Origin of the sequence: Paenibacillus intestini (assembly GCF_030803945.1) — a bacterium.
Classification (GTDB): Bacteria; Bacillota; Bacilli; order Paenibacillales; family Paenibacillaceae; genus Paenibacillus; species Paenibacillus polysaccharolyticus.
This window is the reverse complement of sequence record NZ_JAURUN010000002.1, coordinates 576715-692057: the sequence shown is the minus strand read 5'-3', so window position 1 is coordinate 692057 and position 115343 is coordinate 576715. Positions and strand designations below refer to the sequence as shown.

Here is a 115343-nt window from a genome sequence, read left to right as displayed (position 1 = left end):
CACTCGAAGCGTTACATCACATTTTGGATTGTAAGATGACTCCTGCTTTACAACGGGGAGATATTCTCAGTCATATAGCTGAAGAAGGAGTGGTTCGGCATGTTTAGCACACTCAATGAGGCCCTGAATCATCACACTGTTCTGGAAGAGCGAGGGATCACCTTTATTGAAGGAGAATCCCAGAGCGAATTTTGCAACTTTGCGGAGCTTTATCGGTCCTCAATGTCTGCCCTGCATCTTCTAAGGAAGAACGGAGTAAGTGAAGGATCTGAAGTGATTTTGCAGTTGGATAACACCCGTGAATTCCTCGTTATTTTCTGGGCATGCCTGCTGGGTGGGTTCATCCCTGTTCCATTGACGGTGAGTAAAAATGAAGAATCGCTGGCCAAAACGTTACGTGTAACCGGTGTTCTGAACCGTCCCTTTATCGTAGCGGAATCGCGGCATGTGGAAGAACTTCGTGAGCATCTGTCCGGCATTCCAGATCGAAATTGTGCTCTACTGAATATCCAGGATCTGATAAACCAGAACCTGGAACATCAAGAGCAACCTATTTCTGCCCACCCTGACGATGTTGCCTTTATTCAGTTTTCTTCGGGTACAACGGGAGAACCCAAAGGTGTTAAACTGACACATCGCAAACTTCTCGCGAACATTTATGATCTGGAAGAACGTTTGGGAGCCACCTCAGAAGATGCTTTTCTAAATTGGATGCCACTGACTCACGACCTCGGCATGATTATGTTCCATTTGCTCCCGCTCGTGGCCGGGTTGAATCAGTATCAGATGCCAACATGGCTTTTTATAAGACGGCCTGTTCTCTGGTTGCAAACTGCCAGCCACTTCAAGGCAACAATGCTCGCTTCGCCTAATTTCGGAATCAAGTATTTCTTAAACGCGTATCACAAAGCTGCGAACCAGCGCTCTTTTGATTGGAATTTAACTCCAATTAAAGCGATCGTGAACGGTGCAGAACCTATCGATGTGGACGCATGTCGACAATTTTTAGATGAGATGGCCGTTTTTGGACTTGATGGGAAATCAATGAAAATGGGATATGGCATGGCTGAAGCTTGTGTGGCGGTATGTATTCAGGAGCAGAGCGAAGCGTTCACAACGTATTATGTCCGTAGAGATACTCTCAGTGTCGGGGACCAGGCCGTTTTTCTATCAAGTGAGGATGAAGCAGGGCTGGCACTCTCTGGAACGGGAACCCCCTTACGAAATAGTCAGGTGAGAATTTGTGATGATTCTGGTCGTACTCTCCCCAAGGGATATATCGGATATATTCAGATCAAGGGTGCGAATATTACAGACGGATACTATAACAATGAAGAAGCGACCAACAAACTTTTTACGCCGGACGAATGGGCCCATACAGGTGATCTGGGCTTTCTAATCCATAATCACCTGGTGTTTACGGGGAGAACCAAGGACATCATCATCATTAACGGCTCCAACTATTATCCCTATGATATTGAACGCATTGCAGAGGAATGTACGGATCTGAAAATCAAACGAATGATTGCTTGTGGAGTATATAACGAAGCTACAGGCACGGAAGAGGTTGTATTGTTTGTCTTGTACAGAGACAAGCTGGAAGAGTTCGGACGTCACGCGGATCAGATTCGCAGACATGTAAACCATGTGATGGGTATTCATCTAAGTGTTATTCTACCGATTTCCAAGATACATCAAACGACCAGCGGCAAGTTACAGCGTTATAAATATATTGAAAAATATAAAGAAGGAGCATTTCAAAAAGTCGAAGACGAACTAAGCAAGTGGCAGGAAATGCGGGAACAGGAAGCGTTGGTGCATAGACCTAAAGATGCGACGCAACAAGCGCTGTTTGAAATATGGAGCAAGCTGCTTGGCAAGAAATATTTCGGAGTCCATGACAGCTTTTTCGAGATAGGTGGGACTTCGATTCTCGTTATTCAGATGCTTGAGGAAGTAGACCTTTTATATCCGGATGTCATCACACTAACTGATATTTTTGCCTATCCTTCTGTGGAACAGCTCGCACAGCTGATTTCCAGTTCAGATGGATTGTCAAAAAAGGAGATACAGCTCCAAGCAGTCCAGTTGGAAGCGCCGTACTTCGAAGCGGAGTGGAGCGGAGCAGAGAATCAGTACCGTATGGTGATGTCCTCGTCGCAACGAGATCGATTCCAGACATTTTGTCACGAGTTGCAAGTTGCATACGAAGCCGTATGGCTTGCCCTTTTTTCGAACGCTATTTATGAAATATCGACCGGACCTAAAGTGACCGTGCATACCATGATGGACGGCAAAGGCTGGATTGTGCCTTTTCACGTGGATTTTGCGCAAGTTGAAAGTATAGAAGATTTGCTCGTCCTGGCTGGTGCGAAGAAAAAAGTGGGTGAAGCAGAAGTGTACCATACGAGAGATATTGAAAGACATGTGACTCGCATTGAACCTGGATATGTCCGCTGCCTGTTCGCACAAAAAGGGTGGTTGCATACAGAAGATGCCCTTCATAACGTATTTGACATGATCATGGAGTGGGAGGACTTAAAAGATACATCAGAGCTCTTTTTCCGCTACAACCCTTCCAGAATGAACGGGGTTCTTATGAAAGAGTTGTTCCAGACAGTCGCGGACTCCATTGAGTCTCTACTGAGTGTTGATAGGGTTACCAACATTTCGGTATCACAGTAAGTGAGAAGGGGAGAGTCGATGAAAAAAAGTTTGTTGCCTCGCCGTACGAAAGAAGATCATATTCCAGCTGCAGTTATTGAGGAGCAGTCAGGTAAGGATATCGCGGTGATCGGCATGTCGCTCAAAGTCCCTGGTGCGGATTCACTGGATCAATTCTGGAGCAATCTGTGTCGCGGTGAAGATTGGATTCGTGAAGCTCCAAAGGTCAGAATGTCAGAGGGGGGAATAAAGGCACCACGACGTGGTTATTTGACCGAGATTGACACGTTTGATGATTTTTTCTTTCGTATCCCGCCTAAAGAGGCAACGTTAATGGACCCGTATCAAAGGTTGTTTCTTGAAATAGCATGGAGTGCGATTGAGGATGCAGGCTATGGCGGGGATCGCATAAAAGGAAGTCGGACTGGTGTTTATGTCGGATCAGGACATGAAAACGAGTATAAACAAATGATCTCTTCTTACAATACAGATCTGTTGTCGGCAGCGGCAGTAGGTAACATGTCCTCCGCTATAGCGAGCAGAATCAGTTATTTGCTTGATCTTAAAGGTCCAAGTTTGGTCATTGATACGGCCTGCTCTTCATCGTTAATGGCTGTTCATCTAGCTTGTCAGGCACTGCTCTCCAGGGAATGTGACATGGCTATCGCTGGAGGCATTCAATTAATTCTAGATCCACAAGCCGAACAGCCCCAGATCGGAATTGAATCCCCTTCGTCTAAAGTCAGGGCGTTCGATGAAGAAGCTGACGGGACGGTAAGAGGAGAGGGCATGGGCGCTATTCTGCTTAAACCTTTGTCCAGGGCCATTGCGGACAATGATCTTATATACGCCGTAATTAAAGCAAGTGTCTCCAATCAAGATGGCAAATCCATAGGCATTACGTCACCTAACCGGTCGGCTCAAGAACAGCTTCTTATTCGTGCTTGGGAGCGTGCAGGTATTCACCCGTCTTCCTTGTCCTATATCGAAACGCACGGTACAGGAACACCCATAGGCGACCCGATTGAGGTTCGTGCTATCCATAATGCGTTCCGTCTGTATACCGATAAAGTCCAGTTCTGTGCGATCGGCTCACTTAAGCCCAATATCGGACATTTGTATCATGCCGCTGGCATTGTTAGTTTTATTAAATCAGCGTTGGCGCTTCATCATGAACAGCTTCCGCCTTCGCTCTATTTTGAAAAGCCCAACCCGCAAATCGAATTTGCGAATTCTCCTGTATATGTCAATGCTCACTTATCGGATTGGAAGAGAGGTACGGATGTACGCCGATGCGGAGTAAGCTCTTTCGGTATGAGTGGCACCAATTGTCACGTTGTACTGGAAGAGGCAAGCGAAAGAAAGGTTGTTCTTTCGCCGAATACAGAGAACGGACCTTCCTTGTTCACTTTATCTGCCAGAACGCTAACCTCTTTGCGGTCTCTGATCGATAAATATCGTCTTTTTCTTCTTACATCTGACCCACAATCTTTTACAAACATTTGTTATACCTCGAATATTGGTAGAGGCGTGTATGAGTACAAACTTGCAGTAATAGTACATCACCATCAAGAGTTACGGGACAAGCTGGCATTTTTGCAGTACGAGACTTTCGCCGGGCAATACGGTGAATTGGCGGAGGGAATCTGGTTCGGTGGACCTGAACAGGATGGCTCTTCAACTTCCTCCGACTTGAACTTGAACGTTGCGAAGCCAAGTCTGGTAAATGTTCATGTCTTGAATCAGATCGCTACCCAGTATGTTTGTGGTCAACCCGTCGATTGGAAAGGTCTCCATGCTGGAAGCAACAAGCGTGTAGTTTCAGTTCCGACATATGCATTCGATCGACATCGGCACTGGATTGTTCCTGTGATGGTGGAAGAGAGCAGTGGGGGAGCATCCCACAAACCGGAGGATAAAAAGGAGAATTCAACGATGGAACATCGGGTTGTCCAGAGCGCAAATATTCATTTTTTCACAAGCGCGGTACAGGAAATGATATCGAATATTTCAGGGTACTCCCCAGAAGACATCGGGATAAATCGAAACTTCATGGAGCTTGGCATGGATTCTATTTTGCTGGTCAATGTCAAACATGCAATCAAAAATGAATTTGGCGTAGATATTCCGATGCATCTGTTTTTTGAAGAGATGTCTACCGTCGCTGAAGTAGGGAAATATATTGCCAGTCAATCTCAGCAATTGCCAGAGTCTCCGATTCTAAACGGGCAAACAGAGGATAAGGGAGTGCCTAAGGATGCCGTACTTTTGCAAAATGTATATGTACATCCGTATGCAGCGTCATCAGAGGAAGAGCGCGAATCGAGTAATCTATCCGTAGCAGGTTCAGGTCTGGAGGGCATTGTACAGAAGCAACTGGACTTGATGACTCTCCAACTTTCCATGCTACAGGCAGGTTCTGCAGGATCGGAAGCTTCTGCAATTCGTTTGTCGGCGGCGACAGCGGTACAGGCGAATAAATCGGTGGAAAAAGACTATTTTAACAATTCGACGGATAGCCAGAGCGTGCCCTCTAATCTTACAAAAGAACGTGTACAGACCAATCGGCCCTACGTCCCGTTCCAGAAGCTTGAAACGCATTCGAAGACAGGATTGAGCCCTGTGCAAGAGCATTTTATAGACGAATTTATTTCCAGATATACTGCCAAAACAGTGCGATCACAGCTTCATACACAAGCATTCCGTAAATTGGTGGCCAATAATCGCAATGTGGCAGGTTATCGCCCCTACTGGAAGGATATCGTCTATCAGATCGTTGTTGATCAGGCCGAAGGATCTGGCATTACGGATATCGATGGGAATCGCTATATTGACTTGACGATGGGCTTCGGTGTGAACCTGTTCGGCCATCAGGTGTCTTTTATTAACGAAGCAATGCAAGAGGCTATGCAAAAGGGAATGTGTGTTGGCCCGATCAATGGAGCAGCTGGTCAGGTTGCGTCTGCCTTGCATCAATTGACTGGCGTAGAACGTGCTGCGTTTTTTAATTCCGGGACAGAAGCGATCATGGTTGCCATGCGTTTGGCTCGAGCGGCTACAAACCGAAGAAAAATAGTGATCTTTTCAGGTTCTTATCACGGTACTTTCGATGGTGTTTTGGCTATGAGTGCAGGACTTGGAGGCAGTAGCACACCAATCGCTCCAGGGATTTTGCAAGGTATGGTGGATGATCTGATTGTCCTGAATTACGATCATCCCGAATCACTGCGGATCATCGAACAGCGTGCTGGAGAGCTGGCAGCAGTACTGGTAGAACCGGTACAAAGCCGTAGGCCAGACATTCAGCCAACCGCCTTTCTCAAAAAGCTGCGTTCGTTGACCGCCTCAGAGGGCATCGCTTTGATTTTTGATGAAGTCATCACCGGATTTCGGATTCATCCTGGAGGTGCACAGGCATGGTTCGGCATTGAAGCCGATATGGTGGTCTATGGCAAGGTGGTCGGTGGAGGTTTGCCGATTGGCATCGTCGCTGGAAAAGAACGATATTTGGACGGCATAGACGGAGGGATGTGGTCTTTTGGGGATTCCTCGTTCCCTCCGCATGAAGAACGGAGAACATTTGTAGCCGGAACGTTCTGCCAGCATCCGTTGGCTATGAATGCTGCTCTGGCAGTCCTGCAGCGGTTGCAGGAGGAAGGTCCGGCCCTTCAGGAGCAATTGAACAGGAAAACGGCGGCTTTGGCAGACAGATTGAATCATTATTTTGCAGAAGAACTGGTGCCGCTTGAGATTGTGCATTTTGGTTCCTTGTTCCGTTTTGTGCAAAAGTCTGATCTGGAGCTTCTGTACTACTTGTTAATCGAGAAAGGAATTTATATTTGGGAAGGCCGAAACTGCTTTTTATCCACAGCTCATTCGGAAGCGGATATCGATCGTATTGTAGATGCCGTGCAATCGAGCGTAGAGGAATTGCGAAGTGCCGGATTCCTGCCTCCGAGTTCACCGACCTCGCCGGGAGGCGGGAGAAAGCAAGCCGGCAAAGCATTGACCGTAGAAGTGGGGAGACAAGCCGAGCCTCATCCGCTTACATCGGAACAGACGCAACTCTGGTTTGCATCCCTGGCCAATGACCATATGAGCGATGCTTACGTGGAATCTGTTGTACTTCGTTTGGAAGGAGCAGTGGATAGCGAAAGGTTACGGGAAGCCGTTCGTTATGTGGTCCAAAGACACGGGATGTTGCGAACCCATTTTTCTAACGATGAAGGGTTGTATTACACGGAGCTGTTTGAGAATGTAGCTTCGAAAATTATGTTTGAAGAAGCGGAAGATATAGAAGAGTCAAAGGGTTTGCCCAGATCCATTCAACAAAAATGGACCCATGGATTTGATCTGTCCAACAGTCCTTTGATCCGCTTTTGTCTGTTACATCATGGACAGCATCAGTATAGACTCATCATGCAAGTGCATCATTTAGTAGCAGATGGCTGGTCCATTGTTCAGATTTTGAAAGAGATTGCCGGATATTACACGATGCAAAATCGGTTGCAGTCTCCTGACCCTGTATTGTTTTCTGCATTTGCACAGTGGCAACATAATCTGCCGCTGGAGGAGAAGCAACATGCTAGGGCATTTTGGACTAAACGACTCTCCGCTCCGAAGCCGGAGTTGGTTGTATCTGCTAGACTCGCTTCGGAGTCTGTCTCACTCTATCCGGGAATGCGTCTGTACAGGAACTTAAATACTGAATTCACGGCAGAGTTGAGGGCATTTGGCAAAAAAAAGGGTGTCTCCTTATTTATGCTTATGCTTGCGGCATACAACATGCTGTTATCTCGAATTTCAGGTCTCCAGCAGATCACGGTTGGTATTCCCGTGGCTGGTCAGCTCCAGATGGGGCTGCCACAATTGGTGGGTCAATGTGTCAACTTACTGCCCTTTTCAAGCCAGTTGCCAGCTAAGGAAGAACTATCCGAATACGCGACACAAGTAAGGAGCGAAATGCTTGAGCTACTGGAGCACCAACGTTGCTCTTACGTAGATATCGTTACAGCGCTAGTCACGGAAGGAGGATCTGTTTATCCTCCGGTCATCAATACCATTTTTAATTTTGACAAAACGCCTGAATTTCACTTCGAAGACCTGAGAGTACAGCTTGAGTCGTTTCCGCCATCGTCCTTCAAATACCCGATCAGCATGAATGTTCTTGAGGTGGATCAAGAATTGGTGCTGGAATTAGATGTGGGGGATGGAGTATGTGGACGGGAAGAGGCCGAAGGCTGGCTTGAAACATACACCTTATTACTGGATACGCTTGAGTCCAAAGTATGGAAGGAAGGAGAGGCAGAACCAAAGTCTCGGTGTAGTAAAATACATACTTTGTTATCGACACCATCGTTTGTTTCATCCGAGAAGCTTGCTGCTTCCCTTAATCCGTACAGAAATGATCTCACTGCCGAGCAAGCTCGGAAAAACGTAAACGATAGAGCTGCAGGGTATACCCCTCCGGTTACGGAAATGCAGATCAGGATTCATCGGATATGGCTTGAAATGATGAAGCTGGAAAAAGCCAGCATTCATGATCATTTCCTGGAAGTGGGTGGTAATTCACTTGCAGCGACAGTCATTACGGTTCGACTTCAGGAAGAGTTAGGGATCAACGTTCCGCTAAGTCTGTTGTTCCGCCATCCAACGATCGCGGAGTTAGCACAGGTGTTGGACGATGTTTCCACGGCTGAATCCCTTCGGATTCCGAAGGCGCGTTCAGCCGATTGCTACCCACAGTCCGCTTCTCAGCGTTCGATCTTTGCTGTAGAGAAACTGGGTAGAGCAGGTACGGCCTACAACGTCACCGGACTGATCACTGTGGAGGGCTCGCTTGACCTACAGCGCTTGAAAGTGGCGGTCAACTCGCTGGTGAAAAGGCATGAATGTTTGCGAACCATTTTTGATCTGGATGAAGACGAGCCGGTACAGCGTGTGGTCAGTGAGTCATTCATGGAAATTCCCATGCATTTGCTGGGCAGTGATACGACGGAAGAGATGATCCTGCGCACGATTCGGCCGTTTGACCTCGAAAAAGCACCGCTGATGCGGATGGAGTACTGGACTGAGCACAAGGAATCTGGACGGCAGTATTTGCTAATGGATATGCACCATCTGATCGCAGATGGACTTTCAGCGAATCTGCTGCTGGAAGAGTTAATCCAGTTGTATGACGGTCAAAGTTTGCCGACAGTCACGTTGCACATGAAGGACTTCACCCAATGGCAGTTGGGCCGCTTCGGCGCAGGAGATATGAGGGAAAGCAAGAAATACTGGGCTCAGCAGTTCAAGGACGGAATACCGCGGCTGGATTGGGGAATTCATCATCAGCGACCTTCTATACGCAGTTATGAAGGAGAAAGATACGGGTTCAAGCTACCTGACGAAATCCTGGCACGTATCAAGGCATATGCCGCGAATGAGAAAGTCACGTTATACAGCTATTTTCTAGCTGCATATAAGGTGATGTTGTCTAAATATTCTGTTCAGGAGCACATCATGGTCGGCACAACCGCATCGGGACGGTTGTATTCGGATATCGAACGAACTCCCGGTATGTTCGTCAACACCATTCCGTTGCGAAGCGATCTCTCCAGCAACCAGTGGTTCTCCAAGCTGGTCCATGAAGTGCAGGTAAATGCGTTGCATGCATTGGAGCATCAGGAATATCCGTTGGAACAATGGATTGCTCTCGAGAACGAGGAGCGGGATTCGGGTCGGAATCCTTTGTTTGATGCGGTCTATGTTTACCAACATCAGGCTCTTTCTATCGATCCGCAAATAAGTGGTGGCGTCAAGTTCACGGCTTCCGAGTACAAAAACAGAATGGCCAAGTTTGACCTGACACTGGAAGTTGTAGAGAAACAAAATGAACTGCATCTCGATCTTGAATATTGTACGGCAGTATTTCACCCTGAAGCTATAGAAGCAATGGCTGGACACTTCATTGCTATTTTGGAAGCTGTGTCCCATCAACCTGACGTTTCTATTTCGGAAATCAGCATGCTCCATGCTTCGGAAACCAAGCAGTTGCTCCATGAATTTAATGAAACGGATAACCAGCGGCTCCTTGATCAGCCGATATTCGTTTTATTTGAAGAACAAGTTCAACGTACACCTGATGCAATAGCAGTATCTTGTGCAGGCGTGCAACTTACCTACCTTGAGCTTAACATGAGAGCCAATCAATATGCTCAGGTGTTGAAGGAGCAGGGAGTGCTGAGAGAGATGGCCGTTGGCCTGGTTATGAGGCGATCTCCCGATCTGCTGGCAGCCATTCTCGGTATATGGAAAGCAGGTGCCTGTTATGTGCCGATCGATCCATCGTACCCGAGGGACCGTATCCGTCATATATTAGACGACTGTAAGGCACAGTGGGTCATTGCGGATGCAGCCTATGAGGAATTATGCAATTTTTCGGGTTCAGTAATATTGACGGAGGAAGTGCACGGAAACGTACCTTTAACACCAGTGAACCTCGAACAGATTGCCGGGCCTGACGACCTGGCCTACATCATCTATACATCAGGTTCTACCGGCAAGCCCAAGGGCGTTATGGTAGAACATCGAGGTTTGACCAACTACATTCGTTGGGCAGATCAGACCTATGTACGAGGGGAAAAGATTTGTTTTTCGTTGTATTCATCCATTTCATTTGACTTGACGGTAACATCGATGTTTACACCCCTATTGTCGGGGAACCAAATTATTATTTATTCGGAAGATGTGGAGTTTGCGCTTGAACGGATTTGTGAAGATGGTGAAGCGGATCTCATTAAATTAACGCCTTCCCATCTAAAACTCCTGTCTCTTTATAACACAAAAGGATCAAGCTTGAAGCATTTTATTGTAGGTGGTGAAGCATTTGAGAGCTCCGCGGCAGCGGATATTATCTCTATGTTCGGTCCGCATGTTGAAATTTACAACGAGTATGGCCCTACTGAGACGGTCGTTGGCTGTATGATCCATCAATACGACCCTGCTGAAACATATAGCGAGGTGCCTATTGGCTGGCCGATTGACAATATGCGGTTATATGTTTCCGATGAACAAGGGAATTTGCAGGCGAAACATCTTCCCGGAGAACTGTGCATTGCCGGTATTGCCGTAGCCAGAGGATATGTGAATCAGCCTGAGCTGACTGAGGAGAAGTTTGTATCGGACAGGTTCCATGAACCCGGCAAGGTTTACCGTACCGGAGATCTGGTGCGTTGGTTGCCAGCAGGTGGAATGGAGTATCTAGGCAGAATCGATGAACAAGTTAAAATTCGGGGTCACCGCATTGAAATGGGAGAGATTCGCAATTTGCTTCTCACATATTCATCTATTCGAGAAGCGGCAGTGATTGTCAAAGAGACGGAAAGTAACGGAAAGCGTTTGTGCGCTTTCTATGTCTCGACAGAAAAGTTGGAGATTGCGGAGCTGGAAAGGTACCTCTCGACGTATCTGCCTCCATATATGTTGCCGTCCGAATATATTCGTTTGGATCGACTCCCGCTTTCTGCCAATGGAAAGGTGGATATCAAGAAACTGCCTGTTACGTTGGCAGAACCGACTCCGTTCGAGCATCCATCCCTGGTTGAAATCCATGGTGAGGCGGAGTTGTTGCAGGCATGGCGTGAAATACTCAGAGCGCCTGATGCCAGCAGAGATGATCACTTTATGCGACTTGGCGGGGATTCGATCAAGGCGATACAGATTGCGGCTCGTATGAAAAAGTGTGGATATCGGGTTGAATCGGCTGAAATTTTACGTTTGAAAACGGTGAGCAACATCGCCCCAATGCTTATAGCGTTGGAAGAGACATCCCCCCGTAAAACTTCAGGGCCTGTAGAGGGTGATGTACCACTGTCGCCTATTCAACAATGGTTTTTCAAGCAAAATTTTACCGAAATGAATTATTGGAATAACAGTGTGACGCTGATTAGTGTTACGAGGTTCAACGAACTGTTTGTCAGAGAATCACTCAGATTACTCACGGTTCATCATGATGCATTGCGAATGACATTTAAGCGAAATGGCAACCACATTCAGCAATCTTGTCAACATTCAGACCGGCAGGCTTTTGCATTCCAAGTAGCCGAGTCAATAGAGGAGACGAATAGCGAGCAATTCAAGGCTGTCAAGGAACGAATGATGGAAGAAATGCACCGGGCAATGGATCTGGAGCATGGACCATTAGTACAGGCGGGCCTCATCCAGGGGTCAGATCGGGACGAACTAATCTTTACGATTCACCATTTAGTCATCGACGCCATATCCTGGCGCATTTTACTGGATGATTTTTATGATATCTACATTGCTCTCGAACAGAATATCCAGCCAGTTCTGCCTTCTATATCCGATTCTTATAAGGATTACGCACAGAGAATGCATACGTATGCTGCTACTGGTGAATGGAAACATGAAGCGCAATATTGGAAGAATGAAATGGCGCGACCAGTTTCGTCGCTCATTGGGGACGGGATACACACGAAGGGTCAGGTTCGAGATAGTGGAGTGGCAAGTCTTTATTTTACACAAAAAGTCACTACGACCCTCGTACAATCGGCGACCGAGCGATACGAGGCGGATACCGCGTCTTTGTTGCTTGCTGCCTTAGGTACTGCAATGGAGGCAATGGGTGTTCGAGATGGTCTATGGGTCAACATGGAGGGACACGGCCGGGAAAGTTTCGGTGAAGCTGTAGATTATTCACGAACAGTCGGCTGGTTTACATCGCATTACCCGATTTATCTGGATACTTCAGTAGCCCAAATGCCACACCTTTATGTTGCACAGCTTCATCGTGAGTTGCAACGTATCCCTCACAGGGGTGCTGGATATAACGTAATGAAGTACATGCTGCCTGAAGCAGTGACCAGATCATTCCATGGATTTGAGATTGAGCCACAGATTTGCTTCAACTACCTTGGTGAAATGGATGATCGTCGTTATCAAAATCTGTTTCGGCTTTCGCAGCTTCCGATGCACGGAACAGAGAGTCCAGATGCGGACCGCCCGTTTGCAATCACTTGCAATGTGCTCTTATCGGACGGGCGGATGCTGGTGGAGTTTGATTACAATAAACATCAGTTCCAAGCAGAAACCATCCAGAGAATGTTGCAAGGTTTCCTTAATGGTTTGCAAGACATGATGTATGCCGGTGAGGGAGAGATAGTTACAGAAGAGGAACACGATGGATTTCAGCTGGTACCTTCTGCAGAAAGGGAGGTCCTTGAGCAGGTAGCGCCTTTTCCAATGCTCAAAGCTTATCCGCTGTCACCTATGCAGGAAAGTATGTTGTTCCATTACCTTCGGTTTCCGGATTCCTCGGCTTACGAAGAGCAATGTGTCATTCATTTGCAAGGTGACCTTAACCCAGAACGGCTTAGAGACTGCTTTCAGCAGGTGGTTAATCAACATGACATTCTTCGTACATTTTTTGCCTTGCGTGGGCTCGAACGGCCGCTTCAGGCAGTGGCAAAGTCATGGAATCTTCCCTTTGAGTTTATGGATTGGACGGCGGAACATGGCGGATGTGAGCCCGAGAAGCTTCAACAATATCTTCAACAAAATCGTGAACGGCGCTTTAATCTATTTGGTGAGGTCCCTCTGAGAGTAACACTTATTCGATCAGACGATAACGCGTATAGTCTGGTTTGGAGCTTTCATCATATTTTGCTTGATGGGTGGAGTGTAGGCCTTCTTCTTAGTAGCATCTTCGATCTATATGCCGATCTGTCTGATATACAATCACTTGTCTCAGTGTCGCACTATGGGGAATACATCGGGTGGCTTGAAGGGCGAGATCCTTCTGTGGCTGAATCGTACTGGGCGACGTATTTAACGGAATACCGAAGTAAAAATGTGCTACCACGGTTACATGGATCAAGTGGTGAGTATGTACGGGAGGAACTAACCCGTAACTTGCCAGAAACGCTCCAGGAAGCACTTAAGCAATTATCCGCCGAATACGGTTTGACGCTAAATATTTTGTTTCAGGCTGCTTGGGCGACGGTATTGCAGAATCTCAACGAAACTGAAGATATGATCTTTGGCGCAGTTGTATCGGGCAGAAGTGTCGAGGTGCAAGATATCGAGAACATGATGGGGCTATTCATTAATACGATTCCTGTTCGGGTAAAGTCAGCTTCGGGTACCTTTTTGGAACTCGCATCACAACTTCAGTGGGAACAGATGGAGAAAGAACCCTATTCCCATATTCCACTATCTTCGATCCAAAAGTCTGGCGGCGGGGCAGTTCTGGATCATATCCTTGTTTTTGAAAATTATCCGCTGGAACTGCAGCTTCCTTCCGGACTGGAAATGGTAGATTACGATTTACATGAGTATACAAGCTATGATTTTAACCTGATCATTGAGCCGCATGAGAACTTCCTCATTCGATTTGTTTACAATAGTGCCGCACATAGAGTAGAAGAGCTGGAAGATTGGATGAACTGTCTGCTCATTGTTTTCAGTCAAATCAGTGAAAATCCGAACGTGTTGTTGAAAGATCTTTTCCCAGATGAAATTGTAACGAGTTCAGATGAAGGAGAAAGTCTAATTAAATTCCATTTCTAGACAACCAGGGGGATGAAGTGACATGGATCGAACGTCGCAAAAAGAGGCTGTTTCCGCACAGGAACTAAGATTGCAAAAGAAGCACTGGGTAAAAAAAATGCTGGCACTCAAAACGGAGGAAACGTTGTTCACGTCATCCTTTACACCTCAGCATGAGAAGTCCGCTGTTCAATCCTACCCGTTTGAGTTGGCACAGAATGTAAGCGAACGGTTGCGCACCATGAGCGGGGAATCCAAAGAAGCTCTGTTTTTGATTTTACTGACAGCTTTAAAGACTCTTCTTCACAAGCATACCAGCAGTGATTCGCTTACCGTTGCTTACCCGGTGAACAGAATACAAGACACAAGCGAACGTTCGCCGGAGCCAAACTGGATTCCACTCATCGACCATTCCCCGAAAGGCTGTACTTTCCGGGAATGGCTAAATGAACTTAAATCGACATATATCGAGACAGTCAAACACAGTGATTATTCGATGGACCGCCTTGTAGACGATATGAAGGTTGTTCATGACCGGGATTACGCTTTTCTTCAACATATTCGTTTTTCCATTCAGGGGATGTACAACGTAACAGATGTAGAGAGTGAGACGCTGGGCATGCGGCTTCATATGTATTGGAGTCAGGACAAGCTGTGCGGTGTGTTAGCCGGCAATACCCGCTTCTTTAACACCGCTGATTTGGAGCGTTTTGCGAAACAGTACGGGGTTATCGTTGAACAATTAATAGAGAACCCGGATCGTCCGGTGGAGGCCAGTGGGGTGCTTGCTAGACTAGAACGCGACCGATTGTTGAACGAATATGCAACAGGGCCGCGCCGGACCTATGGTTCCAGTGTAATGGGTTTGTTTGCGGAGCAAGTCCAGCAGACACCAGAGGCTACAGCCATCGTGACATCGGATGCTTCGATACGTTATGCAGAGCTGGAGGAAAAAGTAAACCACTGGGCTACTGCATTGATTAAAGACGGAACAAAGCAAGGGGATATCGTAGGACTTTACCTTGACCGAAGCCTGGAGACGGCCATTGCAATCTTAGCCGTGTGGAGGGCGGGGGCATGTATTTTGCCAATAGATGTGCAGACGCCCGCAGAGCGAGTTCGATTCATACTGAAAGATGCCGGGGTAAATCGTCTGCTCACACAGGCCCGTTATGTTAGTCTTTCTTTGTTCCAAGACGTGGAACGATTACTTTCGTGTGGAGACCTGGATGCAGCAAGTAATGATGGTGAGATCCTTGCTCCCATCACGGCTGAACTGCCCGCTTATATTATATATACTTCGGGAACAACCGGGAATCCAAAAGGAGTAGTCGTATCTCATGGAGGACTGGTCAATTCAATCGCATGGAGAAAAGAAGAGTACGCATTGGGAGTAGAGGACAACACGATCCAGCTCTTTTCCTATTCATTTGATGGCTTCATGACGGGATTCTTGACCCCGCTTGTGTCGGGAGCAAGTCTTTTTATGGCTACCGAAATTCAGGTTAAAGATCCACTACGTCTGAAGCAATTGTTTATCGTATATCAGATCACTCATTTTATATGTGTGCCTTCGTTGTACCGCCTGCTTTTGCAACAGATTAAACCGGAAGACAAACTGTGTGTGCACCTTATTACGCTTGCAGGGGAGAGTGTCTCTCCTGCACTGGTTCAGGAAAGCAGAGAACGGCTTCCGGATGTGAAGATATACAACGAGTATGGTCCTACTGAATCCAGTATCGTCGCTCTCTGTAAAAGAGATGTGGAACAGGGAGAGAAGGTGACGATTGGTCGTCCGATATCGAACATGCGTGCATATATTCTCGATCATTGGAACGAGCCTGTTTCGTCGGGAATCGTTGGGGAACTTTGTTTGTCGGGTCCGGGTCTGGCTCGCGGTTATCTTAACCAGCCTGAGCTTACTGATCAAGCTTTTGTACCCAATCCGTTTATTGCGGGTGAGCGACTATATCGGACTGGAGATCTGGCCAAATGGACGGAAGAGGGGGAGATCTGTTGTCTCGGGCGCAAGGATGCTCAGGTGAAGTTAAGAGGATATCGGATTGAGCTTCCCGAGATTGAACAGTGTCTTCAGAGCTACCCAGGTGTTCAAGCGGCAGCGGTTGTATGTGAGGAAGAAGAAGGCATTCCTGTCCGATTGATTGCTTATCTTCAAACCGACGACATCAAGGCTGTTGAATTACGTGATTACATGGCAAGAGAGTTGCCTTTCTTTATGCTTCCGGCGCGCTATTATCGACTTCATCAGCTTCCGCTGTCCGAAAACGGAAAGTTGGACAAGAAGGTGATCTCTTCCATGGATTGTATCAACCTGGATGTTGAATTCCGAGAGCCGGAAAATGAAACGGAACAGAAGTTATGTGAGATATTTGCTGATGTTCTTGGATTGAAGAGGGTATCCGCAGATGAGAATTTTTTTACTGCAGGAGGACATTCCCTTAAAGCGACGATGCTGATGTCCAGAATTCAGAAAGAATTCCGTGTGGAGATCAGTGTAGATCATATTTTCGAAAAGCAGACCGTCAAGGCGTTAGCGGAAGTGATTACTTTAAAAGAAATCAGTGCTTGTCCGGCAATTTCGCCTGCAAATCCGGGGGTGCATTATCCTTTATCTTTTACGCAAGAGCAGATGTACACGCTGTTCTGTAATGATCCGTATTCAACCGCTTATAACATGCCAGAGGCTCTTGTTATCGAAGGGGATTTCGACGATCAGCGACTTCGGTATGCACTTGAGGAACTGACGAAGAGACACGAAATTCTTCGAACGACTTTTTATGCAATCAATGGTGATCCTGTTCAGGAAGTACACGATGAGAACGTCGTCTCACTTGAGTATTCTGAGCAGGCTTCAACGGATCTTGAAGAAACGATAAGACAATTTATCCGTCCATTTGATCTGGCAAGACTGCCGTTATTTCGAGCAGGAATAACGAAGATGGGGCCGAGAAAACATCTGCTTCTGATTGATCTTCATCATATCGTAGCTGACGGAGCCTCCATTGGCATATTCATCTCAGAACTGGCGAGCATCTACAATGGAGATTCATTACCTGAGATCACACTTCACTACAAGGATTTCTCGGTATGGCAACATAAACAGAAAGAGGATCGTGCATTTCAGGCTCAGGGGCAGTATTGGACAGATCAGTTCAAAAACGGAGTTCCCGTGTTGAGTCTGCCATATGATCACCCTAGACCGAAGCTTAAAGGTTTGGAGGGTAGCAGAATTAACTTTACCGTTGATGCAGCTCGCACGTCGTCTCTGAAGAGGCTCGCTGCCGCAAATGGCGTTACGTTATTCATGTTGCTCCTGACAATGTACCAGACCATGCTCTCCAAGCTGTCCGGACAGAAGGAACTGGTCGTTGGTTCGCCAGTCTCTGGCAGAACACAGGCCGATCTGGAACACACGATGGGCATGTTTGTAAATGTGGTTCCCATCCGCGCCGAGGTGTTACCTCAATTGCGTTTCACTGAGCTCCTGACTCAGGTAAAACATACGGCGCTGGGTGCGTTTGAGCATCAGGCGATACAATATCAGGATTTGGCACGGAACTTGGGATACACGCCAGATCCCAGCCGTAATCCGATGTTCGACACGATGTTTGTCCTTCAAAATATGGCTGAGAATCGTTTTGATTTTAGAGGACTGCATTTCTCACATGTTGGCTTCGAGCAAACTGTGTCCAAATTTGATCTTACTTTAGCCGGGTTTGAGGGCGGGGATGGTGTGTTGTATTTCGACTTGGAGTACTGCACCCGTCTTTTCCAAAGGGACAGCGTACTGCGTTATGTGGACTATTTTATGCATATTATGCAGACCGTTATAGAACATCCGCAGATACTGGTATCGCAGATGACGCTGCTACCCCAAGAGCTTTTGCATGAACAATGGAAGGAACTTAACAGTAAGAATCGATATGATGCAACTGACCTGACTCTACTGGAGCAGTTTGCCCAGCACGCCAAACGATCTCCCCACAAGGAAGCTTTGTTGTTTGGGGATTCATATATGACTTACGAACAGCTGGACACACAGTCAGAACTATGGGCTAAATGGCTTCGCTCAAGGGGCCTGGGCCTGGAAGATGTCGTAGCGGTCAGAATGGAGCGTTCCTTTGAACTTGTCATTGCGTTTCTGGCGGTACTTAAGGCAGGAGGGGTATATCTGCCAATCGATCCGGAATTTCCGGCGAATCGCACATCATACATGCTTCAGGACAGCGGAGCAGTGCTAATGATTACGGATCAGGCAGATACACAGCATACCGCATATCATATGCCTGTTTATCTGCCTCAGGATATGCAATTTACCGATGTGAACACAAACAACGCATTGCACAGACCACAAAGAAACAATCTGGCTTATATTATCTATACTTCAGGGACTACAGGCAGACCTAAAGGTGTGGCGCTAGAACATGCAGGACTAGCTAATCTTTCGACACTCTTTATCTCTACGCTCGGAATACAGTCCGAAGATCGCATTCTTCAATTTGCTTCTTGCTCTTTTGATGCTTCAATATGGGAGTTTGCCATGGCATTTTCTACCGGAGGAACACTGTGTTTAGTATCAGCAGAGACCATTGCTGATCCGGTTCACTTCGAGCGGTACGTGGAAAAGGCGAATGTTACAGTTATGACGCTTCCGCCTCCTTACATGGCACGTTTGCAACCTGAGCATTTACCTGGTCTTCGCCTCATGATCACAGCTGGTTCAGAGCCGTCATCGGCCATGCTGTCGACATGGAGTCAGCATATGCGCTGTGTGAATGCTTATGGACCAACCGAAGCATCTGTATGTGCAGCGATATGGGAATATCAACAAGAGGCCGATATGTTATCTGTGCCTATTGGATACTCCATCCCTCATAGCAGACTGTGCGTTGTAGATGCGGAACTGAACCCACTGCCTGTCGGGGTGTCTGGAGAACTATGCATCGCAGGTACTGGACTTGCCCGGAGTTATTTGAATCTGCCGGAAATAACTGCGAGACAGTTCATCTCCTCAGACCTGCCAGGGTTTGAACGGATGTATCGCACGGGAGATCTAGCCAAACTGCTACCAGATGGCAGGATGATATACCAAGGCAGAATGGACAATCAGCTTAAGATCAGAGGATACCGTGTAGAACCAAGTGAGATTGAGGCACGACTGCTACAAATAACCGGTGTTCGTGAAGCGGTTGTATTGCCTAGGCTGTGGGAAAATGAAAACTCACTAGTAGCCTATTACACGGGTGACCATGCACCAGCATCGCGCGAACTGAAGATCGAGCTTACGACTGTTCTTCCTCATTATATGCTTCCATCATTCTTGGTGAAGCTGGACGGGCTCCCTGTGACGTCAAATGGCAAGGTAGATCATGGTGCACTTCAACGTTTGGAACTGTTGCAAGAGGCAGGGGAGCTATCCCGTATGCCTGAGAATGAACTGGAGGCAACGATCGTTCGTGTGTTTGAACAAGTCTTGAATGTTCATGGAATCGGAACCGATGACTTGTTCCACGAACTGGGTGGCGATTCTATCTCGGCAATGAAAGCCAGCTTTTTGTTGAAAGAGCAGGGGGTGGCTCTGGATGTGAGAGACTTGTTAGTTCATCAATCTCCTGTTGCTCTAGGGAAACGGTTACTTCAAACTACATCTGAAGATGATCAGCAGCTTCAATCGGAAGGTTTACCAGAACGAATATCAGGTGGAGCGAAGACATTCGGTTCACAACAGAAGCAATTGCAACAGGTTTTGGGTGATAAGGAACGGAAACAACTGATGGCTGCACGCGCAAGCATTGCAGACCAACAAGAGGGATATAGAAGACAATTGGCGGCAGAGGTGGAATTGGCCATATTGCCTCTTACCGCTTCCCAGTCCACACATCTCGGACGCGCAGAAAACGTTGGTGTTGTTATGCATTTCCCTGCCGACAAGACATATGAGGATATCCATCAAGCCATTCATGGATTGGTGCAGGAGCAGGAAATGATGAGGTGTTTGTACAATGGCACTATGGCCAAAAGTTGGAGCTTGCGGGAGCATCCTGCCGGATTTAAAGTACCACACGTCAAACTTGAGTCAACCTGCTCCGAAGCAGTAATGGAACAATTGGTTTCGGAATTGTACTATGACAGATTTGAAGAGGATGGACCAGACCGTTTGTTGTACCGAATGGTAGTCATTGAGAACAGCAGAACCGGAGCGAAAGTTTTGGTGTACTCTTCTCATCATGCTTTATCCGACGGGTTAAGTTGCAGTTTAATTGCTGAGGTATTAACAGGGGCGACATCCACGTTGCACGGGGAAAAACATCCTGTCCGATATCGTGATTACCTTCGACGGATCGAGGAGGGGCCGATCGGAATCAGCTTTATGGAACTGGAGCGTCGCTTCGAACTGGGAACGTATCGTCAGCTTCTTCTAGGCATGAGTAACAAGCTCGCGGAGTTCCCGGCCCAGAAGAGCACATCGATCACGTTGGAATGGGAACTTTCAGAAGGAAACCCGGAGGAAGGCTGGCTGAAGGTGCTCGGTTTGCTAGCGGTTTTTGGACGGGAATATCTTGAACTACAGCATTTGCCTGTACAATTGGTCAGCAGTGGAAGACGATATGGGGAGCATACCTATTATCATCTTGTCGGTAATTTTACGGACTATATTCCATTGGTGCTGGATACCCATTCCCCAGCGGAGCAACTCTTGCAGCAAATTCAAGCATTGAATCAAACGACTTCCGCTCACCAGATCCGGTTCACTGATATGGAAGATCAAAGCACAGGCAAGGGGATTCTGCTCAATTATTTTGGAGCTATACAAGCGGAACCAGAAGATAACGTCATACCTGATGGGGGACCTTCTTTTGCAGAAGCGGCTGATCATTATGGGATCTATTTCTACGTCAGACATGTCGGTTGCAACATGCAAGTTCATATCGCTCTTCCATTCGAGACGAGTGCCGAAGAACTGGAGAAGAAACTGACAGCAGGAATGATTACGGTGCAGTAGCTCAAATCAATAAAACTTTCTTGAAATCTCCGGACATGTTGCGATGTTCGGAGATTTCAGACTTGATGTACGAAAGGGCGGTGCAGCAATGGGCACAACCGTTGTGTTCAGTTTTCCGTATTTTGGTCATGTTAATCCTACCGTGAGGTTGGTTCAAGAACTGGCCAACCGAGGGGAACAGGTCTATTACTATACAACAGATGCGTATATGAAATATGTACAGATGGAAGGCGTGATATGTCGAAGTTACGGGGATGTGCTTCCACTGTTGGACGAAGAGATCCCTATTCTTACGACAGACCCATTGAAAGTGTTGGACCAGCTTGTTCCACATAAACTGAATAAACATCAGAAGATGGTCCGTTTACTCCTTGAACAGGTGATGGAGGATGATCCAGACTACATTATTCGGGACTGCGAATCTTATTGGGGGAAAATGATTGGCACTATGCTTGATATTCCGGTGATTTGTTATATCACTACCATTGCTTTGAATGAAACGATGATGGATCTTCATCATGACTATTTTGTTGCCAATGTATTCGGAAATACGACAGGACGTATGGCGTGGCTTCCCGAGTCTGGCAGTTTCAGCGAATATCTGAATGAATATACGACACAACTCTCTCTTCCCTATTCTGTGGAATATAGGGCGATCGATGCCTTTTCCGGGGCGGACGACCTTAATCTTGTTTTTACTTCACGGGTTTTCCAGCCATTTATAGAGTCGTTTGGTTCGGATTATCTGTTTCTGGGTCCGATGATTCGTGAGGAGGAACAAGAGGGCGGAGACCTGCCGCATGTTGAACCGGATCTGCCTGTAATCTACATATCGATGGGAACCGTATATAACGACTGTCTGCTTTTTTATCGAAAATGTATCGAAGCATTCCAGGAACATCGGTGGAACGTAATCATGTCTGTAGGACAGCGAATCTCTCTTGAAGAATTGGGAGAGTTTCCCGAGCATTTTACTGTTCGATCCCATGTTCCTCAGCGAAGACTGCTCAAATATGTGGATGTGTTCATTACACATGGAGGTCATAACAGTACCAATGAAGCACTCTACCACGGAGTGCCTATGCTGGTGTTCCCGCAAGCAGCGGATCAGTTTGCTGTGTCCAGCCGGATTGAGGCATTGGGGGCAGGAAGCATCGGCGATAGCCAACACTGCACACCTTCAGATATTTCGTTTATGACGGAACGTATCCTCCATGATAAGGCTTATGCTGAGTCCTGCAAGAGGGTCGGGGAAGAGATCTGTACGGAAGGCGGAGTGAAGCTGGGCGTTGACGGTATTTTTGCGTATCTTGACGAAGGAGTTCTGATAGGTAATACAAATGAGTAATACGTGTGAATCGTATGACGAAGGGAGTCTGCTATGGCAACGGTAATGATATTTAGCCTTCCATTTTTCAGCCATGTTAAACCAACACTACCCCTTGTTGCAGAGTTGCTGGCACGTGGAGAGACCGTGATTTATTATTCGGATGAACAATATAGAGGGTTGCTTGCCGATTATGATGTGGATTTTCGAAGCTATGGGAATATGAGAGAGTTGTTTGTGGACGACAATGATCCGGGCCTATTTTTGAGTAATCCGCAGACGATGCTGGAGCATCTAGTTCCTGGAGTGATCCAGAAAAGCAGGGCCGTTCTTCATGCGATTTTGGCAGAAGTTATGGCTGAGCAACCGGACTACATTGTCAGGGACAGTGACGCTCATTGGGGCAAACTGATTGCAGAACTGCTTGAGGTGCCAGTGGCCTGTTATGTCCTAACGTTTGCGATCAATCAGGCGCTTTTGGAGAAAGACCATCATTTTCTCATACACAAGGTATTCAGAATCCAAGAAGGCTACGCATTTGCAGACACGACGGCTAGCGAACTAAACCGTTTGGCGGGAGAACTGGCTGAAAGGCATCATATTCAAGATTTTGGCCTGGTAGATGCGTTTAGTGGGAATGAAGAATTAAATCTAGTATATACGTCAAAAGTATTCCAGCCACATTCGGATGTGTTTGATGACCGTTTTGTGTTTATAGGTCCACAGTTCCCTAATGTTAGCTCTGAAATGCTTCAATCCATGAGGATAAGAACAAAACAGGAGCATGAGCTTCCCCTGATTTACATTTCGTTTGGCTCCATCTATACAGATCGCCCGGATTTCTACCTGAAATGTATTGAAGCTTTCAGATACAGCGAAGCTCAAATCATTATGTCAGTAGGGAAAAGGATTGATATTTCATCCTTGGGAGACATTCCCGAAAATATGACGGTATCTGCATTTGTTCCTCAGTTGGAGATTTTAAGCAAGGCAGATGTTTTTATCTCTCATGCCGGTTATAACAGTGTGTCCGAAGCCCTTGCATTTGGCGTGCCAATGATTCTGTTCCCTCAAGGGGCTGATCAATTTGCAATTGCATCGAGATTGGAAGAATTGGGAGTCGGTGTGTATGGCCGTGATATGAACATGCCTGCTTCAGATCTAAAGGACATGACGTTTGAAACGATGAGAAGTGAGAAGATGAGAGCTGAAGCGGTGAGATTGGGGAGCAGTTTTTTTGAAACGGGAGGTATGGTGGAGGGCGTGAGTAGAATTTTGGAATTCGTCGAACAAACATAAGATGCAGGCTTATCATCCAACAAACGTTGTTAAGCTAGAATTAATATAGAGTTAAGTTGATTAAGAGACTTGCATCACATACACTCGTTTTGTGCGCATGTTTTCGACATTTAATGGTAATTAAGTGGAGGATGCTCATCAATTCAGGGCGAGGGGAATTCATACATGAGATCGTTTTCCAGAAGAGTACAGAAGGTGTTCATCTGCCTGTTAGTTTTGGCCTTGAGCATGGGAGGAGGTTGGTTTACGTCAGGAATTCAGAAAGTCAGTGCAGCAACAGCAGGTGACTGGGTGTATTCCGTAAATGGGAATGGAACCGTGACGATCACAGGGTATACGGGGAGTGCTGTGAACGTTGATATTCCTGGCACGCTGGATTCGCAAGTAGTGACCCATATTGGTAATCAGGTTTTTATGAGAAAGAATTTAACCAGTGTGACCATTCCAGAAAGCGTAATCAGCATAGGGAAAGAAGCCTTTAGAGAAAATAGTCTAGGGAGTGTGATCATCCCATATCGTGTGACTTCGATTGGCGATTATGCATTTTTCAAAAACCAATTAACTAGTGTGACAATTCCGGAAGGCATAACTAGTATTGGGCCAAGTACTTTTAGGGATAACTTTTTAACCAGCGTGATTATTCCCGAGAGTGTCACAAGTTTGGGTTCTTTGGCATTTGGTTACAATCGTCTTGAGAGTGTAACCATTCCAAGTAATGTAACCAGCATTGGACAATATGCCTTTATGACAAATGAATTAGAGAATGTAGTTTTTGCGGGAAGGTCCATTGGAATTGAATCAGACTGGTTTCTCAATAATGACCCGGTCATTCTAATTTCCGGTTACGAGAATGCAGAAAACTTTGTAGCTACTTATAATAACAATAATGCTAACAATAACGACCCGACTAAGCTTAAACTGACTTATGGCAAGATGATCTCCGTTGGATATTATCCAGACGGGGCTACCTGGTCTAATGCTCAAACCATAGAATTAAGTGAAAAGTCACTCATTGAGGCAGAAAAAAGTTACAAATGGACACTGACACCAGATCAACCGGATGCCACGGGTTGGGAAACCTTTGAGGGGACCTTGCAAGTCGCAGTGCCTGCTGAGGAAGGTACCTGGTATTTACATGTCAAGGCCATTGAAAGCAATCAAAATACATTATTCTTTCATTCGAACGCATTTCACATTGAACGGACATCACCTACTATTCAACTTCAAGTTAGTTCCACCGCTCCAACGAACCAGCCGGTTACCGTTACAGCAACAGTCTATGATGGCGAAAGCGGTGTTGCGCTGCTGAAATGGGCAGATGGTGATCGCGAGGCATCCTATTTCAATTCAGGAGGCACTGTGTTCAGTGGTACTAACTTTGATGTTACTGAAAACGGAACATATACCGTATATGCACAAGACGTTGCTGGAAATAAGAGCGTTGAGACAGTGACAGTGAATAATATCTCCACAGTGGGGCCGACCATTCAAACGACCATTGATCCGTCTGGACCTACAAAAGGGAACGTTACAGTTGTAGCCAGCGTACAGCCACAGAATGGGATTATAGTGTTGAAGTATGTTGCGGGTAAACAGGACAAAGAGTACTTTGCAAGCGCAGGTACAGCGTTGTTCCTTGTAGGTGGAAAAGCTGATTTTGTTGTTACCGAGAATGGATGGGTAAGCATCTATGCGAAGGATCAAGCCGGCAATGAGGCGGTGAAGCAATTAGAAATCACTTCGATTGATCGCACGGAACCGACCCAACCAACAGTGCCAACACAACCATCAAGTGGCCAGTCACCAACAACGTCAACACCTTCTTCGCAACCAACGTCATCAACATCTACACCAGCACCACCAACGACAGTTCCACCAACGTCTACACCAACACCAAAAGCTTTTTATAATGAAAAAGTGAACATAAATATCGTGAAAGAGTTGGTAGAAAAAGCGAATAACGCATCCGCCATAGCTTTTAAGGATATCGAGGCTGGTGCCTCTGAGGCGAAAGTTGTTGAACTCGGAACAAAGCTGGGAATGATCAAAGGTTATGCAGATGGATCATTCCGTGCGAATGGTGTGGTAACGAGAGCAGAATTTGCGACCATGTTAGTACAGGCATTAGGTTTAAAATCCGAAACGAATTCCAACTTTAAGGATACTCAAAATCATTGGGGCGGAGAGGCCATTGCGATATTAAAAGCAAGTGGTATCGTACAAGGATATCAGGATGGAACGTTCAAACCCAATCAGTCGATTTCCCGAGCGGAGATTGTGGCGATGTTATCGAAAGTAATCAACACTGAATGGGTAAAAAGTTCCAAGTTCGAGGATGTATCCGGGAATTGGGCCGAGGCCGAGATTAACACTTTATCTGAAATGGGTATTGTTAAGGGCACTACGGAAGGTTTATTTAAACCCAATGCCAATGCTACAAGATCGGAATCACTGCTTATGATTTTGCGCATGTTAAATGCGAGTCTTGGATTTACACTGGATATAGAGTAGTAATAGAACCAGAACAAATACAGAGCAGTAATACAAACAGTAATACAAGCAGTAATACAGAGAGAGAAGACAGGTACTGTTAAACAGTGCCTGTCCTTTTTTTACTGTTGTTACGTTCATCAGAAATTATAAGCGGAAAAGAAGAAGAACGAGGCTTTTTTGACCGTTTAGGAGCACAAAGTGTGACATGCCTTAAGAAGATGCACTTCCGTAAAAATTTAATTGTAAACGCTTTAAAAATTCATGGACAAACGCTTCATAAGGGTGATATATTGTTTCTGTAAGAAACAATATTATTTATAACGAATATAAAAATGAATAAAAGGATGGGATACACGATGAACAGCATCGAAACAACACTTAAATCCTTTGACGGAACACAGCTTTATTTCAGCAAAAATTTAGTTGAAAATGCGAAGGCCGCCATAGTCATTGTACATGGATTGGCAGAGCATGCCAGCCGCTATGATTATTTGACAGAAAAATTGAACGGCCGTGGATTCAACGTATATCGTTTTGACCATCGGGGTCATGCAAGATCGGAAGGACAACGAACATTTTATAGTGATTTTCATCATCTGATTGATGATGTCAACTCTGTAGTGGAGGTTGCACTGGAGGAGAGCGGCGATACGCCACTGTATATTATTGGACATAGTATGGGCGGTTTTGCTTCTTCATCATTTGGTACGAAATATCCGGGAAAAGTGAAAGGTATCGTATTATCAGGAGCGCTTACTCGATTTAATACGAAAGTGGCTGGAGAACTGCCGATGGCTCTGCCAGCAGGCACGTATTTCCCGAATGAACTTGGAAGCGGAGTATGCAGTGTTCCTGAGGTTGTATCCGCTTACGCTAATGACCCGCTGGTAGAAAAGCAGATTTCTGTAGATTTGTTTAACAGTCTGGGGTATGGAGTAGAATGGCTGAAAGAACATGCGAAGCAATTCGTTGATCCGGTGCTTGTGTTACATGGTGCGAATGATGGGCTGGTTAGCGAAAAGGATTCCCGTGACTTTTACGGAGATATCGCTTCGGCAGATAAAACACTGAAAATCTATGCACATCTCATGCATGAAATATTTAATGAGACAGCACGGGATGAAGTGATTGAAGAAGCGATCTCATGGATTGAAAAACGAATCTGATTTCAGTAGAGTAATAGAGAGAGAATTCGAAGACGAAAGGGATTACGCATGAAATTAGATTGGATGGGTGACCATCGGGAGCTTGTCGAGAAGATCATCAAATACGGCAATGCTTACTCGAACACCTACAAGCTGCAACGAAGCTACGGAACAGATATGACATTCTCTGCAGCCCAGATTCAGACACTTGAATACATTCTGGAAGCAGAGGATCAGGAAGAGAAGATGTCCGAGATGGCTGCTCGTTTGGGCGTTAGCCGCAGTACCTTTTCTAAAAATGTGAAGAATTTGACTGAAAAAGGACTACTTGAAAAATATCATCTGAGTGGTAACCGCAAAGATATTTACGTCAAACCGTCAGCCAAAGGTCGAGAGGTATACACGAAGTACACCGCATTTGTTCGTGAGCTTTGTTTTGATGACATATTTAAGCTCGCAGATCAGATTACGGAAGCCGACAAAAAAAGCTTTAGTCGTATCATGGATCTGTTCGCTGATGTGCTTGTCTGGTATGGTGAAAAAGAACAAGAGCCGCGGAAACTCATCAAAATCGAACCGGATAGTTGATGAAAATTACGAAATGAAAATTAATTCCCTTACAGCGGTCTATACGCTTTAAGGGAATTTTTTTGCGTATAGGACATTCTACAGCCCATTCCCTCCGCGAATGTCGTTCATAGAGTATAAGATGCCTAATGCAGAAATGCTGTATAACGATGCTAAACGCAGGGAGTGGGATATGTGAAAACCAACAGTAAAACAAAACTAACCGGACGTGTCATTTTTAAAGGGGATCCAGGGTATGAGGCAGCACGTAAAAACTGGGACCCACATACCGACAGGTATCCTAAAGTCTTCGTTTTTGCTCAAAAAACGAAAGATGTCTCCAATGCCATCAAATGGGCTCGTGAGAACAACGTACCGATTCGTCCGCGAAGTGGAAGACATGCGCTTGAGGTTAATCTGTCACAGGTGAACGGCGGGATTGTCATTGATGTCAGTGATCTGAACACCATCAAGCTGAACAAAACAACAGGAACAGCCGTTGTGGGAGCGGGAAACCGAGTTGGCAGAATTGCACATACACTCGCACGTCAGGGATTCATTGCTCCATTCGGGGATAGCCCAACCGTTGGTATAGGTGGTATTACGCTTGGGGGAGGGATCGGGCCTCTTCAACGAACGATCGGTCTGATCAGTGATAATCTGCTGGAATTCGAGATGGTGGATGCAAACGGGAAAATCATACGTGCGAACAAAAAATGTAACGCAGATCTGTTCTGGGCATCGCAAGGTGGTGGCGGAGGAAACTTTGGAGTCTACACCCGTTACAAATTCAAAGTACGCCGGGCACCAGCCAGAGCGACAGTATATCGGATCACCTGGCCTTGGGCTCAGTTCGAGAAGGTACTCAAAGTGTGGCAAAAGTGGGCGCCTTCCGTTGATTCCCGGCTCGGGAGTGAGCTGTCTATCGGTCCCAAAAAAGGTGGCAATGTCAGTATGGAAGGTTTGTTTCTGGGTTCTAAATCCGAGGCATTGCGTTTGTTAAAGCCGATGACCAGCACGGGCACACCATCCCAGACGATCATACGTTCAGTGCCTTATACAGAGGCGGTTACTTTTCTTCTACCTCCAGATCCTGTGCTTACTCAGAGATACAGCAATCAATTTTCTTCCGGATTTGGACGAAAGCCGTTCCCGGATCGGGCAATCAAATCGATGCGAGCGTTTCTGGAAAATGTGGAAGGAGAATTCGCCGGTTTCTTTTTCCTCAACTGGGGCGGAGCTGTCAGTCGTAAATCACCTACATCTACAGCATTCTACTGGCGTAAAGCCAAGTTCTATGTGGAATGGAACAGCTCCTGGACGAAACCGTCCCAGGCGGCCAAAAATATTGCCATTGTGCGTAACACACGCCAAAAATTACAGCCCTACATCGTCGGTTCCTACATTAATGTACCGGATCAAGGCATCAAACGCTCAGGTCCGGTGTACTACGGGGCGAACTACGCGAGATTACGCAGAGTCAAAGCCAAATACGATCCCCAAAATGTGTTCAACAACCCGCAAAGCATTACTCCGGCACGTGGCCTGTAGTTAGATCAAAGGAATAGAAAAGGAGCCGCTTGGTGCGGCTCCTGCGATGTAGATATGCCTGGCCTGTTACTTTTTCTGGTTAGCCAGCCACTCCATAAGTGTTACGCTTTTACCTTTGATTTTCACAGGCTTACCATCGAAGTCTTTGGAAATGTCATTGTTTAAAACAGGAATCCAGGACCAGTGTCCATTATACTCGTATGGCGTGTTATCGCCATTTCCTTTGGTGTATACTCCACTCAAATCCAGCACCTTATCAAAATAGGAGTAATGAGCATTTTTGGCTCCCGCAGCAATCAGGCGTTTGTAGGTAGCTGTTGACGTTTTGGACGTATCCACCGTCTGATCCGCTCCTGCCGCCGTGAACCAGATCGGAATATTTTTAAGTTTGGCGATATCCTGTTTGCTCAACAAACGATCCTCGTACGCTTCTGCGGAAGGATAAGCAGCTGCAAAGTAATCCGGGTTCGCAAGTAGCATGTTCAAAGTCATAAATCCGCCATTGGAGCACCCGCCAATGTAGATTCGGTTTGTATCAATATCCGTAGCATGCTGTTTCACATATTGTTTGATCAACGCAGTTAACGATTTCGTATACATACTCTTTCCGTCTTTGGTATATTGCCCGGTTCCGTCATTCATCCAGAAGGTTGGAGTCTGGGGCACCAACACAGCGGCATCTCCAAAATACTTTTGGATCGATTCATCGGCTAAAGAGGTCACCTTATTACCCAGCAGGGCAATTCGCGGATCCGTACCTCCTTCACCGGCACCATGAAGCCAGATGATCAGTGGTTTTTTCTTGTTGGTTTCCGGCATATAGGAAGCGTACGTTAGATTAATCTGACCGAACTTGGAGTCCTTGTAACTGAATTTGCCGGATGTATCAAACACGTCAACACCTTGTTCGATCATGGTATGCGGGGTGTCTGGTCTTGTGGTCAAATGCTCAACGGCATTGCCCATGGTATCTTGAAGGGATTTTTGCTGAACAATGGTATATTGAAGCTCAACATACTTATTGGTAAACGATTGCAGATCAAACATAAACGGACTTGCGGTCATTAGATCGGGATGGACTTTCATCTCAATCGTAATATATTGTCCTGCGGAGAGGGAGGTTTTATTGCCGTCTTTGTCCGAAAGATAAGCTCTCTCGATCGTTCTGCTACTGCTGTCTGAGCCATCATACTTTTGCTGCGTTTGAAAATTAATCATTGGATAATTACGTTCCGCAAGAACCTTGAACGTGTCTTTGGTCAGTGTATTTCCTTGAATGGCTACGCCTGTATCCAGAATAATCTTGTAAACACCGGGACCCCAGTCATAACCTTTGGTTACGAGGGAGTAGGAGAAAGGAGAGCGTGACTCGGTAGAATTGTTTGCGCTTACATTTGTGGATGCGAGGAGAGTGGAAGTTAAAGCCAGAGCCAGGAAACCTGAAAGCAGTCCTTTTTTCATCTTCATCAGCATATACCTCCGAATATATTATGTATGTCGACTTTATCATTGTACCATTTCAAGAGGAACATGGGAAATATTGCAACATTTCCTGCTGTTTAACATGCAAAAGAACCGCTTGAAAATCACCTCTAGGTGAGATCCAAACGGTTCCTTTTAGTTGTATTATTGTTTAACAGCTTCGCCGGCAAACACTTCAACGTTCATTGGTGCAGCCATGAATGCCGCAGCTTGTTGAACAAAGGCCAGGAAGTGAGCACTAGAGTTGTGAGCAGCGGTTGCTGGCTCATCTTTCCACAGCTCGATCATCGTGTAGCTTTGCTCACGTTCTGTGCTTTTCACCAGATCATAGCTGATGTTGCCTTCCTCTTGACGTGTCGCAGCGATCAGTTCTTTGGCAGCAGCCAAGAAAGCTTGCTCTTGAGCGGCTTGTACTTGCAAATGTGCATGAATGATAATCATAGTTGTGACCTCCAGATAGTTGTATGTTTACAAATAGATTTAATCAATACAAGACAATAACGTTATGTGTTTCATCTTAAGAAGCAGATTGAGCAATTTATAATAAAAGCGGTTGTACTCGTTTAAGCCCAAGTTGTGATCGTATCTACAGGCAGACGATAAGATGGGTGACCTTCTTTGGCAGATTTACCAATCGAGATCAGCATAACCGGTTGATAACGGTCTTTATCCATGCCAAATGTCTCAGCGATTTGAGCTTTTTCGTATCCGCCAATTGGGTTTGTATCGTAACCGTGGGCACGTGCAGCCAGCATCAATTGCATGGAAGCCAGACCAGCATCGATCAGGTTAACGTCACGCAGATCGGAAGCAGGCATATTGTCGTAATAAGGTTTAACCACTTTAACTTGTTGTTCAGCGATTTCTTTTGGCATAAATCCATGCTCCACAGCTTTACCAAAAATCTCTTCCAAGTACTCACCGTTTTTCATATCAATAAACACACCGATAACAGCAGCAGAAGTCAGCACTTGATTTTGGTTGAATTTTGCAAGTGGTGCGAGCTTTTCTTTGCCTTCAGGTGTATCAACAACAAGGAAACGCCAAGGTTGCATGTTTACGGAAGATGGAGCGCGAGAAGCTTCTGCCAAAATTTCAGTCATTTCTTCACGGCTGATTTTCACTTCTGGATCATACAATTTGACGGAACGACGACCGTACGTAATTTCGTTAAAATCATTTGTTTTTTGGAATTTGCTTTGTGTTGTAGACATGGAAATCTCTCCTCTATATATGGTTTAAAAATTGTTTTGCATACGTTCCAAGAAATCGGCCAGTGCCTGAATCTCATCTTCACTGAAACCATCCAGAATCTGATGAATATAGTTGGTTTTCTCTGCTTTATATCCTTCAATCTGTTTGCGCCCATGATCCGTGAGACGAACAAAAGTCACCCGATTATCCTCAGGATTTTTGCGTCTTGTAACCATGAGGTCAGCTTCAAGTTGTTTCAAGTGACGAGTAATGGCAGCACTATCGATGTTAATGATTTTCTGGAGCATAGATTGGTTGATCTCATCTACCTGATCCAGCTCGTGCAGAATTTCAAAGCGAGAGGAACTGATCCCGGTACAGCGTTCGAACTTGGGACTGATTTTGTTCCCCAGTACATTCAGCAGATTAATGATCTGCTCTTCTTTGGAAACCATACGTGTCATGACTAGACCTCCCGGGTGAATCCAATCAACAACGGCGTATGTTAACAAATAATTAAAGTTGCCAGTATACAATGCCATTGCTTCATGATTCTGTAGCTCTCTCAATCGTTGATGGATCAATAGTTGATACGTCAATCATTGATGGCTCAATTAATATAACATGTCATAGATGAGAATGCAACAGGTTGAAAAAAAGAAAAAATAGATTTTTTCAGAACCTATCTTAACGTAGATATTCATAAAAAGGAGAGGTTAATAATATAGGTTGTCCCTAAAAGAATAATTTAACTCGGTATGAGTTTTATTGAGAATTATTATCATTCAAACTATAATGAAAATAAAAAAGTGTCGGATTTTGTTGATGAAAAGTAAATTAGATAATTAATTTGGTGAGAAGTAGCGGCTTACCATATGGAAAGGGAGTTATCATGGAGAGGAATGACTGGATTAAACGACTGGAGCAATTATATCTTTCATCTGTTCATATCTGCCAATATGTCGGTATTTCAGGAGAAGCCCAGCACAGGGTATGGAAAAGATTCGCCGTATGCAGAGTAATGGATGGCAAAGGGACTTTGACAATTGATAACGTAATGCATACGTTGTCCCGTGACGATTGGTTTGTGCTTAGTCCAGGCATGCACGTGGAGTTACAGACAGATATTGAAGCCCCTGTCCGAGTGCAACTAATCTTATTTTCCGGTGTTGAACTTGTCCGAACAAACAATGTTTGGCACACGAAGCCGCTTGATTTTCCTGTTACGGGTAAGCTTCAACTTCCAACCAATAGACGAGATATTCAAGAAATGATGGATCAATTCATCTATACAAACTTTGCTGCAGCCGAATCGGATAACATAGGCAAGAAATATCTTTTGCACCAGCTACTAATTCAGTTGATGACTAATGTTAAATCGTTTGTTCAACCTCATGTTGCAATGGACTTGGCCATAGATTATATGACACATCACTATACGAAGGACATTCGAATGCATGACATGGCCCGCCTTGCAGGGCTTAGTGTGAATCATTTTATAAGAACATTCAAACGTCAGTTTGGGATAACACCGATGGATTATATTCAGAAACAACGGATGACTCGGGCCAAACAGCTATTGTTTTCTACAGATAAAATCAAGATGATCGCGGAGCAGGTCGGATACAAGGACGAGCACTATTTCAGCCGGGTATTTAAAAAAAATGAAGGTGTTGCTCCAACGTTTTATATGAAAAATAAAGTTAACCGTATTGCAACATTATACTATGGACTGGATGATGTTGTTCTAACACTCGGGTTGGAACCTGTGTCTGCTTTATCTTATGTTCAGAGAGTGACTCATCCTACCCTTATGCCTGCACATCAAGCCGATTCTCCTCAAGGACTTATTCTGGACAGTTCCGGTCAGAATTATGATAAATTGAAGGGATTGCAGCCAGATTTAATCATTACGAGTGACCGTATGGAACCGAATGAATCTCTGCATCATATTGCTCCTACGGCTATCCTTAAACACACGAATCAAGTAGGCAAAAGTTTGCTTTATATGGCAAATATCATGGGACGGAATGAATATGCTATTCGCTGGATTGAACAGCATGCGGATTTAAGCCATGTTCTTCAAAATCGTATTCACTCCGAATGGGGAAAGCAGTCGGCGATGTTTATTCGCGTTTCCTCCGAATTCTATCGGATGTATGGATTGCATAATCAGACCGGTTCCTTGCTGTATGATGATATGGGATTACATATGCCAGAGAATTACCCAAGCGAACAGTGGGCTGTGGAGATGAACATCAATGATGTACAGCTATACAACGCGGATCATCTATTTGTTATGGTGGATCCTACAGCAGAAGCGAGAACTCAATTTCAACGTTTGATGAAATCTGATGGATGGATAACATCCAAGGCTGTACAGGAAGGTCATGTTTATGATGCAGGGGATATGTTCTTCCAAACGCTGGGTCCAACCGGGCGTGTAAGAACTATGAAGTATGTGGCCAAGCAGCTTGGTGTTACCGTAGGGTGATATTTTACACGTAAAGAGAGTGGAATAATCCATGGAAAGCTTGTTTGCTTTTTTCTACCATAATGATAATGATTATTATTATTAAGTAGTGAAGGGGAATTAAAACAAAATGCTAAGACAGAGAACAGCCTATATGATCTTGTTGTCCCTGCTCATGCTCGTTCTAGTAGCATGTGGTAAGTCGACAACGGAAGCTACAGATGCAACATCTTCAAAACAGGCAACCACGCTGGAAGAGAAGAGCACACAAACAATTAAACACCTAAAGGGTACTTCGGTTGTACCCAAAAAAATAGAGCGTATGGTTGTGTTATCTGCTGCTTATATTGATCACATGCTTACCATTGGTGAGAAACCTGCTGGTGTTAATGTAGAAATACGCTACGGTGGAGATTACTTGCCTTATCTGGCAGATCAGCTTCAAGGGGTTCCAACGGTAGGTTCGGCAGATAGTCCCAACCTTGAGGCCATTGTTCAGATTGATCCGGATGTGATTGTAATTGAGAGTCGAACAGCTGAAAATTCATATGATCAGTTGGAGAAAATTGCTCCTACGATTGTATTAGGTGACGATTGGATGGATTACAACGGCGATACAGAGTATTGGACTCAAGATTTACTGACTATTGCTGGAATGTACAATAAGGTTGATTTGGCTAAAGAAAAAATCGCGGAAGTAGAGCAACAAGCCGATCAACTTAAAGCTAAAATAGAGCAATTGGATCAGAAAAAACTGGCTTACCTAAGAGTAAGGGAGAAGAACCTGCAGATTTATGCGGCAACAGGTCACCCAACCAACACGCTCTTGTATCATGATCTTGGGTTTGAACCTTCTGCAGTGACACCTGCAGAACAACGTGAGGATCTGTCTATGGAGAAGATAGCAGATATCGATGCCAATTATGTTGTGCTTGAAGCAGATCCCAATGCCCAGGATTATTTAAGTAAGATGAAAGAAAGCTCACTTTGGAAAAACGTCCCGGCTGTTGTAACTGGTCAGGTCTATCAAACCGATTCCTTCTGGTTGTTTAAAGGATGGGGAGCTATAGGACGAATCGAAATATTAAATGAAATTAAAGATATGATTCAATAGATGGTACTTTATTCAGGGAATGACCGTGAAGAGATGGTGGCTCTTTTGGAATCGTCTTTTGTGACGAGTATCCGTGGGGCCGATGATTCTTCCACCTATGCTTTTGCTGCCGGTGACTTGCTGCATGATGAGAAGAGAGACTTGATATTACACCAACAAGCCATACAACAAGGACTCGATCAAGGCAGCACAGGAAGTGTAGCGGTGGGTACCCTTTTTGCCAAACGATATTCGGTATGGGTTATGGCTGTAATCTCAGCTTGCAGTTTATACGATACTGTTCTAAATATCGAGGATGATGTTGTACGAATCGAATTGAATGGCACGGGCGGCATGCGCTATGAGACCCGGATGGAAAGAAGTCTAGATAATGGTTCAGGGCTGGGGATTGGGGAAAATGTAGCTCCAACTAATAAGGTTTTGGCTCAGCGCAGGACAGAAATTAGTATGCTACGGGATCGTTTACAGCTACACTTGGGACGTATTTTCCAATCAGTTGCTGCGGCAACAGGAGCAAGCACAAGGATTATGAATGAACTGGTGGCGCATAATGTACAACAATTAATTACACGAGCGATCGAAGATCACGCGATATGGAAGACGGATAAGCGTCTTGAGCTCATTAAGCATGATGCACATGTATGGCTAGAGGAGTCAACCGATAATACATTTTTCACTCGGTTACAACGTTTTGAACATCCGGAATGGCAGGGCCCTCAGCTTCTGATCCGCAGGTATTGCTGTCTGGCGTATCAAGTGGGTAGCGGCAGTTCTGCCCATGGCTATTGTAACACTTGTCCAAAACTAGATTCAGAATCGCGATGGCGCATGCTTTTGAAATCGGATGATTAAAGAACTTGTTTTATAAAAATACAGTTACAGTCGGTGTATTTTACTCTCCGAAGGTAGCTGTTTTTTTGCGTTAGAGAGAGTTGTTTTTATGAGTAGTATACCCTGACAAGAACGCAAGTGATCTTCAAAGAATAAAGAGTATCGCAGCGCAAATTTTAAACATAGTAATTTTCTTTAGTATAGGGAAACAAGTATCCCCAGCTTTTTTAGGTTGAATGACAATTACGTTTCTGTTAGCTTCCCCTACTGGATTTCAACTCATATAATAACGCTAATTCTATTCGGATATTGCAATGTAACCTAGAGATAAGTATGTATGAATGCAACGGAGCCTGTTCCAGATAGATCATGAAAGGGTTGGTGAAGTATGGGCCTCGAAGCTTTGAATGAACGTGTGAAGCATGATTTAGCGTATTTATGTTTTGGAGGTACCAGCTGGGTTCGTACAAGAGAGCATGCAGAGGGGCATGTCTATGATGTTGTTATTGTAGGCGGTGGACAGAGTGGCCTTGGGGCTGCATTTGGACTTTTGCGCGAACGGATCTCGAATATTCTGATTATCGACGAAAATGTGGAAGGGCAAGAAGGGCCATGGGAAACTTATGCACGGATGGTAACGTTGCGGACGCCGAAACATCTAACTTCCATTGACCTGGGTATTCCCTCTCTGACGTTTCGTGCATGGTGGGAGGCTCAGGAGGGTGTTGAGGGATGGCAGAAGATCGATAAAATTCCTCGCAGTGACTGGATGAATTATTTGCGTTGGTATCGGGAAATCCTGGACCTTCCAGTACAGAACGAATTTAAGTTGAACCTCATTGAACCTGGGCAGGATGGAATTCATCGTCTACATGTAACCGAACAAGGAATTCGTGAAAAGCACATTTTGGCTCGGAAAGTTGTGCTTGCAACGGGTATTCAAGGAGGCGGCGAGTGGCATGTACCCTCACTGATCTCAGATCATCTGCCGCGAGAGTTGTATGCCCATACTTCAGAAATGATTGATTTTGAACGGTTAAAAGGAAAAAAGGTTGCAGTGCTCGGCGGTGGAGCCTCAGCTTTTGATAATGCAAACCACGCGCTATCCTCAGGTGTGGCTGAAGCTCATGTTTTTGTCAGACGTGAACAATTACCACGAGTCAATCCGATTCGCCAAATGGAACAATCCGGCATGATCGAGCGGTTTCACGCTTTACCTATAGCTGATAAGTATCAGGTGATATCTCACTTTTTCAAATATAATCAGCCACCTACCAATGATACGTTCAACCGGGCCGCATCTTGGCCTGGATTCGAGTTGCATCTGGACTCACCATGGTTAAGCGTGCAAGCTACGGATCAAGGAGCAAAGGTTGAAACGGCACATGGAATTTATACGTTTGATTTTCTTATTGTAAGCACAGGTCTGCTCAGCGATCCCGCTCTTCGTCCCGAACTGCAACTCGTGGAACAGCACATTGCTCGCTGGCAAGATTGTTACGAAGCCCCGCTGGAAGTTCGAAATGTGCTACTTGATGCACACCCCTTTTTAAGCCCTGGATTTGCAATGACCAGTAAAAGTGAACAGGGAAAAACGCTACTGCATGGCTTGTTTATATTCAATTATTCTGCACTGGCCAGTTGTGGATTGTCTGCTTCAGCGATATCGGGCACCAGAAGTGCCATCCCCAAACTGGTTGCAGGTATAGCTGATCAATTGTTCCTCGATGACCGGGAGGAGACACTTCGTGGGTTTTATGATTACAATGAGCTGGAATTTACGGAGACATGGGTGAAACGCCGGGTTCTTGGCTGAGGCGATCATATGATATATTTCGTGCAGCGATGGGATGCTGTACGTTTTTTTTGTTTTTTTACATTGTGACTTACACTCGGTGTCGATTTATTGTAAAATGTCGTTTGGATCATGTTAAAGGCAGGGATAAAAAATGGAACAAAAGAAACAAATAAAACAAATGAATTATGAGCAATTCAGGGCTCATGTGAAAAAGGCATCACGTATACGCAATGTACCTCTAATTAAAATTGTGGCATTTCAAGAGAAATTTATGAAAATTGAGGAAATACAGTTCTATGATGTGGAGCAAAATTATATGAGTGTACAAGCCTGTAATACGTTGTGGATGAACCTTGAGAACAAATCATTCCGTAATATGGTGTCCCAACCATTACAGGTCTATCGGCAGATGCCCAATCTTGGGCGGCTTTCTTTCGAAAATCTGATCCGTGAATTATATGATACTGCTGTCCCCATCTTGATGGATTATGACCCTGATGAATATTACACCCTAGAACAGTTAATTGAGATCCTGGCAACGGATGAGGAGAAGCTAATCGAGCAACTGGAGATGGGAAGATTCAAGGGTGCTTTTATTAATGAAGAAGGAAAATGGCTCAAACCCAAACCGGAAGTGGAAAGCGCGGAGTTATTGTAGAAATAAGCCGTATTATACAAAAACGTCAAAATCCTGCAGCACTGCCACCAGAAGGGCGATTGTTGCAGGATTTTTAATGACAAGTCTTAATGAGCACGACGAACTACAAATCCATCTCTGCAACAATTGGGAGATCCAGGTATCGATAAGATACGCTGGCCCTGAATCAGGATTCCTTTATCTCTAGTATAGAAGGCAGGAGGGCGGCAGTTCAGACGACAGTTTCTGAAAGCAACTGGACTAAGACGAGACATGGAGGCAATGGAACCACCTACGGAGGGAGCCTCAACGATCCATTCGGCAGAGCTTTGAGGGCCTGTATATCGTTGAATGGTTCGGAAAGTCCAGCCTTTAGTGAGGTTGATCAAGCTAATGCACCAGGAATGGCGAGTTAACTTCGTAATGATACCGCGCATGCAGTCACCTGGGCTTACTGGGTTGGGAATCATGGTTTCGGTTGCCGGAAGAATCTCCCACCAGGCATAATAGACGGGTTTGCCTTGTATCCAATCGTGGGCTGTTCCCGTCTGAATCAGATCTGTGTTTGCGAAGCCGTCAATGCCAATCCATGCAGAGGAATACGAATTGCGGGAGGAAGGAAGAACATATGGTACAGTCCAATCAGCAGAAATCCGCCGATAGGGATGAGTTGTTTTTCTTTTTGCGTAACCGCTCCAATTGAAGGAAATCCAGCCCGAACGCGGGCGTGAAGATTCTTTGGTTGGATGTAACACACAGGGTTTCCGTCGTTTGATTGTACGGTCTGACATTGAAGTCATCACCTCTCCGTTGTAGGGACTAGGTTATCAGATGCGTACTATGGACTATTGGATAGGGACACTTGGACAAGAAAATAAGTCGAACGGTGAAAGTTTTTGAAGGTTTTCGAATTATTTTGAATGAAAATGATTGTTTTTTACGGGATTTATGATACTATAGAAGCAGTTGGAGGAATGCATATGCTGACTGAAGAACGATATGCTGCAATTGTAGAGCGCTTACATTTACAGGGAATTGTGAAGTTGCAAGAGCTTGTTGATGTGTTGGGTGTTTCTGAATCCACGATTAGAAGAGATTTGATTGATCTGGAAAGCCGTCAGATGCTCAAACGTATTCATGGTGGTGCTTCACTGGTGAATGAAAAGTCATTAGAACCAGGCATGGAGGAGAAAACGTTCAAAAACATTCAACAGAAGACAGTGATTGCCCGCCTGGCAGCGCAGGAAATCCAGAACGGGGAGTGCATTTATCTAGATGCCGGCACAACAACACTCGCTATGATCCCTTTTATAGAAGCCAGGGATGTAACCGTGGTCACCAATGGACTATCCCATGTGGAGGCGCTGGTAAGCAAACGAATTCGCAGTTACTTGCTGGGTGGCATGATGAAAATTCATACCAAAGCGGTGATCGGCAGTATCGCGCTACAGAACATGGACAATTTCCGATTTGACAAGTGTTTTCTAGGAAGTAACGGAGTAGATCCGGAAATGGGGTATACAACTCCTGATCCAGAGGAAGCCTTGATTAAGAGGCGTGCACATCAATTGTCAGGGAAATCTTATGTGCTGGCTGATTCCAGCAAAATCGGGGATATTACTTTTGCCAAATTGTTTGATTTGGAGGAGGCAGATTTGATTACGGAGCGAATGCCTGAACATTGGCGTGCAGTAATCACCCAGAAAACTAAAATAATTGAGGGATAGCGATGATATATACGATAACACTCAACCCGTCCATTGATTACATCGTCGAAGTGCACGATTTGAAGCTCGGCGGACTTAACCGCATGAATCGGGATTTGAAATTACCTGGCGGGAAAGGCATTAACGTTTCCAGAATTCTGAATCAACTCGGTGCTGCGAACACAGCTATTGGATTTTTGGGTGGGTTCACGGGACGTTTCATCAATGACAAGTTGCAGGAGGATGCGATTCAAACGGATTTTGTCACCATTGCAGATGATACTCGCATCAACATTAAGCTGAAGCACGGGGATGAGACAGAAATTAACGGTCTTGGACCAGCGATTCGTACAGAAGAGGCAGAGCAATTACTGAATAAACTATCTTCCTTGCAAAAAGGAGATATCGTCATTCTCTCTGGTAGCGTTCCGCCATCACTTGGTTCAGATTTCTATGATCGGCTTATTCATGTATGCAAACAGACAGAAGCCGAGTTTGTTATTGATACAACAGGGCCTGCTCTGATGGAAGCACTCGTTCACCAGCCGCTGCTGGTGAAGCCGAACCATCATGAACTAGCTGAATTGTTTGGCGTAACCATCGAAACACGTGAGGAATTGGTTTCTTACGGACGTAAATTGCTCGAAGCAGGTGCCAAACATGTGTTGATCTCCATGGCTGGAGAAGGAGCATTGTTCATCACCGAGAAGAATGTCTATCACGCAACTGTACCTAAAGGGACTGTGAAAAATTCGGTTGGTGCTGGTGATTCGATGATTGGCGGATTTGTTGGTACCTATGTGTTGCAAGGAGACTTGCTTGAAGCATTCCGTACAGGGGTAGCTTCCGGCAGTGCGACAGCTTTCTCAGATGACCTCGCTACACGTGAGTTTATTGACGAATTGCGTAATCAGGTGACGATTACAACGCTTTAATTACCTTGAATAACTGATATAAGGCCTGCCATGTGCAGGCCGACCGAACTTAAGGGAGTGTTCCAAGATGAAAATCACTGACTTAATGATCCAGGAAACGATGATTATGGATCTGCAAGCAACAACCAAAGACGAGGCGATCGACGAACTGATTGCAAGTCTTAACCAGAGTGGACGTATTAATGATCCAGAATTGTTTAAAGAAATGATCTACAAAAGAGAAGCCGAGTCCAGCACTGGCATCGGCGGCGGTATTGCTATGCCACACGCAAAAACCAAAGCGGTCAATGAACCAACGGTCGTTTTTGCAAAAAGTAAACAGGGTTTGGACTTTGAAGCATTGGATGACGAGCCTGCTCATATCTTCTTCATGATTGCAGCACCAGAAGGCGCAGGCAATACACATCTCCGCACACTAGCGGCTCTTTCAAGGCTGTTGGTTGATAGCGATTTCATCGCTGAGCTGATGAACACGAATACGCCGCAAGAAGTTAGCGCTTTGTTTGATGCGAAACAAGCTGAAGCTGCGGAGAAGGAAGCTGCGAAAGAGAAGGCTAAAGCAGAGAGAGTAGCTCAAGCATCTTCGACTGAAAGTGGTGCTAACAACGTGAAAAACAACTCCGGTGTCATTGTTGGAAACGCCAATACAGAAGAATTTGTTGTTGCTGTTACAGCATGTCCAACGGGGATTGCCCATACATTTATGGCTGAGGATGCTTTGAAGAAAAAAGCCCAAGAGATGGGCATCAACATTCGTGTTGAGACCAATGGTTCCGAAGGCGCACAAAACGTATTGACAGCTGATGAGATCGCTCGTGCCAAAGGGGTTATCATTGCAGCTGACAAAAACGTCGAGATGGCTCGTTTTGACGGTAAACCTGTGTTGCAAAGACCGGTAAGTGACGGTATTCGTAAATCCGAAGAACTGATCCGCAAGGCGGTTAACGGCGATGCACCAATCTATCGTAGCCAAGGTGGAAAAGCGAGCGATGAAGGTGCAGGCGATAGCAAGACAAGCGTGGGAAGCAAAATTTACAAAGATTTGATGAACGGGATTTCACACATGCTGCCATTCGTTGTCGGCGGTGGTATCCTGCTTGCGATCTCCTTCTTGTTTGAACAACTTGCAAGTCCTGACAATCCGATCGTGCAATTGCTGCAAACGATTGGTGGAGGAACAGGCGCGTTCCATTTCCTGATTCCTATACTTGCCGGATTTATTGCGATGAGTATTGGTGATCGTCCAGCCCTGATGCCTGGTATGGTCGGTGGTTTGATGGCTGTAAACTCCAATGCAGGTTTCCTTGGTGGTCTAGCTGCCGGTTTCCTTGCGGGTTATGTTGTTATTGGATTGCGTAAAGCGCTGAAAGGTCTTCCAAAAGCGATTGATGGCTTGAAACCGATCCTGCTCTATCCGGTACTTGGTCTGCTGATCGTTGGTACGATTGCTTATTACATCTTTGATCCGGTTTTCGGAGCTCTAAACACCTGGCTTGTAGATGCACTGGGTAACCTGGGAACAGGTAACAAAGTATTGCTTGGTTTGTTGCTCGGCGGTATGATGGCGATTGATATGGGTGGTCCGTTTAACAAAGCGGCTTATACCTTTGCGATTGGTGTATTTACATCCAGTGGAAACACAGACGGGGCATGGATGGCAGCGGTTATGGCAGGCGGTATGGCTCCTCCACTGGCGATTGCCCTTGCAACAACGTTCTTCAAATCCAAATTCACGGAGCAAGAGCGCAAATCCGGTCTAACAAACTATGTACTCGGTCTTTCCTTTATTACAGAAGGTGCAATTCCATTTGCAGCGGCTGACCCGCTTCGTGTACTGACCTCCTGTATTATTGGTTCTGCGGTAGCAGGTGGACTTACTCAGCTGTGGAGCATTAATGTTCCCGCTCCGCACGGTGGTGTCTTTGTAGCTCTCTTGGCTAACCACACCATTTTGTTCCTGCTCGCGGTTGTTATTGGTTCTGTCATCTCGGGTCTCATTCTGGGATTGTGGAAAAAATCACCTACACTTGTTAAATAATAAAATAGGTTAATGTAAGTTCAGGTGAACTTGCTGTACCAATGGTGAAACGATTATCAACTCTAGGCATCTCTCCAGTGAAATTTTCATTGAAGGGATGCTTTTTTGTGTTTTTTGTTTCGTTTGGAGAGGGGGTATGATATGATGATTCTAGATTAAATGAAACTTGGTTTCACTAGATGGAACAATAGAAGTGGCGAAAAGTAAAATCAATATTTATCTGAAGGAGATATGCAAAAGAAGAGGAGGAATCAAAATGGAGAAGGATCAGATCAAAAATCAGATGCGGAAGCAATTTTCTCAGAATGCCGAGTATTATGTCACAAGTGCAATTCATGCACAAGGTGAGGACCTCGCGCTACTCGTTGCATCATCTCAGGCGGCAGAACATATGAGTGTGCTGGATATTGCAACGGGAGGAGGACATGTGGCGAATGCGCTTGCTCCGCTGGTGAGTCGCGTGACAGCCCTCGATCTGACTGAAGGAATGTTAGAGGTGGCTGCACGTTTTATCCAGGGCAATGGTCATGAAAATGTGGATTTTGTAACGGGAGATGCTGAGCATATTCCTTTTCCAGACAATAGCTTTGATCTGGTGACCTGCCGAATTGCAGCACATCATTTTCCAGATGTATCCTCGTTTGTTTCCGAGGCTTATCGGGTGACCAAACCTGGTGGCCGATTATTGTTTATTGACAATGTGGCTCCCGAGCAGGATGAACTAGATCGTTTCTACAACGACATAGAGAAAAGGCGTGACCCAAGTCATGTTCGGGCATGGCGGAAAACAGAATGGATTGGACTTTTGGAACGTATAGGGTATCGGGTCGAAACGATGGTTTCTTTTGCAAAAAAATTTCATTTTGATGATTGGTGCACACGTGCATCCCTCTTTGGAGAAGAACGCCTGGAGCTTGAAGCGAGATTGCTGCATGCGACAGAGGAGATCCGACATTATTTTAATATCGTGGAGAAAGAGCAGGGTGAAATTCTCAGCTTTGAAGGAGAAAGTGTGTATATCCAGGCAATTAAGCGTGGAGTGTGAGAGGGGAAGAGGCACGGTTCATATCCTAAAGAATAAAGAAACTCCAAGAGCAAAAAGCAGACCTCTCTTGTAAGAGGAGCCTGCTTTATTTTTTATTTCTGGTCTTGACGCCTTCATTGTATTGCCAAAAGAATGAGCCTGTAATGTAGTATCCATTACCCCAAGCTTTCTTTCGTTCATTCAGGGTTTTAAAATGACCTTGGTGCATTCATCTTCGTGGTCATTAAATATCCGGTAAGCCTCGCTCGCGTTATCCAGTGATATACGGTGTGAGATAATCTCAGTTGGATCAAATTCACCGGCTGTAATTTTACGGAATAGTTCAGGCATATAATGAATAACAGGAGCTTGTCCCATTTTAATGTTGATGTTACGCTCAAACAGGTTTCCCAAAGGGAACATATTATAGGAGGAGCCATACACGCCTGTAAGCTGTAGTGTTCCAAACTTGCGCACGGCTTTCATGCCGATTTCGATGGCACTCAGCGCCCCGCCATGGAGTTTTAGCTTCTGACCGATCTCTTCCAGCATGGTCTTTTTGCCATCCATGCCAACACAGTCAATAACAACATCTGTTCCACCCTGAGTGATCTCGCGGATATGCTCACCCATATCATCATGCTCTTCAAAATTAAAAGCCTCTACGTCATTCATACGTTTAGCCTTATCTAGTCGATAAGACAGACGATCGACGGCAATAACCCGCTTGGCTCCTTTCATCCAGGCAAACTTTTGCGTCATTAGCCCAATAGGGCCACTGCCGAGTACGGTGACGGTATCCCCAGGCTTGACGCCAGCATTTTCAACACTCCAGTATGCCGTCGGCAACACGTCGGAAAGGAACAATAATGCCTCGTCTTCCAGCTCACAGGATTCGGGAATGACAAATGGAGTGAAGTTGCCGTAAGGCACTCGTAGCAGTTCAGCCTGACCGCCCGGATGACCACCATATCGCTCGGTGAACCCGAAATAACCCCCGGTATGAATATCAGGATTTCCATTCGATTTGTCACATTGACTCTCCATATCGTTGTTACAGTAGAAGCATTGACCGCAAGCGATGTTAAAAGGCAGGACGACTCGATCCCCTTTTTTGACTCGCGTAACCTCAGGTCCGACCTCTTCCACAATGCCCATCGGTTCATGACCGATCACATAGTCTTTTGCAGCAGGTAGCGCGCCTTGATAGATATGCAAATCCGATCCACAGATCGCCGTTGAAGTAATACGAACGATAATGTCATCATGCTGTTGCAGTGCCGGATCTTCGACCTGTTTCACCTGAATGTCCTTGATGCCCTGAAACGTAACGGCTTTCATCTTCATATTCCTCCTTGGTCTATGTGGGGTTCTCTTCCTTTTACCCCATTTTCGTGCATATGATATAGGTTTATACTATTTTATACGACAGGCCACTTCACTTTCCGTAATGCATCCAGCAGTTCTGGAGGAGCATTCAGATTGTCTCGAACCAGATCACGCGGTGTTAGAGCCATCCATTGATTGAGAGAGACATCCTCAAAACGGTCACTTCGGAATATTTCCAAAAACCATAATGTGTCTTTTCCGGTATTTTGTATATAGTGCCCCATGGCAACGGGAACATACCCTACATCTCCGGCCCCGTAATCAAAGGTGCGTGCGATCCCATTGCCACCAAAGACGGTCATTCTGCCTTCACCCGTCAAATAGTACTGCCATTCATCGGCATTGGGGTGCCAGTGTAGCTCACGCATCGCCCCAGGTTTGATCTCGACTAGCGCTGCGGCGACTGTAGTGGAGATCGGAAAGTTGGTGGAATCAACGATGCGCACACTTCCTCCAGGTGTGATCAAAGGTTCCTGTGCAAGCAAACGATAGGTAAACGGAAGAGGAACGGTTCCGTAGGGGGATTGAACGCGCTGGCTTTCAAGTGAACCAGGTACATCATCTTGAAAAATATAAACCTGTTCCTTGGGCATCGATTGGAAGGCTGATTCAGGAACGCCAAAATTCAAGGATAGTACCTCTGGTGGCGTATGGGCAAACCAGTCTGAGATGGACAATGTATTCAGATCAGAGAAGCTTCCATCATCGAATACCAATAAAAATTCACACCCGTTCTCCAACCCTTGAATCGAATGAGGCAGTCCTTTTGGGAAAAACCAAAGATCACCCGGACCGACATCAGCAATAAAGTTTCGCCCGTTCTGATCCACAGAAGTGACCCGGGCTGTACCCCAGATCATATACGCCCATTCAGATTGTTGATGCCAGTGCAGTTCGCGGACGCCGCCTGGAGTCAGACTCATATTCACGCCGGCGAGCGTAGTGGCAACGGGCAGGTCACGCACCGTAATTTCACGTGACCAGCCGCCGTGATTGAGCTGCATATGGGTGTCGGAGAAGGACATCCTGAGGTTAGGTAACAAGCCATTGTCTGTCTTAGGTGGGACAAGCATATCGGGATTTTGCTTGTCTCTTAACACATCTCTTGGTCCATAATCCGGGCCGCCTGCACCGTCGCTTCGAATAGGTTGGGGGATAATATACGGCTGAGCACTGGGTTGTTTTTCTTTACTCATTCTGATGTCTCCTTCCGATATCCGCTGCAATCCGCGTCATGTGGTTTACTCACCATGCTTACACCTATGAACGAAGGCTTGGAAAATATGAAGGACAAAGATAAAAAGACCTGACCTTATTCGGTCAAGTCTGGAATCAGACTTCTTCAGGGCGAGAGCGGTAAATTTCAAGCATGAATTAGGTATTCAGATAATTTTGCTCATAGATTTCATGCACACGTTGAAGTATGGTAGATCCTTGCTCATGAAAACGAAGGCGTGCTGCCTTATTATTAACCAGAAACGCACCAGAATCATGCTTCACGCTCCCGAGCACTGCGTCATGAAGCAGTGATGCACCTCGACTTGGATGAGAAAAGAATAATTTCATAACAGGTTTGATATAGAAGGGCAAACCGGATGTTTTGTTGCTTCTTAGCGTGTTGTTTCCACCCGGATCAACACTAAGAAGTCGAATGCCATCCGCCATAGCTTTGGATGCAGCCTCAGCTGTCCACAATGAGAGGGCGAGCTTGGACGCAGCGTAAGGACCAAAAAGCTTTTTGAAGGAAGCTGGCCGCTCCAACGTATCAAGGTCGAACGCTTTTAGCATGCGAAAAGCAGTCGAGGAGGTGTTCACTACGGTTTTCATCCTCCCTTGGCGGAGCGACTCATACAGCTCCCGATAAATGATATAAGGAACCACTGTCTGAAGCTCAAAATGCAACTCACGCCCCTGGTCGGAGTGTTGAAGGGTAGAGGTGCTTCCGCCTGCATTGTTGAACAGGACGTCAATGGAATCCGTCTGTGATCGAATCTGGTCCAGCGCTGAGCGAAGGCTGGCATAATTCGTGAAATTGGCTTGAATGGATCGTAATTGACCTGAGCTTAATGCGGACTGAATTACACGATCATCTGCCGGGAACGCGGAGCGGTTAAGAGCGATAATCTTCCACTGATCCTTTAGAAGCTGTCTTGTTAGTTCCAGTCCAATTCCTGAAGATGAGCCGGTTATTACGGCTGTGCGAAGCGGATTTACTGGGTTCATTAAAATGACCTCCTCATGTATTCGAGTCATTCTACAATTTGGAGCTGACTCCAAGTCAAGAGTAGATTTGAGGCTTGACTTGGAGCCAGCTCCAAGTTATATGATAGATAGAAGTATGGGTATGGGAGGGCTAATGATGAGTGAGCAAAGTACGTTCTCCATTCATGAAATATCGGAGCGGTCGGGGTTATCCAAAGATACCATTCGTTATTATGAGAAAATTGGTCTGCTTCCACGTGCGGAACGTAAAGCAAGCAGCCACAGAGTCTATTCGGAACAGGACATCCAGACGATGAGCCTAATTACTTGTCTGAAGAAAACAGGCATGTCACTTGAGGATATGAAGCCATTTCTACAGATGTCGCTGGAGTCGGATTTGAACGATTTTCCGGAGGAACGGGAGATGCTGGTCAATTATCAGAAAAAAGTAGAAGATCAGATCGCCTCGCTGCAACAGGTCGTTGATTTTATTCAGGATAAGCTGGAGCAACGTAGTATGTTTCCTGAACGTTGTTCGCTGGAAGCAGAGAATCTAGTGACAGGGATCGCCCAAAAGAAAACTTTCTCTTGATGGAATATAAGATATACGAGGGATATCGGAAAAGGAGTCAAGTCATGACATTACAACAACTTAAATATGTAATCGAGGTTGCCACACACGGATCGATGAACGAAGCAGCCAAACGGTTGTTTATCTCCCAGCCGAGCTTATCAAACGCGATTCGCGATCTGGAACAGGAGCTTCGTATTACCATTTTTGAACGGACCAATAAAGGCATTACTCTTTCCAAAGAAGGGGTGGAGTTTCTAAGTTATGCTCGTCAGGTCGTCGAACAGGCCGAACTGCTGGAGAATCGTTATCTGAATGCGAAGCCGTCTCCGCAACACTTTTCGGTATCCACCCAGCACTACGCTTTTGCGGTGAATGCATTTGTAAAGCTTGTTCAGCAGCACGGTCATGATGAGTATGAACTCGCACTGCGCGAGACTAAAACGTATGAGATCATTCAGGATGTAAAAAGTCTTCGGAGTGAGATTGGCATCCTTTATCTGAACGAATTCAACGCCAAAGTTATCAATAAATTGTTGAAAGATGCCGGACTTGTGTTTACAAGCCTGTTTACAGCGAAACCGCATATTTTCATCAGTGTGAACAATCCGCTTGCGAAGCAGGAGTCTGTGGCCATTGAACAGCTTCAGGATTATCCTTACCTGTCCTTTGACCAGGGGGAGTATAATTCTTTTCATTTTTCCGAAGAAATTCTGAGTACGTTATCTCATCCCAAAAGCATTCAGGTCAACGACCGGGCGACTTTATTTAATCTGCTTATCGGTCTAAATGGGTATACGATCTCGACTGGAGTGCTTAGCGCCGATCTGAACGGCAACGAGATCATTCCGGTTCCCCTCGAATGTGAAGAGTCCATTAATGTCGGGTGGATTTCTCATAAAAGCACGTCACTTTCCAATCTCGGCGTGGCTTATGTGCAGGCATTACACGAAGCAATTGGTTTGCAAGATTGAGTCACAGGGTCTTTGTAATATGGATTTTATAGGTTCAAAGGTTCATCTGAAGGGAGCAGGAAGTTGAGAGTATTATACCGGAATAAAAGTGAGCAACATGAGCTGACGGTGTACGAGACGAAAAGGCTTTACGGGGAAAAAGGACATTTTCGTGTATTGCAGTTCTCTAATGATGCCGTGCAGGGGGCGATCGATGTAGAGCAACCTTCCAGGATTGTTCTAGAGTACCCGAGGGCTATGCTACATCTGATGGAGCGAAATAACCCGCATTACAATCGCGTATTCGTCGTGGGGCAGGGTATTGGCACAATCCCTTCTTATTTGTCTGATCGACAAGTTAAGGTAGCGGAGTTGGATGCGGAGGTTGTGGAAATCAGTCAGCACTTTTTTGGATACAAAGGGTCCCCTGTCCTGGTGGGGGATGGTCGGGAACTGCTGGAACGGGAACAGGCTGGGACGTATGATTATATCGTTATAGATGCATTTACGGCAACGGGCACACCAGAGCAGTTTACGAACCGTTCTTTTTTTAACATGGCAAAAGACAAACTGTATGCAGGTGGTGCTGTGCTGCTTAATGTGTTTGGACGTTGTGGTAACGATCAGCTTGTCAACGCAATCTACACAACGCTTGGAATAGAATTCCCTTATGTACGTGCCTTTGCACTTCCGGCCGAGCCTAATGACGTTCAGAATCGCATATTGATGGGAAGTCTTCGCCCAATTGATGTTCAGGTGCGGTATATGGCGGGCTTTGTGGAGCAAAACCTGGAAGAGGGTTATGTCATTGAAGGGTAAATAGATGAAGAGGATTCGCTTATTCCCCGGATGCGTTATTTTGTCATAAATTCGTCAATCCTATAAATTCAAAGTTAATATACGTCATTTCTTCATTGTTTCTTAACAACTTTATTATATGATGATATAGGTATGCTTTTTTATGAAAATCCGGGGGAAGCAAAATGATTGCAAATAAAAAAAAATCCAGATTACGCAGAAAAGTAAAGAAGTTCAAAAAAGTCAGTCTGACCGCATTACTTGGTGGATTCGTTACAATCTCCGTATTGATGACGCTAACCATTATGGTGATTACCTCGTATACCACGCAGAAACAGTCTCTTATTAACAATACTCTTTCTGTTAACTATGCGAGTGCTGTACAGATGAGTCAAACGTTAAACTCCTTATTTGAATCCATGAAAAAAAGCTTAAAGTATGGAGCCGCACATTTTAAAAATGTCGATTTCAATGATAAGGAGAAACTGAACACTACGCTGGATCTCATCCATAATAGCAGTGATTATTTTAACGCTGTAGTCTTGGCAGACCAGATGGGGCTTGTGCTGTCGAGGTCACCGTATTCTCAGGCCAGTATTGGTACACATGTGAGCTCCGAGGCGGCCAAAGCGGCGATCAAATCCAAAGCCTCATACATATCAGATGCTTACGTGACACCGCGAACGAATCGTAGAATTGTTTTTCTCAGTGAACCAATTGTTGATCCAATGGGAAAATACAAAGGCATGATTAGTGGGAGTATCTATTTGCAGGAAAATAATATACTCGATTTGTCGTTTGGGAGTCAACTTAAAACCGACAACGGAACATACTTTTTTATAGTTGACCATAAGGGAACGTTGCTTTTTCATCCCAACGTCAGCCGAATTGGCAGAGATATTAGAGCCAATACAGTGGTGCAGAAACTGATCAAAAATCAGACGGGACAAGAGCAATATACGAATTTGGATGGGGTTAATACGCTTGCCGGATATTACAAAGTTCCAGCAACCAACTGGGGAGTGGTTGTCGTATCGCCAACCCAAATCGTATATGATCAGTTAAACCGTCAGATCGGACTGTTGTTGCTATACATAGCGGTACCCTTTATATTGTTGACTCTAATTGTGTTAAGAGTTGCCCGGAAGCTGGTACATCCGTTTGTATTCTTGGCTGATCTTGTGCAACAAGTAGACAAAGGGCAGGTGGAGTTACCTGTCGTGAAGCCGCATTGGAACAGGGAAGCCGATCTGCTTACTCGAGCGGTGCTTGGAGCGATGACAAGTTTCAGAAACAAGACGGATCAGTTGGTGTATGATGCAAGAACGGACGTATTAACTGGTTTGAATAATCGCAGAACCTTTGAGGAAGTGATTCAGGCATGGACTCATGATGAGAATCCATTTGCAATCATTGTTCTCGATATAGACCGCTTTAAGTTAATTAATGATACCTATGGTCATTCGACCGGAGATGAGGTTCTGAAACAGATCGCGAAGTTGATTCAGATGTCTGTAAGGCCTGAGGATGTTTGTTTTCGGTTTGGCGGTGAAGAGTTTGTTGTACTGTTAAGGGATTACGATTCCAAGAAGGCGTATGAGATAGCTGAGCGCATTCGGATTTCAGTTGAAGAAAGTATATTGGCTGTTGATCGTACCGTTACGATATCTGCAGGCATTGCTGAGTTTCCAATGCATTCCCGTTCGGAAACAGAATTGTTTCATCTGGCAGATAATGCGCTCTATCTGGCCAAAGAAGAGGGACGCAATAGAACCGTCATCATTCAGACGGTGGAAAAAGCAAAATAGTAGCACAGAAGAACAGAGAAACGGAAGAATACGAACAGACCCTTATGAACAGGGTCTGTTTCTGTTTGTTTCTATATGAAAGATGACAGGATTCGGTCACATAAAGCCATTGTGCTAACATTATCGCGAGCGCTTGAGAGTGGAACGGCCCCCGTCTGGCAACAGGACATAAAGTGTCTCATTTCACCTACAAAGCCACGCAGATAAAGATCCCTATAAGCTCCAGACATTGGGGTGCCGGAAGGAGTATATAACGAATCGTGTTCTTCAAGAGACTTCCATGGAAGAAGATCCCCTTTATGAGATTCATGTATTGTAAGTTTGGTGATCTCATCGGCTAGAGCGAATCCATGCTCAAAAGTAACCAGCACACTTTCGCTTTCACGTGACCATGCACTCATCCCTGTAAAATAGGCACTGCCCGTGACACCTTCATCAAAAATCAAGGAAATACTCTGGTTAATATGTTTTCCATCTCTTACAGTCGTTCCTGTTACTTGCATAGCTTCGCCAAACAAATAACGCATGAGATCCACCATATGTATGGCAGCAAGTTTCATAAACTGTTCTTCATTTTCACAAAAAGGCGTGCTATCTACGGCAAATTTCATCTGGAACGAGCGCACTTTACCGAGTGTTCTCTCATCAATGAGTGTCTTGAGTTTTTGATAGATCGGAGCATATCGTTTCATAAAACCGACCATGACCACAACAGCACCCTGATCTGCTGCTTGGGCCACCTTAGCGGCTTCTTCTGCAGTCCAGCCAAGTGGTTTGTCCACATAGACATGTTTACCTGCCTCAATGCATTCCAGCACAAGTTTGGTTTGATCCACTGGCTGAGCAACGACGACGACTCCGTCACAGGTTTCCTGCTTCAGCATCTGGCCGGCATGATCATAGGCTTGACCTGAACTGCCAAAGCGAAGCAGGGCCGCCCTAGATCGTTCAAGATTCCTTGTAGCCACAGCCTGAATGGTTGCACCCGCTTCGATCGCTGCAGGGTAAATATTCGTGGAGGCATGGAATCCGGCTCCGATAAAACATAGTTTTGAATTCAGCAAATGAAAGTCCCCTTCATTGGTATATGTGCTTTATGTCATTATAAAATTACTATTGATAAACATATGTGGTTTGAATTAGTGAGAAAAGGACATATGTCCCTCTAAGGGATTAAAAAAGTTGTTGCAATATAAAAATGTAACATGTATACTCTGAATTACGGTAAAACAAGGAATTGTTTCACCGGATATACTTTTCATCGATGATGAAGAGATACATAATATGCGGTCGTGGCGGAATTGGCAGACGCGCACGGTTCAGGTCCGTGTGGGCTAACCCCCCGTGGAGGTTCGAGTCCTCTCGACCGCATAACAAAAAGGTTTGTATGTTGCCCGAATGGGCAATGTACAAACCTTTTTTTCGTTTGCTTTTTCCTTAATGCTCCTGAATCTGGTTATACCAAATTTTACTGGTCAGCAATCCTGAAAGGATACCAGCTAAACCGAATAGAGCAACACTGAGCATTAATTGAACGGGCGAGAAACGAAACAAAAACGCAATTCCACTACCAAAGGTGGTTCCAGCGAGAAAGCCCAAGGCGACCCCCAGATGTTTGAATGACTTCATTGTATTCACCTGCTTCTAAAATAGAGTATGGAGTGGTCCATTTTTGTAATGCAATAATCCGCTCGCTACACAGTTTCATTTTGTGGTCTTTTCAGGTAAATTATGCATCGTTCATCATCTTGGCGTATCCAACTAAAATAGGCTCTGGCCCCCGGGAGAGGGCGCAGAGCCTTTTGGCTGTTCGCTGTTTTATTGATTACGACGATCCTTAAGAATGACATCTGCGAACAGAATAGTTTTCGGGATGCGGAAAAATTGTTCCGCTTGTTCCTGAAACGCGGCAGAAGGCAGCGTTCCCTGATGCAGCCATTTGCGGAAAGTGCCGGGATGAACCCCGATCCAGTGGCTGACATCTGTCACCGACAAATCATGGACCATACACAGGCCTGTCAAAATACGGTTACTCACTGGAGAGCGGGTTACCGTCCGCTTCATAAAGCGGGAAGGCTCGGGTTGACAGATGACAGGACTGTTGCGCACGACCTCTTCATTAAAAAGAATATGTCGCGGGTAGCCAAGCAACTGACAAGTTTTGTCCAGATTGGTACTGCCGGGTATTCGCCCTTCATACACCCACGCGCTTACACTGCGTGAGGAGATCGAGAGGTCTTCAGCGAGCTGAGACAATTTAATATCGTTGGCCATCAGCACGGCAAGAAGAACACGATTGCGGATTTGACAGCGTGTCGGTTTGCGGAACCGTTTAACACGGACACCTTTTCCCAAATATTTACGGTTGATCAGAGACCACGCCTGGATGGAATGTTGTTCTGGTTGATTAGGCATATTTCCTCCGATTTTTTTAACCAAATACTACAATAAATAAAGGGGTACTTTCAAGTGCCGCAATTACTGGTTTGAAAACCGCTTGTGCGTCATTCTACATGAAAGAGGGAACTACGAACTAGACCTCTTGCGAAACACATCCTAGTATATTCCTAGATTACAATGATTCACTAAAAAAGATGGAATGAATTGTACGAGATTACAAATTAATTAGTTCTATTTAACCACTAATAGGTCTTTAGAACTTTTGTGTTATTTTTGTTGATTTCATGCTGTTTTTCCCCTGAACTCCTACTACATTTGTAAATCTACTTTTGGTGTTCAAACCAAAAAAGTGCACAAATCTGAAATGATAAATCCGCATGTTCAGCAAGACAGATGAACGATCACAATCTCTCATTCTCACATATATTGTAGGGTGTTCAAACAAGAAAGAACAAGGGAGAGGTGAGGAACGTGAGCCCAGCGGTGAGTTCGGTTACTGCTATTTCGGGAGCGGTTGTGACGTTCGCTTTTGGCGGGTGGGATCAGCTACTTAGTCTGCTTGCGATCGCTATGGCTATTGATTATGTTACAGGTCTGGCGGCAGCTGTGAGAACGGGAACGGGATTGAACAGTAATATTGGCTTCTGGGGACTTGCACGAAAAGGGCTAATGCTGACCGTTGTTCTGCTTGCTCACCGTATTGATCTGATTATGGGGACCGATATTATTAAGGGAGGAGCAATTTATTTTTACTTGGTCAATGAATTGATCTCAATCACAGAGAATTATGCCAAAATTGGATTGCCTTTACCTGCCAAGCTCAGACAGGCTATCGCGGTACTTAAGAAACAGGAACAGAGCAGTCTGCCTGACCGGGAATGGAACATGCCTAAGCCAAATTCCGCTATCCCTTCTCCAGTAAAAGAAGAGGTTCAATCAAAAGAAGATGTTCAAACTGTTCAAGGTCAGGAGAAAAGGGTTGAGAATGGGGGAGTGTCTTCTGATCGGCAGTCGGATTCAACGAAGGATTAGCCTGGGGGAATATTATTGTTGTTCGGGAAACGCATACAAAGCATCCTTTCGTAATAGACGGTGATATGATATATTTTGGATACACGAAACATAGCTAATAGTTCTAGTTATTAATCCAAACGAGGTGTTTACCAAGATGATTAAGCATATTGTCCTGTTCAAAATGAAAGATCGCTCTGCAGAAAGCGTTGAGGCGGCTGCCCAGGTTCTGCGTAATCTGGAAGGCAAAATCGATGTTCTCATGTCCCTTGAGGTGGGTATCGATGTACTGCGTTCGGACAGATCATTCGACATTTCACTGACAGCGGAGTTTGCTTCGCTGGAAGATCTTCAGGCGTATCAGGTTCACCCACTCCATCAGGATGTCATCAAGTACATGAACGAAGTGAGAGAACAATCCATTGCTGTTGACTATGTGATCTAAGGTTTTACACATTCTATTCTGGATTTGAAGGGGAATCTGCATGAGCGATTTAAGAGACGTTATGGAATTTCTATATATTTTTGTTGTGTTTCTGATCGCTTGCCCTGTTATGATCTTCTGGCTTAAGCGCAGAGGGAAACGAAACCGATAACTCACTGAACGGGAAGTGAATGAATGTATTATGTGAATAGGGAGCAGATCGCTCGCCGGCTTGACGCGATACCGGAAGTTGCTGAAGGGCTTCGGCAGGTTGTACAGGCCTGGGATGGTGGTCTGATATTGGGGATGGTGCAAGAACGATGTTTGCATCTTGCCGTTGAGATTGTGACTGATGTGGGCAGTTATCTCATTGATGGTTTCATTATGAGAGATGCAAGCAGTTACGATGATATTATTCAGATTAATTATGAAGAGAACGTATTTGATGAATCAACATACGGGGTTTTGCGTCAACTCGTTACGTTGCGTAAACCGCTTGTGCAAGATTATTACAGCTGGCAGCGAACCGTGTTGAATCCACTTAGTGCAGCCTTGCCGGATGTGCTTGAACAGTTCTCCGGCCAGGTAAGCACTTATGTGGAAAAAGAACTTGGACCTTTTCAGGGAAATGAAGGCCAAGTGAGAGAGTAAGGAATGAGGGAAGCTGTATGGAGAAAGATTCGAAAGGGACAGATCAAGGGAAGCGGGAAAGCGATGAAATGTCATCAGGATTTCACCCCGTGTACATGGTGGAGTTCCTGTTTAATGAAAAGCCAGATGTGAATCGGCATGTGTTACAGGAGGCGCTCATCCATCGAACGGGACAAGGGAGACTGGATGTAAAACAGGAAGAGAAGGAACAGGGAACGCAGGAGATGATGGTGTTCTACCATATGGAACATAAGGTTTCCTTTCAGGAAGGTAGCATCCCCGCTCAGACTTGCTTGCTACCCGTACATGAAATTGTGGACCGTACACGTTTTGCGGGGGCTTTGCAGCAAGCATGGCACTGGCCTGAAGCAGGACAAGCTATAGCTTCTGCCCGTTATTCCATTCGGATTCATGATATGTTTACTGCTGCCATGCCGCGTAAACAGCGTCTGGACTTGTTCCAGAAAACGGTGCTGGCTGTGCAGGACACACTGGATTGTGATGCGCTTTACTGGTACGGCAGTGACAAACTGGTTGAACCTGATGCTTACATTCAATCCCAGGAACGCGAGGAGCATCTCTATGCTGCGATGAATGTGCGGATGTATCAAGCGGGAGGTACGGAGCAACAGCGAGAACTGGTTATGGATACCGTAGGTTTATCTGCGCTTGGCGTACCTGATGTGCAATGTCACTTTACTGGACTTGACCCCGATACGGTGGCTCAGACACTTCTGGGTGCTGCGTATTACATATTTGATCAGGGAGATGTATTGCAGGATGGTCAGACCTTGGGCTCATCTGGTGGACAGCGCTGGCGCTGTGAGCATCAGTTTGCTTTAATTGCACCAGGGAGATACGTCGTAGATCTGAACCCCGGAGAAGAGCATGCTGTACCCGCGCCTCAGACAGTTCGGTAAAAAAGAATGAGGATGGGTATCTTAACCCAGAGATGCGTTTGTTCCGTTTTTTTTTTCACTCCAGAGTGTCAGGTCAAGCCCATCCTGCTTATAATGCATGAACAGAGTAGGCATTGGCCCAGATGAACAGATCCTATCGTTGTTTCATAAACCGATGTCTAACCCATTGAAGAGGAGAGATGGATCATGAAAGATTCGAATAAAAGCTTGTTGTGGGGGGCTTTAATCGGCTCCGTCGTTGGTTCGGTCACTGCACTGCTGCTTGCACCAAAATCAGGACGTGAATTGCGTCAGGATATTTCCGAGGGTGCTCGTCAAGTTACGGATAAAGGTCAAGAACTGGCTGTAAAAGTGGGAGAGCAAAGCTCACAGATCGTATCCAAAGTGAAGGAAACGGCGGATGTAGTTATTAAGGATATCCAGTCCTGGCGTTGTTCTTCGGACGGTAAAGAGATTCGGATTTCTGCTGCAATTGCAGATGCGGATAAAGCTGAAGGAGTACAGGGGCATGTCCAACCTGAGATCCAGGTTCAAGATCAAGTAGAGGATTCAGTACAAACTCAAGGCTTGAAATTGGTACCAACAGAGCAGGGGAACGAAGATATTGTCAAGCTTACTACCGATGAGTCCAAAGACGAAAACTAAGCAATGCGGGTTTAGCAGGCTTTCCCCAGTCCGGTGGAAAGCCTGCTTTGTTGTGTGCTCATGCTATGCATGACAACAGGATTCAATGACTTAAATTTGAACCCGGCGATGAAATCGGGTAAGATGTAGGTACCTTTTTGCCGGAAATATCATAGGGTAGGTAGAAAGCTTTTTTACTATGGATGATCAGAATGAATTTAATGAAGAAGGAAGCGGTGTGTTCGTGCAGCAAGCTATTGCTATATTAGACTCCGGTGTAGGGGGATTGACCGTTGCGAAGGAAGTGATGCGTCAGCTCCCGCGGGAAAAGATCATTTATTTTGGGGACACTGCCCGGACACCGTACGGACCCCGTTCGTCCGAACAAGTGAAACAATTTACGGAGCAAATCGTTGATTTTTTGATTCAGTTTAATCCGAAAGTGATTGTGATCGCCTGCAATACGGCGACAGCCGCAGCACTGGAATATATCCGGACCAAGGTGGATGTTCCTGTCATTGGAGTGATCCATCCTGGTGCAAGGGCAGCCATTATGGCAACACGTACAGGCCGCATCGGTGTGATCGGGACTGTGGGTACGATCGGAAGTGGGGCGTATACGTCGGCACTCAAGCAGCTGTCTCCTTATGTCGATGTGGTCAGCCAGGCTTGTCCTGCACTGGTGCCGTTGGTGGAGAAAGGCGAATTTCGTTCCGAACACACAACGTATACGGTGGATCAAGCGCTCGGAGAAATTAAAAGAGAGCCTATTGACTGTCTGATTCTTGGTTGCACGCATTATCCGTTTCTGATGGACACGATTCAGGATGTCATGGGCCAGGATGTAAAGCTCATCAGCTCAGCCGATGAAACAGCGAGAGAAATCAGTACCATTTTATATGATAAACGCAAGCTGGCAAGCGGAGATGAAACGCCTGTGCATCAGTTTTTCTGTACTGGTGATCCGCGTATGTTCCAGAATATTACGAAACAATGGCTGGGAGAGCAAATTTCCAAGACACCTGTCGTCTGGCAGGTCACACAGTTGTCGTAATCGCTGTCGGAATGTATTAGTAATCATCATTATATGGGATAAAAATAGGATTAAGCCTGCATTCATCTATGTAATTTTGCTTCGGTGCCCGGACCTGTTAAGGTTCGGGCTTTTATATATTTCTTAGGCACGCTCCAACTCTGCTCTGGTGGCTAGAATATCTAACATAACATAGAAGTCTGCGAACGATGTCACATGACGGACAACCGGGCTTGCATACGATAATACAGGTACGAATAAAGGAGAATCAATTGGGAGAATCAGACCTGTGGAAGGGAGAACAACATGGAACTGCAATGGATTATCGTGAAAACAGGTGACACGTTACCGCGAATTGCTTCGGCATATCGCATGACTAATGCATTGTTGTGTGCGCTGAACCCCGAAGCTACAGCGCAGCCTTATCTACTTGCCGGTCAGATGTTACGTGTGATGCCTGGAACCGGACGCAGATATGCGGTACCACCGGGAGAAACGGTGCAGGAAACGGCAGAACGTTTTGCATTATCGGAAGAACAGCTTCGTGAGAGTAATCCCGAAATCTCCAAGGTGAAGGATTGGGGTGGATGCTGTATAAATATTCCTCAGGCTGGTGGGAAAACCATCGTGAACATTGAGGGTGAATATGGATATCGTGAATTGATCAGAGATATACAGCGATTGGAAGCACGCTATTCCTGCGTGAAATCGGGAGAGATCGGTACAAGTGTAATGGGAAAAACATTACCTTATGTGCGAATCGGGCAAGGCCCTCGCCATATCCATGTGAATGCATCGGTTCATGCCAATGAATGGTTAACCACGCCAGTTCTTATGAGGTTTATCGAAGAATACGCTGAGGCGTATTCCTTGGACTCGCTGTGGCACTCCTATGATCCGCAGCGCTGGATGCAAGAGACGACCTTATGGGCGGTTCCCATGGTGAACCCGGACGGAGTAGAGCTAGTTCAGGAAGGTGTAGTGAATCATCATAAGTATGCTTCTGAATTACTTGCGTGGAATGGAGGACGACCACACTTTACACATTGGAAAGCGAACATCAGAGGTGTGGATCTTAATGATCAGTTTCCGGCTTACTGGGACGAGGAGGTTGCGCGCAGAAGTGTTTTTTCGCCTGGTCCTAGGGATTATGCGGGCACGGCTCCGCTAACAGAACCTGAGGCTCAGGCGCTTGCACAGTGGACGCAGGAACATGCATTTGCTGCAGTGGTATCCCTGCATAGCCAAGGTCAAGAAATCTATTGGAATTATCGGGATCTGGAGCCGAGAGAGAGTGCGCCATTGTCGCGTAAGCTAGCTAAAGCGTCCGGGTATAAAGCGGTAAAACTTGGTGGTAGTGATGCTGGTTATAAAGATTGGTTTATTCAAGCGTTTGGCAAGCCGGGATTCACCGTAGAGGTGGGTCTTGGAGTGAATCCGCTACCTGTGGAACAATTTGATGACATTTGTGTGGAAGTGGGCATGCTACTGGCAGAATTGTTATCCCACGGAGAGCGTGAGGCAGGTGCCTCGGGTTAGCGGGCATGAAACGAAAGATCGTTCAGACATATAACCGGAACGGGCGCTGAAGCGGCGCTCGTTTTTTATCTTTGTAAATCCAAGCTTAATAACCCTGATTCTGATGAGTTGGTTTATCAGCCGAGCTGAATGCAAATATCCAGTGCTGGTGGACAAAACAACATCTCGAGGTCGTGTCGAAAATATGACTTCATGTCATTTTCGCATCAATGTTATTGCGATTAGCTGTAACTTTCTTTACAATAGATGCTGGAGTTTAAAATGAATGCTGAAATTGTTGAAACCAGCAATGATAATATAGGAGATGAATTGAATGAACTGCAAAATCACTCGTAACGCAGCGAAAGTGTTGAAGCTTGAACTGGACAAGCCGGAGAACGAAGGTAAACTATTGCGTGTTGTGATTACACATGCACACGGAGACCATGCGCATTACGGTCTTGACCTGGATACGCCAGGAGATAATGACACCGTAGTATCTACAGATAAGGGCATCGACGTTATTTTGGAAAATGGACAACCTATGCTCGATGGTGTGAAAATTGATTACCTCTACTTGCCACAAGAAGGATTTGTGATCACGAATCCATCCAAAGGCAACCACGGCGACCACTAAGGGAGCGAAGAAGGGGAACTCATGGCTAACGATATCCGCGTATGCGAAAAATGTAATCACATCCGATTGAAATCCATTGTGCCTAAACTGGAGAAGATGGCTCCAGGCACAGAAATCAAGATCGGTTGTAAATCTTATTGCGGCCCATGTGCGAAGCGTGCTTTTGTTTTCATCAACGGCCGATACATCAGTGCTCCAACGGAAGAAGAAGTACTTACGAAGGTTTCCAAGTTCATCAAATAACCGAATAGCTACCTGAAAAGGAGGGGCAGAAGCCTCTCCTTTTGCGTTGCATTTTGTTTTAGCCCAAGTTTTGATGACGATCCCGATCCGAATGGAGCAAAAATATTTGGAAGGTGTCCTCCTGAATTTCAATGGCGATGCGAACGTCTTCTTTATTAAGAATATGCACATTGCCCATCTGCTCGTCCTTCAGTTCCGTCCAACCGACCTCATGTAACTTTTGAAAATAATCTTCAGGTGGATATAGTCCTTGTTCACCACCGATGTGTTTCAGTTCATACGTTTCGCTCCGAGATTGTGTGGGGTGATCGGAATATGCCGCGGATTCAATGAGTTTGGCATTGGCAGGCACGGGGATATCCTTATGCAACGATGAAGAGACATATCCTTTGATCTCATACGTGGAGTTTGTGAAGCGCTGCGTCCAAAAAATAAAAAATAAGAGTAACAGAACGGATAGCAATGAAACGGTTAGGAGGCCTATACGAATCCCTTTTGTGTTCAATCAGCATTCCTCCATTTTTTTTGATCTTACAACCTTCTGCTCTTTTAACGTATCTTGGAGGCATAAAGTTTGAACAAATTTTCAAAAAAAGAATAAGTCTTCTCTATGCAATCCATGCTAACAAGGTGACAGGAATATGATTCCGAGGAGGAAACAACTCATGCCCAAGCGTTATGATTCCAGTTTGCAAGCGGGTACTACCGTATCTCAGGCGCAAAATGCAGTGAACAAGCTTCATTATGCTGTTTCCCAGGCCATGTCCCATCCGAATGCACAGACCATCGTGCAGGCAGAGCAGCGGCTGGCTCATACCGAGCAGGCGATGAAGCAAGCAGAGTTGTCTCTGGGTGGACAGGGTTTCGAGTTAGCGCAGGAAATGTTCATTGAGGAGAAGCAGAGGTTACACTCGCTCCAGAATCAGCACAGGCAAGGGAAGAAATAAACTGTTCCTGTTACACCGTAACCTGCAGGCCGTGATGGTCTGCAGGTTTTTGGTTTTTTCCAGCGCTTAAAATTCTGTCAGAAGGTTAATAGACCGAGAGCAGGCAAAAATCAATACGGGAGGTACAGGATGACTAAACATATTACAGATTGCACAATTCTGAACAACGGAGTGACAATGCCATGGCTTGGAATCGGGACTTATAAGGCAAAAGGAAAAGAAGTGCAACAGGCGGTAGAGACCGCTCTGGAAGTAGGGTATCGCAGCATTGATACCGCGTCCGTTTATGGCAATGAGGAGGAAGTGGGACAAGCCATTGCGAGTAGTGGTGTAGCCCGTAACGAACTTTTCGTAACGACGAAGCTCTGGAATGATGATCAAGGTTATGATTCGACGCTTAGAGCGTTCGAAGCCAGCCAGAAGAAACTTGGTTTAAATGTCATTGATCTATATTTGATTCACTGGCCAGGCCGGGATCAATATAAAGAGACGTGGAGAGCTTTTGAACGTCTGTATAGCGAAGGAAGTGTGCGTGCAATCGGTGTAAGTAATTTTCAGGTACATCATCTGCGCGATCTTATAGATGAAGGCGGTACGGTGCCTGCGGTGAATCAGGTGGAACTACATCCGGGACTGATTCAGCAGGAACTGCAGGACTTCTGCGGGGCCCAAGGCATTCAACTTGAGGCATGGAGTCCCATCATGAAAGGGAAGTTAAATCAGGAATCTACCTTGAAGGGATTGGCTCAGAAGTACGGCAAAACACCGGCTCAGATTATTCTACGCTGGGATATCCAGAATCAGATTGTGACGATTCCCAAATCGGTGACACCTGAGCGGATTCGCGAGAACGCAGATATCTTTGATTTTGAACTGACACCAGATGAGTTGAGACAGATTGATGCGCTCGATTCGGACAAACGGACAGGACCACATCCGGATCAGCTATTCTGGGATTGAGGACGAAGCTCATTTTCCGGTTAAATAAGTATGAACGTTGGTGGGAGCTATGGGGGGCGTTGGTGGAAGCTCCGGTGACGAATCGTTTTTTTTGATCGCTGTTGTTTTCGAATTTCCTCGATTGAAATTTTTTAAAGGTTGAAATTCGAAAACAAAGGCGAACGCTCCGCTTCTACAGAATCGATTTCGCCCCCTCCGCAGCAACGTTGGACAGGAGAGTCACTTGGAAAAGGAGCTTCGGAGTGCGAGGGCAGTGACAAAACGGAGGGCTTCGCTTCTCCGTTTTGTTCTGATTTTAACTTTTCTGATATGAAGAGGAAGACACCTGCAGTAAACATAAAAAAAGAAGCAGCAAGATCACGAGCTTAGCCATGATCTGCTGCTTCTTTTTTTATGTTAGTTAGAAGGTTTGTTCTGAGGAACCTCGCAACCTTCTTCTGTGCAAACACCGTTACGATCTGATGCGGCATCGTTCGATTCAACAATGGTGAACGGGGAACGTTCATCCCATGCTTTTTGGAGAGCATCTAGGAAGACATCGTCGGGCTGTGCTCCGGAAACGGCAAATTTACGATCGAGAACGAAGAATGGAACACCCCGGATGCCGAGCTGTGCGCCTTCTGCCTGATCAGCACGTACGTTCTCGGTATATTGGTCGCTAGACAGAACGGCAACCGCAGCTTCGCGATCCAAACCAACCTCCTGGGCGAGATCAGCGAGCACTTGAGGATCACCAACATGTTTGCCTTCAATAAAGATGGCGTGGAACAAACGCTCACTCAGATCAAGGGCTTTACCTTGAGTATCTGCCCAGTGAGTCAGACGATGAGCAGCGAAGGAGTTTGTTGGGATCATGGCATCAATATTATATTCGAGCCCTGCTGTGCGAGCATTGGCATTCATCTGTGCATTCATCCCGCGAGCTTGTTCCTCACTGATGTTGTACTTGGAAGTCAGATAATCTACATTCGTTTTTCCGCTGTTCACTTCTGCGTTAGGATCGAGCTCAAAGCTTTTAAATTGCAACTTTACTTCATCCCGATGCGGGAATTTTTCCAGCACGTTTTCCAGACGGCGTTTGCCGATATAACAGAAAGGGCACATGAAATCAGACCATACTTCAATATTCATTGGTTTAAAACCTCCATTATGTTCCTAATTGAAACTAATATAGTTACAATTATAAAGTGACTTTCAAATTTTCGCAAGTTATTCGAATTTAATCGTTCGAGTAAGCTTTTGTCCAATGGTTTGGTTGAAGCTCATTTAATGTTTTGAAAATAAGTTGTCCGGACGGATCGTATACAGCTGCTTTGACGTCCCCTCCCCAATAAAAAAGGCGTTCCTGGCAGATTCCGCAAGGTGTAAGCACTTTGAATCCGGTATTTTCGTCATCGCGCGCTACGCAGAGAGAGTGGGTTACCCGCTCATTTAATTTATGAGCTTCCAGATAAGCGCCTGTTTCCATGCAAAGATGCACCGCATCGTTGATGACCTCTGGAGCTACGCTGATGAGCAGAGATCCGGCGTCGGTATATACAGCGCCTGCTCCGCCCCAACCTTGAGGATACCGCTCTTTAACAAACTCGGTAGCAGCATCATAAAGTTTTTGTTCGATATCGTGTGAATGGAGGTTAGTCGACATAAGATGATGCTCCTTTTTAACAAAGTGTGTCTGACATTTATTTTGTTCTTCTATACCTGATTATTTTTTCGAAGAGTTCTCGGTTGCGTCTGCTGGTTGTTCCTTCTCCTCACGGAATTGACGTATCAGATCGTAGGTAATGATCGTATCAGACACATGCAGACGTTTTGAGGCTGTTTCAAAACCAACCTTGCAGGCGTTAATATCCGTCTTTTCGTGAGTGGATTGGTCGTAACAGGCTCCGTTGGCATAAAGATAATCATCCGAGGGAATATAGAATACTTTACCGTCTGTAAACGAACCGTTGCGTAGCACTACCGTGCGTTCCGTGTCGTTGTACACATTGTTTCCCATGTGATAATAGGATTCATCCGATATCCCGAGCAAATGTAGCACCGATGGTGTAATATCCAGCTGCCCTGACGGTTTATCAAAGGTACCGGCTTCAGCTCCGTCAGGTAAATGTACCAGCAGTGGAACTTCGTTCATGATCTGTGCCATATCAAGGTCGTTTAGCCCACGGCCTAGAAACTTCTCATATTGAGCTTTGTCGTTAATCGAGTTGTCATGGTCACCGTAGAACATGAAGATAGTCTTGTCCCATAGTCCACGATTCTTCAGATCCTCCACCATACCACCGAGTGCGGCATCCACATAGTGAACAGACTGCAGATAATTTCCGAACATGGTGCCCTGGAATTCACCCACATCCAGCTGTTGTTTCTCTTTAGGCAGAGAGGCGTAGGGATGATGGCTGCTAAGTGTGATGAGGAATGAATAAAAGGGTTCCTTCACCTCATTACTCATTTTCTCCACGGACTGCCGGAAAAAAGATACATCCGACAAAGACCAGCCAAGCGGGTCATCTTCTATGAAATCATTTTTGCTGTAAAACTTGTCGTATTTCATATTCTGATACATCGTATATCGGTTCCAGAACCCGCTCTCGTAGGCGTGGAATACGTTGGTGCTATAGCCATGCTCCTTCAAAATGGAAGGTAACGAATCGTACATATGATCTGCGTATCGCACAAATGCTGAACCTACAGGAAGAGGGTGCAGAGAGATGTTGGCGCCGAAGTCGGCATCTGACGTTCTGCCCTGTCCAGTCTGGTGATAAAAGTGGCTGTAATACTGGCTTTCTTTCATCAGTTCATTGAAGTGGGGGGTGATTTCCTGCCCGCCAATGCTTTGTCCAATCATAAAATTCATAAAAGCTTCACCTTGCACGATAATGACGTTGCTATCTTTATATTTTCCGTATAAGGGCTGGCTGGTCTGTCCTGCATTCGACTTTTGTCGATCATCAAAATAAGCTTTAACTTGCTGGATATCGGCCGGATCAGCTTCGGGGCCGGAACCCATATTATTTTTGACATAAGAGTACGTATCATAGCCGTGAAAAGCGAGCAATCCGGTTACGTTGTACATGGATACATTCCACCAATTGTTATCAAACAGCCCCTTGGCCCAGGTTTTGCTGTAATAATATATAGGGCCGGCGCCAAGACCCAATCCCAGAATGAGCGCTGTGACACCTGCCAATAGACGGCGACGGAGACGCTTTTTATGAGATATGGAAGAAGTGAAGGAGTAACCGCTATAACTACCGTTAGAACTGCTTGTGTACATCCCTGACGGTTGACCTGAGCGATAACGTCTGCTGAACAGCATTAAGGCTGCACACGGAATAACAATGAACAAATCGGCAAAAAACCATATATCGCGGGTATAGATTAAAGTGGCAATGCTATCGCCAAGTGCGTCTACCTGTCGTGCCTGTAAGAGCACAGGAATGGTAAGGAAATCCTGAAAGTAGCGATAATAGACCATATCCGCATAGATGAGTGCAGTAAGAAACAAGTGAAGGATCGTAAGTGCAGCAATCATGCCCCTGCGAGGCAGCCACCAGACCCAGAAGGACAGAAGCAACAATGATCCAACTGCAATCACTTTGTCAAGCAGTCCCATGGTAATGTTATACGCGTTCAGATTGTGATGCAGGAACATCAGCTTAAGCAGGATCAGTATCGTGAAAATAACATATAGCGTCAATGGGTGACGCAGAAGCATGGGCGTTCTGGAACTTCGCATAGGCTGAGTGAAAACCATAATGTTTCCCCCTTTTTTTATGTAGTTGTTCATGATTCGAGAAGCTATGGATTAAATATGTCGTTTATTTTGTTAACGGAATGTAAAAACAGGGCTTCATATATTATAGCGTGACCGCTTCGCATTTCAACTATGCTCATCTTCATACTCGCATGTCATACAGGCCCTTCTTATAAGGTATGAAGTCCTGCTTTTGTTGGCTGGTCGGTGATCAAACAAAAGAAAAACGCTCCAACCGTAAAGGTCAGAGCGTTTCTTAACCATAAGTGTCTTTAAGCTTGCGGTGTTTTGTTGCGTGGCGGCAATGGCCCCAAATATTGATAGTACTGAGTTTCAATCCGTCCGTTGAACAGTTTGCGACGCTTGTCCGCTTTGTGTCCGAAATACTCTTCAAATGCTTTGGTGGAGGTTATGGCAAAAAACGACCACGTTGGCATATCCAGATAAGAGCGACCGAGGGAACGAAGTAGCTTCTGCACTTCTTTTTCTTCACTCAGACGTTCGCCATATGGAGGGTTGGTAATAATAACTCCATATTCTCCTTGAGGTCTGGCCCGGTGTGCTGGCAGCACGCTGACTTCGATATCTTTGGCAAAGCCCGCACTTTTGATCGCCGCTTGCGCAACCTCAATCGCTTCTGGGTCGATGTCGCTACCTGAAATCTGCAGAGGCACATCATCACGCACGGCATCAAATGCCTCCTCACGTGCCTGTTCCCACAGTTCAGCAGGAATCACGTCCCAGTTCTCGGAGTTAAAAGTACGACGAAGTCCTGGTGCGATATTCCATCCAATCATGGCTGCTTCAATCAGCATGGTGCCAGAACCGCAGCATGGATCGTAGAACGGGCGGGAAACATTCCAGCGACTAAGCTGAATCAGAGCAGCTGCCAGTGTTTCTTTCAGTGGCGCTTCTGTAACTAGTTTACGGTATCCGCGTTTATGAAGTCCTGGGCCTGTTGTGTCCAGTGTAATCAGAGCGCGGTCATTCAAGAGAATGACTTCGACCACATAACGTGCTCCATCTTCGGGGAACCATTCGGTGTGATGCGTCAGCTTCAGTTTTTCAACAATTGCCTTTTTGACAATACCTTGTGAAGCTGGTACGCTACTTAGTTGTGATTTCTGTGATCGTCCTTCAACCGGGAATTCACCATCTGCCGGAATCCATTCTTCCCAAGGCAGTGCTTTGGTACCCTCAAACAATTCGTCAAATGTAGTTGCGGGGAATTCCCCCATGTTGACCAGCACGCGGTCCGAACTTCTCAGCCACAGGTTACAGCGACAAATATCAATGTAATCTCCTGTGAAAAATACGCGGCCATTATCGACCTTGGCATCCTCATACCCCAACTGTTTCAGTTCCCGGGCTACAACAGCCTCAAGTCCCATCGCGGAGGTTGCAATCAATTGCAATCGAGCCATATGAATTCATTCAACTCCATTTCGAGCCGCAGCAGGCTTAAGCCTCTCGCGGCCAATATAGTAACGGTGCGGCCTTGCCGCTTCCCGTGAAAAAACTTACAATGAGTAATGCGGCTTAACCGCAAAAACTTCAATGCAGGTAATGCAGCGTTCAATAATCTGTGTTGGATAACAAACATTCATTATAAAACATTGGCATCCATATGAAAAGCTATCCAGGGTATTTTAGAGAAAGCCACCTGGGGGCATTGATATGGAAAGTAGTCCAAATGTGCAAGGAGGAACTTCGTGGTGAATCTGACCCCGGACGAATATGTAAATCAATTATTTCAAGAGGATGAGCTCTTGATAAAAGTAAAAGAGGCCATTCGGGCAAATGGCATGCCGGAGGTTTCGGTGGCTGCGGCGTATGGACGCTTGCTCACCTTTCTGGCCAAAACCTCTAAAGCTGAAGCTGTGCTCGAAATCGGTGTGCTCGGCGGTTACAGCGGCATCTGCCTTGCTCGTGGGCTGAGCGAAGGGGGGAGTCTGACTTCCCTTGAGCTGAAAGAAGAATACGCGGATATGGCTCGCGGACATTTGGAGGAAGGTGGTTTCGGCAGTCAAGTCGAGTACCGGATCGGGCCTGCGGCAGATAGCCTGGAGCAACTGGCGCAGGAAGGACGTACCTTTGATTTCTTCTTTATTGACGCAGATAAGGAAAACTATCCGGTTTATCTGGATTATGCAATTCGCCTTGCGCGTCCGGGTGCAGTCATTGTAGGTGACAACTGTTTCCTGCGCGGTCGCACGCTTAATCCGGACAAGCAAGGCCCGGCCGTGCTTGCTGTGCGTCGTTTCAACGAGCAGATGGCAAATGACCCACGTCTGGTTACAACCATGCTTCCGGACTATGACGGTTTGGCACTGGCTTGGGTGCAGTGAAGATCTCCCTTATGATAAAACTTCGATGGAACTCGATTTTATGCTCTTATGTTTTTGAGGGGCGTGTGTTCCACCGGAGTTTTTTTGTGTGAAAAATGTTGCTTGTTGAGAAGGAGTTTAATAGTGGTTTCTCTAAAATGAATAGATTTTAGTGAAGAGTTTTTCGTTAAAAAGAGATCAGAACCAACTTTTAGGTTGTTTTATGGTAACATTGTACATAAGAAGTTATAAATTTCTATATATGGAGGTATTGAAATGAGGCCTTTATTCATTTTTCTTTCTTTGCTTCTGATCTCAGGTTTCTTATTTCATTTTCTTAACGTATACACGCCATTTCTAATACTGCCGGTTTATATTCTGCTTATTGCGATATTTATTTATTTGGTTTTTTATCTTTTTAAGTATTATTTTACTAAATAGCAAGGTATTTGTAATTAATTAGAGAACTTATAAGGAGATTGAGTATAAAACTAAGGAGGGGATTTTTATGAAGAAACAATTCACTGCACTATTAATGTCTTTTTCACTTTTGGTAGGAGGGAGTGTTACAGTCTCAGCAGACTCATTGCTGGGAAAAGAAAATTTAAATAACATTGCGGAAGCTCGGGCCTATATCACTAAGAGTAGTTCTGAAATAGCAAATAATTTGGAGAACTTAAAAATTTCTAAGGAGAGTGTAACTCTGATTGAAATTCAAAACGTTATTGAGAATTATTATGAGAATAATCCCGCACCCTTGGAATTGGCTAATAATAATTCGATTTCTTTAGAAGATGTATTTCCCGATGAATAACAAAAGAATCAGTTGAATAAAGGGGAGATATTCAGTTTAGATGAATTTATTTTACAGCAAAAAGAAAACAAGGAAGTTGTAAGTTTCTCAACAGATACTACAAAAACAGATGTTTATGTTGATAAATCAGGAATTTTTATTTTGCATTCTGAAATTGAACCTAATAGTGCCATGAGAGCAGCTACATGGAGTTACACCGCTAACGAAAGGACGACCGGAACTGCTTATAATGCTCTAGGTTTTAAAATGTTTGATCTTTGGGCATCGGGAAGTTTTAGATATGATGGTTCAAAGGTGGAGGTGGCTGCTAAAGACGGTGGTTACGAACGTAAATTCTGGGGATCGACATTGGAGTTAACTGATAGAGGGATGGGGCTCTCAAGAGCAGTCGATCTTGAAGGGTACAAATACGCTGAAGTGTATAGCAGGCTTAGAACAGAATCGACTCTTGGCTTTAGATGGTTTGGGCTCACGCTTACTGATACTACTGTAGAGGTTAAAATTGGTAGTACAGTTAATGGTAACGTTTATACTGGAGGGGGCTCCATCTAAAATAGAGGTGTACTTGAATTAGTAGTCCACTGCGATCTGGGAATTAATACTCAAAATCTGAAAACGCAAAAAGAGAAGACGACACACATTGAATTTCAGGGAGTATTGTCTCTTCTTTTTGCGTTTTCAGATTTATAAGGGTGAGTTCTTATACTTCAGGGGTGCCGTATGTTTCAAACCATTTTTTAATCGTATCAAAATCATCGCTGAAAGACAGTCCGAGCATTAAAAGAATCCGTGCTTGCTGTGGACTGAGGTTATCCCCGGCGATAATACCTTTGCCACCTCCATACACGCTGCCTGAACCAGTTCGGGTTGTCGTGACGAAAATAACGCCTTCCTCAATAGCCTTCGTACGGGCCTGCCCCATTGCCCTGGAGATTCCACCTGCCCCTGTACCTGAGGTGACAATGCCTTTCACTCCACTCTTCACAAATCCTTCAATCGCTCCACCGCCCGCTTCTTGATACGAGATGGCGATCTCAACTTTGGCAAGATCGGCTTTGGTAATTTTGCTAAGATCAAATGCAGGTTTCGCTGTGCCTTCCGGTTTCATCGCGCGAGCAGGAGCCCGGTAGATCCGGATATTCTCTTCATCAATATAACCCACAGCTCCGAGCATTGGTGTTTCAAAGGTATCTGTACGGTAGTCATTGGTCTTGGTTACCCCGCGTGCAAGCTGGATGGTATCATTCAGCATCAAGACGGTGCCGAAAGATTTCGTGCGACCGCTGCCAGCCAGCTTAATGGCATTGTACAGATTCGCTTGGGCATCAGAGCCGATTACTGTCCAGGGTCGCATCGATCCCGTGATAATAACGGGTTTATCGCTTTGTACGGTCATATCAAGGAAATAAGCGATTTCCTCCATCGTATCTGTACCTGTTGTTACCACGACGCTGTCATACTGAGCTAATGCCTTATCTACCGTTTGAGACAAGTCGTACAAATCAGACATCGTATAGGAGCCTGAACCGGAATTGCCGAATTGAAGTGTGCTCACATCCGCAATTTTCTGTTTGTCCGGCAAATCTTTGACCATATCAGCAATAAGAAGTGTACCAGCCTTATAGTTCTGGAAGCTGGTTGCGTCTTCCGATTGTCCTGCAATCGTTCCGCCTGTTCCGATCACAAGCACATTAGGAAGTGGGGATTGTTTGGAAGCTTCAGGAACTGCGGGGATGGTGGTATTGCGTGTAGGCGTGGCTGGGGTGCTCTGAACCGTGCCGACCGTGCCTTTAACCTCTACTGTAGCTGCCTGAGCGGCATAAGTTCCGATCGGGGACAGGGATAGAGTTAATGCGGTAAATGCCGCGGTACTCCATACGGCCCCAAGGGCGAAGGTTAGATGGTTTTTTCATGCTGAAACACTCCTTCAAGTGATTTTGTCTGAGGTATTCTCTTTTTTTATGTAAGTAGATTGAGATAATATTATTTAATGTTAGGTAATATAACAAATGTTGTATTATACAGGAATAACGCTTACAATCATTGTTTTTGCTAGATAAATAGATGTTTAATAGAAAAAATGGCTGAATTTAAATTTTATAAATTCTTAATCGAAAGGAAGATGAGGAGAAAATTAGAGGGTATACGTCATTTTAATGTTATTTTAATTAACATAACTATCTTTCGACACTACAAGGGTAGTTGGTAGCATACGTTGGGACGAGAGGCTTATTTATGCTGAAATAGTTGGAATCGCTATCCAGTTGTGGTTATAATGAATAGGAACATATATGTAAATAAATATATATTATTGATTGGAGGAAACACGATGAAACAAGCACCCCGAAAATATGCCAATTACATTCCTATTCGGGAATTGCACAACAAGGAGCGACAACTATCTCCCTTCCAGGTGTATGCAGAACTTCGTGAGAACACTCCAGTCCGATATGATGAGCATCGTGAATGCTGGGATGTGTTTCGGTACGAAGATGTGCAGTATGTGTTAAAAAATCCGAAGCTGTTCTCTTCTGAACGTAACCGTGCCGGCACCAGCATGTTAACGACAGATCCACCGAAGCATAAGCAACTTCGCGATTTGGTCAATCAGGCGTTTACGCCCAAGGCGATAGAAGCTCTTGCACCACGGATTCAGGAAATTACGGATGAGCTGCTGGCTCCACATTTGTCGGGTGGAAGGATGAACCTGATTGATGATCTTGCAACGCCACTCCCCGTCATCGTTATTGCAGAACTGATTGGTGTTCCGGCTACAGATCGGCGTGAATTCAAAGAGTGGTCTGATGTGCTAGTGAAGGGTGCACGTGATGATAGTGAAGAAGCTTTTCAAGAGTTGGAGAAGGAAAAGCTGAAGAATATCCAGGAGTTATATGCCTATTTCACAGACATTATGGAACAGCGTCGTTTAAAGCCTCAGGACGATCTTATCTCTTTGCTACTAGATGCGGAGATTGAGGGTGAGAAGTTAACGGAGGAAGAAGTGGTCAATTTTTGCATCCTCCTGCTGGCTGCAGGGAATGAGACAACAACCAATTTGATTGCAAATGCAGTGCGCATTCTCTCTGAACAACCCGAACTGCAAGAAGAGTTGCGTGAGCATCCGGACAAGGTGGCCAGTGCCATAGAAGAGACACTACGTTATTATCCGCCGATTGTAGCCATTGGACGTGTTGCGAGGGAAGATATAGAACTAGGAGGCAAGGCAATCAAGGCAGGTCAACAGGTTATATCCTGGGTGGGGGCTGCCAATCGTGACGGTGCCCAGTTTGAACAGGCAGATCAATTCGTATCCGATCGTAAGCCGAACCGACATATGGGATTCGGGTTCGGAATTCATTTCTGCTTGGGTGCGCCGCTGGCACGTTTGGAAGCGAGAGTTGTTCTTCACACGCTTCTCCAGCGTATGGAGCAGATACAGCTAGTTCCTGAAACGACCTTGGAGCCGATTCAAAGCGCTTTTGTATTTGGTGTGAAGGAATATCCGATTCAATTCAACGAACGACGAGTGTAATAGAAAAGCCGCTTTCAGGCCAGACATGGCACTGAAGCGGCTTTTGCTGTTTATTTCCGTTAGAAAATTTAAGTTGTCTTCGATTCTTTAATGCGGACAGGTGTTTTGTACAATTTGAATCGAACCCATACCATATTGAGTAATAGTAGGCCGCCGGATACGATAAACAGGCCCTCAATACCGATGAAACCAGCGAGGAATCCGCCAATGACTGCGCCCAGCATATTACCGAGAGCAAGTGTGCTTGTGTTAAAGCTGAATGCCCGGCTGATCATGCTATCTGGCGAATACCCCCTAATTAGCGCATTTACGCTTGGAAGCAAGCCGCCCATAAATATCCCCATCATAAAGCGAACAAGGATGAGTTGCCACACCGTTTGCACAAAAGCTTGCGGAATAAGCATGAGTCCGGTTCCGATCAGTGAAAAAGTGAGGACGCGGTGTGATCCGATCCGGTCACTGAGTTTTCCGAGTACCGGAGACATTGCCATATTGGATATCCCTGTAACTGCTCCAACCATACCTGCCCAGAAGGCCACGTCGACTGCGGTTCCATGCAGTTTTTGTACATATATAGGCAAGAGCGACATCGGACTGATCATCGCAAATTGCAACAGGAACGTCACAGCGAACAGTGCCGGCAGCTGAGGTGATTTGCTAAGCTCCTTCAATCCGGATAATACCGATTGATCTGGCAATTTTGCAGCTTTTTCACGGTCGAACGTCTCTCTTACGAGGAACATTGCAAGCATGGAAGCTGCAAAGATGAGCCCGCCTGTAATGTAGAAAATAGGACGGAACCCCACCGCATCTGCAAGCAATCCGCCAATAAGTGGACCCAAAATCGTACCTGCCACCTGACCGGACTGGCTGATCCCCATCGCAAATCCCATACGATCCTTCGGCGTTGTGCCTGAGATCAGAGCAACAGCTGCAGGGTTGAAGCCGGAGATGGTTCCGTTCAGCAACCGTAATAAGAGAAGTTGCCAAGGGTTTTGCGCGAGACCCATCAATGCGATAACAACAGCCATACCGAAACCGGAGCGAAGCAACATAATTTTACGTCCGTATTTATCCGACAACTTGCCCCAGAGCGGCTGAAACAAAAAAGAGGTGAGGAAATTGGCTGCAAAAATAAATCCGGCCCATATTCCAATTTCGTGCTCACCTACAACGCCCAGATCTCTGGCAAGGAACAGCGATAGAAAAGGCGTAATCATGGTCATGCCTGCATTGACCAGAAATTGTCCAAACCAAAGCACAATGAGGTTGACTTTCCACGTTTTCAAAGTGCTTTCACTTCCTTTCAAAGATTTTTCTGTAACTCTCAAAAAAAGCGATTCTTTTAGTATATCACAAATGGCATATCCATGAGGGGTGTAACGAATGTCATAGTATTGTCACTTGGAACACATCCCCATATGGTTGTTACGGCTGTTTAAAAAGGGCATAATGGTAGTTATGAGTCCAAAAACTATTGGAGGCTTCTTACATGAGCTATAATGATCGACTGATTCGGGCAAGTTTCAAACAGCAGGTTGACCGTGTGCCGGTATGGTATATGCGTCAGGCTGGACGTTACGATCCTGAATATCGCAAAATTAAAGAAAAGTACTCCTTGCTTGAAATATGTCAGCAACCTGAGCTGGCGGCTGAAGTTACACTCATGCCTGTACGTAAACTGGGTGTGGATGCGGCTATTTTGTATTCCGATATTATGAATCCGGTTGCTTCACTTGGCATTGATTTTGACATTGTGAAAAATATAGGTCCGGTGATTGATAACCCCATTCGTTCGGCTGCCGATGTAGATCGTCTGCGTCCCATCGACGTGGAAGGGGACTTGTCTCATATTCTGGAAACCATTCGTATTCTGGACAAGGAACTTGACGTTCCGCTAATTACATTTGCTGGGGCTCCGTTTACGATTGCAAGTTATCTGATCGAAGGTCAACCTTCGAAAGGATATATTCGAACCAAAACGATGATGTACAGTGAGCCGGAAGTATGGCACAAACTGATGCAGAAGCTTGGCGATATGGTCATTACATATATTCGTGCTCATATCGCGAATGGCGGTAAGGCATTTCAGTTGTTTGACAGCTGGGTAGGGGCGCTCTCTCCCAAAGATTTCAAAACGTATGTGCTGCCAACGATTACTCGTATCTTTACCGAATTATCCGATTTGAATGTACCGAAAATCTATTTCCCTGGAGTGGCCTCAGGTGAGTTGCTGCCAACCTTGCAGGATTTGCAGGCGAATGTCATCGGACTGGACTGGAGAGTTTCCATATCCGAAGGACGTAGGCGCTTGGGCGGTAAATTTGCGGTGCAGGGTAATCTGGATCCGTACATCCTGACTGCGCCAATGGAGTTAATTAAAGAACAGGCAAAAGTCATCATAGATGAAGGGATCAAGGACCCGGGTTATATTTTCAATCTGGGACATGGTTTGTTCCCTGAAGCTTCTCTTGATAAATTAAAAGAACTGACAGCATATATTCATGAATATTCAACAGAAGCTTTGAAGACGGGAGTGACGGTAAGTAATGACTAATACTGTAGGCGTACTGGTGATGTCATATGGCACACCTGAAAATATGGAGAGTGTTGAGGCGTATTATACGCATATCCGCAGAGGGCGTCCGCCTGAGCCGGAACAACTGAAAGAGCTGACAGATCGCTATGAAGCAATTGTTGGCGGTGTTTTCCCGCTACGTGAGAACACGGATAACCAGGTGAAAAACCTTCAGGAGACGTTGCAAAAGGATGAGCGTCGCGGCGAGGTCGAATTCCGCTGTTATCAAGGACTAAAACATGCTTATCCTTTTATTGAGGATGGGGTGGAACAGATGGCGAAAGATGGAATTCAGACCGCTATTGGCATTGTGCTTGCGCCTCATTTCTCCACGATGAGTGTGGGCAGTTACATCAAACGTGCACGAGAAAAAGCCGAAGAACTTGGTATCCAGATGTCCTTCATCGAAAGTTATCATTTGCATCCTAAGCTCATTCAGGCTCTTTCTACGCGGGTAAGTGCCAAGCTTGATGCATTCGAGGAAGCGGGAGCGAAACGCGGAGATGTGAAGGTACTGTTTAGTGCTCACAGTCTGCCCGCCCGCATTGTTGACATGGGAGATCCTTATCCAAATCAATTGCTGGAAACTTCCGAGGCCATCGCTTCTCGAGTGGGGATTGGGAACTGGCAGTTCACTTGGCAAAGTGCTGGACGAACTGCCGAGCCTTGGCTCGGCCCAGACATCCTGGACACACTTCAGGAGCTTTCGCGCGAACAAGTGGAAGATGTACTTGTGGCTCCAATTGGCTTTGTTTCAGATCATCTGGAAGTGTTATATGATCTCGACATTGAAGCCAAAGCGATTGCTAAAGAAATGGACATGCGATTGATGCGCATCGATTCGCTTAATAGTGACCCGTTGTATATGGAGACATTGAGCGAATCTATTATTAGCCAATGGCAGCAAGGGTCTGATAACTAATGGAAGACAAGAAAAGACGTATTGTTATTGTCGGCGGGGGCCTGACGGGCCTCAGCGCGGCATTTTATATCCGCAAGCATTACAGGGAAGTTGGTTATGAACCTGTGATTACCTTGCTTGAGAAGAGTTCGTCTATGGGCGGCATGATCGAAACGTTGCATCGGGACGGATTTGTAATCGAGAAAGGTCCTGACTCTTTCCTGGCTCGCAAAACAGCGATGATTGATCTGGCAAAGGAACTGGAGATGGATCATGAACTCGTCAGCCAAAACCCGGAGTCGAAGAAAACATATATTATGCAGCGTGGTAAGCTTCATCCCATGCCAGCCGGTCTGGTGTTAGGCATCCCGACAGAACTGAAACCTTTTCTGAGAAGTGGGCTGGTCTCTCCGGCAGGCAAGTTGCGAGCACTGATGGATTTTATTATTCCGCCTAAACGTACAACAGAGGATGAATCTCTCGGTTATATGATTGAGCGCAGGCTTGGCCCGGAAGTGCTGGAAAACCTGACTGAGCCGCTTCTGGCGGGTATATATGCAGGAGATATGCGAAAGCTCAGCCTACAAGCAACCTTCCCGCAGTTCGGAGAGGTGGAGCGGGATTATGGCAGCTTAATCCGAGGCATGATGACAGGACGCAAACCGACCGAGACACATACAGGCACCAAACGGAGTGCGTTTCTGAACTTCCGTCAGGGGTTGCAAAGTCTTGTGCATGCGCTTGTCCATGAGCTTCATGATGTGGATCAGCGTTTGAATACAGCCGCCCAATCCTTGGAGCGTGTGGATGCACAGAACGCCAGATATCGGGTTGAACTCGATAACGGACAATTTCTGGAAGCCGATGACGTTGTAATCACCGTGCCGACCTATGTGGCTTCTGGGCTTCTAAAACCGCATGTGGACACATCGGCGCTGGATGCAATCAATTATGTATCTGTTGCTAACGTCGTTCTGGCTTTTGAGAAAAAAGAAGTGGAACATGTCTTCGACGGTTCAGGGTTCCTGGTGCCACGAAAAGAAGGACGTAATATTACGGCCTGCACGTGGACATCTACCAAGTGGCTTCATACCAGCCCGGACGACAAAGTCTTGCTTCGTTGTTATGTTGGCCGCTCTGGAGACGAACAGAATGTGGAGCTTCCCGATGAGGCACTTACGGAGCTAGTCATGAAAGATCTGAGAGAAACGATGGGTATTGAAGCAACTCCGATCTTCTCCGAGATTACTAGATTGCGTAAATCGATGCCACAGTATCCTGTCGGCCATCTTCAGCATCTCACTAACCTTCGTAAAGAGCTTGGAGAAAAAATTCCGGGTGTTTATATTGCAGGGGCTGGTTATGAGGGTGTGGGGTTACCGGACTGTATCAGACAAGCGAAAGAAATGTCCATACAGGCCTCGGCACAGCTGACTTCAACGAACTAAAAGTATGAATTATAGATCCGCCGTCTCCAATGTAGCAACATCTACAGAAGGGACGGCCTTTTTTTTATAGGATGTACATCCAGAATATGCTTGATATAATGGTATGCATATGGATTTATTGTTAAGAAGAGGAGTTGCTTATGTATCCCCCAAGATCACAGCGAAGCTCAGAAAAGAAAAAAGTAAGACGTACCCGTAATACAAAAATCAGGATTGTAAATGTAATATTAATTGTAGCCATTGGTCTTATCGCCTTATATTACCTCTTAAACACACGTGAACAACAACCATCCCAGCCTGCTAATTCAGAGGTCGTGCAACAGGAGCCACCTTCAGGAGCGGACGATAAGGGTGGGGATGCATTGAACCAGCCCGAGTCTGATGCTGATTCAGTTGAAGTACCGGATAAAGATGCAGCTTCGGTAGAGGGGAAGCCAAATGCAGAGCCAGATGATGCTGTAGATAACTCGGGATCTGGTATCAATGAAACTTCAGGGGCAGGCGGTGATAAGCCGACAACGGGAACAAAACCTGCCACTACTGGAAAAGGAGCCTCGGATAAGGCAGATAGCAATAAGGGAACCTCAACATCTGATTCATCTAAGGATGTCACCATTCATTTTGTCGGCGATATTCAATTTTCCGGAAAAGTTGCAGAATTGCTGGAAAAGAACGGATATGATTACCCCTTTGCCAAGCTTGGCTCTATGTTTCAGAATGACGATCTAACGATTGGTAATTTGGAGACCCCGGTGACCCATGGTGGTACGGGCGCTGCGGATAAAACCTATGTTTACAAATCCTCCCCTAAAGCGTTGCAGGCGATGTCTGCAGCGGGGTTTGACGCCGTTAATCTGGCAAACAATCACATTCTGGATCAAGGTGTGGAAGGGCTGGTCGATACGTTAACGTATCTTAATGATTACGGTATCGCACATGCTGGCGCGGGTATGAATGGTACCGAGGCTTATGAACCTGCCTATTTTGAGCGCAAAGGCATGAAAATTGCCTTGCTTGGGTTCAGTCGGGTTGTTCCTGTGGCTAGCTGGAAGGCAGACGGGAATCGGGCAGGCGTAGCGGAAGCGTATGACTCCACAAGAGCGATCGCAGCGATTCAGTCGGCCCGTAAGAAGGCTGATCTGGTTATCGTCGTTGCGCATTGGGGGGAAGAGCGTGTAAGTACCCCGAATGCCGATCAAACGAGGCTTGCGCACGAATTTGTGGATGCGGGAGCCGATCTGATTATTGGCGGTCATCCTCATGTTTTACAGGGGCTTGAGTACTATAAAGGCAAATGGATTGCATATAGTACGGGGAATTTTATTTTTACGAAATCGACGAATGAAGAAACGTGGAAAACAGCTGTCTTTCAGGCGCGTTGCAGTCGCGAAGCGGTGTGTAGTATGAAGGTGATTCCATATGAGGCTGCTCTTGGGCAGGCTGTTCCAATGCTTGATGAGGTGAACCGACTTCTACTGGAGCAGATGGCTAAGATGTCATCAGGTATTCGAGTGAACGCAGATGGAACTGTAGTGCCCAACTAAGTAGCGTTTTGCTGAGGAGAGATGATAATGAACAATCTGTGTGTAGCGCATCGTGGATTTTCTTCCATTGCACCAGAGAACACGATGGCCGCATTTAATATGGCGATGGAAAGACCTGAAGTCCAGTGGATGGAACTGGATGTGCAACTATCCCGGGACGGCGTGCCTGTGGTGATCCATGATTTCACATTGGAGCGAACGACGAATGGTAAGGGTCGGGTGAAGGATACCGATTGGTCTGTATTGAAACAACTGGATGCAGGATCATGGAAAGGCAAGAACTACACGGGGGAGCGTATACCTTCCTTGAGCGAACTCTTGGATCGTTCCTGTGGCAAAGTTCGATTAAACATCGAATTGAAAACACAAGGAGACATGTATCCGGGTCTGCCTGCAGCGGTGATTCACGAAATTAGAAAAAGACATATGCAGCATGATGTTGTCATCACATCGTTTGAGCCTGCAGCGCTGGTTGAAGTGAAAAAGCTCGCACCTGAATTAGAAACGGGTCTCATCATTGATGCCAAACCCGGCGATCTGCTTGTAGCATTGAAACAAATGCATTGCACGTTCCTCTCCATCGGGTACACCAATGTAGACAAAGCGTTAATGAATGAGATGAATGCTGCTGGCATTCGAGTGATGGCGTGGACAGTGGATGACAAGTCAAGTATGAAAAAGCTGGCTGCTATCAACCCGGATGTGATGATATGTACGAATCGTCCCGATGTTTGGGAAGATGCATTTCAGGAGACGAGTAGCCGCTTTTTCAGACCTTAATTGTAAAGTTGTAATCGAACTAACAAACGAAGCAATGAACGAAATAATAAATCCAGTAAAGGTGGTTGCAACTCTATGTTGACGAATATTCGCAATGTGTATTGTGTAGGACGAAATTATAAGCTTCATGCGGAGGAACTGGGTAATGCCGTTCCAGATGAACCGATGATTTTTATGAAGCCTTCTCATGCGGTTGTGCCATTGAATGGAGAGAGTTTAGAATTGCCAGCTTCTAAAGGCGAAGTTCATTATGAGGCTGAATTGGTCATTCGCATTGGTCAGGATTACAAGCCGGAAATGCGAGTCGATGAACTGGTCGATGCCTATGCATTTGGTATTGATTTTACGTTGCGTGATGTGCAGACCGTGATTAAGAAAAAGGGACACCCGTGGACGGCCGCCAAAGGGTTTAAAAACTCCGCACCCATCACACCCTTTCAGACATTTCCTGGAGCAGTAGCACTACTCGAAAAAGATTTCACCTTGACGAAGAACGGCGTTCAGGTTCAGCGCGGCAATATCGTCAACATGATCTTCAGTTTACAAGATATTGTAGATTATGTAGGTCATCATTATGGCCTAGGGCCGGGAGATATTATTTTTACAGGTACACCTGAAGGAGTAGGTGCTGCGCAGCCTGGAGATGTGCTTGAGCTGGCGTGGGCGGATGAATCATTGGGAGCATGTACGATCAAGGCAGCGGAGTAATTGAATCAACGCTATAATCCATAAGGTTTATGCCACCGAGCGCAAACAGAATCAAAATAGATCCGTGTTAACAGGAGGAGTGTGATTATGCGCTCCTTTTTTGCGTTGCGCTGCCTTGAAGTTTTTATAGATTGAAATGAAACGGGAACTAGATATATGTTTTGTTAGCACTCTCTGTGAGCAATTCTGCAATTTCCAGGGACTGAAGAGCGTGCTGCTCAGAACTGATACTTCCGCTAGCAAGGCGCTCATCCAGCTGTGACTGAAGCTGTTTAATCTGAATGGCAATGGCCTTAGCAAAATCGCCTCCGCTACCCTCTGCAATTGTTCGTAGTGAATGTCCCTGATACAGTTTCTCCGCCAGCTCCTCTTCTGAAGCCTGGTTCAGTGCACTAAGCAAATCATCATCTTCATTCTCATTGCTGTTCTCCAGATCGACAATAGACCATTTGGGTTCGGGAATGGGGGAGATGGTAGATTTACTCCATGCAGAACCAGCGAAAGACATTGTAACAATCATTGTGCCTAGAATAAAAACTCTTTTCATATTCATCGTTATTATGCTCCTTGTTTTGTGTTGTTGTGTATGAACTGAATCGAAGTAGTTCAGTTAATTTTGTTGTTTGAGCTAGATCAATTGTAACTCGGAAACCTGAAGTAAAACTTAAAAATAAATAAGGTTTTATCTAGCCGCATGTTCAGTTTCTGCTTTGGCGTAAAACCGTGGTATAATTAACTTTCAAAAATATATAAACGTCATGTGCAAGGTATTGATGTCACATGCAGGAGAGCTTATGGATTGGATTATTGGCGCTGTGTGCGCTTCTCTGGTAGCGGGGGCCGCTTATGCAAAGAAATCGCTAACCCTGTCTGGATGCCTTGCTGCAATTCTGATGGGTACGATATATTACGGGGCAGGCAATCTGTTCTGGTTTGGCACACTGCTGTTATTTTTTATCACGTCAACACTGCTTTCCAGGTTTCGCAAAGATCGCAAGCAGGAGATGGAGAAGTCTTATGCCAAGACAGGTAATCGGGATGCCGGGCAAGTGATGGCCAATGGCGGTATAGGTATGCTGTTATGTCTGGCAAACTGGATCATGCCGCATCCAGCGTGGTTGTATGCTTTTATCGGAGTTATGGCAACGGTCACCTCGGATACATGGGCAACCGAAATCGGAAGTCTCAGTCGCAAGCCCCCTCGCTCTATACTCACATGGAAGGTGTTAACCCCCGGAGCCTCGGGAGGCGTTTCTATGTTAGGGAGTTCAGCGGCTGCGCTCGGCGGTATTGTAATTGGTACAGGGGCATTTGCTTTTGCGTCGATTAGCGGATTGGAGCAAACAGGCTGGTTTGGCTGGACTCTGGTTGGACTGATCGGTGGGCTAGCAGGAGCGTTTGCTGATTCCTATCTCGGTGCAACCGTGCAAAAGATGTATCGTTGCACAGTATGTGGCCGAGAGGTTGAAGTTCATGAACATTGTGGTCAGCCAACAATACAGGCTCGGGGCTGGACCTGGATGAGTAATGATCTGGTCAATGTGCTCAGTTCTGTGATTGGTGCATGTATAGCTATAGGATTAGGTAGCCTTTTGGCGTTGTAGGGAGGGGATACAGATTGAATACGGTGCAGGGAGACAAATCGGAGGCGATTTTGGATGCGGCCTACGGCATATTTGGATCAAAAGGATTCTATGAGACTAAAATGTCCGATATTGCCGATGAAGCTGGCATTGCCAAAGGCACGATTTATTTATATTTTAAAAGCAAGGAACAACTGTTTGTCGCTGTATCCAAGCGGGATTGTAACAGCTTTATCAGCCGCCTGGAATATGCATTACAAGCACACGAGAACACGGGTGACAAGCTTGGCGCGATCGCCAAGACACATCTGACGTATTATTATGAACGGCGCAATCATACGAAGTTATTTTTTATGGCACCGAATAATGATCCGGATTTGATGAAGTTTATGAAAGCTTTTATGAACGAGTATATGAGCATGGTATGCAAAGTTCTGGAAAGTGCGGGTGTACCTGAGCCTGTGTTACTGGCTGAAGCGTATATCGGCATTCTGGATCGGCTGAAGATGGATATTATGCTGAATCCAGAGTTTAATGAACAAGACCTGAACAAACGAATTGCTTTTGCAGCGGCGCTGTTTTTGGACGGATGCCGTTCATTTCTGCGAGTATAAGCTGGTATGCAAGATCGTGTAGTTGAGGATAGAGCATTTTAAATTATAGAGAAGTGTGGGTAACGTGCAATGAATATAATGACCGTAGAGCAGATTGCAAAAAGTTATGGCGAGAAAATCCTGTTTAAGGATGCTTCATTCGGTATGGCGGATCAGGATAAAATCGGTGTTGTTGGTGTAAACGGGACAGGTAAATCGACATTTTTGCGCGTTATTGCAGGTATGGAGCCTGCGGATGAGGGACAGATTTCCATCGGCAATGATGTACGCGTGCAGTTTCTGGCGCAGAATCCGGACTTTAATTCGAACAACACCGTATTGCAACAAGTGTTTGAAGGTGACAGTGCCGAGATGAGAACCGTGCGCGAGTACACGGAAACGATGGAACTACTCGAATTAAACCCATCAGATACGGCTTTGAATGAACGTCTGATGCGCCTGAACCAACAAATGGAGCAACTTCAGCTTTGGCAGATGGAGAGTGAAGCGAAGAGCATTTTATCCAAGCTGGGTATACAGCAGTTCGATGCACTTATGGGGACATTGTCAGGTGGACAACGAAAAAGGGTTGCGCTTGCTTCCGCGTTAATCCATCCTTGTGAATTGCTCATTCTCGATGAGCCTACGAACCATATCGATAATGATTCTGTCGTATGGCTGGAGCAGTATTTGCAGAAACGCCGTGGCGCATTACTTATGATCACGCATGATCGTTACTTCCTGGATCGAGTGGCCAATGTTATGCTGGAGCTTGATCACGGGCGTTTGTTCCGATATGAGGCGAATTATACGCGGTTTCTGGAGCTGAAGGCTGAACGGGAAGAACGGGAGTCGGCCTCAGAACAAAAGCGCAAGAATCTGTTACGAACCGAACTTGCGTGGATTCGCCGCGGAGCTAAAGCACGGACTACAAAACAAAAAGCGAGAATTGATCGCTTCGAACAACTGAAAGATCAGCAGGGTGTCCAACGCTCGGGCTCTCTGGAAGTGTCTGTTGGTTCTACGCGTCTGGGGAAAAAGATACTGGAGATTGAACATCTCTCCAAATCTGTTGATAACCGCAAGCTGATCAACGATCTCAGCTATATTGCTGTTCCTGGCGACCGCGTAGGCATTGTAGGTCCGAATGGTAGCGGTAAGTCTACTTTACTACAGATGATTTCAGGTCGATTGCAACCGGACGCTGGAGAAGTTGTTCTGGGGCCAACCGTGAATCTGGGTTATTTTACTCAAGAACATCAGGAGATGGATGAAACGTTGCGCGTGATCGAATACATCAAGGAAGTGGCTGAAAATATAAAAACAGCAGATGGTTCATTGATCACCGCTTCACAGATGCTTGAACGCTTTTTATTCAACCCAACCTCCCAATGGACACCGATTGCCAGGTTGTCGGGCGGAGAGAAACGTCGTTTGTATCTGCTTCGCATTTTGATGGCTGCTCCGAATGTACTGCTACTGGATGAGCCGACTAATGACTTGGATATTCAGACACTTGCTGTGCTTGAAGATTATCTGGATGATTTTCCGGGCGTTGTGTTCGTTGTATCGCATGATCGTTACTTCCTTGATCGTACAGTAGACAAAGTGCTGGCGTTTGAGGGGAACGGCGCTGTACGTGTGCACGTAGGTGATTATAGTGAATATGCGGAATGGATGCTCAAAAATGCCGCTGGTAATCAAGAGAGCGGTGCGAGTGCAGCCAAGAAACAGGTCACTGAGAAAAGCGTTGAAGCTTCGACTCCAGTTACAACACAGGCAAAACCTAAATTAAAATTCAGCTTCAAGGAACAGCGTGAATACGATCAAATCGACGAAAATATCGAAAAGGCTGAAGGAAACCTTGCCCGGATTAACAAGGAGATGGAAGAATCCTTTAGCGACTCAGCACGTCTGCAAGAGTTAATGGCAGAACAGGCTGAGGCAGAGCGTCATTTGGACGAATTGATGGAGCGTTGGACTGTGCTTAACGAGCTAGCAGAGCAGATTGAGCAAAACAAATCTTAATTTGGTTGACGTCAAGCAAACAAAACATACTTTACCATACCAATGCCTTTCTTCATCAGGCGGCTTTGTGCCGCTTTGGAGGAGGCATTTTTGCTTTAAATAACATGGATGAATCCAGACATTGAACATAAAAGATGAAACGTTACCCTTGTTTATTACGTTTTATTAGTAATGAATTCCATAGAAGGGAGAGAGCGTGAAATTGATCAATAATGAAATCAATGAACAACTCGCCATGCTTAAGGAAAAAGGAAGAATCTACGAAAAATGGACGAAAAGACTTCATAAGCTCCAAGAGGAGGAGAAGCAGTGGGAAGCAAAAGTGGAACATTGCACCGTAGCTCTTCAGAAGGAACAGGAGGACGTGGATCGGCTGAACGGCATGAGCTTGGCCTCATTTTTCTATGATCTGATCGGCAAGAAGACGGAACGTTTGGAGAAAGAAGAGCTTGAACTGCTGGAGAGCAAGTCAGCTTATGATACAGCTTGCCGAATGTTACAGGATGTTCAAGAGCAACGGAATCAAGTTGAGCAAGAGCTTCAAAGACAATCGCAATATCGGTACTGGGAGAGTGACTATCAGGTATTATGGGGGAAAAAAGAACAACGCTTGCTTAAGCAGGATGAAGAACTGCAACGATTGGCTGAAGTACGGGAGCATCTGGCAAGTGAGCTACAAGAGCTTAACGAGGCTCTCAGAGAAGGAGATTACTTGGCATATGCGCTTGAACGTGCAGAGAAGGCTTTAGAATCAGCAGGAAATTGGGGGATCTATGACATGATGGGTGGAGGTGCAATCTCCACGCATATCAAGCGCAGTCGTATGGATGATGCACAAGTGGCTATTATGGATGCGGGTAAGCGTCTGCGTCGTTTTCAGAAGGAATTAGAAGATGTAGAAATGGCGGTAAACGCCGATTTGAATTTGGGCGGTCTGCTGTCCTTTGCGGACTATTTCTTTGATAACTTCTTTGTGGATTGGATGATTCAGGATAAAATTCGTAGTGCCGAGAAACAGGTGAAACATGGACTTAGCATGGTACGACAGACAATACAGGTTTTACATGGAGAGATTAAGGATCACGAAGCCCGGCTTCAGGTTCAGGAACGCCGTTATAGAGAGTATGTGGAACAGGCCTGATCATGAGATGCGCCTAATGTGGCTACATGTTTCAAATAATAAAGGACACAACTTCCACGCCGTTCATGCGGTCAAAGAATGTGTCCTTTTTAATATTGAGAATGGCTTAATTAACTGAATGAACTGAATCAAAGCAATAAACAAAGGGATTGTGCATTAAAAAGTAACCTAACCTAGCTTCATTCCTTACTTCGTAGTAATGTATGCAGCAAGTAGCTTGGCTGTATTGATTACCGCGCTTTTATGCGTGCGCTCCATAGAATGAGAAGCGTGAACGCCTGGGCCAATCAGGGCAGCGCGAATATTGTTTCCTGCACGCAAGGCAGCACTGCCATCAGAGCCGTATTGAGGATAAATGTCTACCACGTAGTCCATGCCATCCTGTTTGGCTAGCTCAATTAGACGACTTGTCATATCGTAGTCATAAGGACCGGAAGAGTCTTTTGCACAGATGGATACATCCGTTTCTTTACAGCTAAGATCATCACCCATGGCACCCATATCCACAGCAATCATTTCGCTGATCTCTGCCGGAATATATGCCGCTCCGTGTCCAACTTCTTCATAGTTTGAGATGAGCAGAGAAACGTTATGTACAGGCTTCCAGCCTTCACGATGAGCGGATTCAAGAATACCAAACAGGGCCGCTACACTGGCTTTATCGTCGAGATGGCGAGATTTGATGTAACCGCTTGGTGTAATGACAGCCCGGGCATCAAAAGAGATAAAGTCACCTACACCAATACCAAGCTTTAATACATCCTCCTTGGACGATACCACTTCATCAATCCGGACTTCCATATGATTTTCCGAGCGTTCAAACGTACGAGCATCAGGGTATACGTGCACGGATGGATGCAGAGAAAGAATCGTTCCCGTATATGCATTGCCGTCTCTAGTGTGAATGGAGCAATACTCGTTCTCGATGCTATGCATCGTAAAACCGCCAACAGAGGTCAGTTTTAACGTGCCGTAAGAGGTGATGGACCGCACCATGGCACCGAGCGTGTCTACATGCGCACTTAAAGCAATGGTTCTGGAAGGATCTTCACCGAGCAGTGTGAGCATAGCTCCACCTTTGTTGTTCAGTTCACAGGAGATGTTCAGGGAACTCGCTTCCTTGCGAATCATCTCTATAATGTGGTGAGTGTATCCGCTTGGACTGGGTGTATCCAGTAATTTTTTCAAAAAAGACAGAACGTAAGATTCATCAATAGTAAAATTCATCAATATTTTCCTCCTTTGTCTTGCAGGTACAGGTCAAATAGAATACAGCCTGTCTGGGGGAATACATGTCCATTCCGATCTACCAGCAGGCTGTTTTCTGATTGATTTCTACAACGTACCTGTATTGTTGCCTTTTTGCTGAGTCTGGATTGAATCGTTGTGCAGCTGGTGATCGTGTTCAGGTTCGGTTGAGCGGGTGGAATCCATGTTATCGTAAGAAACGGGTGTAGTAGCGCTGGCTGCAGAAGCTTCCAATTCAGCTACACGCAGATGCAGGCGTTTATTCTCCCGTTGCAGTCGATATTGACGGTAAATTCCGTAAGAGCCTACAATGATACCACCAATTAAAGTACAGCCTAAAATCAGCAAAATCAATGGAACCCGAACCGTATTGAACAGCAGGTTAACCTGAACAGAATCTACATTGATGACTGCAAAAATTCCTGTCAGCAGCGCAAAAACAAGACCTGCGATAAGTGCCCATTGCATTTTCATGATGTTGCCTCCTTGTTGTGAACCAAATGCTAACTAGAATGCATTACCCTTTTTCAAGAGTACTGCATCTCGCTTGATTATAAAATCCCTTGCCCGCCCGGGGCAAGGGATACAGATTACAGGGGATTGCAACCTTATTTGGTTAACTGTTCCATCTGTTCGATCAATTCTTTGAATACACTCATCGCTTCGCGGATAGGCTGCGGTGTTGACATATCCACACCCGCTTTTTTCAAAATATTAATGGAGTAGTCACTTCCACCGCTCTTCAGGAATCCGAGATAACGATCGACTGCAGGTTGGCCCTCTTCCAGAATTTGCTTCGAGAAGCTGGTCGCTGCCGAGAAACCTGTAGCGTATTTATATACATAGAAGCTGTTATAGAAGTGGGGGATACGTGCCCATTCCATCTCGATATCTTTGTCAACGACCATATTTTTACCATGGTACTGTACATTGAGATCGTAATAAATTTCTGACAGTAACTGTGGTGTAAGAGCTTCGCCTTGTTCAGCGCGTTCATGAATAATTTTCTCGAACTCTGCGAACATGGTTTGACGGAATACCGTAGTCCGGAACTGATCTGCATAATACGTAAGTAAATACAGTTTTTCCTTCGGATCTGTTGATTTATTCAACATGTAGTCCATGAGCAGTGCCTCGTTTGTCGTTGAAGCTACTTCTGCAAGGAAAATCGTATACTGTGCATCACGATACGAAAGGGTTGTATCCGAATAATGGGAATGCAGCGCATGACCCATCTCATGTGCCAATGTGAACATGCTGTTCAGATTGTCTTTATGGTTAAGCAGTACATACGGGTGAGTGCCATAGGCACCCCATGCATACGCACCTGAGCGTTTGTTCTCATTTTCGTACACATCAATCCAACGATTATCATATCCAGCCTGAAGAGCCTCTGCATATTCTTTGCCGAGTGGCGCGAGACCTTCCTTGACTGTCTTTTTAGCTTCTTCATAGGTGATGTCCATCTTGTATTCATCCACAAGTGGAGCGAATAGATCATACATATGTAGTTGATCCACACCAAGCAATTTTTTACGGAGATCCATATAACGGTGCAAGAGCGGAAGACTTTCATGAATCGTGTCTACCAGGTTGTTATACACATCCGTTGGGATGTTGTCACCATACAGGTTCATTTCCATGACAGAAGGGTACTTCCGCACGTTGGCATAAAACATATTTTTGGTTACGTTGGCATTCAGTGCTGCGGCGATCGTATTTTTCTGTTTTGCGTAGGTTTCATATACCGCTTTGAAAGCGCGCTCCCGAACTTCACGGTTTGGGTTCTCAAGAAACTGAATATAGCTGCCGTGAGTCAATTCGACTTCTTTGCCATTCTCATCTTTAATCCGTGGAAACTTGAGATCCGCATTGTTCAGCATGCTGAAGATGGTCTGCGGTGCTTGGGACAGATTGCCGACCTGTGCGAGCAGTGCTTCTTCCGCCTGGCTTAATACGTGTGCCTTTTCCCGTTTCATCTCTTCCAAGGTAAACGTATATGCGGAGAGACTCTCATTCTTAATAAGGGCGTCAAGCTCTGAATCCGGTAAAGAAAGAATCTCAGGTGTGACAAAGGAAAGTGCTTCGCCTACCCGTACTCCGAGTTTTTGAGCTTTTTGGGACAGGCTTTGATATGTAGGATTAGCTGTGTCTTCATCTTGGTGCATGCGAGCATATACGAAAAGCCGTTCAAGCTTGAGCCCGATTTCGTCTTCGAATTCGAAGCTGGCTTTAAGGACGTCAGGCTGATTTAATTTGCCTTGAAATTCGGAGGCTTTTTTCATCATAGAAGATACTTCTTCATACTCCTGATCCCAAGCCTTCTGATCGGCATATAAATCTTCCAGTTTCCATGTATGCTCGGCGGGCACCTCGGAACGTTTCAATAGTTTACTCATGGGAATCCTCCTTTGATTATGTGCTGAAAATACGGGCATAGCCGCCTTCGTCTCCTGTGCAAGTGCAGCAGGAGACGAAGGAATAAGACTAAGAGCCAGAAGAACAGATAACGATTTCTGATATTTCAACGGCCTTCCTCCTTACCATACGAATCACTCGTCCCTAATAACTTCGTATAGTATGACCTGGGCACAGCCGAAATATTTGAGCGCCTTGAATCGCGTGTTAACACGTTCAGAATTCTGTATCAGGCTCCCATGTTAACGAGGTAATATACGATGAGGAAAAAGGCAAAACATACGAGCAATGTAGCGATTAGCGCCATTCCTCTTCTAAGACGATCCGGGACGGAATTACGTCCCAGGATCAGCGCAAACCCCAGTGCGAAGGCAAGGATAATGAAGATAACGACATTGCCTGAATCAAGCTGCATCGATTAAACTCCCTTGAAGGCAGCCATTAACGCACGCCATTCCTCTTCACGATTTTCGAAATCCTCTTTCGGGAAACGACGCTCGGCCCAATGCATTAATGCAGGACGGCTAAGGAATGTGTGGCATTCTTCGCCCCATTCTTCTGATATTTCCCGTAGAACGAGATACTTGCCTTGTACTTCTACAGTCATCATATTCCACTTGTCTGTTTTGTATATTTCATGTTTTTTTATCATAGGTAGTCTCCAAACTAACGGTTTTGGTAAAATGATACCGTACACTACGATGCAAAGCAAATTTTTTCATCAATTATGGAAAAGATAAATTGCAAAATGGAAGCCCATACAGTATAATAAGGATATTCGCCATAGATGGCGATATTTTTAGGAGGTTGTTCATTTGAAAGGTACAGTTAAATGGTTTAACGCAGAAAAAGGCTATGGCTTTATTTCAGTTGAAGGCGGCGAGGACGTATTCGTACATTTCTCCGCAATCCAAGGCGACGGCTTTAAAACATTGGAAGAAGGTCAATCGGTAGAATTCGAAATCACTGATGGAAACCGTGGTCCTCAAGCAGCTAACGTAACTAAATTGTAAGATTTTTCCGTCATTCACGGACTTCTTATAAATGATCGATTATAGCTGAACATCACAAACACAAGCACAGTCCCCATTCGGAGACTGTGCTTTTTTTGGTTTTCAGCGCTCATGTGGAACGATGCGTTGTCGTGCGTAACAATTGAAAGCCGAAACCAATCAATGAAGCTAGTGCAAAGGACATAGCGGTAAGATAGAACGTCTGACGTCCTGTAAGCTCTAATAACAAGCCACCCAAGGTTCCGCTTAAAAGTCCAGAAGAGCTAGACCACACAATCGTAAATAAAGCCATGCCCGTTGCTCGAAAATTATCAGGAACGAGTCGGGTTATATAACGGACCGCAGTGACATAAAAGATACCGAATGTAACGCTATGCATCGTTTGAATAAGAACAACGGCTGCTGGTGTATGCGAGATAGACATGAATAATAATCGAATGGTATACATCAAGGCCGCTAAGGTGAGAAGTGGGAGTTCCTTGTATTTGTTTCCATATTTGCTTAGTAGCAAAAATATCGGAATCTCACTCACAGAGGAGATGAGCAAGGACCAGCCGATCAATCCTTCACTGGCACCCAAATCTTTGAGTGTGATCGTCAGAAAGGCTTCGTTCATCCGATGACCCATAGCTAGCAGAAACACACAGCCGAAAAAAGCAAGAACATCTCGGCGTTTCAGGATAGCCCACAATCCGGATAAATCCATTTTGCTACTGCTACCAGCAGGCTGGTCCCGTAATTGGAAGCTGATCAGTAAGGTCACAGCTGCAAGGCTAATGCAGATCCACATCGTCCATTCGGAACCAAAAGAGCCAAGGACGTAACCGATGCTAAGGGCAAAAAAAGCATATCCGATGGAACCGAACACTCGAATGGACGTGAAATTTCGACCATATTTATTCGCCGTTGTAATTGCCATCGTATCCGACAGTGGGTAGACCGGATAATAGAAAAAGTAAAATAGAGTTACAAGGACAAACACTTCGCCAAAGCTTGATGCATTGGCAAGCAGAATTCCAGTGATTAGCTGGCCGCCGAGCAGTAGGATCATCACTTTCCGTACGGTCTTGTATTTATCACTCGCCATGCTCCAGAACATATTGGAGAATACAGAAATGAGCGGTCCGATGCCATACAGGTAACCAATCTCGGCAGGACTGAAGCCAAGATGGCTGAAGTAAAGCTGGAAGTACGAGACTACCAGTGCGGTAGAACCAAAGATGGTGAACATTAGTGCCCGGAGCCAGTTCTGATCTGGCCGGGCCGTATGACTTGATTTCATGATGAGAGACTCCGTTCTTAAATCTAATTCAGATTATTTCATGATTTAGACTTCTGATAATTTGTTTCATAGATCATATGATATGACTGTGTTCCCAAATGGACTAGCCTTTCAGGGATGAAGAGCCGCGAGATGGCGGGATAGACATCGTTGGTTCTTTTTGCGTGCGCCGGATGACCAGCCAGACAATAACAAGTTCTGCAAGCAAACCAAGTGATTGGGCGGCTGCCCCGATCATACCATTCCAAGCGGGGAAAATGCTTACCAGAATAAGCAATACTATAATTGTGCAAATCGCATTGGCGCTCTGTGAACGAAACATCGTTTTGGTCTGACCGCGAAGCAGAATAAGACCATTGCTGAAGTCCAGAAAAGGAGAGATCAGCGGAAATAATACAAAGGCGCGAAGTGTCCAGAGACTTTGCTCCAGTAGCTGGCCCTGAACGCTCATGATATTTTCGAGTACCCATGGTCCCAGAGGCGTATACGCAATGGAGACAGTCATCGCGAACGGTATAAAACCGGTAACGAGCGCAAATTTCTTAACGAGTTTGGCATCGATCAGATAGAAGTTGAGCACGATCTGATGAATGTAGGTAAAAAAGCTTAACATGAGCTGCATCAGACTGCTCGCTACAGCAAAAGAGGAGATAGCCAGCGCGATTCCGGTTGTTTTACCGAGCACAATGTTAATGACAGGACCTATAAACAGGGCTACAAAACTGGATAAAAGCAATGGTTTGTAAAAACGATACACATCCCCCTTGCTCTCAACGGGATGATCCTCCAGCTTGGCAGGCATTTTTCTCATAATGTTTCTGCCTTCCAAGTAGCTAACCAGAGCTTCAATCATCATTCCCGTAGCAAAGATGATAGCGCCTACACGACCGCTGTTAATAGAGTCTGTGTAGATGAAGTACAGGGATAACCCATACATACCCGCTAACCTGAATACCATGCCGATCGTGAGCCATTTGGTTCGGTTATTTGTGATGATTATGCCTTGATAGATATTACGGATGACAGAAAAAATACTGACGTACATCAGGATCTCGTATACGTCGATCACTTTGCTTAGTAGATCCGGGCTGACGCCGAATAAATATTTGAACACACCGGTACCAATGGGTGAGTACACAATAAGAAATCCGATGAGTAGCACGCAAGCCAGAAATATTTTGGTCACAAACGTAAGAGCCTGAAAGGAGAGGCGGTCACGCACCAGGGCGGAACAGGTTTGACGCAACAAGGTGGAGGGACGCTCCGTGAGGGTCAGCAAACTTCCCGCAATGGCATAACTTGCAATAACAGTCTCTGGATGAGCAGAGCGTGCAAGTGTGCTGTTAATGATTACGTGTGATATCGTAACTAGAGAGGCGGAGATGCCAAGTGGCACAAAAAAAGAAAATAACCGTCTCCACGAAAGTGGTTCACCTGACGACATGTCAACGACTCCTTTGATGGATAGAAATATGGATAGTATATCATAAAGCTTTGAACGGGGATGCGATTTTTTACGCGGTTTATGCGGTAGATCATTTGTACAATTAAGGGGATCATATTATAATAGGAATGGTTAAAATCGCTCTAATACGTATTCAACCAAAGTGGAGGCACATTTATTTTGAGCCAATCAAATCGAAAACGTCATCAGTACCCGCGAGGACCGCTGGCATTGATGAGAGGGGTGTACAAATACACCATTCCGGAAACGCGTAAGGCATTGGATGGATGGCGTGCTCAGGCAGAGACAATTCCAAATGAGGAATTACGTACTCAAGCACTTGCCAGTCTAAGGGATAAGCAATTTCACTGTGAAGGTGGAACTGTCTATGCATTAGCGGATATGTCCAATAGACATATTCTTATTCCGCTAATCGTTTCGTATCAAACCATAAGTGATTATTTGGACAATCTGTGTGACCGCAGCACCTCGATGGACCCGGCTGATTTTCGCTTGCTCCATCAATCTATGCTTGATGCGGTAGATCCCGAGGCAACACCTGTCAATTATTATGCGCTCCGTGAGGATCAGGATGACGGTGGGTACCTACGGAATCTGGTGACGACATGTCAGGAGCTCACTCGTCAGCTACCAGGATATTCGTCAGCCAAGCCCCAAATACAGGATCTGGCAGGCCTATACACGGACCTGCAGGTATATAAGCACATCAAACCGGAACTGAGAGAAACGGCTTTGCTCGAATGGTGGTCGGAGCATCGCCACCGCACACCTCAGTTACGCTGGAACGAATTTGCCGCTGCTACGGGCTCTACTCTGGGTGTATTTATGCTGTTTCTCGCTGCAAGTGACGATCAGCTGACCGAAGAGCAGGCGGTATCGATCCACACTGCCTATTTCCCGCACGTATGCGCATTACACATCATGCTCGATTATTTGATCGATCAGGATGAGGATCGTGTCGGTGGGGATCTCAACTTCTGCAATTATTATGAGAATGTAGAGATGATGCTGGAACGAATTGCTTTTATTGTGGAGATGGCTCGCAGTGATGTGCAGAAGATTCCGGGCACTTCTTTTCACCGGATGATTATTGAAGGACTGATAGCCATTTACCTGTCTGATCCCAAAGTCAGCGAACAGCATGAAGTTCGCGTCGTGTCCAAACGCTTGATGAAGAACAGTCCAATGACACGTGTGTTTTTCTTCATTTTCAGTCGGTGGATACGGAAGCATATGTAAGTCAGGTGTATTGTTGCGGAGCCTGAAGTGAAACTAGAGGAGGAAGAAACATCATGACAGCAGTAAAGAAAATCGCAGTGCTAACGAGCGGTGGCGATTCACAGGGGATGAACGCGGCTGTTCGTGCGGTTGTTCGCAGCGGACTATTTCACGGATTGGAAGTGTTCGGTATTCAGCGCGGATACCAAGGGCTTTTGAACAATGACATTTTCCCGATGGATCTGCGCAGTGTTGGGGATATTATCCAGCGCGGGGGAACCGTTCTGCAATCTGCACGTTGTAAAGAGTTCTATACCGCGGAAGGCCAGCAAAAAGGAGCAGATATTTTGCGCGCACGCGGTATTGATGGTCTTATTGTTATTGGCGGAGACGGTTCATATCATGGTGCAAACAAATTGAGCAAGCTTGGCATTAATACGATGGGTTTGCCAGGTACCATTGACAATGATATCTCATTCACCGATTATACAATCGGATTTGATACATCCGTAAGCGTCGTGGTTGATGCGGTAAACAAGCTTCGTGACACGATGTCTTCCCATGAACGTTCATCGATCGTTGAGGTTATGGGCCGTCACTGCGGAGATATTGCGCTCCATGCCGGACTTGCTTCGGGAGCAGAAACCATTCTGGTGCCGGAAGTACCCTTTGACATGGACGAAGTGGCTGAACGTATGAAAGCAAACTTTGCACACGGCAAACGCCACAGTATTATCATCGTAGCTGAAGGTGTAGGTAAAGGCGAAGACGTGGCCAAAGAACTGATGGAACGCTGCCCGACATATGAGCCGCGTGTTACCGTTCTTGGACACATCCAGCGCGGTGGTACACCAACGCCATTTGACCGTAACCTCGCTAGCCGTCTTGGTGACTTCGCTGTTCGTAGTCTGATTGCGGGCGAGACGGATAAAGGCTGTGGACTTGTCAAAGGTGAGCTGGTTCTTACGGACATCGATAAAGTTGTAAATACGAAAAAAGCATTTGATATGGAAACGTATGAGCTTGCACAACGCTTGTCTCAATAATTCCTTTCAACAAAAAAAGAGCACACTCCGTATGATTCGGAGCTGTGCTCTTCTTTTTGTATTCGGTGTATTCTCTTTCTTCTGTGTGAAGAAAGAAGAAAAGCATGCGAGGAGAACGCAGTTTGCTTACGCGCGAAGGGAAGCTTTCTTCTGAACCCGGAACAGTCTCCACAACAGCGCAGTTGCCCCCACTGCGAGTCCTGCAATAAGACCAATCCAGTATCCAAATGCCCCAAGTGAAGTGTAAGTTGCCGTAAAATAACCAACGGGCAGACCGATAATCCAATAAGCGACAAAGGTAATGATTAACGCCGGATTGACATCTTTGTACCCCCGTAGTGCTCCTTGTGTCGGCGTAGCAATGGCATCGGAAATTTGGAAGAAAATTGCGTAGATTAGAAAATGCTGCGTTAGTGTAATTACTTCCTGTTCGTTGGAATAAATTCTCGCAATGGGCTCTCCGAAAACCAGCAAAATAATCGCTGTAATCAAGGAAAGGCCAATAGCTCCCCCGATTCCTAGTAGACTATACTGTCTGGCGTCTTTCAGTCGGCCTGCACCATTTTCAAAGCCAACCAGAATGGTGAGTGCCATACAGATGCTCACAGGTAACATATAGAGTGTAGAAGCGAAGTTCAGTGCTGCCTGATGGGCGGCTATCGTGACCGTATCGAATCGGCTCATCAGCAAGGTGACCGCAGCGAAGATAGACGTTTCAAAAAAGGTTGCAAATCCAATCGGGACCCCAATGACCAGAAGTTCCTTCCATTTGCTAAACGAGATCCGTGACCATTGACGGAAAATAGAATGCTTGGCGAATGGCTCGATACGATGGGCGAAAAACAGGCTAATCAAAAAAATAAGCCAATATGTACATGCTGTGGCCACACCTGCACCAACACCGCCTAATTGAGGGAAACCCCACCGCCCAAAAATGAGCAGATAGTTGAGCAAAATATTAACGGGGAGCGAGACGAGTGTGATGAGCATGGTAACACGTGTCTGTCCAAGTGCATCCATAAAACTGCGAAGTACTGTATATCCGAATAGGGGCATAATGCCAAAAGCTAGCGCACACAGAAAATAAAACGCTACATTTGCAACATGCGGCTCGAGGGGCATCGCGTTTAAAATGGGACTCAACAATAAAGCGCCTGCTCCTAGCACAATAAGACCTACAGCAATGCCCAGGTAGAGCGCCTGAATGACGCTCCGTCCAATCTGATCATGTTGCCTGGAGCCGAGCAGGTGAGAGACAACAGGGGTTATTCCCATTAAAATCCCGCTAAGTCCGGTCTGCACGGGCATCCATAGGCTTGTACCTATAGCGACTCCTGCGAGATCAGCTGGAGAAAATTTGCCGGACATATTCGTATCAAAGAACGACATGGCCGAAAGCGCAATTTGAGTGGTGAAGATGGGCAAAAATATAATCAGGAACTGTTTGATCTTTTGTGGAAAGCTCGATGTGTTCATATTCACTTAAGGTGCCTCACGATCTATATAGTTATCATGCTGATGTCATATCAGACAGCTATTAATTGTAGAGGATTTTTACGAATTTGGATAGTGCAACAGGAGAAAGGGGCTTGAAGCAGGAACAGAGTGCCTTAACAAATATTCAGGATGTTAAAATATAAAAAACCTCGCTCCCGCGATAAACGGGACGAGGCTCGAGATTATGGAGTTCATAATCAAATCTGCGGTTAAACGAGTAAAATTTTATAAGTGCTAATTAAGTTATTTGTACTGTACGCCAGGAGTATAGCGATTGGATGCATTCCATAGCAAATATTCATCCACATTCATTTCTTTCATCGCTTTAATCTGATCTTCGACCTGTTTCTTACCGTATTTGATATAATGTCCGCTACCCAGCCAACTTGCGGTGAAGTCTTGAATCCATGGCCGAATGATTGGTTTGAGTTCTTTGGTAGGGTCGAGCTTCTTATGTGTATCCTTCATAGAACCTTTAATCGTTGTGTAGGGGTCTTTGTCAGGGTCTTTCACACCATACCAGCCGGTGGAATAATGACTTGGATAGACCATAGGTGAGATGACATCCACGTTTTCTGATATTTTCACAAAATCCTGACCAATACCTTCGGCTGCCGGCACAGAGGCTGCATATCCAAAAATATCTACCGAAACTCGGACACCAAGAGGTGCAAGCTCTTTACGTGCGTATTGCACAAATTCGGCGACAACGTCAACACGTGATTGATCGGTCTGTGTGTACTTTAGTGTATCTGCGCGTGTTTCAAATCCCTCGGGAAAGCGAACGTAGTCAAACTGAATTTCCTTGAAACCGAGCTTCGCCGCTTCTTTGGCAATTTCAATATTATAATCCCATACCTCTTTGCTGTAAGGATTCACGAAACTGTCTCCTTTACCGTTGGCCCATACAGAGCCGTCCTTATTACGAAAGGATAGTTCGGGGTTCTTCTTCGCTAGAATGGTGTCCTTGAATACAACAACTCGTGCGATAGGATACACTTTGTGTTTCTCTAATCGTTTCATCAAGGCATTGATATCTCGAATAAAAGATTTTGCTTCGCCCATAGTTTTCACGGCTTTGTTTTTGGACGGATATGTGATATACCCGAGATCATCCTTGATATCAATAACCATAGCATTTAGTTCTGTCTGATCGGTTAGTTCGAGCAGTTGTGCCATTCTTGCGCCACCAGCACTGTACGCTGTGACATATATGCCTTTAACAACAGGAGCATCAGGTTGCGGATCGACCTTGGCAGGGGGATTGTCAGCATCAATGACGACTTGTTCTTTTTGTGATTGAATAATGGCTGTGTTAAAACTGTTGCTTAACGAGGGTAATTGACTATTATTGCTATGACCCAGATCCGGAGCTACCGACGTTCCTCCGAAACCTCCCAAGGCCATTGCGAACAAAGCCCACAGTATGTTCATACTTTTTCACTCCCTTTATGTACATTCCATACTTGATTATACAACAAAGCCTCCGTGCTTTTAACCATATTAATCCTTTTATGAAACATGTGGAAAAAATGAAAACCGCTCCCTGACTGAGGAATACCTCGTCAAGAAGCGGCGTAATCGATCTGAAAAATATTATTGAATATACACATCATTCTGATGCTCACAAATACTGTACTGAATGATTTCCATTGCATCTCCCTGTTCCAGGATGCCCAGCCCATCCCGGAGAACAATCAAAGAGTCGAGTTCATTCGGTTTTAAGAAAGGGAGCATTTCCGGGCACCATTTGTTGACAATTTCAAACAGTTTTACCGTTTCCGTATCCACAATAATCACCCTTTCCTACTCGAATTCCAAAATGGTAAGTCATTCGGCGCGAATCGGGAAAGCATATGGCTTTGTGAAAAGTAAAGGTTAGAACCTGCTTACAACATATTTAAGAGCGGTGCACCATTATTATACCACAAACTTGCGAATTGTTAACGGGCAGATAACTAACTGCGGCGGAATGAGCCCATCACGCCTACGGTTTCCACGATGTTAACAAATGCTTTTGGATCGGTCTCTTTGATAATGCGTTTGATCTCAACCAGTTCGTAACGGGTAGTCACAGTCATTAACATATCCTTTTCAATGTCAGTGTATGCCCCTTGGGTTTTAATTTTTGTGACGCCGCGTGGACGAGTCAGAAGTTTTTTCAGCATCGCTTCGGTTTCATTGGTGATGATGTAGAGCGTAACCTTGACGTGACTGATATGAATGAGATCCAGCACTTTACCTGTAACATAGATTGAAACCATGGAGGCCAGAGCGGTATTCCAGTTATTATTCAGATAACCAGCTAGTAAAATGATCGCTCCATTCATACCCGCCATGACGGTGCCAATCGGGAAATCACGATTTCTGGTGAAAATGGAACCGACAATATCCAAGCCTCCAGTAGAGCCGCCCACTCTAAAGGAAACACCGGTACCTATTCCAACCAGCACGCCGCCAAACACACAGCTTAGAATTGGATCGGTCGCTACAGCAGAAACAGGCAGCAGTCCAATAAACCAGGAAGTGGCTGCTACCGACACAATGCTCAATATAATGAAACGTCGTCCAAGAATAAACCAACCTGCAATGAGCAGAGGGATGTTAAGAACAAAATACATTATACTAAGATTCAAATTGGTAAAATAACCTAAAAGCATGGAAATACCGGATACTCCACCGCTCAGAAGCTGGTGGGGCACCAAAAACCAGTTAAAGCCGCAAGCAATAGCTGCAGCACCCAAAATGATCACCAAAGAGTGCCAAATTATTTTGGGCAATTTAATCACCTCATTTTTATTTAAAACCAGATTGCTGGTAATCTTGAATAGTTTTATGATATAATGATTTGTGGATATTCTTGAGTAGGAAACTTTTCCCAAATCGAAAGCTAAAATTTGAAATGTTTCAAACACATGATTGTAGTTTTAGTCTTATCTTGGGGACCCATTCATGGAATTATGTTCGTTCATGAAAATAATTCGTCCCGTTGGGATACCCTATAAATATTAACGCTACTTAAGAATACAGACAACAAAGTGGATTGTCCACCATGTCCACCATATAAAAGGAGTATGAATAATTTTGACAAATTTAAATTTCACAGATTTCAATCTTGAACCACTGGTGCTGCAAGCCATCACTGAGCTCGGGTTTGAAGAAGCAACACCGATTCAATCCAAATCGATTCCTTTTGCACTTGAAGGTAGAGATTTGATCGGTCAAGCTCAAACAGGTACAGGTAAAACCGCTGCATTCGGTATTCCGTTGATCAGCAAAATCTCCAAAACGGATGATAAAATCCGCGCCCTCATTATGGCACCTACACGTGAACTTGCGATCCAAGTCGCTGAAGAGATCGAAAAACTTACTCGCTTCAAAGGTCTACGCTCCCTGCCAATCTACGGCGGACAAGATATCGTACGCCAGATTCGTGCATTGAAAAGAAAACCACAGATTATCATCGGTACACCAGGACGTCTCCTTGACCACATCAACCGCAAAACAATCAAACTTGATGATGTACAAACTGTTGTATTGGACGAAGCAGATGAAATGCTCGACATGGGTTTCATGGAGGATATTCAATCGATCCTGAAACAAGTTCCAGACGACCGTCAAACGATGCTGTTCTCTGCAACAATGCCTCCTAACATTCAAAAATTGGCTCAACAATTCTTGACTAATCCAGAACACGTTTCTGTTATTCCTAAACAAGTCAGCGCTCCGTTGATTGATCAGGCTTATATTGAAGTACCTGAGCGCCAAAAATTCGAAGCTCTTAGCCGTTTGCTGGATATGGAATCCCCAGAACTGGCAATCGTGTTCGGACGTACCAAGCGTCGTGTTGACGAATTGGCTGAAGCTTTGCAAAAACGTGGATATTCCGCTGATGGTTTGCATGGTGACCTGTCTCAAAACCAACGTGATACGGTAATGCGTAAGTTCCGTGATGGCAGCATTGATGTACTCGTTGCAACAGACGTGGCGGCGCGTGGTCTCGACGTATCTGGCGTAACACACGTTGTGAACTTTGACCTTCCGCAAGATCCGGAAAGTTATGTTCACCGTATTGGCCGTACAGGTCGTGCGGGTAAAGAAGGTGCGGCATGGTCTTTCGTAACTCCGCGTGAGATTGATCACTTGCACTTTATCGAGCGTGTAACACGTCACCGTATTCCGCGTAAACCGTTACCTACGATGGCAGAAGCGGTTGAAGGAAAACAACGCGTAACGGCTGAACGTCTCCTGGAGATTGTACAATCCGGTGAGCTGAACGAATACAAAGGTATTGCCATTCAAATGCTGGAGCAATATGATTCTGTACAATTGTTGTCCGCAGCTTTGAAACTCCTGACAGGCGACAAAAAAGATGCTCAGGTTGATCTGACTCCTGAAGATCCAATCCGTGCTAAACGTCGTAGACCAGATGTTCGTTCTGGCGGACGCAAACCATCAGGTTACAGCGGTAACCGTAGCAGTGGTGGCGGTGGTGGTTATAACCGTGATCGCAACAGCAGTGGTGGTGGACGTGGCGGTTACAACCGTGACCGCAACAGCAGTGGTGGAAGTGGAAGCAGAGAAGGCGGCTACAACCGTGATCGCAAACCGCGTCCAAGCAATAACGAAGGACGTCGTCCGGCTAGAGATAACTCTTTCGAATAAGTGTAACATTTAATGAGGATGGGGCAGGAAGCTGCTCCATCTTTTTTTACTTTGTAAAAGTTCATAAACTTTCCATTTATTAGAGCGATCAGTCTTGCCTAAAGTGATCTACTTTCGGGAAGTGCTGGCTTTTACTATATATAATAAGGTATATTAATATTAGAATTCAGGTTAGACGCAAGGTGCGGAGGAGGAGAAATGTTTGGAATTTAAAGGAGCTATGGGCGGGCTTTACCGGCTGACAGAATGGATCACAAGACTGGCCGCAAGCAATCTCTTGTGGGCGATCTGTTCTTCACCTTTCTTGTTTTTCATGATTATGAAGCTGCTCGTCATGCAACAGAATCTCGCGAACGAATCATTACAAATGAACTGGGCTATAGCCATTGTGGCACCGCTTACACTGTTTCCGGCGACCTCGGCTTTGTTCACGGTTGTTCGTAAATGGAATATGGGAGATACGGATGTGCCGATCTTCCGTACATTCTTTACAGGTTACAAGGAAAACTACAAACAAAGTTTAATTGGTGGCATTTTTTACACACTGCTGTTCGCAATCATGTATCTGGACTATACGGTTTATATGACCCAGTTCCGTAATATGCAACTGGTTGGCATTATTATGCTTGTGTTGTTGTTATTGTTGTTTGTATCCTTGTTTAACTTTTTCTCAATGGTTGTACATTACCATATGTCGATCGGCCTTATTATTAAAAATGCAGTCCTGTTAACGCTGATTCGACCTTTCCGTGTGTTCTCCACATTACTGGGAAGCGGGTTGTTGTTCTATTTCGGATTGCGTTATCCGGTGCTGTTTATCTTTTTCATCATGAGCATCGTGGCTTGGTTTGCGTTCTTTAACTTCTATGCAACCTACAACAAAATGCAGGAGCAGATGCAAAAGATTCAATTGCAAAAAGAGGAAGAAGAGGCAGCTGCTTTGGCTGAAAAATCAGGAGAACAGGATGAAGCACAGAGTTCTGAACCTGCTGAAAATAAAGAGTTTACACAGCAAAAATAAAACATGTCTGTATGGCATTTACTTTTTACACAGTTAGGGATATAATAGGTGTACATCCTGCGATGTACGTTTCGGTTATTCGTTGTTTTGAACCAATGATGATGTCTTCGGGAGATTAATACAAAGTGTTGCTGAAAAGCCCTGTCTATACGACATGGGGACTTCAAATGCATTTTTGCAGTCACCCACCTGCCAAGCAGGTTCATAAGACAATGTAGCCGGACGGCATAGGCGGGTTTCTAATTTCACCATGTACAGCACCCTGACTTTTCCTTTTTACGAGGAAGCCGGGGTGTTTTTATGTTGATTTTTGGGTGGATCTGATGAATGATTTAATTCGGATTATTGTTGATCCTAGTATTTTTGTTAAATATGATGCTTACCCTTTTGTTACTACTTGAACAATGTTACACTAGAATACATAATGGAACGGTTACACTCAAAGGAGGAAGGGTCTTGACCTTAAAGAGAACGCTCGTCGGTATCATCCGAAGTATGGAGGGGACCAGCGATCGAGCCAAGGATCCCAAATTAAAAACACGCTATTACAATTTATCCAAAGAAAAAGCCTGGGAAGAAGTATCTTCGACACTAAAAAAAATTCCGGGTTATAAAGTACTGCATGAGGTGCACTCTGTAGGCGAGATTATACTGGAAAAACGCACGACGTTTGGGCGTACAATGGATATTACGGTTTCCATTATTTCGGTGAGTCCTGTACGAAGTGCAGTGGATATGTACTCTGCTTCCCGCGGTTCATTGGGAGATCTCGGTTCCAACTATCGTACGATTATGCACTTGTTCTCCGTACTTGATAAAAAGCTCAGCAAGTATAAGGCGAATGAGTGAAATAAATGATGAAATAATAAAAAGCGAGAGAAGGATGACCTTCCTCGCTTTTATTCTGCAATTACGAAAGTTGTTTTACAGCAAAGCTTTTACTGCAGCAATGGCTTGCTCGAAGTTAGGGGAGTCTGTCATTTCAGGCAAGTACTCCACATATGTAATTTTGTCTTCGGCATCCAAGACAAAAATAGAGCGCATATCCAGTTGGAATTCTTTGATCAGAACGCCATAGTTTTGGCCGAAAGAGCGTGTTTTGTAGTCGGAAAGGGTAACCACGCGGTCAACACCGGCCGCACCGCACCAACGCTCCTGTGCGAATGGAAGGTCTACGCTGACGGTCAGAACAACAACGTTCTCACCGAGTTCAGCTGCCTCAACATTGAAGCGGCGAGTCTGAGCATCACATACGCCAGTATCCAGAGAAGGAACAACGCTGATTAATTTAATCTTGCCTGCGAAGTCTTTCAGAGATGCATCTTCAATCAAGTTTTTGCTCACGGTGAAGTCAGGTGCTTGATCGCCCACTTTCAATTCAGGTCCGATCAATGTGATAGGGTTGCCTTTAAATGTGGCTGCGCCTTTACGTTCTTGTGTCATAAATAATGTTCCTCCTTATAAATTGGTGATCCGTGCCAAAATCCATTATAATCTTTTATGAAAGACATTGTCCAATCTGGGCGTGTATCATTGTGATGGATTCAAGAGAAGGTCTGATTTTAACAGGGTGGAGTGAAAGTAAAAATCATGATATTTATCCGTTATGAAAATTGGAAAGATTACTTGAAGTATTTCCCTTTGACGTCGATTCTTTTAATTGCGAATGTTGTTATGTTTATCGTGTTAACGTTTAATGGTGGTTCCACCAACAATATGGTATTGCTCAAGTTTGGGGCGCTGACGAATTATGAATTGTTTGCCCAGGATTGGTGGCGTTATGTGACTTCCATGTTTTTGCATGCAGGGTTCGGTCACCTCTTGTTTAACAGTTTTGCGTTAATTGTATTTGCTCCGCCGATGGAACGCTTGCTTGGATCGTTGAGATACGGTGTCTTGTATCTTGGGGGAGGAGTAGTGGGTAATATTCTTGCTGTTGCCTGGTATAATTCGATCGACAAAATTACGATTTCGGTAGGCGCGTCTGGTGCAATCTATGCTGTCTACGGGGCATTTCTCTACGTGGCATTGTTCCAGCGTAATATTATGGATGAAACCTCGCGCAAAACGATGTATACACTGTTGCTGTTCGGGATTATTTTCTCTTTTGCAGTGTCTAATATCAATTGGATGGCGCATTTAGGTGGTTTGCTCGGTGGATTCTTTATTTATGGTTTGATTATTCGTTTATGGAAACCACGGATTTTTAGGAAATAGGTAGAACGTTCTCAAGATGGAATGTGCGGTGAACGATATAGTAGGGTATAACAGATTGGAGCGATCAGGCAAGTGGAATTAAGACAGTTGCATTATTTTCTGAAAGTTGCTCAAAAGGAACATGTTACACAGGCGGCGGAAGAATTGCACGTGGCACAGTCTGCGGTCAGCAGACAGATTCATCAGCTTGAAGAGGAGCTTGGTGTAGATCTTTTTATGCAAAAAGGACGGAATTTGCAGTTAACTGCGGTAGGACAGCTTTTTTGCAAACGGGTTGAAGGTATTTTGAAGGATCTTGACAAAGCTGTAGGTGAAGTACATGAATTTCTTGACCCGGAGCACGGAGAAATTCGGATCGGCTTTCCGCACAGTCTAGGAATTCATCTCATACCTTCTGTAGTGGCGTCTTTTCGTCAGAAGTATCCGAACGTAAAATTCAGATTCAAGCAAGGGATGTACCCGACATTGATTCGGGATGTATTGTCGGCAGAAGTGGATCTTGCATTTATTTCACCATTTCCAGAAAAACATGATCAGGTTGCTGGTGATATTGTGCTTACTGAGGAATTGCATGCAATCTTGCCGCCGAATCATCCGCTTGCGGGAGAAGAGACCATTGCACTCGAACAGCTGAAGGATGAGAAGTTTGTGTTGTTCAGCAAAGGTTACTCCCTGCGGCCTATTGTATGGCATGCCTGCCTGGAAGCTGGATTTACACCGAAAATCGCTTTTGAGGGTGAAGAGACGGATACGATTCGTGGTTTGGTAGCGGCAGGTATGGGTGTAAGTCTGTTGCCAGAAATGGCTTTATTCCAGACGAATCCCTTGCAACCTGCACATGTGGCGATCTCTCAGCCGAAAGTAACCCGCACGATTGGGTTGATTCACCGTGCAGATGATAAGTTGCCACTCGTTGCTCAGTCTTTCCGCTCATTTTTGCTTCATTATTTTGGTTTACAACAAAACAATACCCCATCCGAATAACGGTGGGGTATTGTTTTGTTTTTATTTATTTAACTTGTTCATTGAGTATCTGCAGCAATTAGTCCCGGCTATTAAAGATTCCGATGTAACGAATCAGTTCAAGTAAAGAGATCAATGCAGCGGCAACGTAAGTTAAAGCTGCGGCATTCAATACTTTGGCTACGCCTTTTTCTTCTTCATTACGGATATATCCTTCTGATACCATTATTTCACGTGCTCGATTGCTGGCATTGAATTCGACCGGTAATGTAATCAACTGAAATGCAACAGTGACAGAGAAGAAGATAATACCGATTCCGACCAGGTTCATCGCGTTAAAGAGGAAACCTGCAATCAACAGGAATGGTGCGAGTCCAGAAGCAAAGTTCACAATCGGAAAAATCCGGTGACGCAATGCAAGCATAGGGTAACTTTCCTTGTGTTGAATGGCATGGCCGACTTCGTGACATGCAACGGATAATGCCGAGATGGACTTTTCGTAGTACACAGGTTCTGACAAACGTACAACCCGATTGATCGGATCATAGTGGTCAGAGAGTGAGCCACGAACTGGTTCAATCGGCACATCGTGCAGACCGTTAGCATCGAGCATATGACGGGCTGCATCGTAACCGGTCATTCCGTTCTGGTTCGGTACTTCGGACCAACGTCTAAAGGTGCCCTTAACGCGAAATTGCGCCCATAACGAGAGCAAAAAGGCGATGATAATCAATACGAACATACCGTTATTAAAACTCATATCCATTCCTCCGCTTTCATAATAAGCTACATCATGGTGTTTTCAAGCAAGATTTTTAATGCCTCCATTGTACCCGCGCTTTTGGTGAGTAGTCCTGCCATCATCTTACGTGCTTGTACAGGTTTCATCTCTCCAAGCAATGGTTTGAGTTCATTGACCTCTCGCTCAAGTTGCTGAACATGAAGTTCAAGTGTTGTCAGTTTGCTGGCTACTTGTTCTTCAGTACTGACCAGACGCCACTTCTCAAGAGATTGTTTAATCTCTTCGAGACTATACTTCTCTTGTTTCATCTGTACAATACGTTCAAGTCTGGTTAAGGTTTCATGACTATAAAGACGATAATTTTTTTGGGTTCGTTCTTCAGGAGCGATTAACCCGAGCTTTGTGTAATAGTCAATTGTCCGTTCGCTTACACCAGCCGTTTTGGCAAGTTCGCCAATTCGAAAAAGTTTCATATCCCCAATGATATTCACCTCGCTTGCAAGTTCAAATGTAGGGAAATGTAGTTTCCACAAGCGCCTCAATGTACACGCTCAATTTTTCTTTCTAATAAGTATGATACATGATCATGAACCGTACAGTCAAACGTTATGCTTTGAAGATAGCTTGCTTTATTCCTATATCTATGTACTCAAAGTGTATGAATATGTACTTAAGTGCAAGAAAAAGACGTAAGACTTTATTCCCATAAAATATTTTTGGAAATGATAAAAATACTCTTGTCAACTTTCCTTACTTCTGCTTATAATGACATTAAGAGTTTCACGATATGTAAAGAAACATAACACAAGAGGGAGTGGGGCAAATGAGAAAGAAATGGTTGGTTTCAATGTTAGCAATGCTTACTTTACTGGCTTTTCCGGTAAGTGCATTCGCTGCTGCGGAGGGTCCAAGTACTATTGAGCTTCAAAGCGGTCTGAACTCGGCATTTACGTTTCTGGCAGTAGTGCTAGTGTTCTTTATGCAAGGGGGGTTTGCACTCCTTGAAGCGGGTTCGACACGAATGAAAAATGCAGGACACATTGCTGGTAAGACGATCCTGACATTGGGTATTTCAGTTATTGCATTCTGGGGGCTTGGCTTTGGTCTAGGCTTCGGTAACGGTAACGGATTCTTCGGAACAACCGGTTTCTTCATGAGTGGAGACAACATGGCAGCTTCCTTTGAATCACTCGCTTTCTCCGATGTTCCACTAACGATTAAATTTGTATTCCACCTTGCATTTGCTGCTGTCTCCCTGGCTATTGCCTGCGGTGGTATGGCAGAACGTGCAAAGATGAGCGTATATATCGTGTTTGGTACACTGTATACCATTATTATGTATCCTGTTGTTGCTCACTGGGTATGGGGCGGTGGCTGGCTCGCAGAGCTGGGTATGCAAGACTTCGCGGGTTCAACAGTAGTTCACTTAACGGGTGCGACAGCAGCGTTGGTAGCTACCATCTTGCTGAAACCTCGTATCGGTAAATATAACAAAGACGGCAAACCTAACATCATTCCAGGTCACAACCAAGTGTATTCCGTACTCGGGGTCATCATCCTCTGGATCGGTTGGTTCGGTTTCAACCCAGGTAGTACGTTGTCAGCGATGGGTGAAGGATTCTTCGGTTACGTGGCGCTCACTACAAACGTGGCTGCTGCTGCGGGTGGTGTTGCCGCACTGTTGATCTCCTGGGCAGTTCTCGGAAAATCAGATATTCCTAGCATGTTGAACGGGGTGCTTGCTGCACTCGTAGCGATTACTGGTGCTTGTGCGTTCGTAGAACCTTGGGCTGCACTAGTCATTGGTGCAATCGCTGGTATCATTACATTCTTCACTGCTCAATATTTCGATCGCAAAGGTATTGATGATCCGATCTATGCGTTCTCTGTACACGGTATCGCTGGTATGTGGGGTGCCATCTCCACCGGTTTGTTCGCAACACCTGAGCTTGCTGAGAAAGTAGGCGTAGGTCAAGCGGGTCTGTTCTATGGCGGTGGATTCCACCAACTGGGTGTTCAATTGTTAGGTCTTGCTGGCGCATTTGCCTTCGTACTCGTGATGTCCTTCATTATTCTCGGCGGTATGAAAGCTGTAATGGGTATTCGTGTCACGGAAGAAGAAGAGACAATGGGGCTTGATCTTAGTGAACACGGGACATATGGATATCCTGAGCAAATGAAACATGCAGAATCCAAATCAGGTGGTACATTCAGCTCCTGAGGTAAATCAAGATTGAAATTGCTTCAAGGAGGCTGGATATGATGGAACCTATCTCAATAACAAACCTTTCCTGGTCTTATCGAGGGATCGATGGTGCAACTTCTGCACATGAACTGCGCCAGGCACGTGTTATTTTGCAGAGAGAACTCCAGAAATCAATGTCCGCTTCCTTGTCGCTGGTCGAATGGTACGAGATGGTAAATGAACTGCATGACCGCATTGCACGGAAAGCAGTAGAGTTATGCATTCAGGGGATGGTAGAGGAGGGCTTCGGCCAGCCTCCCGTCCCCTATGCCTTTATCGTATTTGGAAGCTCCGGCAGGGAAGAAGCGACATTATGGAGTGATCAGGATAATGGCATGATTATCAGTGATGCTCCGCATGCAACTAAAGAAGAATATTTCAAGGAACTGGGAAACCGTATTGCGGATTTATTGGAAGAGCTGGGTTATGCCAAATGCGAGGGCAAGGTGATGTGCTCGGAATCTCTTTGGCGGAAAACGCTGGCGGATTGGCAAAAGCAATTATTCGAATGGAGTTCCGACTTAAACTGGGAACCGGTGCGTAACCTGATCATCGCTTCTGATATGCGTTTTATTGCAGGGGAATCTAATTTGGCAGAGGCTTGGCTTACGAGCTTTTATGAACAGTTTCGCCGGGTTCCACAGCTCTCTGATGCGGTATTACGTAATACGGTAAAACATAAGGCGACATTAAATATACTGGGTCGTGTCGTTACAGAGCGATTTGGTGAACATGCGGGCGGCTTTGATGTCAAATATGGCGTTTATATCCCGCTGGTCAACAGTGCAAGATTTTTGGCTTTGCAGCATGGGATTCAGGAATCATCAACATTAAAACGTATGGAAAGGCTGACTTCGCTTGAGGCCATTCCTTTTCAGTTAACGGACACATGCCAGCGTGCATTTACGTCTGCTTTGAAGCTACGTCGAAACACGCCGGTTGTTATACGTGAGGATTTACAGCAGAGCAGTGGTTTTCTGGATGAGAAACAGATGAAGCAGAAGCAAATTCATTATGAACTGAGGGAGACACTGGGATTGGTCAAGCGAGTGCATCGTGCTTTGCAAAGACAGTTGCGTTTTGCAGAAAGGAGACGTCCATGAGAGAGCCGGCAAGGGGCAGTACAGGGTTTTGGAATTCGCTGCGTCAGGGAGGGGTTCCTTCCGCCATCGCTTCCATTATGGGAGCCCCTACGGCGCAACATATGGCGTTTATCCGTTCCATGATGAGGGAGCAACGTAGACCAGAAGTGTTGCATACGCCTCTGGGCGAATTGGATGCTGTTGTATTTGATCTGGAAACAACAGGTTTTTCCCCCCAGCATGGAGATGAGATTTTGTCCTTTGGTGCAGTGCGTCTTCGAGGTGGCGTTGTGTTGGAAGAGGAACAGTTCTATACGCTGGTCCAGTCAAAAACGGCAGTGCCGAAGCATATTACCGAACTCACCGGGATTACGCAACAGATGACAGAGAAGGCACCTACACTGCTTCAAGGATTGCATGATTTCATGTCCTTTGTGGGTGGGAACGTACTGGTAGCTCACGCGAGTGCGCATGACCGGGCTTTTCTCAATGCAGCGTTGTGGCGAACCTCCAAAGTTAGGTTGACTCATCGTTTAATTGATACGATGATGCTCGCCCGCTGGCTTGAACCTTCGAGACCCGGATACGGGCTTGACGAACTGCTTGAATCTAGAGGCATTCCAATCTATGGACGGCACCATGCGCTTGAAGATGCTAAAATGACGGCGCAGTTATGGTCTTGTTATCTTGAGGATATGCAACGCAAAAATATAGAGACCTTGGGTGACCTTTACACCCAATTAAGTCATGCGTAACGTTAATGGTATTAAGCTGTAGGGGTATAGTGGAAACGAAGCCTCACCACGTGGCTGTGCTTCATTCGATATAATTTGATAAGCGTTCAGGAGCATAGATGATTTGGAGTTCTCTGAAGCTGAAACCGAGAGATCGGGTGCACCAATCAGATATGTGTGCATCATTCCCGCGAAGTTCGGGAGGGCTTGCAGGTCCTCTTGCGAAGGAATCGGCAATGAACACGGATGGGTGTGGAAAATGCCAACGATCGTAACATCAGAGAAAAAACATTGAATCCATTCCGATTGATCCAGCGAGAAGTGATGCAGCGGGTCAGGCGCTACGTTACGAATGGGCTGAAACCGACTGATTCGTATGCCGCCCGCTGCGGATTCACCCAGCACAACCCCGCAGGCTTCTTGCGGCAGCGAAAGATGCATGTGCCTGGACATTTCTCGTTCCACCGAGCGAGGAAGGGTTAAGGTATTTTGCTGCCCGTGAAGTGCTGCCATTTGTATTCACCCCTCTCTCTTTTGGCTCCTGCTTAATGCAGGAGTCCTTTTTTATTTTATTTTGTTCGGTGCCGATTGTAAAATTTTAAGGGAAAAGGGTACAATATGAGAAAGGAATGATGTAATTCCATTGGATACACATTGAATGAACAAGAGGGTGGCGAGTGATGAAACGTAACATATACATACTGCTCGGAGCTGTCCTGCTTATTGGTATAGCTCTTGCTCAGAATACGGATAGTGGTATTGCCGCAGTTTTTAAACAGGAACAGCCTATGCCAACGGAGACGGGGCCGAAGGCAGGGTTACTGGCACCGCCATTTTCGCTGACTGGACTCGATGGCAAGACGTATAGCGTAGGCGGGGCGAAAGAGAAAGCGACCTTTGTCAGTTTCTGGGCGTCATGGTGTGACCCTTGTAAACAAGAAGCACCTGAACTGAACCATCTGGCTGAAAAATACCAAGATAAGCTGGATCTTTACGGTGTAAATGTTACTTCATACGATAAATTGAAGGATGCCAAAGCGTTTGTGGACGAGTACAAGTTGACATTCCCGATCCCGCTTGATGAAAAGGGAACCGTCTATGCTCAGTATAATGGCGTTGCATTTCCAACGAACGTTCTTATTGACTCCCGGGGCGTAATCCAGGAGATCGTTCTTGGCATCCTCCCAGAAAAAGAGTTGGAGAAAAAAATTAAAAAGCTGATCGCAAACTAAAAGAAAAGATTTTTTGCTTATCGTTTTGCATTGAAAAAGCTTCCGCCACCATCGTTAATGGTGACAGAAGCTTTGTTTATTTTCCGGGAAATAAGAAGCAGGATCATGTGTAGTGTTTGATTTAGACTTCTAGTGATTGATTAGACCTGGGGTTGGCATCGAAAAGGATTCCGGCTCATCCGAGATATTTTCCTGGAGTAGAGCATACCGGAAGCTGTGTACGAGCGCTTCCCAGCTGGCTTCGATGACGTTCTCGGATACACCGACAGTGTTCCATGTGTTCTCGGTATTTTTGGATTCGATCAATACACGAACCTTTGCGGCGGTAGCATCCTTTTCATCCAGTACACGAACTTTGTAGTCCGACAGGTGCATATGAGCAAGAGAAGGGAAGTACTGCACAAGAGCTTTCCGAAGTGCATTATCCAGTGCGTTGACCGGGCCGTTTCCTTCTGCTGCGGTATACACACTTGTTCCGGCAACATTCAGCTTGACAAAAGCTTCGGATACCACGGATTTGCCTGCCGTTTTCTCCACAAGCATTTTGAACGATTCAAAGGTGAAAAGTTCTTTCATATCTCCGTTCGCTTCACGAATCAACAATTCCAGTGATGCATCAGCGCCTTCGAATTGATAACCTTGATGCTCCAGGTCTTTGATTTTTTCGATGATTTGACGGGAGTTCGGGCTGCTTGGATCAAATTCCAATCCCATTTCCTGTGCTTTGGACACAATGTTGCTCTGTCCAGCCAGTTCGGAGACAAGCACACGTTGCTTGTTGCCGACCAGTTCAGGCACGATATGCTCATAGGTCCGGGAATCCCGCAAGATGGCAGATACATGGATCCCACCTTTATGAGCAAATGCGGCATTACCCACATAAGGCTGGTTGATTGGCATATTCACATTCGCAATCTCGCTGATATAACGAGCAACATTCGTGAGTTGTTTCATGGAATCCTCAGAGACACATTCGTAACCCAGTTTGAGCTGCAAGTTCGGGATAATGGAAGCGAGGTTAGCGTTACCGCAGCGCTCTCCATAACCGTTCATTGTGCCTTGAACCTGTCGGGCCCCTGCTTGTACAGCACTAAGCGTGTTTGCAACCGCTAGCTCACAATCATTATGGGTGTGGATACCAAGATGTGCTTGCGGCAACATCCGATGCAGGGTGGATACGATCTCGTGAACTTCGTGAGGCATCGTTCCTCCATTAGTATCACACATGACGAGCCAGTCTGCCCCGGCTTCGTGGGCTTTGGTCATGACAGCTTGTGCATAATCCGGGTTGTTTTTAAATCCATCAAAGAAATGCTCGGCATCAAAGATCACTTCCATGCCATTTTGTTTCAAATACGCGATGGAATCATAGATCATCGACAGATTTTCTTCAAGCGTAGTCTGCAAGGCGGTATGCACATGGAAGTCCCATGATTTTCCGACCAGGGTTGCGGCCTGTGCCCCGGATTCAATCATACGTTTCAGATTGGCGTCTTCGCTGGCGATGCTACCTTTGCGGCGAGTGCTTCCAAATGCAACAACTTTGGCGTTCAGCTTCAATTCCTTGACTCTTTTGAAAA

General features: G+C 45.5%; 93 protein-coding genes, 1 tRNA gene, 1 other RNA gene and 2 pseudogenes (2 of these 97 only partly in view). 62 read left to right on the top strand and 35 right to left on the bottom strand.

Annotated elements, in window-relative coordinates; translation table 11 throughout:
- The 10 genes from fabD to J2T16_RS08190 all read left to right on the top strand — a co-directional run.
- Positions 1-107: the 3' portion of an ACP S-malonyltransferase gene (gene fabD, locus J2T16_RS08235; protein WP_499018109.1), read on the top strand. Its footprint begins 1102 nt before the window's first position; the window shows 107 of its 1209 coding nt (coding positions 1103-1209); its start codon lies off the left edge, out of view; the stop codon is at positions 105-107.
- On the top strand, positions 100-2685 hold the full coding sequence (locus J2T16_RS08230) for a non-ribosomal peptide synthetase (protein WP_499018108.1): 2586 nt from the start codon (positions 100-102) through the stop codon (positions 2683-2685). The genes fabD and J2T16_RS08230 overlap by 8 nt, the downstream gene beginning before the upstream one ends.
- A gap of 18 nt (positions 2686-2703) precedes the next feature.
- Entirely contained in the window at positions 2704-14235 is an 11532-nt protein-coding gene (locus J2T16_RS08225; RefSeq protein WP_499018106.1) for an amino acid adenylation domain-containing protein, read from the top strand.
- Between the two features lie 22 nt (positions 14236-14257).
- Positions 14258-21238, top strand: coding sequence for an amino acid adenylation domain-containing protein (locus J2T16_RS08220; RefSeq protein ID WP_499018104.1), 6981 nt, complete (start codon positions 14258-14260; stop codon positions 21236-21238).
- A 43-nt stretch (positions 21239-21281) separates the two neighbouring features.
- Positions 21282-22586 (top strand): macrolide family glycosyltransferase, encoded by a 1305-nt coding sequence (locus J2T16_RS08215; RefSeq protein WP_499018103.1) that lies wholly within the window; start codon positions 21282-21284, stop codon positions 22584-22586.
- 33 nt (positions 22587-22619) lie between these two features.
- Positions 22620-23864, top strand: coding sequence for a macrolide family glycosyltransferase (locus J2T16_RS08210; RefSeq protein ID WP_499018102.1), 1245 nt, complete (start codon positions 22620-22622; stop codon positions 23862-23864).
- Between the two features lie 165 nt (positions 23865-24029).
- The gene (locus tag J2T16_RS08205) at positions 24030-26375 is read left to right on the top strand and encodes an S-layer homology domain-containing protein (RefSeq protein ID WP_499018101.1); all 2346 of its coding nucleotides are present in this window, start codon (positions 24030-24032) and stop codon (positions 26373-26375) included.
- Between the two features lie 338 nt (positions 26376-26713).
- Complete coding sequence (locus J2T16_RS08200; RefSeq protein ID WP_154983068.1) at positions 26714-27523, top strand: alpha/beta hydrolase; 810 nt, start codon at positions 26714-26716, stop codon at positions 27521-27523.
- A gap of 48 nt (positions 27524-27571) precedes the next feature.
- Positions 27572-28090: a MarR family winged helix-turn-helix transcriptional regulator gene (locus J2T16_RS08195; RefSeq protein WP_154983069.1), complete on the top strand. Its 519-nt coding sequence runs from the start codon at positions 27572-27574 to the stop codon at positions 28088-28090.
- A gap of 174 nt (positions 28091-28264) precedes the next feature.
- Positions 28265-29620: an FAD-binding oxidoreductase gene (locus tag J2T16_RS08190; protein ID WP_499018100.1), complete on the top strand. Its 1356-nt coding sequence runs from the start codon at positions 28265-28267 to the stop codon at positions 29618-29620.
- A gap of 66 nt (positions 29621-29686) precedes the next feature.
- Here the strand turns inward: J2T16_RS08190 and J2T16_RS08185 are convergent, their stop codons facing one another.
- From J2T16_RS08185 to J2T16_RS08170, 4 genes are all read right to left on the bottom strand, one after another.
- The gene (locus tag J2T16_RS08185) at positions 29687-31087 is read right to left on the bottom strand and encodes a prolyl oligopeptidase family serine peptidase (protein WP_336122283.1); all 1401 of its coding nucleotides are present in this window, start codon (positions 31085-31087) and stop codon (positions 29687-29689) included.
- A 159-nt stretch (positions 31088-31246) separates the two neighbouring features.
- Positions 31247-31543, bottom strand: coding sequence for a putative quinol monooxygenase (locus tag J2T16_RS08180; protein ID WP_090920375.1), 297 nt, complete (start codon positions 31541-31543; stop codon positions 31247-31249).
- A gap of 122 nt (positions 31544-31665) precedes the next feature.
- Positions 31666-32316, bottom strand: a complete 651-nt coding sequence (locus tag J2T16_RS08175; RefSeq protein ID WP_090920378.1) for a nitroreductase family protein — start codon at positions 32314-32316, stop codon at positions 31666-31668.
- A 24-nt stretch (positions 32317-32340) separates the two neighbouring features.
- On the bottom strand, positions 32341-32760 hold the full coding sequence (locus J2T16_RS08170) for a MarR family winged helix-turn-helix transcriptional regulator (RefSeq protein ID WP_090920382.1): 420 nt from the start codon (positions 32758-32760) through the stop codon (positions 32341-32343).
- Positions 32761-33188: 428 nt separating this feature from the next.
- Between J2T16_RS08170 and J2T16_RS08165 the strand changes: the two genes are divergently transcribed.
- The 5 genes from J2T16_RS08165 (at position 33189) to J2T16_RS08145 (ending at position 39170) form a co-directional block, all read left to right on the top strand.
- Positions 33189-34790, top strand: a complete 1602-nt coding sequence (locus tag J2T16_RS08165) for an AraC family transcriptional regulator (RefSeq protein ID WP_499018099.1) — start codon at positions 33189-33191, stop codon at positions 34788-34790.
- 109 nt (positions 34791-34899) lie between these two features.
- Positions 34900-35883, top strand: coding sequence for an ABC transporter substrate-binding protein (locus J2T16_RS08160; protein ID WP_221786495.1), 984 nt, complete (start codon positions 34900-34902; stop codon positions 35881-35883).
- Positions 35884-36735, top strand: coding sequence for a hypothetical protein (locus tag J2T16_RS08155; RefSeq protein WP_499018098.1), 852 nt, complete (start codon positions 35884-35886; stop codon positions 36733-36735).
- Positions 36736-37102: 367 nt separating this feature from the next.
- Positions 37103-38530, top strand: coding sequence for an NAD(P)-binding domain-containing protein (locus tag J2T16_RS08150; protein WP_499018097.1), 1428 nt, complete (start codon positions 37103-37105; stop codon positions 38528-38530).
- Positions 38531-38717: 187 nt separating this feature from the next.
- Entirely contained in the window at positions 38718-39170 is a 453-nt protein-coding gene (locus J2T16_RS08145; RefSeq protein WP_499018094.1) for a hypothetical protein, read from the top strand.
- A gap of 86 nt (positions 39171-39256) precedes the next feature.
- Here the strand turns inward: J2T16_RS08145 and J2T16_RS08140 are convergent, their stop codons facing one another.
- Positions 39257-39940, bottom strand: coding sequence for a G1 family glutamic endopeptidase (locus tag J2T16_RS08140; protein ID WP_221786498.1), 684 nt, complete (start codon positions 39938-39940; stop codon positions 39257-39259).
- Between the two features lie 189 nt (positions 39941-40129).
- On the opposite strand from J2T16_RS08140, the gene J2T16_RS08135 reads away from it, so the two are divergent.
- From J2T16_RS08135 to J2T16_RS08120, 4 genes are all read left to right on the top strand, one after another.
- Complete coding sequence (locus J2T16_RS08135; RefSeq protein ID WP_090920406.1) at positions 40130-40876, top strand: DeoR/GlpR family DNA-binding transcription regulator; 747 nt, start codon at positions 40130-40132, stop codon at positions 40874-40876.
- A 2-nt stretch (positions 40877-40878) separates the two neighbouring features.
- Positions 40879-41790: a 1-phosphofructokinase gene (gene pfkB, locus J2T16_RS08130; protein WP_154886658.1), complete on the top strand. Its 912-nt coding sequence runs from the start codon at positions 40879-40881 to the stop codon at positions 41788-41790.
- A 67-nt stretch (positions 41791-41857) separates the two neighbouring features.
- On the top strand, positions 41858-43828 hold the full coding sequence (locus tag J2T16_RS08125) for a PTS fructose transporter subunit IIABC (RefSeq protein ID WP_336122287.1): 1971 nt from the start codon (positions 41858-41860) through the stop codon (positions 43826-43828).
- 256 nt (positions 43829-44084) lie between these two features.
- Positions 44085-44873: a class I SAM-dependent methyltransferase gene (locus J2T16_RS08120; protein ID WP_221786500.1), complete on the top strand. Its 789-nt coding sequence runs from the start codon at positions 44085-44087 to the stop codon at positions 44871-44873.
- Positions 44874-45053: 180 nt separating this feature from the next.
- On the opposite strand, the gene J2T16_RS08115 is transcribed toward J2T16_RS08120, so the two are convergent.
- From J2T16_RS08115 to J2T16_RS08105, 3 genes are all read right to left on the bottom strand, one after another.
- Positions 45054-46193, bottom strand: coding sequence for a zinc-dependent alcohol dehydrogenase (locus tag J2T16_RS08115; RefSeq protein WP_499018087.1), 1140 nt, complete (start codon positions 46191-46193; stop codon positions 45054-45056).
- Between the two features lie 80 nt (positions 46194-46273).
- Positions 46274-47437: an oxalate decarboxylase family bicupin gene (locus tag J2T16_RS08110; RefSeq protein ID WP_499018086.1), complete on the bottom strand. Its 1164-nt coding sequence runs from the start codon at positions 47435-47437 to the stop codon at positions 46274-46276.
- A gap of 178 nt (positions 47438-47615) precedes the next feature.
- Positions 47616-48464 carry an SDR family NAD(P)-dependent oxidoreductase gene (locus J2T16_RS08105; RefSeq protein WP_499018084.1) on the bottom strand — a complete coding sequence of 283 codons (849 nt, stop codon included), beginning with the start codon at positions 48462-48464 and terminating at the stop codon, positions 47616-47618.
- Between the two features lie 136 nt (positions 48465-48600).
- On the opposite strand from J2T16_RS08105, the gene J2T16_RS08100 reads away from it, so the two are divergent.
- The 4 genes from J2T16_RS08100 to J2T16_RS08085 all read left to right on the top strand — a co-directional run bounded on the left by J2T16_RS08100 (position 48601) and on the right by J2T16_RS08085 (position 52573).
- Positions 48601-49035: a MerR family transcriptional regulator gene (locus tag J2T16_RS08100; protein ID WP_154886647.1), complete on the top strand. Its 435-nt coding sequence runs from the start codon at positions 48601-48603 to the stop codon at positions 49033-49035.
- A 44-nt stretch (positions 49036-49079) separates the two neighbouring features.
- Entirely contained in the window at positions 49080-49988 is a 909-nt protein-coding gene (locus J2T16_RS08095; RefSeq protein ID WP_090920428.1) for a LysR family transcriptional regulator, read from the top strand.
- Between the two features lie 63 nt (positions 49989-50051).
- The gene (locus J2T16_RS08090) at positions 50052-50786 is read left to right on the top strand and encodes a spermidine synthase (RefSeq protein ID WP_154886645.1); all 735 of its coding nucleotides are present in this window, start codon (positions 50052-50054) and stop codon (positions 50784-50786) included.
- 164 nt (positions 50787-50950) lie between these two features.
- The gene (locus J2T16_RS08085; RefSeq protein ID WP_154886642.1) at positions 50951-52573 is read left to right on the top strand and encodes a sensor domain-containing diguanylate cyclase; all 1623 of its coding nucleotides are present in this window, start codon (positions 50951-50953) and stop codon (positions 52571-52573) included.
- Positions 52574-52644: 71 nt separating this feature from the next.
- Here the strand turns inward: J2T16_RS08085 and J2T16_RS08080 are convergent, their stop codons facing one another.
- Entirely contained in the window at positions 52645-53637 is a 993-nt protein-coding gene (locus J2T16_RS08080; protein WP_154886640.1) for a Gfo/Idh/MocA family protein, read from the bottom strand.
- Positions 53638-53859: 222 nt separating this feature from the next.
- Here J2T16_RS08080 and J2T16_RS08075 point away from each other — a divergent pair.
- A tRNA-Leu gene (locus tag J2T16_RS08075) sits at positions 53860-53944 on the top strand.
- Positions 53945-54010: 66 nt separating this feature from the next.
- Here J2T16_RS08075 and J2T16_RS08070 read toward each other — a convergent pair.
- Both J2T16_RS08070 and J2T16_RS08065 read right to left on the bottom strand, forming a co-directional pair.
- Entirely contained in the window at positions 54011-54202 is a 192-nt protein-coding gene (locus J2T16_RS08070; RefSeq protein ID WP_154886637.1) for a hypothetical protein, read from the bottom strand.
- 189 nt (positions 54203-54391) lie between these two features.
- Positions 54392-54988: a helix-turn-helix domain-containing protein gene (locus J2T16_RS08065; protein WP_090920440.1), complete on the bottom strand. Its 597-nt coding sequence runs from the start codon at positions 54986-54988 to the stop codon at positions 54392-54394.
- 456 nt (positions 54989-55444) lie between these two features.
- Here J2T16_RS08065 and J2T16_RS08060 point away from each other — a divergent pair.
- The 9 genes and pseudogenes from J2T16_RS08060 to J2T16_RS08020 form a co-directional block, all read left to right on the top strand.
- A pseudogene (locus J2T16_RS08060) lies at positions 55445-55828 on the top strand (phage holin family protein); the annotation flags it as partial.
- 313 nt (positions 55829-56141) lie between these two features.
- Entirely contained in the window at positions 56142-56429 is a 288-nt protein-coding gene (locus tag J2T16_RS08055) for a Dabb family protein (RefSeq protein WP_090920446.1), read from the top strand.
- Between the two features lie 174 nt (positions 56430-56603).
- Positions 56604-57059, top strand: a complete 456-nt coding sequence (locus J2T16_RS08050) for a HepT-like ribonuclease domain-containing protein (protein WP_154886633.1) — start codon at positions 56604-56606, stop codon at positions 57057-57059.
- 17 nt (positions 57060-57076) lie between these two features.
- On the top strand, positions 57077-57979 hold the full coding sequence (locus J2T16_RS08045; protein WP_499018083.1) for a DUF4261 domain-containing protein: 903 nt from the start codon (positions 57077-57079) through the stop codon (positions 57977-57979).
- A 186-nt stretch (positions 57980-58165) separates the two neighbouring features.
- The gene (locus J2T16_RS08040) at positions 58166-58624 is read left to right on the top strand and encodes a YtxH domain-containing protein (RefSeq protein ID WP_154886629.1); all 459 of its coding nucleotides are present in this window, start codon (positions 58166-58168) and stop codon (positions 58622-58624) included.
- A gap of 223 nt (positions 58625-58847) precedes the next feature.
- On the top strand, positions 58848-59657 hold the full coding sequence (racE, locus tag J2T16_RS08035) for a glutamate racemase (protein WP_090920530.1): 810 nt from the start codon (positions 58848-58850) through the stop codon (positions 59655-59657).
- A gap of 285 nt (positions 59658-59942) precedes the next feature.
- Positions 59943-61175 (top strand): M14 family metallopeptidase, encoded by a 1233-nt coding sequence (locus tag J2T16_RS08030; protein WP_373323198.1) that lies wholly within the window; start codon positions 59943-59945, stop codon positions 61173-61175.
- A gap of 313 nt (positions 61176-61488) precedes the next feature.
- Positions 61489-61791, top strand: a complete 303-nt coding sequence (locus J2T16_RS08025) for a heme biosynthesis protein HemY (RefSeq protein ID WP_090920458.1) — start codon at positions 61489-61491, stop codon at positions 61789-61791.
- Between the two features lie 21 nt (positions 61792-61812).
- Entirely contained in the window at positions 61813-62034 is a 222-nt protein-coding gene (locus tag J2T16_RS08020) for a YuzB family protein (protein WP_090920463.1), read from the top strand.
- 58 nt (positions 62035-62092) lie between these two features.
- Here J2T16_RS08020 and J2T16_RS08015 read toward each other — a convergent pair whose 3' ends face one another.
- The gene (locus J2T16_RS08015; protein WP_336122293.1) at positions 62093-62539 is read right to left on the bottom strand and encodes a hypothetical protein; all 447 of its coding nucleotides are present in this window, start codon (positions 62537-62539) and stop codon (positions 62093-62095) included.
- 160 nt (positions 62540-62699) lie between these two features.
- Here J2T16_RS08015 and J2T16_RS08010 point away from each other — a divergent pair, with 160 nt between their 5' ends.
- Both J2T16_RS08010 and J2T16_RS08005 read left to right on the top strand, forming a co-directional pair.
- A complete protein-coding gene (locus J2T16_RS08010) occupies positions 62700-62981 on the top strand; it encodes a hypothetical protein (protein ID WP_221786508.1) in 282 nt (93 codons plus the stop codon).
- A gap of 129 nt (positions 62982-63110) precedes the next feature.
- Positions 63111-63941 (top strand): aldo/keto reductase, encoded by an 831-nt coding sequence (locus J2T16_RS08005; RefSeq protein WP_154958103.1) that lies wholly within the window; start codon positions 63111-63113, stop codon positions 63939-63941.
- A gap of 396 nt (positions 63942-64337) precedes the next feature.
- Here J2T16_RS08005 and J2T16_RS08000 read toward each other — a convergent pair whose 3' ends face one another.
- From J2T16_RS08000 to J2T16_RS07985, 4 genes are all read right to left on the bottom strand, one after another.
- Positions 64338-65072, bottom strand: coding sequence for a DsbA family oxidoreductase (locus J2T16_RS08000; protein WP_154958102.1), 735 nt, complete (start codon positions 65070-65072; stop codon positions 64338-64340).
- Between the two features lie 88 nt (positions 65073-65160).
- Positions 65161-65586: a cytidine deaminase gene (locus J2T16_RS07995; protein ID WP_154886618.1), complete on the bottom strand. Its 426-nt coding sequence runs from the start codon at positions 65584-65586 to the stop codon at positions 65161-65163.
- Positions 65587-65646: 60 nt separating this feature from the next.
- Positions 65647-67698, bottom strand: coding sequence for an LTA synthase family protein (locus tag J2T16_RS07990; RefSeq protein WP_336122294.1), 2052 nt, complete (start codon positions 67696-67698; stop codon positions 65647-65649).
- Positions 67699-67970: 272 nt separating this feature from the next.
- Positions 67971-69122, bottom strand: a complete 1152-nt coding sequence (locus tag J2T16_RS07985) for a THUMP domain-containing class I SAM-dependent RNA methyltransferase (RefSeq protein ID WP_090920483.1) — start codon at positions 69120-69122, stop codon at positions 67971-67973.
- Between the two features lie 291 nt (positions 69123-69413).
- Between J2T16_RS07985 and J2T16_RS07980 the strand changes: the two genes are divergently transcribed.
- The 3 genes from J2T16_RS07980 (at position 69414) to J2T16_RS07970 (ending at position 71391) form a co-directional block, all read left to right on the top strand.
- The gene (locus tag J2T16_RS07980; RefSeq protein WP_336122806.1) at positions 69414-70046 is read left to right on the top strand and encodes an O-methyltransferase; all 633 of its coding nucleotides are present in this window, start codon (positions 69414-69416) and stop codon (positions 70044-70046) included.
- A 487-nt stretch (positions 70047-70533) separates the two neighbouring features.
- On the top strand, positions 70534-70839 hold the full coding sequence (locus J2T16_RS07975; protein WP_336122295.1) for a hypothetical protein: 306 nt from the start codon (positions 70534-70536) through the stop codon (positions 70837-70839).
- A 12-nt stretch (positions 70840-70851) separates the two neighbouring features.
- Entirely contained in the window at positions 70852-71391 is a 540-nt protein-coding gene (locus tag J2T16_RS07970) for a hypothetical protein (protein WP_336122296.1), read from the top strand.
- A gap of 148 nt (positions 71392-71539) precedes the next feature.
- Here J2T16_RS07970 and J2T16_RS07965 read toward each other — a convergent pair.
- Positions 71540-72752: pseudogene (locus J2T16_RS07965) on the bottom strand (asparaginase).
- Positions 72753-73168: 416 nt separating this feature from the next.
- Between J2T16_RS07965 and J2T16_RS07960 the strand changes: the two are divergent.
- Complete coding sequence (locus tag J2T16_RS07960) at positions 73169-74371, top strand: cytochrome P450 (protein ID WP_336122297.1); 1203 nt, start codon at positions 73169-73171, stop codon at positions 74369-74371.
- A gap of 68 nt (positions 74372-74439) precedes the next feature.
- On the opposite strand, the gene J2T16_RS07955 is transcribed toward J2T16_RS07960, so the two are convergent.
- Positions 74440-75660, bottom strand: a complete 1221-nt coding sequence (locus J2T16_RS07955) for an MFS transporter (protein ID WP_154886605.1) — start codon at positions 75658-75660, stop codon at positions 74440-74442.
- A 203-nt stretch (positions 75661-75863) separates the two neighbouring features.
- Here J2T16_RS07955 and hemE point away from each other — a divergent pair, with 203 nt between their 5' ends.
- The 6 genes from hemE (at position 75864) to J2T16_RS07925 (ending at position 82330) form a co-directional block, all read left to right on the top strand.
- Complete coding sequence (gene hemE / locus J2T16_RS07950; protein WP_090924707.1) at positions 75864-76928, top strand: uroporphyrinogen decarboxylase; 1065 nt, start codon at positions 75864-75866, stop codon at positions 76926-76928.
- Positions 76921-77871 (top strand): ferrochelatase, encoded by a 951-nt coding sequence (gene hemH, locus J2T16_RS07945; RefSeq protein WP_336122298.1) that lies wholly within the window; start codon positions 76921-76923, stop codon positions 77869-77871. Before hemE ends, hemH begins: the two co-directional genes overlap by 8 nt.
- The gene (hemY, locus tag J2T16_RS07940; RefSeq protein ID WP_499018081.1) at positions 77871-79298 is read left to right on the top strand and encodes a protoporphyrinogen oxidase; all 1428 of its coding nucleotides are present in this window, start codon (positions 77871-77873) and stop codon (positions 79296-79298) included. The genes hemH and hemY overlap by 1 nt, the downstream gene beginning before the upstream one ends.
- Positions 79299-79438: 140 nt before the next feature.
- Positions 79439-80842 carry a CapA family protein gene (locus J2T16_RS07935; RefSeq protein ID WP_499018080.1) on the top strand — a complete coding sequence of 468 codons (1404 nt, stop codon included), beginning with the start codon at positions 79439-79441 and terminating at the stop codon, positions 80840-80842.
- Between the two features lie 27 nt (positions 80843-80869).
- The gene (locus J2T16_RS07930; protein WP_336122301.1) at positions 80870-81622 is read left to right on the top strand and encodes a glycerophosphodiester phosphodiesterase; all 753 of its coding nucleotides are present in this window, start codon (positions 80870-80872) and stop codon (positions 81620-81622) included.
- Between the two features lie 75 nt (positions 81623-81697).
- Positions 81698-82330: a fumarylacetoacetate hydrolase family protein gene (locus J2T16_RS07925; RefSeq protein ID WP_336122302.1), complete on the top strand. Its 633-nt coding sequence runs from the start codon at positions 81698-81700 to the stop codon at positions 82328-82330.
- Positions 82331-82478: 148 nt separating this feature from the next.
- Here J2T16_RS07925 and J2T16_RS07920 read toward each other — a convergent pair whose 3' ends face one another.
- Positions 82479-82883: a hypothetical protein gene (locus J2T16_RS07920; protein WP_253495679.1), complete on the bottom strand. Its 405-nt coding sequence runs from the start codon at positions 82881-82883 to the stop codon at positions 82479-82481.
- Positions 82884-83124: 241 nt separating this feature from the next.
- On the opposite strand from J2T16_RS07920, the gene J2T16_RS07915 reads away from it, so the two are divergent.
- The 4 genes from J2T16_RS07915 (at position 83125) to J2T16_RS07900 (ending at position 87675) form a co-directional block, all read left to right on the top strand.
- Positions 83125-83934, top strand: a complete 810-nt coding sequence (locus J2T16_RS07915; protein WP_154984010.1) for a DUF92 domain-containing protein — start codon at positions 83125-83127, stop codon at positions 83932-83934.
- Positions 83935-83948: 14 nt separating this feature from the next.
- The gene (locus J2T16_RS07910; protein WP_221786519.1) at positions 83949-84527 is read left to right on the top strand and encodes a TetR/AcrR family transcriptional regulator; all 579 of its coding nucleotides are present in this window, start codon (positions 83949-83951) and stop codon (positions 84525-84527) included.
- A 69-nt stretch (positions 84528-84596) separates the two neighbouring features.
- A complete protein-coding gene (locus tag J2T16_RS07905; protein ID WP_221786520.1) occupies positions 84597-86534 on the top strand; it encodes an ABC-F family ATP-binding cassette domain-containing protein in 1938 nt (645 codons plus the stop codon).
- A 196-nt stretch (positions 86535-86730) separates the two neighbouring features.
- Positions 86731-87675: a hypothetical protein gene (locus tag J2T16_RS07900; RefSeq protein ID WP_221786521.1), complete on the top strand. Its 945-nt coding sequence runs from the start codon at positions 86731-86733 to the stop codon at positions 87673-87675.
- Between the two features lie 186 nt (positions 87676-87861).
- Here J2T16_RS07900 and J2T16_RS07895 read toward each other — a convergent pair whose 3' ends face one another.
- The 5 genes from J2T16_RS07895 to J2T16_RS07875 form a co-directional block, all read right to left on the bottom strand.
- Positions 87862-88902 carry a M42 family metallopeptidase gene (locus J2T16_RS07895; protein ID WP_221786522.1) on the bottom strand — a complete coding sequence of 347 codons (1041 nt, stop codon included), beginning with the start codon at positions 88900-88902 and terminating at the stop codon, positions 87862-87864.
- A 108-nt stretch (positions 88903-89010) separates the two neighbouring features.
- The gene (locus J2T16_RS07890) at positions 89011-89397 is read right to left on the bottom strand and encodes a LapA family protein (RefSeq protein ID WP_154886587.1); all 387 of its coding nucleotides are present in this window, start codon (positions 89395-89397) and stop codon (positions 89011-89013) included.
- Positions 89398-89531: 134 nt separating this feature from the next.
- On the bottom strand, positions 89532-91322 hold the full coding sequence (pepF, locus tag J2T16_RS07885) for an oligoendopeptidase F (protein ID WP_154960060.1): 1791 nt from the start codon (positions 91320-91322) through the stop codon (positions 89532-89534).
- A 248-nt stretch (positions 91323-91570) separates the two neighbouring features.
- Positions 91571-91756: a hypothetical protein gene (locus J2T16_RS07880; protein ID WP_090924720.1), complete on the bottom strand. Its 186-nt coding sequence runs from the start codon at positions 91754-91756 to the stop codon at positions 91571-91573.
- Between the two features lie 3 nt (positions 91757-91759).
- Positions 91760-91993: a hypothetical protein gene (locus J2T16_RS07875; protein WP_090924721.1), complete on the bottom strand. Its 234-nt coding sequence runs from the start codon at positions 91991-91993 to the stop codon at positions 91760-91762.
- 163 nt (positions 91994-92156) lie between these two features.
- Between J2T16_RS07875 and J2T16_RS07870 the strand changes: the two genes are divergently transcribed.
- A complete protein-coding gene (locus tag J2T16_RS07870; protein ID WP_499018078.1) occupies positions 92157-92354 on the top strand; it encodes a cold shock domain-containing protein in 198 nt (65 codons plus the stop codon).
- A gap of 109 nt (positions 92355-92463) precedes the next feature.
- Here the strand turns inward: J2T16_RS07870 and J2T16_RS07865 are convergent, their stop codons facing one another.
- Both J2T16_RS07865 and J2T16_RS07860 read right to left on the bottom strand, forming a co-directional pair.
- Positions 92464-93636 carry an MFS transporter gene (locus J2T16_RS07865; protein WP_221786523.1) on the bottom strand — a complete coding sequence of 391 codons (1173 nt, stop codon included), beginning with the start codon at positions 93634-93636 and terminating at the stop codon, positions 92464-92466.
- A gap of 103 nt (positions 93637-93739) precedes the next feature.
- Entirely contained in the window at positions 93740-95080 is a 1341-nt protein-coding gene (locus tag J2T16_RS07860; RefSeq protein ID WP_499018077.1) for a polysaccharide biosynthesis protein, read from the bottom strand.
- Between the two features lie 180 nt (positions 95081-95260).
- On the opposite strand from J2T16_RS07860, the gene J2T16_RS07855 reads away from it, so the two are divergent.
- Complete coding sequence (locus J2T16_RS07855) at positions 95261-96340, top strand: tetraprenyl-beta-curcumene synthase family protein (RefSeq protein WP_499018076.1); 1080 nt, start codon at positions 95261-95263, stop codon at positions 96338-96340.
- A 53-nt stretch (positions 96341-96393) separates the two neighbouring features.
- A complete protein-coding gene (gene pfkA, locus J2T16_RS07850; protein ID WP_123064288.1) occupies positions 96394-97365 on the top strand; it encodes a 6-phosphofructokinase in 972 nt (323 codons plus the stop codon).
- Positions 97366-97491: 126 nt separating this feature from the next.
- On the opposite strand, the gene J2T16_RS07845 is transcribed toward pfkA, so the two are convergent.
- From J2T16_RS07845 to J2T16_RS07830, 4 genes are all read right to left on the bottom strand, one after another.
- Entirely contained in the window at positions 97492-98841 is a 1350-nt protein-coding gene (locus J2T16_RS07845; protein ID WP_499018196.1) for an MATE family efflux transporter, read from the bottom strand.
- A gap of 264 nt (positions 98842-99105) precedes the next feature.
- Positions 99106-100296, bottom strand: a complete 1191-nt coding sequence (locus J2T16_RS07840; RefSeq protein WP_221786524.1) for a putative glycoside hydrolase — start codon at positions 100294-100296, stop codon at positions 99106-99108.
- Between the two features lie 162 nt (positions 100297-100458).
- Positions 100459-100653, bottom strand: coding sequence for a hypothetical protein (locus J2T16_RS07835; RefSeq protein WP_090924726.1), 195 nt, complete (start codon positions 100651-100653; stop codon positions 100459-100461).
- Between the two features lie 167 nt (positions 100654-100820).
- Positions 100821-101642, bottom strand: coding sequence for a YitT family protein (locus tag J2T16_RS07830; protein ID WP_090924727.1), 822 nt, complete (start codon positions 101640-101642; stop codon positions 100821-100823).
- A gap of 304 nt (positions 101643-101946) precedes the next feature.
- Here J2T16_RS07830 and cshA point away from each other — a divergent pair, with 304 nt between their 5' ends.
- From cshA to J2T16_RS07810, 4 genes are all read left to right on the top strand, one after another.
- Positions 101947-103527, top strand: a complete 1581-nt coding sequence (cshA, locus tag J2T16_RS07825; protein ID WP_154886576.1) for a degradosome RNA helicase CshA — start codon at positions 101947-101949, stop codon at positions 103525-103527.
- A 202-nt stretch (positions 103528-103729) separates the two neighbouring features.
- Positions 103730-104548, top strand: coding sequence for a YesL family protein (locus tag J2T16_RS07820; RefSeq protein WP_154886574.1), 819 nt, complete (start codon positions 103730-103732; stop codon positions 104546-104548).
- A 51-nt stretch (positions 104549-104599) separates the two neighbouring features.
- A non-coding RNA gene (gene ssrS / locus J2T16_RS07815) (6S RNA) lies at positions 104600-104790 on the top strand.
- 214 nt (positions 104791-105004) lie between these two features.
- The gene (locus J2T16_RS07810) at positions 105005-105397 is read left to right on the top strand and encodes a DUF1499 domain-containing protein (protein WP_090924730.1); all 393 of its coding nucleotides are present in this window, start codon (positions 105005-105007) and stop codon (positions 105395-105397) included.
- A 75-nt stretch (positions 105398-105472) separates the two neighbouring features.
- Here the strand turns inward: J2T16_RS07810 and tpx are convergent, their stop codons facing one another.
- Positions 105473-105991 (bottom strand): thiol peroxidase, encoded by a 519-nt coding sequence (gene tpx, locus J2T16_RS07805; RefSeq protein WP_253495664.1) that lies wholly within the window; start codon positions 105989-105991, stop codon positions 105473-105475.
- A gap of 147 nt (positions 105992-106138) precedes the next feature.
- On the opposite strand from tpx, the gene J2T16_RS07800 reads away from it, so the two are divergent.
- Both J2T16_RS07800 and gltC read left to right on the top strand, forming a co-directional pair.
- Positions 106139-106765: a rhomboid family intramembrane serine protease gene (locus tag J2T16_RS07800; protein ID WP_090924732.1), complete on the top strand. Its 627-nt coding sequence runs from the start codon at positions 106139-106141 to the stop codon at positions 106763-106765.
- Between the two features lie 72 nt (positions 106766-106837).
- Complete coding sequence (gene gltC, locus J2T16_RS07795) at positions 106838-107749, top strand: glutamate biosynthesis transcriptional regulator GltC (protein WP_499018075.1); 912 nt, start codon at positions 106838-106840, stop codon at positions 107747-107749.
- Between the two features lie 58 nt (positions 107750-107807).
- Here the strand turns inward: gltC and J2T16_RS07790 are convergent, their stop codons facing one another.
- Both J2T16_RS07790 and J2T16_RS07785 read right to left on the bottom strand, forming a co-directional pair.
- On the bottom strand, positions 107808-108488 hold the full coding sequence (locus tag J2T16_RS07790) for a zinc metallopeptidase (RefSeq protein ID WP_090924734.1): 681 nt from the start codon (positions 108486-108488) through the stop codon (positions 107808-107810).
- A gap of 26 nt (positions 108489-108514) precedes the next feature.
- On the bottom strand, positions 108515-108943 hold the full coding sequence (locus J2T16_RS07785) for a MerR family transcriptional regulator (protein WP_090924759.1): 429 nt from the start codon (positions 108941-108943) through the stop codon (positions 108515-108517).
- 350 nt (positions 108944-109293) lie between these two features.
- Between J2T16_RS07785 and J2T16_RS07780 the strand changes: the two genes are divergently transcribed.
- Genes J2T16_RS07780 through J2T16_RS07770 form a run of 3 tightly spaced genes read left to right on the top strand, consistent with a single transcriptional unit; the run spans position 109294 to position 112552 of the window.
- Positions 109294-110691: an ammonium transporter gene (locus J2T16_RS07780; RefSeq protein WP_154886570.1), complete on the top strand. Its 1398-nt coding sequence runs from the start codon at positions 109294-109296 to the stop codon at positions 110689-110691.
- 41 nt (positions 110692-110732) lie between these two features.
- A complete protein-coding gene (locus tag J2T16_RS07775) occupies positions 110733-111818 on the top strand; it encodes a DUF294 nucleotidyltransferase-like domain-containing protein (RefSeq protein WP_418792796.1) in 1086 nt (361 codons plus the stop codon).
- A complete protein-coding gene (locus J2T16_RS07770; protein ID WP_154960065.1) occupies positions 111815-112552 on the top strand; it encodes an exonuclease domain-containing protein in 738 nt (245 codons plus the stop codon). The genes J2T16_RS07775 and J2T16_RS07770 overlap by 4 nt, the downstream gene beginning before the upstream one ends.
- On the opposite strand, the gene J2T16_RS07765 is transcribed toward J2T16_RS07770, so the two are convergent.
- Positions 112538-113044, bottom strand: a complete 507-nt coding sequence (locus J2T16_RS07765) for a M67 family metallopeptidase (RefSeq protein WP_499018074.1) — start codon at positions 113042-113044, stop codon at positions 112538-112540. The two genes, J2T16_RS07770 and J2T16_RS07765, sit on opposite strands and share 15 nt — an antisense overlap.
- Before the next feature lie 167 nt (positions 113045-113211).
- Here J2T16_RS07765 and J2T16_RS07760 point away from each other — a divergent pair, with 167 nt between their 5' ends.
- Positions 113212-113763 (top strand): TlpA disulfide reductase family protein, encoded by a 552-nt coding sequence (locus tag J2T16_RS07760; RefSeq protein WP_090924739.1) that lies wholly within the window; start codon positions 113212-113214, stop codon positions 113761-113763.
- 129 nt (positions 113764-113892) lie between these two features.
- On the opposite strand, the gene cimA is transcribed toward J2T16_RS07760, so the two are convergent.
- Positions 113893-115343, bottom strand: the 3' portion of a protein-coding gene (gene cimA, locus J2T16_RS07755) for a citramalate synthase (protein WP_221786527.1). The gene runs 169 nt beyond the window's last position; the window shows 1451 of its 1620 coding nt (coding positions 170-1620); the start codon falls outside the window, past its right edge — the gene reads right to left on this strand; its stop codon occupies positions 113893-113895.

Bases quoted from the DNA above. Each gene is read 5' to 3' on its own strand.
- J2T16_RS07880 (WP_090924720.1), bottom strand. From the start codon at position 91,756: ATGCAGCTTGATTCAGGCAATGTCGTTATCTTCATTATCCTTGCCTTC.
- J2T16_RS08205 (WP_499018101.1), top strand. From the start codon at position 24,030: ATGAGATCGTTTTCCAGAAGAGTACAGAAGGTGTTCATCTGCCTGTTA.
- J2T16_RS08095 (WP_090920428.1), top strand. From the start codon at position 49,080: ATGACATTACAACAACTTAAATATGTAATCGAGGTTGCCACACACGGA.
- J2T16_RS08180 (WP_090920375.1), bottom strand. From the start codon at position 31,543: ATGATTATCATTCATGCACATTTGCAAGTACAAGCCGCTCAAGAGCAA.
- J2T16_RS07760 (WP_090924739.1), top strand. From the start codon at position 113,212: ATGAAACGTAACATATACATACTGCTCGGAGCTGTCCTGCTTATTGGT.
- J2T16_RS08105 (WP_499018084.1), bottom strand. From the start codon at position 48,464: ATGAACCCAGTAAATCCGCTTCGCACAGCCGTAATAACCGGCTCATCT.
- J2T16_RS08070 (WP_154886637.1), bottom strand. From the start codon at position 54,202: ATGAAGTCATTCAAACATCTGGGGGTCGCCTTGGGCTTTCTCGCTGGA.
- pfkB (WP_154886658.1), top strand. From the start codon at position 40,879: ATGATATATACGATAACACTCAACCCGTCCATTGATTACATCGTCGAA.
- J2T16_RS07935 (WP_499018080.1), top strand. From the start codon at position 79,439: ATGTATCCCCCAAGATCACAGCGAAGCTCAGAAAAGAAAAAAGTAAGA.
- J2T16_RS08225 (WP_499018106.1), top strand. From the start codon at position 2,704: ATGAAAAAAAGTTTGTTGCCTCGCCGTACGAAAGAAGATCATATTCCA.
- J2T16_RS08115 (WP_499018087.1), bottom strand. From the start codon at position 46,193: ATGAAAGCCGTTACGTTTCAGGGCATCAAGGACATTCAGGTGAAACAG.
- J2T16_RS07905 (WP_221786520.1), top strand. From the start codon at position 84,597: ATGAATATAATGACCGTAGAGCAGATTGCAAAAAGTTATGGCGAGAAA.
- J2T16_RS07875 (WP_090924721.1), bottom strand. From the start codon at position 91,993: ATGATAAAAAAACATGAAATATACAAAACAGACAAGTGGAATATGATG.
- pfkA (WP_123064288.1), top strand. From the start codon at position 96,394: ATGACAGCAGTAAAGAAAATCGCAGTGCTAACGAGCGGTGGCGATTCA.
- J2T16_RS08185 (WP_336122283.1), bottom strand. From the start codon at position 31,087: ATGAAGATGAAAAAAGGACTGCTTTCAGGTTTCCTGGCTCTGGCTTTA.
- J2T16_RS07775 (WP_418792796.1), top strand. From the start codon at position 110,733: ATGGAACCTATCTCAATAACAAACCTTTCCTGGTCTTATCGAGGGATC.
- J2T16_RS08005 (WP_154958103.1), top strand. From the start codon at position 63,111: ATGACTAAACATATTACAGATTGCACAATTCTGAACAACGGAGTGACA.
- J2T16_RS07790 (WP_090924734.1), bottom strand. From the start codon at position 108,488: ATGAGTTTTAATAACGGTATGTTCGTATTGATTATCATCGCCTTTTTG.
- J2T16_RS07860 (WP_499018077.1), bottom strand. From the start codon at position 95,080: ATGTCGTCAGGTGAACCACTTTCGTGGAGACGGTTATTTTCTTTTTTT.
- J2T16_RS08135 (WP_090920406.1), top strand. From the start codon at position 40,130: ATGCTGACTGAAGAACGATATGCTGCAATTGTAGAGCGCTTACATTTA.
- J2T16_RS07800 (WP_090924732.1), top strand. From the start codon at position 106,139: ATGATATTTATCCGTTATGAAAATTGGAAAGATTACTTGAAGTATTTC.
- J2T16_RS07770 (WP_154960065.1), top strand. From the start codon at position 111,815: ATGAGAGAGCCGGCAAGGGGCAGTACAGGGTTTTGGAATTCGCTGCGT.
- J2T16_RS08085 (WP_154886642.1), top strand. From the start codon at position 50,951: ATGATTGCAAATAAAAAAAAATCCAGATTACGCAGAAAAGTAAAGAAG.
- J2T16_RS07895 (WP_221786522.1), bottom strand. From the start codon at position 88,902: ATGAATTTTACTATTGATGAATCTTACGTTCTGTCTTTTTTGAAAAAA.
- J2T16_RS08110 (WP_499018086.1), bottom strand. From the start codon at position 47,437: ATGAGTAAAGAAAAACAACCCAGTGCTCAGCCGTATATTATCCCCCAA.
- J2T16_RS08065 (WP_090920440.1), bottom strand. From the start codon at position 54,988: ATGCCTAATCAACCAGAACAACATTCCATCCAGGCGTGGTCTCTGATC.
- J2T16_RS07865 (WP_221786523.1), bottom strand. From the start codon at position 93,636: ATGAAATCAAGTCATACGGCCCGGCCAGATCAGAACTGGCTCCGGGCA.
- J2T16_RS08025 (WP_090920458.1), top strand. From the start codon at position 61,489: ATGAACTGCAAAATCACTCGTAACGCAGCGAAAGTGTTGAAGCTTGAA.
- J2T16_RS08000 (WP_154958102.1), bottom strand. From the start codon at position 65,072: ATGAATATTGAAGTATGGTCTGATTTCATGTGCCCTTTCTGTTATATC.
- J2T16_RS08220 (WP_499018104.1), top strand. From the start codon at position 14,258: ATGGATCGAACGTCGCAAAAAGAGGCTGTTTCCGCACAGGAACTAAGA.
- J2T16_RS08165 (WP_499018099.1), top strand. From the start codon at position 33,189: ATGGAGAGGAATGACTGGATTAAACGACTGGAGCAATTATATCTTTCA.
- J2T16_RS08125 (WP_336122287.1), top strand. From the start codon at position 41,858: ATGAAAATCACTGACTTAATGATCCAGGAAACGATGATTATGGATCTG.
- J2T16_RS07960 (WP_336122297.1), top strand. From the start codon at position 73,169: ATGAAACAAGCACCCCGAAAATATGCCAATTACATTCCTATTCGGGAA.
- J2T16_RS07785 (WP_090924759.1), bottom strand. From the start codon at position 108,943: ATGAAACTTTTTCGAATTGGCGAACTTGCCAAAACGGCTGGTGTAAGC.
- J2T16_RS08210 (WP_499018102.1), top strand. From the start codon at position 22,620: ATGGCAACGGTAATGATATTTAGCCTTCCATTTTTCAGCCATGTTAAA.
- hemY (WP_499018081.1), top strand. From the start codon at position 77,871: ATGGAAGACAAGAAAAGACGTATTGTTATTGTCGGCGGGGGCCTGACG.
- pepF (WP_154960060.1), bottom strand. From the start codon at position 91,322: ATGAGTAAACTATTGAAACGTTCCGAGGTGCCCGCCGAGCATACATGG.
- J2T16_RS08170 (WP_090920382.1), bottom strand. From the start codon at position 32,760: ATGACACGTATGGTTTCCAAAGAAGAGCAGATCATTAATCTGCTGAAT.
- J2T16_RS08055 (WP_090920446.1), top strand. From the start codon at position 56,142: ATGATTAAGCATATTGTCCTGTTCAAAATGAAAGATCGCTCTGCAGAA.
- J2T16_RS08175 (WP_090920378.1), bottom strand. From the start codon at position 32,316: ATGTCTACAACACAAAGCAAATTCCAAAAAACAAATGATTTTAACGAA.
- J2T16_RS08230 (WP_499018108.1), top strand. From the start codon at position 100: ATGTTTAGCACACTCAATGAGGCCCTGAATCATCACACTGTTCTGGAA.
- J2T16_RS08140 (WP_221786498.1), bottom strand. From the start codon at position 39,940: ATGTCAGACCGTACAATCAAACGACGGAAACCCTGTGTGTTACATCCA.
- J2T16_RS08215 (WP_499018103.1), top strand. From the start codon at position 21,282: ATGTTCGGAGATTTCAGACTTGATGTACGAAAGGGCGGTGCAGCAATG.
- J2T16_RS07930 (WP_336122301.1), top strand. From the start codon at position 80,870: ATGAACAATCTGTGTGTAGCGCATCGTGGATTTTCTTCCATTGCACCA.
- J2T16_RS07780 (WP_154886570.1), top strand. From the start codon at position 109,294: ATGAGAAAGAAATGGTTGGTTTCAATGTTAGCAATGCTTACTTTACTG.
- J2T16_RS08100 (WP_154886647.1), top strand. From the start codon at position 48,601: ATGAGTGAGCAAAGTACGTTCTCCATTCATGAAATATCGGAGCGGTCG.
- J2T16_RS08120 (WP_221786500.1), top strand. From the start codon at position 44,085: ATGGAGAAGGATCAGATCAAAAATCAGATGCGGAAGCAATTTTCTCAG.
- J2T16_RS08050 (WP_154886633.1), top strand. From the start codon at position 56,604: ATGTATTATGTGAATAGGGAGCAGATCGCTCGCCGGCTTGACGCGATA.
- J2T16_RS07925 (WP_336122302.1), top strand. From the start codon at position 81,698: ATGTTGACGAATATTCGCAATGTGTATTGTGTAGGACGAAATTATAAG.
- J2T16_RS07890 (WP_154886587.1), bottom strand. From the start codon at position 89,397: ATGAAAATGCAATGGGCACTTATCGCAGGTCTTGTTTTTGCGCTGCTG.
- J2T16_RS08150 (WP_499018097.1), top strand. From the start codon at position 37,103: ATGGGCCTCGAAGCTTTGAATGAACGTGTGAAGCATGATTTAGCGTAT.
- J2T16_RS07765 (WP_499018074.1), bottom strand. From the start codon at position 113,044: ATGGCAGCACTTCACGGGCAGCAAAATACCTTAACCCTTCCTCGCTCG.
- J2T16_RS07990 (WP_336122294.1), bottom strand. From the start codon at position 67,698: ATGGTTTTCACTCAGCCTATGCGAAGTTCCAGAACGCCCATGCTTCTG.
- J2T16_RS08040 (WP_154886629.1), top strand. From the start codon at position 58,166: ATGAAAGATTCGAATAAAAGCTTGTTGTGGGGGGCTTTAATCGGCTCC.
- J2T16_RS08020 (WP_090920463.1), top strand. From the start codon at position 61,813: ATGGCTAACGATATCCGCGTATGCGAAAAATGTAATCACATCCGATTG.
- J2T16_RS07845 (WP_499018196.1), bottom strand. From the start codon at position 98,841: ATGAACACATCGAGCTTTCCACAAAAGATCAAACAGTTCCTGATTATA.
- J2T16_RS08155 (WP_499018098.1), top strand. From the start codon at position 35,884: ATGGTACTTTATTCAGGGAATGACCGTGAAGAGATGGTGGCTCTTTTG.
- J2T16_RS07915 (WP_154984010.1), top strand. From the start codon at position 83,125: ATGGATTGGATTATTGGCGCTGTGTGCGCTTCTCTGGTAGCGGGGGCC.
- J2T16_RS07995 (WP_154886618.1), bottom strand. From the start codon at position 65,586: ATGTCGACTAACCTCCATTCACACGATATCGAACAAAAACTTTATGAT.
- J2T16_RS08195 (WP_154983069.1), top strand. From the start codon at position 27,572: ATGAAATTAGATTGGATGGGTGACCATCGGGAGCTTGTCGAGAAGATC.
- J2T16_RS08045 (WP_499018083.1), top strand. From the start codon at position 57,077: ATGGAGAAAGATTCGAAAGGGACAGATCAAGGGAAGCGGGAAAGCGAT.
- J2T16_RS07920 (WP_253495679.1), bottom strand. From the start codon at position 82,883: ATGAATATGAAAAGAGTTTTTATTCTAGGCACAATGATTGTTACAATG.
- hemH (WP_336122298.1), top strand. From the start codon at position 76,921: ATGACTAATACTGTAGGCGTACTGGTGATGTCATATGGCACACCTGAA.
- J2T16_RS08160 (WP_221786495.1), top strand. From the start codon at position 34,900: ATGCTAAGACAGAGAACAGCCTATATGATCTTGTTGTCCCTGCTCATG.
- J2T16_RS08010 (WP_221786508.1), top strand. From the start codon at position 62,700: ATGCCCAAGCGTTATGATTCCAGTTTGCAAGCGGGTACTACCGTATCT.
- J2T16_RS07985 (WP_090920483.1), bottom strand. From the start codon at position 69,122: ATGGCTCGATTGCAATTGATTGCAACCTCCGCGATGGGACTTGAGGCT.
- J2T16_RS08200 (WP_154983068.1), top strand. From the start codon at position 26,714: ATGAACAGCATCGAAACAACACTTAAATCCTTTGACGGAACACAGCTT.
- J2T16_RS08030 (WP_373323198.1), top strand. From the start codon at position 59,943: ATGGAACTGCAATGGATTATCGTGAAAACAGGTGACACGTTACCGCGA.
- J2T16_RS07840 (WP_221786524.1), bottom strand. From the start codon at position 100,296: ATGAACATACTGTGGGCTTTGTTCGCAATGGCCTTGGGAGGTTTCGGA.
- tpx (WP_253495664.1), bottom strand. From the start codon at position 105,991: ATGACACAAGAACGTAAAGGCGCAGCCACATTTAAAGGCAACCCTATC.
- J2T16_RS07975 (WP_336122295.1), top strand. From the start codon at position 70,534: ATGAAGAAACAATTCACTGCACTATTAATGTCTTTTTCACTTTTGGTA.
- hemE (WP_090924707.1), top strand. From the start codon at position 75,864: ATGAGCTATAATGATCGACTGATTCGGGCAAGTTTCAAACAGCAGGTT.